Below are 112,020 nucleotides of genomic sequence, written 5' to 3'. Positions count from 1 at the left end.
CTGTTCCGGAGACTCTCGCGCCACCTCGATTCGGGGGCGCTGGAGGAGCTGACGCTCACGACCAACGGCACGCAGCTCACGCGCTACGCCGACGAGCTGGCGAGCCTCGGGGTGCGCCGGATCAACGTCTCGCTCGACACCCTCGACCCGGACAAGTTCCGGGAGATCACCCGGCGCGGCGACCTCAAGGTGGTGCTCGACGGCATCGCGGCGGCGCGGGCCGCCGGGATGAAGGTGAAGATCAACGCGGTGGCGCTCCGCGACGTCAACGCCGACGAGATCCCCAGCATGATCGCCTGGGCGCACGGCCTCGGCATGGACATGACGCTGATCGAGGTGATGCCGCTCGGCGAGATCGAGGCCGACCGGACCGACCAGTTCCTGCCCCTGTCGGTCGCCCGGCAGCGCCTGGAGACCCGCTACACCCTCACGCCGCTGCCCGACCGCACCGGCGGCCCGGCGCGCTACGTGCGCGTCGAGGAGACCGGCGGGAAGCTCGGCTTCATCACACCGCTGACCCATAATTTCTGCGAGAGCTGCAATCGCGTGCGCCTGACCTGCACCGGCCAGCTCTACATGTGCCTGGGCCAGGAGGACTCGGCCGACCTGCGCGCGGTCCTGCGCGCCTCCCAGGACGACGCGGTTCTGGCCGCGGCGGTGGTCGAGGCGATCACCCGCAAGCCCAAGGGCCACGACTTCGTCATCGAGCGCCAGCGCCCGGCCGCCGTGCCGCGGCACATGAGCGTGACGGGCGGTTAGCCCCGCCGTCTTTGCGAGCGGAGCGAAGCAACCCAGGGCAGCGGGCCGTGACCAAAGGTGGCGCATCCCTGGATTGCTTCGCCGCGCTCGCAAAGACGGGAGCGCTCACATCTCCTCGTCGGCGTAGCGGGCCTGTTGCCGCCCGCGCTGGCCGGATCCCCGCCGGGGCGCGCCCGCGCTGATTCCCGCCACCAGGTCGGCGATGTGGCGCAGCGTCTCCACCGCCAGCGCCTTCTCGCCCTCGCCGCGGCCCTGCGGGATCAGCGCCTTGGCGAAGCCGAGTTTCTGGGCCTCCTTCAACCGCGATCCCGCCTGTGCCACCGGCCGGATCGCGCCGGAGAGCCCGATCTCGCCGAAATAGACCGTCTCGGGCGGCAGCACCGCGCCAGACAGAGACGAGACCAGGGCGGCGGCGACCGCGAGGTCGGCCGCCGGCTCGGTGATGCGCAGGCCGCCGGCCACGTTCAGGTAGACGTCGTGGCTGCCGAGCCGGATGCCGCCGTGGGCCTCCAGCACGGCGAGCACCATCGACAGCCGGTTCGGGTCCCAGCCGACCACGGCGCGCCGCGGCATGCCCAGCGAGGAGGGCGCGACGAGTGCCTGGATCTCCACCAGCAGCGGCCGCGTCCCCTCCATGCCGGCGAAGACCGCGGTGCCCGCCGCCTGATGGTCGCGGCCCGCCAGGAACAGGGCCGACGGGTTCGGCACCTCGCTGAGGCCCGCGTCGGTCATCTCGAACACGCCGATCTCGTCGGTCGGCCCGAACCGGTTCTTCACGGCGCGCAGGATGCGGAAATGGTGGCCCTGGTCGCCCTCGAAGGAGGCGACCGCGTCGACCATGTGCTCCACCACGCGGGGGCCGGCGATCTGCCCGTCCTTGGTGACGTGGCCGACCAGGATCACCGCCGTGCCGGTGGTCTTGGCGAAGCGGATCAACGCCTGCGCGGAGGAGCGCACCTGCGTGACCGTGCCAGGGGCCGATTCCACCGTCTCGGTCCACATGGTCTGGATCGAGTCGATGATGGCGAGCGCGGGCGGGCGCCCCTGGCTCAGGGTCTCGACGATGTCCTCGACGTTGGTCTCTGCGGCGAGCTGGACCGGGCGGGCGCTCAGGCCCAGCCGCTCGGCCCGCAGGCGCACCTGCCCGACCGCCTCCTCGCCCGAGATGTAGGCGACCCGCTCGCCCGTGCCCGCCATGGCGGCGGAGGCCTGCATCAGCAGGGTCGACTTGCCGATGCCGGGATCGCCGCCGAGCAGGATCACCGAGCCGCGCACGAAGCCGCCGCCGGTCACCCGGTCGAGCTCGCCGATCCCCGAGGGGATGCGCGGCGCCTCCTTGGCCTCGCCGGTCAGGCCCTCGAGGGGGAAGACCCGGCCGCGGTTGCGTGACGGCCGGGTCGCGGCCGGGCCGGACTGGCCGGGGGCCGAGGGCGCCTCCTCGACGATCGTGTTCCAGCCGTTGCAGGCCTCGCAGCGCCCGCGCCAGCGGTTGTAGACCGCCCCGCAGGACTGGCAGACGAAGGTCTGGTGGATCTTGGCCATTCGAGTCCGGGCGCCGGCCGTCCGGCGTGTCAGGGTGGAGTCGCGTCAGCCTACATAAGTTCGAACATAACGAGAACCCAGCCCCGTCAGGATCTCGTACCCGATCGTGCCGGCGGCGCGGCCGACCGCGTCGATGTCGAGGCTGTCGCCGATCAGCACCGCCTCCGCGCCGCGCCGGGCCGCGGGCGCCGCGGTCACGTCGAGGATGATCAGGTCCATGGAGACGAGGCCCAGGATCGGGCACGGGACGCCGCCGACCAGCGCCTGGCCGCGCCCGCTGATCGCCCGGGGGAAGCCGTCGGCGTAACCGAGCGAGAGCGTCGCCAGCCGGCTCGGTGCGGCGGCGGTCCAGCGGCCGTTGTAGCCCGCGGTCGCGCCGGCCGCGACGCCGCGCACCTGCGCGATCGCTGCCTCCAGCCGCACCACCGGGCGCATCGGGTTCGCGGCGCCCGGCGTCGGGTTGCCGCCGAACAGGGCGTAGCCCGGCCGCAGCAGGTCGTGCCGGGCCCCGTCGAGGAAGAGTCCCGACGAGTTCGCCAGCGAGGCCCGGAGCCCGGGATAGGCCGCCCGGACCCGCGCGAAATCGGCGATCTGCCGGGCGTTGACCGGGTCCTCCGGCTTCTCGGCGCTGACGAAGTGGCTGAGGAGCAGGTCGATCCCGGCGGCCGCGATCCGCGCGTCCCCGGCGAGGTCCAGCGCCTCGGGCACCGACAGGCCGAGCCGGTTCATGCCGGTATCGACGTGGAGCGCCGCGGGCGGCCGGTTCCCCGCGAACGCGGCCCAGTCCGACAGCTCTTCGACGCTGCCGAGCACCGGGCGCAGCCCGTGGTCCGCGAAGGCCGCCGCGGCGCCCGGGGGCAGACCGTTCAGGACGTAGATCGCGGCGTCCGGCAGGGCGGCGCGCGCGGCGACGCCCTCGGACAGGTGCGCGACGAAGAAGGTCCGGCAGCCGGCGGCCCACAGGGCCGGCCCGACGCGGCCGACGCCGCAGCCGTAGGCGTCGGCCTTCACCACGGCGGCGCAGTCGGCGCCCGCGCCGCGGGCCGCCAGGACTCGCCAGTTGGCCGCGATCGCCCCGAGGTCGATCGTCAGCCGGGCGCCGTGGGCGCCGATCTCCGTCACAGGTCCGGCCTCGGACACGCGGAACGCCTCCATCCATTCGCCACCGGGAGTCCGGAAGCACAGACCGGACCCCGGGCGCGACCCATAGCACCGGGACGGTGCCCGGGTGGAGCCGGGCATTCCGCGCGGCGGCTCGCGCCACGGTGATCGGCGCGTCTGATGCACGGTCTGATGCACGGACGGCACAGGCGCGCGATCAGGCGGGCGCGCCAGGGTGACGGCCGAGTTCGGGCTTGGTATAAATCCGCCGCGGTCCGGGGGAGCCGCACGGCCGACGCGCCATCCCCGCGGGTACCAAAAAGCTCAACGATGCCGTTTACCGTCCTGGATCTCGCCGTGCTCGGCATCGTCGCGGTCTCCGCGCTGCTCGCGGCCGTGCGTGGTGTGACCCGCGAGGTCCTGGCGATCGTCGCCTGGGTGGCGGCCGCCGCCGTCGCGTGGACGCTCCACCCCATGCTGCTGCCCACCGTGAAGCAGCACGTGAACAGCGACACCGTGGCGCTCGTCGCCTCGATCGCGGCGATCTTCCTCGGCACCCTGATCGTCGTGTCGATCATCACGGTGAAGATCTCCGACGTCGTGCTCGACTCGCGGATCGGCGCGGTCGACCGCTCCCTCGGCTTCCTGTTCGGCGCGGCCCGCGGCTTCCTGATCTGCGTGATCGGCTGGGTGTTCCTGTCCTGGCTGGTGCAGGGCAAGGTGCCGGACTGGGCCGCCCAGGCCCGAACGCGCCCGATGCTGGAGAAGTCCGGCGACGCCCTGGTGGCGCAGCTGCCCGAGAATCCGGAAGGCTTCCTCAAGCAGTTCAAGAAGCCGAAGACCGGCGCGCCGCCGAGCGATTCCGCCGACGCACCGGCCGAGACCGACGCGGCGCCGCAGCGCCGGACCGAGACCGCGCCGACCCCGACGCGACGCTGATCTGCGGTATTCGCCGTAGGTCTCGTCGCGCGGAACGCCTAGATAGCGGTTCCGGTGGTGTACGGATTGCTTCCGCGACGACCGGCGCGCCGGCCCGTCGCCGCCGGGATCTGTGAGTGATCGACAGCCCCATGTCACACGCCGCCGCCACCACCGACACCTTCGATCTCGATCTCGACGGCGACACGCTCCGCGAGGAGTGCGGCGTCTTCGGCATCTTCGGTCATCCGGACGCCTCGGCGATCGTCGCGCTGGGCCTCCACGCCCTGCAGCACCGGGGCCAGGAGGCGGCCGGCATCGTCTCCTTCGACGGCTCGGTGTTCCACTCCGAGCGCCGCCCCGGCCTCGTGGGCGATTCCTTCTCGGACGGCGACACCATCGCCCGCCTCAAGGGCCGCGCCGCCATCGGCCACGTGCGCTACTCGACCACCGGCGGCACGATCCTGCGCAACGTCCAGCCGCTCTTCGCCGAGCTCGCCAGCGGCGGCCTCGCGGTCGCCCACAACGGCAACCTGACCAACGCCCTGTCGATCCGCCGCGACCTCGTGCGTGACGGCGCGATCACGCAGTCGACCTCCGACACCGAGGTGATCCTCCACCTCGCGGCCCGCTCGCGGAAGCCGCGGATCATCGAGCGGTTCATCGACGCCCTGCAGGCGATCCAGGGCGCCTACGCGATCGTGGCGCTCACCAACAAGAAGCTGATCGGCGCCCGCGACCCGCTGGGCATCCGCCCGCTGGTGCTGGGCGAGCTCGACGGCCGCTACATGCTGGCCTCCGAGACCTGCGCGCTCGACATCATCGGCGCCCGCTTCGTGCGCGACATCGAGAACGGCGAGATCGTGGTGATCTCCGAGGAGGGGATCGAGTCGATCCGCTTCGCCGACGCCGTGCCGATGCGGCCCTGCATCTTCGAGTACATCTACTTCGCCCGGCCGGACTCGGTGGTGAACGGCAAGAGCGTCTACGCGGTGCGCAAGGCGATCGGCCGGGAGCTGGCCCGCGAGGCCGCGGCACCCGCCGACATCGTCGTGCCGGTGCCGGATTCCGGCGTGCCGGCGGCGCTCGGCTTCTCGCAGGAGACCGGGATCCCGTTCGAGATGGGGATCATCCGCAACCACTACGTCGGCCGGACCTTCATCCAGCCGACCCAGTCGGTGCGCGAGCTCGGCGTGCGGATGAAGCACTCGGCCAACCGCGCGGCGATCGAGGGCAAGAGCATCGTCCTCGTGGACGACAGCCTCGTGCGCGGCACGACCTCGGTGAAGATCGTCCGGATGATGCGCGAGGCCGGCGCCGCGGAGGTGCATTTCCGGATCGCCTCGCCGCCGATCACCTACCCGGACTTCTACGGGATCGACACGCCCGAGCGGGAGAAGCTGCTCGCCGCGACCCACGATCTCGAGGCGATGCGCAAGTATATCGGCGCCGATTCGCTGGCCTTCCTGTCGATCCCCGGCCTCTACCGGGCGATGGGCGAGGAGGCGCGGAACGCGGCCTGCCCGCAATACACCGACCACTGCTTCACGGGCGACTACCCGACCGGCCTGACCGACCTGTCCATCGCCGGCCCGAAGCGCTTCGCCATGCTGGCCGAGGCGGACTGACAGGATCCGGCCGTTTCGCGCGATCGGGCATCCCCTGCGCGCGGAAATGCGCTAGGTCCTCGCCATGGCTGAGTCTCAGAGAATCCTGGAAGGCCGCGTCGCGGTCGTCACCGGCGCGTCCCGCGGCATCGGGCGCGCCGCCGCCCTGGCGCTGGCCGGGGCGGGGGCGCACGTCATCGCGGTGGCCCGGACCGTGGGCGCCCTGGAAGAGCTCGACGACGCGATCCGCGCCGCCGGCTCCAGCGCCACCCTCGTGCCGTTCGACCTCGCCGACTACGACGCGATCGACCGCCTCGGCGCGGCGATCAACGAGCGCTGGAAGCGCCTCGACATCCTGGTCGCCAATGCCGGCATCCTCGGCGCCCTCATGCCGATCGGCCACATCACCCCGAAGATCTGGGGGCAGGTGATGGACGTGAACGTCACCGCGAACTGGCGCCTGATCCGCTCCCTCGACCCGCTGCTGCGCATGTCGGACGCGGGCCGCGCGATCTTCGTCTCGTCGGGGGCCGCCTCGAAGTGCCGGCCCTACTGGGGGCCCTACTCGGTCTCGAAGGCGGCGCTGGAGGCCCTGGTGCGGACCTACGCGGCCGAGAACGAGAGCACGGCGATCCGGGCCATGCTGCTCAATCCGGGCCCCCTGCGGACCGGCATGCGCCGCTCGGCCATGCCCGGGGAGGACCCCGAGACCCTCCGGACACCCGAGGAGCTCGCCCCCCATTTCGTGCGTCTCGCCGCGCCGGACTGGGCCGAGACCGGGAAGCTCTACGATTTTCCCACCGACCGGGTGCTGAGTTTCCGCGCACCCGAGTGACGGGGTCGGGCGTTGTTGGATCGGGTCGTCCCATCCAGTCCCCTCGTCCTGAGCTGCCCGCGAGAGCGGGCCTCGAAGGAGCCCTCCAGCCGGCGCGGTGATCCCTGGAGCCCTCCTTCGAGGCGTCCGCTTCGCGCACGCACCTCAGGATGAGGAGGACGGGTTGGATCGTCCGAGCAGTCTCCCTTCTGGTTCGAGTTCTTCACGATGATCGACGTCCGCTGCATCTGCGCGATCGGCCTGCGGGGCCAGCTCGGCCTCGACGGCCACCTGCCCTGGGAGGGCAACACCGACCCGCTCTTCGTGGAGGACGTGACGCGCTTCTTCGCCCTCACCATGGGCCACGTGCTGATCGCCGGGCCGAAGACGGTGGCCTCGGTGCCCGAGTTCGCCTTCAAGGACCGCACGATCGACGTGATCCGCAGCCACGAGGATCCGGAAGCGGTGCTCAAGCGCTATCCCGGGCGGCGGATCTTCGTCGGCGGCGGGATCGCGGTGTGGAACGTCTACGCGCGTTACATCCAGCACTGGGACATCACGCGCCTGCCCTACGACGGCGAGGCCGACCGCTGGTTCGACCCCGCCTGGCTGGTCGGCGGGCCGCTGCGGACGCCCTGAGCGGCACCTTCGTCCCCGCCGGCGCGTTGGCGCGCACGCGTCGCGTTTCCCGGAGACCACGATGAGCGCCCCCAGCTACCGCTTCGGCATCGAGGAGGAGTACTTCCTGGCCGATGCCGAGACCCGCGGGACGCCCCGGGGCGACCTCGCCGCTTTCCACGCGCGGGTGGAGGCGGAGCTGCCCGAGACGGGCCGCGAGCTGGTCGCCGCGCAGGTCGAGGTCTGCACGCCGCCGCTCACCGACGCGGCGGCCGCTCGGGACAATCTCGGCGGCCAGCGGCGGCAACTCGCCGGGATCGCGGCCGAGAACGGCCTGCGACTGCTGGCCTGCGGCACGCACCCCCTCGCGCGCTGGTCGCGCCAGACCGCCACTGACGGCGCGCGCTACAAGGGCATCCTGTCGGATGTCGGCATCGCGGCGCGGCGGGCCCTGATCTGCGGCATGCACGTCCACGTCGAGGTCCCCGATCCCGAGGCCCGCGTCGACCTGATGAACCGGCTGCTGCCGTTCCAGCCGCTGCTGCTCGCGCTGTCGGCCTCCTCGCCGTTCTGGCAGGGCGAGGCGACGGGCCTGCGGGCCTACCGGCTCAGCGTCTTCGGAGAGCTGCCGCGCACCGGCCTGCCGGAGCTCTTCGCCGACGCCCCCGCCCACGCGCGGTTCGTCGCCATCATGACCCGGTCGGGCGCCATCGCGGACGCGAGCTTCCTGTGGTGGTCGCTGCGTCCCTCCATCAAGTTCCCGACGCTGGAGCTGCGCATCGCCGACGCCTGCACGCGCCTCGACGATTCGCTCTGCATCGCCGCGCTGTTCCGCTGCCTCGTGCGCCTGTGCGTGCGCCGGCCGGAGCTCCACGCCGGCCTCGACGGCGTCTCGCGGGCGCTGGCCTCGGAGAACCTCTGGCGCGCCCAGCACAGCGGCGTCGCCGCGTCCCTGATCGACGAGGCGCGGGCCGAGGCCGTGCCGTTCGCCGAGGCGCTGGAGGCGGTGCTCGCCCTGGTGGCCGAGGACGCCGACGCCCTCGGCTGCGCGGCGGACGTGGCCCGCGCGCGGGCGATCGTGGCCGAGGGGACCAGCGCGGACGGGCAGATCGCGGCCTACGAGGCCGCGCTCGCCGCGGGGCAGGACGAGCGCGCCGCGCTGGCGGCGGCGGTGGACTGGATCGCCGACGCGGCGCGCTGAGCGGGGCCGCACCCGCGCCGTCATCACGAGCGCAGCGACGTGACCCAGGGTTGCGCGGCGTCGGCCATCGTGACGCGGCCTGGGTTGCTTCGCTCCGCTCGCAAAGACGACAGGAGCTCGGATCAGCCCTTGTCGAACGGGTTCTGCGAGGTCCGCAGGGACAGGCGGATCGGCGTGCCCGGCAGGTCGAACGCCTCGCGCAGGCCGTTCACGAGGTAGCGCGTGTAGGATTTCGGCAGGGCGTTGAGCTGGTTGCCGAACAGCGCGAAGTGCGGCGGCCGGCTCTTCACCTGGGTGGCGTAGCGGATCTTGATCCGCCGGCCCGACACCGCCGGGGGCGGGTTGCGGGAGGTCGCCTCGTTCAGCCAGTCGTTGATGCGCGAGGTGGAGACGCGCCGGTCCCAGACCTCGGCGGCCTGCACCACCGCCTGCATCAGCTTGTCGACGCCGTCGCCGGCGAGGCCGGAGAGCGGCACGACCGCGACGCCGCGCACCTGCGGCAGCAGCCGGGTGCAATCCTCGCGCAATTGCTTGAGCAGGCCCGGCTGGTCGGCGACCAAGTCCCACTTGTTGAGGCCGATGACCACGGCGCGACCCTCGCTCTCGACGAGGTCGACGATGGTGAGGTCCTGCTTCTCGAACGGGATCGTCGCGTCGAGGAGCACCACCACCACCTCGGCGAAGCGCACGGCGCGCAGGCCGTCCGAGACCGCGAGCTTCTCCAGCTTGTCGTCGATCCGGGCGCGGCGGCGCATCCCGGCCGTGTCGTGCAGCTTGATCCGCCGCCCGCGCCACTCCCAGTCCAGGGAGATCGAGTCGCGGGTGATGCCGGCCTCGGGGCCGACGAGCAGCCGGTCCTCGCCGAGCATGCGGTTGATCAGCGTCGACTTGCCGGCATTCGGGCGGCCGACGATCGCGACCTTCAGGGCGCGCCCGCCGGGGGCGTCGTCGTCGGCATCCTCGTCCTCGTCGCGCTGGGGCAGGGCGCCCTTGAGCGCCTCGTGCAGCTCGCCCAGGCCCTCGCCGTGCTCGGCGGAGAACGGGATCGGGTCGCCGAGCCCGAGGGTGAAGGCCTCGTAGGCGCCGGCGAGCCCGGCGCCGCCCTCGGCCTTGTTGGCGATCAGGATCACCGGGCAGCCGGCGCGGCGCACCAGCTCGGCGAAGGGCTGGTCGGCCGGCAGCACGCCGGCGCGGGCGTCGATCACGAACAGCACGACGTCGGCGGCGAGGATCGCCGCCTCGGTCTGCATGCGCATCCGGCCGGTGAGGGTGGCGGCGTCGGCCTCTTCCAGGCCGGCGGTGTCGATCACCCGGAACTGGAGGCCGCCGAACGCGACGTCACCCTCGCGCCGGTCGCGGGTCACGCCCGGGCGGTCGTCGACCAGCGCGAGCTTCTTGCCCACGAGGCGGTTGAACAGGGTCGACTTGCCGACGTTCGGCCTCCCGACGATCGCGACGGTCGGCATATCCATGGTGGTTCTCGAAACAGTCCGGACGAAGAATCAGCGCGTGATCGGCGGGGGCGGCGCGGCGGGCTCGGGCTTGGCCGCGGTCACCGTCACGGGACCGCCCGCGACGATCGCCGCGTAGACCTCGATCCGCTCGCGCAGGTTCCGCGGCGTGTCGGGATCGGCCACGATCTGATCGAACCAGCGGCTGGCGTCCTCGTAATCGCCCTTCTTCAGGGCGGCGAGGCCCAGCATCTCGCGGGCGGTGTGGCGGAACGGAGTCCCGGCCGCGAGGCCCTGGAGGTTGGCGAGCGCCGGATCCGGGTTCGGCCCGTCGAGGCGCAGCAGCGCGGCGCGCAGGCGCGCGAGGTCGCGCAGGCCGTCGCCGAGGCCAGTATCGTCGGCGAGCTTGTCGAACTCCGCCGCCCCGGCCGCCGGGTCGCGCTTGCCGGTCTCGGCCGCCGCCCGGAACCGGGCGAGCAGGCGGTAGCCCGCCGGGCCCTGCGCCTCCAGGGCGTCGAAGGCCTTGTCGGCCTCCGCGGCCTTGCCGTCCTTGGCGAGGCGGTTGGCGTCGTCGAACTGCACCGAGGCGACCTCGGCCGCCGCGCGCTGCTGGGCCTGCCAGTAGCGCCAGCCCGCGACGCCCGCGACCAGGAGCACGGCGAGCGCGATGATCACGCCGCTGTAGCGCTTCCAGATCTGGAGGATCCGGTCGCGGCGGTAATCCTCGTCGACCTCGCGAAGGAACTCGTTGTTCTCGGCCATTCTATCCCGGCCCGCATGATCTCAGCGGGCCACCTCGTCGCGTTCGGGCCCCGCGCCTAACACACGGGCGGCGGGTTGGCGACAGGCCATGTCTCCGGTGCCCTCTCCGGCGCCGTCTCAGGCCGGGGTGCCCGGCCAGACCGGCACGCCGATCACCGGATAGTGCAGGTAGCGGGCGAAGACGAACCACGCGGCCGTCCCGATCACCAGGGCCAGGACGTCGTTGCGCCAGCCCAGCGGGGCCGCCGCCGGACCGCCGTGCTGGGCCGCGACCGCCCCCGGGGCGAGGCCCCGGCGCTTGGCGCTGATCCGGGCGGTCACCGCCCAGGCGAGGAAGCCGCCGAACAGCAGCATCGAGCCGAGATCGCCGTTGGCCAGGAGGTGCGCCGTCGCCCAGATCTTCACGGCGAGCAGCATCGGGTGCTTGGCCTTGGCGCGGATATGGCCCGGCAGGTAGGCGGCCGCGAGGCACACGAAGGCGAGCCAGACCAGCGTCAGGGCGAGGTGGCGCGTCCAGACCGGTAAATCCCAGACCGGGATGTAGCCGGCGAGCCGGTAATCGTGGAAGCCGATCCCGATCAGCACGAGCCCGAGCAGCGACAGGGCGGTGTAGCCGAGCTTGTAGCGGCCCTCGCCGATCCGGCCGACGATCGCGGCGCGCCGGGTGCGGGCCATCGAGAAGGCGTGCGTGCCGAGGAACAGCACCAGCCCGAGGATCAGGAGAACCATGGATGACTTTCGGTCGGGCCGCGCGCGTCCGGTCGGCGGCAAGCACTCTGTAATGGTTCTCAAGCGAATCTCCGCCTGTTTGTCCAGGCGCGGCCGGGACGCAGCCGGATGGCGACCATGGGCTGGATGGACGGGATCGCCGGACGGATGCGCGTCGCGCCGCGCTCCGGATTCGGAATGACGGCGCGGCGGATTCTCCTGACGCTCCTCCCGCTCCTCCCGCACGCCGCTGCGGCCGCCCCCGAGCCGCCGCTCTCGGCCCTGACCCTGGTCGGGCCGCCCGCGCTCGTCTTCAAGGCGGGGCGCGACGCCTGCGACGGCGCCGACGTGCCCGACGCGCCGGCGCGCGCCTTCCGGGACGCGTCGGGCGCGGTGGCGCTCTACGGGATGCACTACCGCAACCGGGCGCTGCGCGGTCCCGACCTCGAGCATCTCAAGATCGACTGCGCGGTGGTGCTCGATTCGGGCGAGAAGCCCGACCCGGCGGCCTACGACGACCGCTCCTGGATCACCGCCACCTGGACCGAGGACGGGAGCCGCGTGACCGCGCTCCTCCACCACGAGTACCAGGCCAACGAGCATCCCGGCCGCTGCCCGGCCGCCAGCTACATGGCCTGCTGGTACAACACGATCACGGCCGCCGCCTCGACGGATGGCGGCCGCAGCTTCCGGCGGCAGAGCCCGCCCGCGGTGGTCGCCGGGGCGCCGTTCCGGCAGGAGGTCGACCAGGGCCGCCACCGCGGCTTCTTCAACCCGTCGAACATCGTGGCCGACGGGACGTGGCGGTACTTCCTCGCCTCGACCACCGGCTGGACCCGGCCGGGCAGCGATCAGGAGGCCGGGGTCTGCCTGTTCCGCAGCGACGACCCGGCCGATCCGACCCGCTGGCGGGCCTGGACCGGCACCGGCTTCACCGCAGCCTTCCCGGACCCCTACCGGGCCGCCCGCCCGAACACGGCGACCTGCCGGCCGGTCGGGCCGTTCCCGGGCCCGGTCGGTGCCGTCGTCCGGCACCGCGGCACGGGTGCGTGGATCGCCGTGTTCATGGCCAAGGCGGGGGAGGGTTTTCCCCGGTCGGGCTTCTACTGGACGACCTCGCGCGACCTGATCACCTGGGACAGCCCGCGCCTGCTGCTCGAGGGCGCGACCCTCTACGACGACCCGTGCGCGGCGACCGCGCCGCTCCTCGCCTACCCGTCGCTGCTCGACCCCGACGCGCGGGGCCGCAATTTCGACGACGTCGGCGACCGGGCGCTGCTGACCTACGCGAGCCTGCGCACGGAGGGCTGCACGATCACCTCCGACCGCGACCTGCTGCGCCGCCCGGTGGCGATCCGCGTCTGGCCCTGATCCTGCTCGACCGGCGCGGCCCCGCCGCGCGGCGCCGTCCCGAGCCTCGGCCGCATCCTGTCCGACCGGACGCGGCTCTACGGAGCGGGCCGGCCGAGCGCCACCGTGTAGGACGGGGCGGCCGCGACGGCGCGCCCCGGGACGCCGATCCGCTGGCAGAGCACGGTGCCGAGGGTCACGCTCAGCATCAGCGCCGTCGCGGAGAGCAGGAGCGTGGTCGCCCGGGCATAGGCGCGACCGGCATGGATCAGCAGGCAGCCGAACGCGAAGATCGCGACGGCCTGGAACAGGTGCTGCACGGGCGACGTCCTCTCTGGCGGCGGACGCGCGGTCCGGGCCGGCCGGGATCGAGGACCATCGTGCCCGGGCGGCGTGAAAACGCGGTTAACGTCGGGTATAGCTAGCTCGGCAATCGCCCGCTCGGAGAGGAATCCGCATGTCGCGTTCGAGGGTTCCGGAGGCGCAGAGCCGCCCCGACGGGACGGGGGTGATCCCGTCCCACGACACGGCGATCCTGGGCTCGGGCGCCGTCGGCGCGGGGGCGATCGGGGCGTCGGCCCTGGGCGCGCTGGCCCTCGGGGCCGCGGCCCTCGGCGTCGTGGCGGTCGGCGCCTTCGCGATCGGCCGCCTCTCGGTGGGCCGCGCCCGGGTCGGCTCCCTGGAGGTCGGCTCGCTGGAGATCGACACGCTCACGGTGCGGTCGGTGCGGATGCCGGACCGCGGCTGAGCCGCCGCGTCGGCGACCGGAGCCGGGAAGAAGACGGGGAGGGGAGCGATGACCGAGCGGAAACCGCCCTTCCGGCCCGCGGACGCGGTCGACGCCCTCGGCGAGATCGAGGGCGATTTCGTCCTGCCGCTCTGCCTGCCGGGATCCAACCTGCTGATCGGCGAGGACCTCGCCATGCTGGTCCTCGACACGATCCACGGGCAGCGGGTCGGCCTGCCGCTGAGCCAGCAGGGCGCGGCCGACCTCCACGCGGTCCTGGGCGAGGCCCTGCGGCTGCTGCAGGCGCGGGACCGCGGGCCCATCCAGTAGGGGTCGCGCCGCGGCGAAAGGCTTCGTTGAGGCGGCCGGGATAGACAGGTCCCGGTTCCTCTCCGTGGCGGCCGATGCGCGCTCCGTTGCTTCTCCTGCTGCTGACCTGCGCCGCCCCCGCGCAGGCCCGGCCCGCCACCTTCCTGGCGGTGCACGCCGTCGGCATGGCCGCGCTGCCGCCGGTCCCGCCCGCGGCCGCACCCGCACCGGTCGCCGCCGACGCGCGATCCCGCTACCTGCCGCTCATCGCCCGCGAGGCCGCCGGCACCGGCCTGCCCCTCGCGGTGGCCGACGCCGTCGCGCGGATCGAGAGCGGCTACGATCCCACCGTGGTCGGCAGCGTCGGTGAGGTCGGGCTGATGCAGGTCCGCCCGACCACCGCGGCGATGCTCGGCTTCCGCGGCACCGTCGCCGAACTGGCCTCGCCGGAGATCAACGTCCGCTACGGCGTCCGCTACCTCGCCGAGGCGTGGCGCCGGGCCGACGGCGACCTCTGCCGCGCCCTGATGAAGTACCGGGCGGGCCACGGCGCGGAGGCGATGTCGCCCCTGTCGCAGCTCTACTGCGCCCGCGCCCAGGCGATCCTCGGCGACCCGGAGGCGCGCGTCGTCCGGGTGAGCGCCCGCGCGGCCGGCCCGCTCCGTCTCGCCGAGCGGCCGGCGGGCCCCGTCCCCCGGACCCGCGCCGCCGCCATCCCGGCGAAGCCGATGTCGTTCTGGGAGGCGCACCGCGCGCGCATCGCCCGGCTCAACGCCGCCGTGGTGTCGCGCTGGCGGGCCCGCGGCTGGTCGGCCGCGCCCGACGGAACCTCCGGCGAGCCGGCCGGCGGCTAGCGCCGGTCACGCCTCGGATTCGGCCTCCGGCCCGTCCGAGCGCGCGCCGCGGGTGACCTCGCGCATCGCCGCGTCCGGGAGCGGCCGCTGGAGCCGGAGCGCCTCCGCGGTCGGCGCCTCCAGCCAGGTCGCCCACTCCTCCGGTTTCGTGAGCAGCACCGGCATCGCCTTGGGATGGATCGGCCCGACGACGCCGTTCGCCTCCGTGGTCAGGAAGGCGAAGAGCCGGTGCTCCTCCGCGACCCGGTCGGGGTTCTCGCGCTTCGTGCCCCGCACGCCGGTCCAGGGCCGCCAGATCCCCGCGAAGGCGAAGAGCGGCCGGTCCTCGTCGAGGGCGAACCAGACCGGCGTCTTGCGCGGCTTGGTGTCGGCGTACTCGCTGAAGGCGGTGACCGGCACGAGGCAGCGATGGGCGACCCCGAGCCAGGGCCGCCAGTGCGGGCTCGCGACGTTGCGCACGTTGGTGATCGGATGCTCGCCGAACGCCTTCGGCCCCGGCATGCCCCAGCGCATCATCGCGAGGTCCCGGCCGGTCGCGCCGTTCAGGACCACCGGCGCCAGCTGGTCGGGAAAGATAGCCGGCAACAGCGGGAGGTTTCCGGTGCGATCCTCCGCGATCGCGAAGGCCCGGCGCAGGTCCGCCGGGCCGGTCCGCAGGCTGTAGAGATTGCACATGGACGTCCCGGGCGGTCGGTGAGCACGGCGCCGGCTCTACACGGTTCCGGGACGCCGCGGCCAGCCGGACGGAGGGAGCGCCCCGGCCGATCCGCGGCCGGGGCGCCGACGACTCAGTTCAGGTGGAACACCACCTTCACGCAGCCGTCCTTCTTGTCGCGGAAGGTCTTGTAGAGGTCCGGCCCCTCCGCGAGGTCCTGCGAGCGGTGGGTGATCAGGGAGGTCATGTCGATCTTGCCCTCCTGGATCAGCTTGGTCAGCGGCTCGAGGTAGCGCTTCACGTGGGTCTGGCCGCTCTTGAGGGTCAGGCCCTTCTGGACGATCGACCCCATGTTGACCGGGATCGGCCCGCCGTAGACGCCGGGCACCGAGACGATCCCGCAGGGGCGGACGGCCTTGATGGCCTCGGCCAGCGCGTAGGGCCGCTCGGTGGCGGTGAGCTTCTCCTGCACCGTTGACAGCATGCCGGTGAGGCCGCCGTGACCGGCGCTCGCCTCCATGCCGACGCAGTCGATCACGCCGTCGGCGCCCTGGCCCTTGGTGATCTCCTTGATCCGCTCGAACACGTCCTCGTTCATGAAGTCGATGACGTCGGTGGCGCCGGCCTTCCGGGCGAGCTCGATCCGCTCGGGCACGGTCTCGATGGCGATGATCCGCCCGGCTCCCATGATCTTCGCCGACTGGATCGCGAAGATGCCGACCGGGCCGGTGCCCCAGACCGCGATCGTCTCGCCACCCCGGATCTCGCAGTGCTCGGCGCCCTGCCAGCCGGTCGGCAGGATGTCGGTGAGGAACAGGACAGATTCGTCGTCCATGCCGTCCGGCACCTTCATGGGCGCGACGTCCGCCATGGGCACGCGCACGTACTCGGCCTGGCCGCCCGCGTAGCCGCCGGTGAGGTGCGAGTAGCCGAACAGGCCGGCGGTCGGGTAGCCGAACTGCGCGGCCGCCATCTCGGCGTTGCGGTTCGACCGCTCGCAGACAGAGAAGTTGCCGAGCTTGCACTGCCGGCATTCCCCGCAATTGATGTTGAAGGGCACGACGATCCGGTCGCCCTTCTTGAACTTGGTGAAGCCCTGCCCGACCTCGACGACCTCGCCCATGAACTCGTGGCCGAGGACGTCGCCGCTCTTCATGGTCGGCATCAGGCCGTCCATCAGGTGCAGGTCCGAGCCGCAGATCGCGCAGCTCGTCACCTTGATGATGACGTCGCGGGAATCCTCGATGACCGGATCCGGGACCGTGTCGCAGCGGATGTCGTTGCGGCCGTGCCAGCACAATGCCTTCATGGCGTCGTCTCTCCGGAAGCTTTCGGGATTGCGGCCGTCTCGGCCGTTCTCCCGTAAAGCCCGCCTCGGCACGGCCAAGTTCCTGCGACGCCGTCCGGTCGACCGCGGCGCGGTGGTTTACAAATGTTTCACGTGAAACAGCCCCGTTCACCGACGCTTCACGACTCGCGCGCCCCCGCCCGGATCAGGCGACGCCGTCGATGCCGATGCGCAGCTGCTCGGGCCCCCGGAGCGACGCGCCCGGCCGGTAGGGCGGCGGATCGACCGCGAGGCGCGGGGCCACGAGGCGGCGGCTCAGCGCCACCAGGGCGATCTCGGCCTCCAGCCGCGCCAGCGGCGCGCCGACGCAGTAGTGCAGGCCCCCGCCGAAGCCGAAATGCTCGATGTCGCCCCGGTCGGGATCGAAGCGGTCGGGCGCGGCGAACCGATCGGGATCGCGGTTCGCGGCGGCGAACATCAGGATGACGGGCGCGCCCTTGGGGATCATCTCGCCGGCCAGCGCGATCGCCCCGAGGGCCTTGCGGGTCCGGAAATGCACCGGCGGCTCGTAGCGCAGGACCTCCTCGATCAGCCGCGGCGCGCGCTCCGGATCGGCCCGGAGCCGCTCCAGCTCCTCGGGATGCCGGAGCAGGGTCAGCATGGCGTTAGTGATGAGGTTCACGGTGGTCTCGTGGCCCGCGACCAGCAGCAGGACCGCCGTCGACAGGAGGTCGAAGTCGCTCATCTGCTTCCGGCCGTCCGGCCCGGGCGCGGCGAGACCGCTCAGCATGTCGTCGGCCGGGCGCCGCCGCTTCTCGCGGATGAGGTCGCGCATGTAGGCGGCGATCTCGTCGAAGGCGCCGACGATCTGGCGCCGGGTCGTGTCGTCGTGGCGCGCGTCCGGCTCGACGGCGGTGGCGAGCTGCGTCGCCCAGGCTTGGAACCGCGGCTCGTCCTCGCGCGGCACGCCGAGCAGCTCGCAGATCACCGTCACCGGCAGCGGGTAGGAGAGGTCGCTCACGAGGCAGACCTCCTTCCGCTCCCGGCACGCGTCGATCAGGCCGTCCACCTCCCGGGCGATCCGCGGCCGCAGCGCCTGCACCCGCGCGATCGAGAATTCCCGCATCACCAGGCTGCGCAGCCGGTCGTGGTCCGGGGGATCGCGGAAGATGAACGGGCGGTGCGTGGCGCTGATGCGGTTCTTGATCGGGTTGAGGATCAGGTCCTTGAGCGGGTTGCCGGTGCGCGGCCGCCGGGGCGGGGGCAGGTCCTCGGAGCTGAGCCGCGGGTCGAACAGCAGGCTGCGGATCGCCGCGTGCGTGGAGACGACGTAGCTGCCGTCGCGCTGGCGGGAGACCGGCTGCCGCCGCAGCCGCTCGTAGAGCCGGTACGGGTCGGCCCGGTTGGCCGGATCCATCACGGCGGCGAACAGCGCGTCGTCAGACATGAACGGTCTCGGCGGAAGATCGCGCCGGGGCGGCGCGGCGCGGCGGGAAGCCCGGGGCCGCCATCTCGACGCGGGGCCGGTCGGTCGCGTCGGTGAGCGGCGGGAACGGATCGCCGGCCACGATCGCCTCCGCGTAGGCCGGCAGCCAGCGGGCCTGATCGAACGAGACGGCCGCGATGCTGCGGCCGGCGCGGCCGTACACGGCGAGGAACCGGCGGGACGCCCGCGACCCCTGCATCACCGCGATGGAATCGGCGCCGTCGGGGAGTCCGACCAGCTTAATGTTGATCCCGAACTGGCTCGACCAGAAGGCCGGCAGGTGCCCGTAGGGACTCTGATCGCCGGGGCCGGCCAGCATGTTGCGCGCGGCGTGCGCGGCCTGCTCGACGGCGTTGCCCCAGTGCTCCACCGCGATCAGGCGGTTGCCGTAGAGCGGGATCGGCCACCGAGCGACGTCGCCCGCCGCGTAGATGTCCGGGCAGGGCACCCCGTCGGCGTCGAGGACCCGGCAGGCCGCGTCGCAGGTCACGCCGCCGGCATCGGCGCGCAGGCCCGCGCCCCGCAGCCAGGCCGTCGCCCGGGTCGCCCCCAGGGCGGCGATGACCAGGTTGGTCTCGACGGTGCTGCCGTCCGCCAGCCGGGCCCGGGCGACGTGCCCGGACGCGTCGCCCTCGAACGCCCGCACCGTCGTGCCGGGTCGGAACGTGGCGCCGGACGCGCGCAGGCACTCGGCGATCACGCCGCCGACGAAGGTCCCCAGACCGCGGGCCAGGGGTGCGGCGTTCGGATCGACCAGGGTCACGGACAGGCCGAGATCGCGCAGGCAGGACGCCGCCTCGCAGCCGATCAGGCCGCCGCCGACGATGAGTGCCTGCCGCGGGCGCGCCACCAGGGCGTCCCGCAGCGCGGCCGCGTCGTCGCGCCCGCGCAGGGTGAAGATGCCGGTGAGACCGCCGCCGGTCTCGGCCGGCCAGGGCCGGGCCTCGGCGCCGGTGGCGATGAGCAGGGCCTCGTAGGCGAGCGCCGACCCGTCGGCGAGCCGGAGCGTGCGGGCCGCCCGGTCGAGGGCGACGGCCGGGCTCCCGAGGCGCCAGCGGGCGCGGAGATCCGCCAGTTCCGGCAGCCGGGTCGCGTCCGCGGCGAGTTCGCCGGCGAGCACGTGCTTCGACAGGGGCGGGCGGTCGTAGGGGCGGTACGGCTCGGCGCCGACCAGGGTGAGCGGGCCGTCGTAGCCGCCCCGCCGCAGCGCCTCGGCGCCGCGCAGGCCGGCGAGGGAGGCCCCGACCACGACGATGCCGGCGGGTTCGGGGGTCACGGCGCGCCCCGGTCGTCTGGGCCGGCCTGGAGGCTGATGGCGCGGACCGGGCAGGCCTGCACCGCCCGCTCGATGGCGCCGCGCCGGTCGGCCGGCGGCGCGGGATCGTAGAACAGGATCTCGTGGCCGCGGATCGCGAAGGCGTCCGGCGCGGCGTAGCAGCACTGGGCGTAGCCCTGGCAGCGGTTGAGATCCACCACGACCCGGAGCGCCGCCGCGTCGGAGGCCGGCTTCATGCCGACCTCGCCAGAGCGCGCGCGCTTCCCGCATCGGTCCCGACGCGCGCGAGATCGTCCAGAGCCGTCAGGATGGCGGCCATGGCGTCCCGGGCCGCGAAGGCGTCCCGCAGCGCCCCGGCGCGCGTCCGGAAGTCAGGCTCGTCGAGCACGCGCGCCACCGCGGCGCCGACCGGCTCCGGGCCCGGCGCGTTGGTCCCGAGGTTGATCCCGACGCCGGACCAGCCGATGCGCGCGTTCACCTCCGCCTTGTCCTCGGTCAGGCCGGCCGAGACGATCGGCACGCCGGCGGCGAGCGCCTGCGAGACGCTGCCGTAGCCGCCGTTGGTCACGAGCACGCTCACCCGCGGCAGCAATTCGCGGAACGGCAGGAAGCACGACACCCGGGCGTTGGCCGGGACCGGAACCTGCAGCGCGTCCACGGGGCGGCCGCCGGTGGTGGCCAGGACCAGCAGATCGTCCCGGTCGGCCAGGGCGGTCAGGGTCGGCTCGACCAGCTCGCCGAAATCCGCGTTGGCCAGCGTGCCCTGGGTGACCAGCACGACGGGCCGGCCCGCCGCGTTCGCCGCCTCCAGATCGGGCCACCAGTCCGGGAGCGGCGCGGGCGGCGTCGGCGGCTGGAGCAGGCCGATGAAGCGGAGGCCCGGCGGCAGGGTGCCGTAATCGTACTCGAAGCCCGGCACGGTCGGCTGCAGGAACAGGTCCGGCAGGATCACGATGGAGTGGGGCAGGGAGGCCGGCAGGGGCGGCAGGCCGAGCGCCGCGAGCTTGGCATCCGTGTAGGCCCGCACCGGGTTGACGAAGGCCGCGTCCATGCCGGCCTTCAGGGCGGCGTAGCGGACCAGGTCGTCCCGGTCGCGGGCCGGCGGCAGGCCGAGGCCCACGGGCGCGTGGTCGGGCCGGTCGAGGAAGAGGATGCTGACGTTGACGGTCACGATGGGCGGCCGCGGCGCGGTGTCGAGGAGCAGCGGCAGCGCGCCCAGGAACATGCTGCCGGCCAGGATCACGTCGGGGGCCTCGGCGGCGATCAGCGCCCGCAGGGCGGCGGCCTGGACCGGCATGGGATCCACGAACCGGCGCTCGAACTCGCCGCGATAGCGCTCCGGGCCGGCCGGCAGCTCGGTCTCGCGGTACTCGGCCGCGTGGTTGTCCGCGTAGGGCGTGAAGCGCAGGCCCGCCGCCTCGACCTTCGGCCGGAAGGCCGGGTCGGTGAGCACGAGGACGTCGTCGCCTCGGGCCGCCGCCGTCCGCCCGATCGCGAGGAGCGGGTTCACGTGGCCGGTGAGCGGCGTCGCGGCGATCAGGATCTTCATCACGGCCTCCTCGCGCCGCCGGTCGCGCCGGCGTCGCTCCTGCTCGGGTGCCGGCGCCTTCATGCGCGGGGGCCCCATGGCCCCCGGCGCGCCGGACTCACAGGGAAAATCGCGGCCGGTCCAGCGCAGTTACACAACCGGAGGGTGCCTAGTGCGGCGGCGCACCATGCCATCCGGTTGAAGTCCGGCGCAATATCGGACTGTGACAGGTCACAGCCATCGTGCGGTCCGCCGGCGTTCGGCGCGTCCTCCGTTCGGACGACGTCCGACCGCGACGGCCGGGAGCGCCGTCAGTCGACCACGACGACCCGGTTCGGCAGCTCGTCGGGGTCGCCCGGACCTGCCGGGAGATGCTCCGCCAGGCAGGCCCCGACGCGCGCGACCGCCGCCGTCAGGCCGTCCTCGATCGCGCCGCGCCCGAGGGCCGGCATCAGCTCGGCGAGGATCCCGTCCCAGGCGGCCGGCGGGATCTCCCGCAGGACGCCGAGATCGGTGACGATCTCGGCGTGCCGCTCGGCGAGCGACAGGTACAGCAGGACCCCGGTGCGCCGGCGCGTCAGGCTCAGGCCGCGCGACCAGAAGGCCCGCCGGGCCGCCTCCCGGGCTCGGGCGCGGCGCAGGCGGCGCGGCACCAGGGCCATGCGCAGCCGCTCGTTCTGGCTCGCCACAAGGATCGCCGCCACGAGGGCCGCCTGCGCCAGCAGGATCGACGCGGCGCTCCACGCCGTCAGGGCGATCAGCGGCCCGGGCAGGACCAGCGCGACGACGAGGGCGGTGAGCAGCACGACCGAGCGGTAGGCGCCAGCGCGCCGGCTCACCATCACGACGATCTCGCCGGACGTCCCGGCCTCCGCGTGCCCGACCGCCCGGGCGAGCCGGTCCCGCGCCTCCGGAGTCAGCACGGCCGCGCCTCTACCAGTCACCGGATGCTCCTCCGCCACCCGACGAGCCGCCGCCGCCGGAGAACCCGCCGTCGAAGCCGCCCGACCCGCCGCCGTCCGAGAAGCCGCCGCCCCAGCCGCCCGAGCCGGGGCCCGGCAGGATGACGAGGCCGCCGGGGCCCGACCGGCCGCCCCGGCTCATGCGCCACGCGACGAACAGCACGATCAGGAACAGGGCGATGAAGACCGCCACCTGGGCGGGATCGACCTCGTCGGCCCGCACCTGGGGCTTGCGCTGCCAGTCCTGCGCGTCGCCGGCCAGGATCGACAGGATGCCGTCGACGCCGGCGTCGAGGCCGCCGAAATAGTCGCCGGTCTTGAAGCGCGGCGTGATGGCGCCGGCGATGATCACCTTGGACAGGGCGTCGGTCAGCGCCCCCTCGAGGCCGTAGCCGACCTCGATCCGGACCTTCCGCTCGCTCGGCGCCACCAGCAGCAGGACGCCGTTGTTGGTCTTGGCCTGCCCGAGCTTCCAGTCCCGGAACAGGCGGTTGGCGTAGTCCTCGACGGTCGTGCCCTGCAGGTTCGGCACCGTGGCGACGACCACCTGGTCCGAGGTCTTGTCCTCGTGCGCCTTCAGCTTGGCCTCGAGGGTGCCGCGCTGCTCCGGCGTCAGGATGCCGGCCGCGTCGACCACGCGGCCGGTCAGCGCCGGGAAGGTCAGCTCGGCCGCCAGCGCCCCGATCGCGGTGATCGTCAGGCAGGCCGCCAGGACGGCGAGCGACAGGGCGAGCCGCACCCGGACGGGCGCGGCCCGGCTCACGGTCCGGCCCACGGGTGCCACCCTAGAACTTCACGTTCGGCGGCCGGTCCGCGTTCGGCGTCGCCGTGAAGGTCTCCATCGGCTTGGCGTCGGGGTACAGGATCGCCGCGATCCAGCGGCCCGGGATCGTGCGCACCTCGGTGTTGTAGGCCTGCACGGCCGTGATGTAGTCGCGCCGCGCCACCGCGATGCGGTTCTCGGTGCCCTCCAGCTGGGATTGCAGGGCGAGGAAGTTCTGGTTCGACTTGAGGTCGGGGTACTTCTCCACCGTCACCAGCAGGCGTCCGAGCGCGCCCGAGAGCTGGTTCTGGGCGTCCTGGTACTCCTTGAACTTCTGCGGATCGCTGACCGTGGAGGCGTCGACCTTCACGCTCGACGCCTTGGCGCGCGCCTCGGTGACGCCGATCAGCACGTCCTTCTCCTGCTGGGCGTAGCCCTTCACGGTCTCGACGAGGTTGGGGATCAGGTCGGCCCGGCGCTGGTACTGGTTCTGCACCTCGCTCCACGAGGATTTGGCCTGCTCCTGCAGCGTCGGCACCCGGTTGACCGCCCCGCAGCCGGAGAGACCCGCGGCCACCAGGATCACCGAGAGCACGCCGAGGAGGCGCGCCGCGGGCGATGTCCGGCGCAGCGCGCCGGCCGTCAGCGTCGTTCCCATATCGTCCCCCATCTGCCGGCCGAGACTCGGCCGCTTGATCACGAGCCCGAGAGATAAGGGCCGGAACCGCCAAGGTAAGGCCCCCGCCCGCCCGGCCTCGAAGGTTTGTGGCGCGGCCCGCTCAGGACGCCGGCAACGGACCGGGCCGGCGCACGTTCGGACCTTCGAGCCGGTGATCGGCGCGCCGCCGCGGAGGTCGGGAATGGATGCAGCACTCGCCGACCATGTCAGGGCCGCCAGCGCCGACGCGCGGCGCCACGCCCGGGCGTACCGGGCGCCGTCCGGCAAGGACGCGCTGCCCTGGTCGGTCATCGAGACGTTCGACGCCCGGGTCCGGGGCAACCTCGCCCGCGATCCGCGGATCGAGGACGAGCGCGACCGCGTCCTGATCGCCGCCGTGAAGCTCGCCGAGACGCCGCTCGAGGAGGGGGACGAGAGCATCGCCGAGGCGCGCGCCCACCTCGTCGACGCGATCGACTACCTGGAGCAGGCGGTGCTGCGGTTCGGCCTCGTCAACCGCGAGGGGGCCAAGGCCGGTCTCGGCACCTACGGCCAGCCGGTCGGATCCCGCGACTGACGGCGCGCCCGAGCCGAGCCGCCGGATGTCCGCCGACCTGCCCGCGGCCGCGACCCTGAGCCGCCTCGACCTGAAGACGCTCCGGCTGTTCGCGGCCATCTGCGCGGAGGGGACGCTGAACGGCGCGGCCCGCCGGGCGGCGATCGCGCCCTCGGCGGTGAGCAAGCGCCTCGCCGAGCTGGAGCACGCGCTGGGCTGCACCCTGCTCACCCGCGAGCCGCGCGGCATGCGGCTCACCCCGGCGGGCGAGACCCTGCTGCACCACACCCGCCGGATGCTGGCGAGCGCCGAGCAGATCGCCCTGGAACTCGCCGAGCACGCCCGGGGCGTGCGCGGCTTCGTGCGGGTGCTCGCCAACCTCTCGGCCATCGTGGAGTTCCTGCCCGAGGATCTGCAGGCCTTCCTGGCCGCGCAGGACGGGATCCGGGTCGACCTCGAGGAGCGCCCGAGCGGCGGCGTCGTCGCGGGCGTCGAGGAGGGGTTCGCCGATCTCGGCCTCTGCGCGGGCAACACCGACACCCGCAGCCTCACCGCCTACCCGTACCGGAGCGACCGCCTCGTCCTGGTGATGCCGGCCGGGCATCCCCTGAGCGGCCGCGGCGCCGTCGCGCTGGCCGACACCCTCGACTACGACCATGTCGGGCTGCACGCGGAGAGCTCGATCTACGCCGCCCTGCGCGACGAGGCCCGGCGCCTCGGCCGGCCCCTGCGGCTGCGCATGCACGTCCCGAGCTTCGACGCGATCTGCCGCATGGCGCAGGTCGGGCTGGGCCTCGGGACCGTGCCGGAGCGCGTCTACGCCCTGCTCGGCCCGCCGATGCGGCTGGCCGCGGTGCCGCTGACCGATCCCTGGGCCGCGCGCACGCTGCGCCTCGTGGTCCGCCCGGGCGCGCTGTCGCCCGCGGCCGCCCTCCTGCTGGAGCATCTCCGGGCCGCCGGGCGCTGAGCGAGCGTTCTCCGCTGGCGAACGCACGCTGGTGCATGGCGTTTGGACTTCGCCGCGGGAAGAGCCCTATCTCCGGGGCAACAAACGATGGAGGAAAGCCGTGTCCGGTCCGCTCAGCGGTATCCGCGTTCTCGAGCTCGGTCAGCTGATCGCCGCGCCCTTCGCGACGCGGCTGATGGCCGAGTTCGGCGCCGAGGTCATCAAGGTCGAGCCCCCGGGCGAGGGCGATCCCCTCCGGAAGTGGCGCAAGATGCACGAGGGCACCTCGCTCTGGTGGTACCTGCAGTCGCGCAACAAGAAGTCGATCGCCGTCAATCTGAAGTCGCCCGAGGGGCTCGACATCGTCAAGCAGCTCGCCGCGAGCGCCGACGTGGTGGTCGAGAACTTCCGCCCCGGGGGCCTGGAGAAGCTCGGCCTCGGCTGGGACGTGCTCTCCGCCCTCAACCCGAAGCTCGTGATGGTCCGGATCTCGGGCTACGGCCAGACCGGCCCCTACCGCGACCGGCCCGGCTTCGGCGCCATCGGCGAGTCGATGGGCGGCATCCGCTTCACCACCGGCAGCCCGGAGGCCCCGCCGGCCCGGGTCGGCGTCAGCATCGGCGACACCCTGGCCTCGCTCCACGGCGTCATCGGCGCGCTGATGGCCCTGCTGCGGGTCAAGACCGGGCAGGGCCCCGGTCAGGTCATCGACGTCTCGCTCGTCGAGAGCGTGTTCAACGTCATGGAGAGCCTCGTCCCCGAGTACGACTTGCTGGGCGAGGTCCGCACCCGCACCGGCGGCGCGCTGCCGGGTATCACCCCGTCGAACACCTACCCGACGCGGGACGGCGGCTACGTGGTCATCGCCGGCAACAGCGACCCGATCTTCCGCCGCCTGATGACGGCGATCGGCCGTCCCGACCTTGCGGACGACCCGGCGCTGCGCAACAACGAGGGCCGCTCCAGGCAATCCGCCATGCTGGACGGCACCATCGCCGACTGGTCGAAGACGCAGACGGTCGAGGAGGCGCTCGCCGCCCTCGACGCCGCCGACGTGCCCGCCGGCCGGATCTACTCGGTGGCCGACATCGTGGCCGACCCGCATTATCAGGCGCGCGACATGATCCTGCAAGCGGAGCTGCCCGGCGGGACCGCGGTGAAGATGCCCGGCATCGTGCCGAAGCTCTCCGACACGCCCGGCGAGGTCCGCTGGCAGGGGCCGGCCCTCGGCGCCCACACCGATTCCGTGCTCGCCGAGCTCGGTCTCGACCCGGCGCGCATCGCCGCGCTGCGCGAGAAGGGAGCCGTGGCATGAGCGGCGACACCCTGATCGTCCAGGAGGTCGCGACCCGGGACGGCTTCCAGATCGAGCCGGTCTTCGTGCCGACCGCGGAGAAGATCCGCCTGATCGACGCCCTGGCGGAGGCCGGCTTCGGCCGGATCGAGGTCTCGTCCTTCGTCTCGCCGAAGGCGGTGCCGGCGCTCGCCGACGCGGCCGAGGTCTTCTCCGGGATCCGGCGCCGGCCCGGGACCGTCTACGTCGCCCTGGTGCCGAACCCGAAGGGCGCCGAGCGGGCGCTCGCCGCCCGGGTCGACGAGATCAACCTCGTCGCCTCGGTGAGCGAGACCCACAACCGCGCCAACATGGGCATGAGCCCGGCCGACTCGATCGCCGGCTTCGCGCGGATCATGGATTCGGTGCGCGGCGCCCCGCTCAGCACCAACGCCACGGTGGCGACCGCCTTCGGCTGCCCGTTCGAGGGCGACCAGCCGGCCGACACGGTCGTCGCGCAGGTGGAGCGCTACCTGTCGCTGGGTGTCGACGGCGTGACGCTGGCCGACACGACCGGCATGGCCAATCCCCGGCAGGTGAGCCGCCTCGTCGCGCGGGTCCTCGCCCTGGTCGGTCCCGGGCGCCTGACGCTCCACTTCCACAACACGCGCGGCCTCGGCCTCGCCAACGTGCTGGCGGCCTACGACGCGGGCGCCCGCCGCTTCGACGCCGCGCTCGGCGGCCTGGGCGGCTGCCCGTTCGCGCCGGGTGCCACCGGCAACATCTGCACCGAGGATCTCGTCAGCATGGCCCACGAGATGGGCGTGCCGACGGGCCTCGACCTCCCGGCGCTGATCGGCCTGTCGCGCGACCTGCCGCGCCTCGTCGGCCACGACGTGCCCGGCCAGGTCGCCAAGGCCGGACGGCCCTGCGACCTCCACCCGGCGCCCGCCCGAGCAGCCTGAACCAGGGACGGAATGGGGCGGGCTCGCAACGGCCCGCCCCACGCGACCCGGACAGGGACGCGCCGCCGTCTCTCACGGACGCGCCGCGCTCCCTCTCCCGTGCGGGAGAGGGTTGGGGTGAGGGACAAGACGCTTCCAGATCGCGCGCCATCGCGTCGCAAGGCGAGCCTGATCCGGACAGACCTGCTCCCTCACCCTGTCCCTCTCCCGAACGGGAGAGGGGACCCGCGCCCCGTTCGGCGACGGTGCCATCGCCGTCGTGTGCCGCCAGCCTTGCCCAAACCTGACTTCGCGGGAAGCCGCCCGCCCGAAGGCGGCCCCGCGCACGACACGTCCCGCAAACACCATCACGGAGGAAACCCCATGACCGCAACCCTGTCCGGGTCGCCGGCCGCCGAGACCGGCGCGGTGACGGAGACCGGCGTCGTCCGCAAGGTCGCGTGGCGGCTCATGCCGCTGATCATGATCTGCTACATGTTCGCGTTCTTCGACCGCATCAACATCAGCTTCGCCAAGTTCCAGCTCCAGAGCGACCTCGGCTTCAGCAACGTCGCCTACGGGCTCGGCGCCAGCATGTTCGTCGTCGGCTACGTGATCTTCGAGGTGCCCTCGAACCTGTTCCTCTACCGGGTCGGGGCACGGCGCTGGATCGCCCGGATCATGATCTCCTGGGGCATCGCCACCGCGCTGATGATCTTCATCCGCAGCGAGTGGCACTTCTACGCCCTGCGCTTCCTGATCGGCGCCATGGAGGCGGGCTTCGCGCCCGGCATCCTCTACTACCTGACCATCTGGTTCCCGGCCTCGCATCGCGGCCGGATCACCTCGTTCATGTTCGTGGCCTCGGCCTTCTCGGGGATCTTCGGCGCGCCGGTGGCGGGCCTGATCCTCGGCGGGCTCAACGGCGTCGGCGGCCTCGCCGGCTGGCAATGGCTGTTCCTGGCCGGCGGCCTTCCCTGCCTTGTGCTCGGCCTGCTCGTGCTGGCGCGCCTCGACGACCGGATCGCCGACGCGAAATGGCTCTCCGAGCCCGAGAAGGCGCTCCTGTCGAGCCGGATCGCCCACCACAACCGGGATATCGGCGACCACTCGCTACTCGGTGCGATTCGCCAGCCGGGCTTCCTGATGATCGGGCTAATCTACTTCCTCCTGCAGGTCGGCTCCTACGGCCTGAATTTCTGGGGCCCGGACCTGATCAAGACCGCGAGCGGTGGGCAGGCCGCCTCGGTGGGCTTCCTGACGGCGATCCCCTACATCTGCGGGGCGATCAGCATGGTGGTGATCGGGCGCCTGTCCGACGCCTCGGGCGAGCGGCCGAAATTCGTCGCCGGCCTCGCCATCGCGGCGGCGCTCGGCTTCTTCGGCGCCGGCCTGTTCGACAAGCACATCGTGCCGCTGATGTTCGCCCTGGCTCTCCTCGGGGCCGGCATCGTCGCGTCGATCCCGACCTTCTGGACGCTGCCCGCCAAGCTCGTCACCGGCGTCGGCGCGGCGGGCGGGATCGCGCTGATCAACACGCTCGGGCAGTTCGGCGGCATCGTCAGCCCGGTGATGGTCGGCTGGGTGAAGGACCTGACCGGCTCGACCACGCCCGCGCTCTACGGCATCGGGGTGCTCTGCCTCGTGGCCGCCGGGCTCGCGCTCTTCGCCATGCCGGCGAGCCTGCGTCGGAGCGACCGCGCGGCCTGACCGGGCCGCCGAGGGCGCCCCGGGTCGGATGACCTGCGGGGCGCCCGTGAGGGCCGCCAGCCGGCGCTCCCAGATCCAGTCGGCGAGGTGCTGGCCGCGCTGGTGGAGCGGGTCCCGGAGCCGCCGCCCGAAATCGGTTTCTGGCGCCGATCTTCGCGGCCGAAAACAGTGAACGCGTCAGTAACCATGACCGGGATTCCGCCGGTTGCGCGGTGGAGCAAAAAACCTCGCGCCGTCGGACAAACCGGCGCCCGCTCATATTGTATATTATCTGCAACCTCAAGAAACGGAGAGAAATCAACTTGAGGTAGAAATGTCCCGCCGGCTGAACCGTTGCTCAGCCTCTATCCGCGCGAGGCCCGGTGCGGGCCGACCGCTCGGAGACGAGGCCCGAATGGTGGGACGCCCTCGAACAGCGATGTCTCAGATGGACCACCTTACCGACCACCGTTCAACCTTCATGCTGGAGAAGGTCGGCGCGATCGTCGCGGCCTACGTCTCGCGCAACGCGATCGAGGTCACGGCGCTGCCGGCGCTGATCGACCAAGTGCACGCGGCGATCGCCGTGCTCCGCTGCGCGCCGTCCGACTTCGGCGGGGTCGGCCTGAGCCAGCCGCAGGTCGATGCCTCGATCCAGGACAGGGGCCTGATCAGCTTCATCGACGGCCGGTCCTATCAGACCCTGAAGCGCCACCTCACCGCGCACGGCCTCACCCCCGAGCGGTACCGGGCGAAGTACGGTCTGCCGGCCGACTACCCGATGGTCGCCCCGGGCTACGCCGCGCGGCGCTCGGAGATCGCCCGGGCGATCCAGCTCGGCCACAAGGCGGCCTGAGCGATGGCGCCCGACGCTTCCGCGGATCCGGTCCGGACCCGCACGCCGTCCCCGGGGGCGGCGTGCGCCAGCGACGCCCTGAGCCGCATCGCCGGCATCCTCGACGTGCCGGTGGCGAGCTTCTACCCGGATGCCGACCGGCCCGACGCGGCCATGACCCAGGCGGCCGACCTCGTGTCGGCGTTCGTGGCGATCGACAGTCCGGCGGCGCGCCGGACCTGCCTGGCCTTCGTGCGGGCGATGGCGAGTTCCTGAAGCGTCGGATGGCGCTGCAGGAAGCCGGAGACCGGGCCGCTTCGTCGGGGGGCGGAGCGCGGTCTCCGGCCCGGCCGGGCCGGACCCGCGTCAGAACACGTGGCGCAGGAGGTAGAACAGCACGGCCGCGAGGGTGATCGCCGCCGGCAGGGTCAGGATCCAGGCGAGCGCCATGTTGCGCACCGTGGACATCTGGAGCCCCGAGCCGTTGGCCGCCATCGTCCCGGCGACGCCGGATGATAGGATGTGGGTGGTCGAGACCGGCAGGCCGTAGAGTTCGGCCAGCCCGATCGTGCCGGCGGCGACGATCTCGGCCGAGGCGCCCTGCGCGTAGGTCAGGTGGGTCTTGCCGATCTTCTCGCCCACCGTGACGACGATCCGCTTCCATCCGACCATGGTGCCGAGACCCAGCGCCAGGGCGACGCAGACCTTCACCCAGCCCGGGATGTAGCGCGTGCCGTCGTTGAGCAGGCCCGCGTAGCGCTTCAGGTCCGCCTTGTCGGCCTCCGAGAAGTCGGCCCCGGCGCTCGGCAGCACACGCACCGCGTCGGCGGCGAGATACATGTCGCTGCGCAGGTTCTGGGTCTGGGCGGCCGGCACCGTGCGGATCGCGCCGTAACTCTTCACGCTGGCGGCGATGTCGTTCGAGAGCGCCGCCAGGGCCGCGTAGACGGGCGGCGTGTTCAGCGCCTTGGTCTTGAGCGCCTCCGTCACGGTCCGGCGCGCGGCGGCGGCGTCCGGAACCGCCGCGCCGGGGGCGCGGGCGGAGAACACCGTGCTCGCCGCCGTCGAGGCCTGCACGAAGGCGGGCGTCGTGTCGTCCGCCATGGTGCGGTTGAGCGCGTAGGCGGTGGGGGCGGCGCCGATCAGGATCAGCATGATCAGGCCCATGCCCTTCTGCCCGTCATTGCCGCCGTGAAAGAACGACACCAGCGTGCAGGTGAGGATCAGCAGGCCGCGGATCCACGGGGGCGGGGGCGCCTCGCCCTTGGGCGCCTCGTACAGGTCCTTCCGGCGCACCGCGAACTTCAGGGCGAGCAGCAGCAGCGCCGCGAGCACGAAGCCGCAGACCGGCGAGAACAGCAGTGCCTTGAAGACGTTGAGCGCCTGGGTCCAGTCGACGCCCGCGGTGCCGTCGCCGCCGCTCATCAGCTGGTTGGCGAGGCCGACGCCGAGCACCGAGCCGATCAGCGCGTGGGACGACGAGTTCGGCAGCCCGAAGGCCCAGGTCCCGAGGTTCCAGATGATGGCCGCCAGCAGCAGCGCGAAGATCATCGCGTAGCCCGCGTGCGAGCCCACGTTGAGGATCAGCTCGACCGGCAGCAGCGTCACGATGGCGTAGGCCACGGCGCCCGACGACAGCATCACGCCGAGGAAGTTGAAGAAGCCCGACCAGATCACCGCGACGAGCGGCGGCATCGAGTGGGTGTAGATCACCGTGGCGACCGCGTTGGCGGTGTCGTGGAAGCCGTTCACGAACTCGAAGGCGAGGGCGATCAGCAGGGCGAGGCCGAGCAGCGCGAAGGCGCCGTAGGCCAGGGGCGCCTCCCCGACCGCGTTCATGTCCGCGACGAGGCTCACCACCGCGTAGCCGAGGCCCGCCACCAGGACGAGGAGGAACGCGACCACCCCGCCGAGATGCATCCCGTGGTCGAGGCGCGGGCCGCCCGCCTGCCGGTCTCCCACCGCCCCCGACGGCATCACGGCGGAATCGGACATGAACCCTCGCGCGGAATCTTTCGTGGTGAACGGGGATTAAAACCGCGCGGTGACGGTTGGGTGACGGCCCGCGACGCCGCGCGTCGGCGAGCGTGTCCGAGAGCGTCGGGCGCCGCTGTCACACGCCTGACGCGGTCGGGCCGCTAGCGGACCGGACCGCTCGCCCGATCGCACGAGGGATCCGCATGATTGACGCCACGATGCCGGCCCTGTCCCTCGGCGCGCTCCTGGCCCTCGTCCAGATCGGCAGCATCGCCGTCGCGGCCCGGCGCCTCGGCCGGGATCACGGCCCGTCGCGGTTCCCGGACGGCGCGCCCGTCTCCCTGGTCCGACCCCTGCGCGGGGTCGAGGCCTACAGCGAGGAGATGCTCGTCCGCAGCTTCCGCCTCGACTACCCGGCCTACGAGCTGATCTTCTGCGTGGCCGACCCGGCCGACCCGATCGTGCCGATGGTGGAGCGCCTGATCGAGACCCACCCGCGCGTGCCCGCCCGCCTGATCCTCGGCGACGAGCGCGTCAGCGCGAACCCGAAGCTCAACAACTGCCTGCGCGGCTGGCGCGCCGCCGCCCACGACTGGGTGGTGCTCGCCGATTCCAACGTGGCCATGCCGCCGGACTACCTCCAGCAGCTCCAGGCGGCGTGGCGCGCGGAGACCGGCCTCGTCTGCTCCACCCCGGCCGGCGCCCGCCCCGGCAGCTTCATGGCGGAGGTGGAGTGCGCCTTCCTGAACACCCTGCAGGCGCGCTGGCAATACGCCGCCGAGGCCTTCGGGCTGGGCTTCGCGCAGGGCAAGAGCATGCTCTGGCACAAGCCCTTCCTGGAGGCGCAGGGCGGGCTCCAGGCGCTGGCGGCCGAGATCGCCGAGGACGCGGCCGCCACCAAGCTCGTGCGCGCCGCCGGCAAGCGGGTCCACCTCGTGGCGAGCCCGTTCGAGCAGCCGCTCGGCCCGCGCGGCTTCCGGGAGGTCTGGTCGCGGCAGCTGCGCTGGGCGCGCCTGCGCCGCGTGACCTTCCCGCTGTTCTTCGCCCCCGAGATCGGCAGCGGCGTCCTGCTGCCGGCGCTCCTGGTCGCCCTCTGGGCCGGAAGCCTCGCGGGCCTGGCCGGCGCTGCCGGCCTCGCCGCCCTGTGCTATGCCGCCGAGCACCGGCTCGCGGCCCGTGCGGGCTGGCACCGTTCGCCCCGCATGCTGGCGGCGTTCCTGGCGCGCGACGTCCTGATCCCGGCGATCTGGGTCGGCGCCTGGATGCGGAGCGCCATCGTGTGGCGGGGCAACGCCATGGACGTGCGCCCCCGGCGGGCCGCCGACGCGCGCACCTACGCGCCGACGGCCTGACCGCACGGCGATCGGAGGCCCTGACGTGTCGCGCCGCTACGCCCTCTACTGGCTGCCCGCCCCGGATTCGCGCCTCGAAGCCTTCGGCCGGGCGATCCTGGGCACCGACAACGTCTCCGGGCTGCCGGTCCCGCACCCGGAGGGTCTCGGCGATCTCGCACCCGTCACGGCGGGCGCGCGGGTCTACGGGTTCCACGCCACCCTCAAGGCGCCGCTGCGCCTCGCCCCGGGCACCGGGGAGGCCGACCTCGTCGCCGCGGCCCGCGCCCTCGCGGCCGCGCACCCGCCGGTGGCGATGGGCCCGCTCCGGGTCGCCGCCCTCGGGCCGTTCCTCGCCCTGGTACCGGAGGCCCCGCCGCCGGAACTCGGGCTCCTCGCCGCCGAGTGCGTCGCCGCCCTCGACCCGTTCCGGGCGCCGCTCACCGAGGCCGAGCGCGCCAAGCGCCGCCCGGAGCGCCTCGACCCGCGCGGCCGCGCGCTGCTCGACCGCTGGGGCTACCCGTACGTGTTCGAGGCCTTCCGCTTCCACATGACCCTGACCGACGCCCTGCCGGAGGCGGAGCGCGACCGCTGGCACCGGCGCCTGTCCGAGGCCTACGCCGCCGCCGGACCGGAGCCCCTGCGGATCGACGCCGTCAGCCTCCTGACCCAGGACGGGTCGGGGCCGTTCCGGCTCCTGGCGCGCCTGCCCTTCGGAGATGCCCGTGGTTGACCGTCCCCTCGGCCTCGAACCGGCGCTCGATCCGAGCGCCCGGGTCGTCGACAGCCGCCTCGGCCGCTACACCGAGGTCGGCGCCCGCACCCGCCTCACCGAGACCGTCCTCGACGACTATTCCTACATCGGCCAGGACGGCGAGGTCATCTACACCGCGATCGGCAAGTTCTGCTCGATCGCCGCCGGCGTGCGGATCAATCCCGGCAACCACCCGATGGAGCGCGCCTCCCAGGCGCACTTCACCTACCGGGCGCGCGCCTACTGGCCGGAGGAATCGGACGAGCCCGCCTTCTTCGACCGGCGCCGGGCGAGCCCGGTCTCGATCGGCCACGATGTCTGGATCGGTCACGGCGCGGTCGTCCTCCCCGGGCGCACCGTCGGCACCGGCGCCGTGGTGGGGGCGGGCGCCATCGTCACCCGCGACGTGGAGCCCTACACGATCGTCGTCGGCAATCCCGCCAAGCCGGTCCGGCACCGCTTCCCCGAAGCGATCGCCGCCCGCCTGATGCGCCTCGCCTGGTGGGACTGGGACCACGAGCGCCTGCGCCGGGCGCTGCCGGATTTCCGCGGTCTGCCGATCGAAGCATTCCTGGAGCGCCACGAAGATTAAGTCGGCTATCGATAAAACCGAGATGCTGCGCCGGCAAATATAATCGTCTCGAATACGTCATCCAATCGTCGTCAAACCGGCGTCTACGTGCGGCCATTCCGCGGCGGATGGTTGCATGCTGGTTATCGAGGATCTCACGCGCCAGTACGGCGACCGGCGCGCCGTCGACGGCGTGTCGCTCCGGATCGAGCCCGGCAGCTTCGTCGGGGTGATCGGCCGGTCGGGCGCCGGCAAGTCCACGCTGCTGCGCCTTATCAACCGGCTGGCGGATCCGAGTTCGGGGCGCATCCTCCACGACGGCCGCGAGGTGACGACCCTGCGCGGCCGCCCGCTGCGCGAGTGGCGCACCCGCTGCGCCATGATCTTCCAGCAGTTCAACCTCGTCGGCCGGCTCGACGTCATGACCAACGTGCTGATGGGGCGCCTCAGCCACGTGCCGACCCACCGCTCCCTGCTCCGGCAATGGTCCGCCGAGGACCGGGCCATGGCCCTCGCCGCCCTGGAGAGCTTCGACATGGGCGAGTTCGCCGGCCAGCGGGCCGACGGCCTGTCGGGCGGGCAGCAGCAGCGCGTCGCCATCGCCCGCGCCCTCGTGCAGGAGCCCGAGATCCTGCTCGCCGACGAGCCGGTCGCCTCCCTCGACCCGCGCAACACCCGGCTCGTGATGGACGCGCTCGCCGACGTGAACCGGCGCTACGGCATCACGGTGCTGTGCAACCTGCACTCCCTCGACCTCGCCCGCGCCTACTGCGACCGCCTCGTCGGCCTCGCGGCCGGGCGGGTCGTGTTCGAGGGCGGCCCCTTCGACCTCACCGAGGACGTGGCGCGCCGGCTCTACGGCCTGGAGGCCGGCGAGGTGCTGGACGATTCCGCGCAGCGCGAGGCGGAGCAGCGGGCCGCGATGCCGGGCCGGCCCGGTCTCGTGCCGGCGCGGCCGGTCCGCGAGGCCGCCCTCGGCGCCTGATCCGGGCCTCGGGCCCCAACAGAAGCCGCCAACGAACGCCGCTTTGGAAACGCCCGACCGGCCTCCGGCCGGCCGAACCTCGCCGACGCCACGAAGGACGACCCGATGATCACCCGACGCACCCTCGCCGCCGCCGCCACGGCCCTCGCCCTCCTCGGCTTGCCGGCCGCCGCCCAGGACTGGAAGGCCCAGTTTCCGGAGCTGACGCTGGGCGTGATCCCGGCCGAGAACGCCTCGGGCACGGCCGACCGCTGGGCGCCGCTCACCGCCTACCTGACCAAGACGCTGGGCGTGCCGGTGAAGCTGCGGGTGGCGAGCGACTACGCCGCCGTGATCGAGGGCCAGCGCGCCGGCAACATCCAGATCGCGTGGTACGGGCCGGCCTCGTTCGCCAGGTCCGTGATGACCGGCGTGAAGATCGAGCCGATCGTCAACCAGAAGCACGAGACCGGCGCCTCGGGCTACTATTCGGTGGTCTACGTGCTGGCCTCCAGCCCCTACAAGACCGTCGAGGATCTCAAGGGCAAGAACCTCGCGCTGGTCGATCCGAACTCGACCTCCGGCAACCAGGCGCCGCGCTTCTTCCTGAAGCGGGCCGGCTACGACGTCGAGAAGTTCTTCGGCAAGACCTTCTACGCCGGCAGCCACGAGAACGCCGTGCTGGCGCTCACCCAGGGCACGGCCGACGCCGCCGCCAACCTGTGGAATTCCGAGACCGACACGATGGTCACCCGCATGGCCGCCAAGGGCATGCTCAAGAAGCCCGACGGCACGCCGATGCAGCAGTCGGACTTCCGGATCGTGTTCAAGTCCGACTTCCTGCCGGAGGGGCCCTTCGCCGTGCTGGCCAGCCTGCCGGACGACCTGAAGGCCAAGATCCGCGACGCCTTCGTGGCCCTGCCGAAGGCCGACAAGGCCGCGTTCGACCGGCTCTCCGACGGCAAGGACCAGGATCTCACGCCGGTGACCCTCAAGGACTACCAGCCGATCATCGACATGCTGCGGTTCAACGACGAGCAGCGCCGGAAGTCCTGATCCGGAGCCGCCCGCCTTGCGCGGTCCGACACCCCTGTCGCCGGAGCGGGCAGCCGCCCTCTCCGGCCTCTACGCGGCGGCGACCGGCGAGGCCCGCCGCCGCACGCTGGCGGGCTTCGCCCTGGTGGCGGCGCTCGCCGTGGTCGCCGGCCTGATCGCCGAGGTGCGGCCGCTGGTCTTCGCCGAGAACATCGGCAAGTTCACCGCCTACATCCAGCAGATCCTGCCGCCGATCGGCCTCGAGCACCCGCTCGAGGACGTCCGCGCCTGGTACTGGGGGCTGCCCAAATGGCTCGGCCTGCTGGGCGAGACCCTGCTCATGGCCTATCTCGGCACGCTGCTCGGCGGGCTGGCGGGCTTCGCCCTCAGCTTCGTGGCCGCCGCCAACCTCGTGCGGTCGCGCCTGCTGCGCGTCGGCGCCAAGCGCCTCCTGGAGCTGTGCCGCACCGTCCCCGAGGTGGTGTTCGCGCTGATCTTCGTGATCGCCTTCGGCCTCGGCCCGATGGTGGGCGTGCTCGCCATCGCGATCCACACTACGGGCGCGCTCGGCAAGCTGTTCTCCGAGGTGGTCGAGAACATCGACATGCGGCCCGTCGAGGGCCTGTCGGCCTCGGGCGCGACCTGGGTCCAGACGGTGCGCTTCGCGGTCCTACCGCAGGTTCTGTCGAACTTCGCCTCCTACGCGCTGCTGCGCTTCGAGATCAACGTGCGCGGCGCCGGGGTGATGGGCTTCGTCGGCGCCGGCGGCATCGGCCAGGAATTCCTCGTGGCGATCCGCAACTTCTACTACGCGGACGTGAGCGCGATCCTCGTGCTGATCATCCTGACCGTCTTCTGCATCGACCTCGCCACCGAGCGGGTCCGCCACCGCCTGCTCGGCGCGGAGCAGGCCCGATGAGCGCGCGTCCCGAGGCCCTGCGGGCGGCGGCCCGGGCCGACCTCGCCCGCCTGCGCGCGCGCTACCCCGCGAAGTTCCGCACCGACTGGCCGGGGCGGGCGCGGCTCGCCGCCCTGCTCGTCGTCCTGGTCGGGCTCGCGGCGTTCGGATACTGGCGCCTCGACTTCTCGGTGGCGCGGATCCTCCACGGGCTCGGGCGGCTCGGCACCTTCGCGATGCTGATGCTGCCGCCATCGCCGGAGGGTCAGTTCTGGACCTTCCTGCACGCGCTCGGCGAGACCCTCGGCATCGCCTTCCTGGGCACGCTGACGGCGGCGATCCTCGCCTTCCCGGTGGCGTTCCTGGCGGCCCGGAACGTCGTGCCCAACCCGTTCGCGCGGTTCGCGGTCCGCCGCGGCCTCGACGTGATGCGCTCGGTCGACGTGCTGATCTGGGCGCTGATCTGGATCAACGTCGTCGGCCTGGGCCCGTTCGCGGGGGCGCTCGCGATCGCGTGCTCGGATTTCGGGGCGCTCGGCAAGCTGTTCTCGGAGGCGATCGAGACCTGCGACAAGCGGGCGGGCGAGGGCGTCGTCGCCTCGGGCGGCTCGGCGCTCCACCGCATCCGCTTCGGGCTGATCCCCGGGGTGCTGCCGGTGCTGGCGAGCCAGGTCCTGTACTTCTTCGAGTCGAACACCCGCTCGGCGACGATCATCGGCATCGTCGGCGCGGGCGGCATCGGCCAGTACCTCACCGAGCTGATCCGCGTGCTGGAGCTGCAGCAGGTCGCCTTCCTGGTGCTGATGATCCTCGTGACCGTGGCGGCGATCGACTGGGTCTCGACCCGCCTGCGCCGGGCGATCATCGGGCCCGCGATGCGCTGACGGGCGCCTCGGCTCTCCGTCATCACGAGCGGAGCGCGATGACCCAGGGTCGCGCTGCCCTGGATTGCTTCGCTCCGCTCGCGAGGACGAAGTGCCGAGGCCGTCGCGCGGCCATCGCGCGGACGCCGCATCATCCCCCGATGACCAGCTCCACGCGGTCGGCGGCGAACAGGGTGCGGTTCGCCTGGATCGGCACGCCGGCGGGATCGATGTTGACGCTCGACACCACCAGCACGACCCGCCCCGGCGCGATGTCGAGGCGCTGCGCCTCCGCGGGATCCGCGGGGCGGGCCCGGATCCGCGTCGAGAGCCGGGTGTAGTCGTGGACGCCGCAGGTCGCGAAGGCCCGGGTGATCGAGCCGCGCGCCGCGTAGGCCTCGGCGAAGCCCGCGAAGCGCGGCAGCGGCAGCCAGGTCAGCGCCGTCGAGAGCGGGGCGCCATCCGCCCGGTGGACGGTCAGCAGCTCCAGGATCGGCGCGCCGGGGGTGAGGGCCAGGGAGGCCGCCTGCTCGGGCCCGGCCGGGACCGTGGTCGCGGCGACGAGGTCGCCCCAGGCCTCGCGCCCCGCCCCGGCGACGATCTCGGAGAAGCGCGTCCGCGGCCCGATCGGGTAAGCGAGCGGCGCCTCCTCCACGAAGGTGCCCCGGCCCTGGCTGGCGCGCACGAGTCCGCCCTCCGCGAGGGCCGCGAGGGCGCGCCGCACCGTGTGCCGGTTCACCGCGAACCGCGCCGCCAGGGCGGCCTCGGCGGGGAGCTGCTGTCCCGGCGCGTAGCGCCCCGCCGCGATCTCGGCCGTGAGCGCGTCGGCGATCTGCCGCCACGCCGTCAGCCCCTCGCCCCGGACAAGGCCGGCCGCCTGCTCCTGCGCATCCATCCTGTCATCCAAACTTCATTTGTGCGGCGCACGCCAGTTGTCTATACACCTAGACAACCGAGCGACGAAGGGATTCGCGATGACGACGACCCCGAGACATCCGGGATCCGAGGGCGAGACCGCGGCGCGCCAAGCCGTCATGGCCCTCTGTGCCGAGGCGAGCCGCGCGGATCTGGAGGCGGCCGTGTCAGGCCTCGACGCGCCCGCCGCCGCGGACCTGCGCCCGCCCGAGACCGGCCTCGTGATGGCTTCGGGCCGGATCGGCGGCGACGGGCGCCCGTTCAACTTCGGCGAGGTCAGCGTGACGCGGGCCGCCATCCGCCTCGCGGACGGTCCGGCGGGCTTCGCCTACCATCTCGGCCGCGACCGCGCGAAGGCGCGGCTCGCCGCCATCCTCGACGCCCTCTGGCAGGATCCCGGCCGGCGCGCCCGGGTCGAGGCCGCGCTGGAACCCGCCGCCCGGCGGCTCGCGGAGCACCGCGCGCGGGCGGCCCGGCGCACGGCCGCCACCCGGGTCGATTTCCTGACCCTCGCCCGCGGAGAGGATTGAGCATGCTCGCCCCCGGCTTCGCCGACCCGGTCCACGACGCGCAGGACACGTTCCGCGCCGTGATGGACGCCCTCGCCCGCCCCGGCCGCGTCCGGCCCCTCGCGCCGGGCCTCGCGCCGCCCGCGCCCCTGACGCCGGAACTCGCCGCCGTCGCGCTGACGCTCACCGACGCCGACACGCCGGTCTGGCTCGATCCGGCCCTCGCCGCGGCGCCGGAGGTCGCGGAATACCTGCGCTTCCACACCGGCGCGCCGCTCACCGACGACCCGGCCGCGGCGGCCTTCGCGCTGGTCCGAGAGCCCGCGCGCTGCCCGCCGCTGAGCCGATTCGCCCCCGGGACGCCGGCCTATCCCGACACCGCCACGACCCTGGTGCTCGCCCTCGACGCGCTCGCGGAGGGGGAGGGGCTGCACTTGTCCGGCCCCGGCATCCGGGGGACCGCCCGGATCGCGCCGGAACCCCTGCCAGAGGGGTTCGTGGCACAGCTCGCGGAGAACCGCGCGGGCTTCCCCCTCGGCGTCGACCTGATTCTCGCCGCGCCCGGCCGCGTGGCCGGTCTGCCGCGCTCCACGACGGTCACGGAGGCCTGACCCATGTACGTGGCCGTGAAGGGCGGCGAGGCCGCCATCGACAACGCCCATCGGCTCCTCGCCGAGACCCGCCGGGGCGACCCCGCATTGCCCGAACTCTCGGTGGCGCAGATCCGCGCGCAGATGGCGCTGCTCGTCGACCGGGTCATGACCGAGGGCTCGCTCTACGATCCGGACCTCGCGGCGCTGGCGCTCAAGCAGGCGCGCGGCGACGTGGTCGAGGCGGTGTTCCTGGTCCGCGCCTACCGGACCACGCTGCCGCGCTTCGGCGCCTCCGTGCCGGTCGACACCGGGGCCATGGCGGTCGAGCGCCGGATCTCCGCGACCTTCAAGGACCTGCCCGGCGGGCAGGTGCTCGGGCCGACCTTCGACTACACCCACCGTCTGGTCGACTTCGCGCTCGCGGCCGAAACGGCGTCCGACACCGCGTCCGAGGCCGCCGCCGAGGCCGAGCCGCGCGCCGATGCCGGCACCTGCCCGCGCGTCACCGACCTGCTGGCCCGGGACGGCCTGATCGAGCCCTCGCCCCGGGACGACGGCGCGCCCGCGGGCGACCTCACCCGCGAGCCGGTGGATTACCCCGCCGACCGGGCCCTGCGCCTCCAGGCGCTCGCCCGGGGCGACGAGGGCTTCGTGCTCGGCCTCGCCTACTCGACGCAGCGCGGCTACGGCCGCACCCACCCGTTCGTCGGCGAGATCCGGGTCGGGGAGGTCGCGGTCGAGTTCGTGCCCGAGGAGCTGGGCTTCGCGGTGCCGCTCGGCCGCGTGCGGCTCACCGAGTGCCAGATGGTCAACCAGTTCAAGGGTTCGGGGGCGGTCCCGCCCCAGTTCACCCGCGGCTACGGGCTGAGCTTCGGGCAGAGCGAGCGCAAGGCGATGGCGATGGCCCTGGTCGACCGGGCGCTCCGCGCGGAGGAGCTGGGCGAGCCGGTGGCGAGCCCGGCCCAGGACCAGGAATTCGTCCTGGCCCACTGCGACAGCCTCCAGGCGACCGGCTTCGTCGAGCACCTGAAGCTGCCCCACTACGTCGACTTCCAGGCCGAGCTGGAACTTGTTCGCCGGCTACGCGCCGAGTTCGAGCGCAGGTCCGACGCCGTCGAGATGCAGGAGGCCGCCGAATGAGCGCCGCGATCGCGCACCGCCCGGAGAGCGAATCGGGCTACAACTTCGCCTATCTCGACGAGGGCACGAAGCGGATGATCCGCCGGGCCATCCTCAAGGCCATCGCGGTGCCGGGCTACCAGGTGCCCTTCGCCTCCCGCGAGATGCCGATGCCCTACGGCTGGGGCACCGGCGGCGTGCAGGTGACGGCCGCGATCCTCGGCCGCTCGGACGTGCTCAAGGTCATCGACCAGGGCGCCGACGACACCACCAACGCGGTCTCGATCCGCCGCTTCTTCGCCAAGACCTCCGGGGTGGCCACCACCACCCGCACCGCGGAGGCGACGGTGATCCAGACCCGCCACCGCATCCCCGAGACGCCGCTCACCGAGGGGCAGACGCTGGTCTATCAGGTGCCGATCCCCGAGCCCCTGCGCTTCCTCGAGCCCCGCGAGACCGAGACGCGCCAGCTCCACGCGCTGGCCGAGTACGGCGCCATGCACGTGAAGCTCTACGAGGACATCAGCCGCCACGGCCACATCGCCACCACCTACGCGTACCCGGTGGAGGTGGCGGGCCGCTACGTGATGGACCCGTCGCCGACGCCCAAGTTCGACAATCCCAAGATGGACGATTGCCCCGCGCTCCAGCTCTTCGGCGCGGGCCGCGAGCGGCGGATCTACGCGGTGCCGCCCTACACGCGGGTGCGCAGCCTCGATTTCGAGGACCACCCGTTCCGGGTGCAGCACTTCGACCAGCCCTGCGCCCTGTGCGGCGCCGAGGGCGTCTATCTCGACGAGATGCTGCTCGACGATGCCGGAAGGCGGATGTTCGTGTGCTCGGATACCGACCATTGCGAGGGGCGTCGCGCGGACGGCCATGTCGGCACGGGGGACGCGGCATGAGACGCGACATGAGACGCGGCGTGAGCGACCTCACGGTCCGCCGGGCCGGGAAGCCCGACCTCCCCGCGATCCTCGAGCTCTACGCCGAGCTGAACGGCGGGCGGGTGGCGACCCTGGAGCAGGCCGGGGCGCTCCTCGACCGGCTCGCGACCTATCCCGATTACGGGCTCTACGTGGCCGAACGCGACGGCGCGGTCGTCGGCACCTTCTGCCTCGTCATCCTCGACAACATCGCCCACTGGGGCACGCCGTCGGCCCTCATCGAGAGCGTCGTGGTCTCGTCCCGGCACCGCGGCGGCGGCCACGGCCGGGCGATGATCCACGAGGCGGCCCGGCTCGCCGAGGCGCGGGGCTGCTACAAGCTCGCCCTGTCGTCGAACGTCGACGCCAAGCCGGCCCACGCCTTCTACGAGAGCCTCGGCTTCGAGCGCTACGGCTACAGCTTCCGCCTTGATCCCCCCTTCCTGCCCGACGCCGCGGAGGCGACCCGATGAGCGAATCCCTGCTTCAGGTCCGCGGCCTGACCAAGCGCTACGGCGCCCGCCTCGCCTGCGCCGACGTGTCGTTCGACCTCGTTCCCGGCGAGGTGCTGGCGATCGTGGGCGAGTCCGGTTCCGGCAAGTCGACGCTGCTCTCCCTCATCGCCACCGAGCTGGCGCCCGATTCCGGGACGGTCGCCTACCGGACGCGCGACGGCGCGCTGCGCGACCTCGGCACTCTGAGCGAGGCCGGGCGCCGGGCGCTGATGCGCACCGAGTGGGGGTTCGTCCGCCAGGACGCGGCCCAGGGCCTGCGCATGGCGGTCTCGGCCGGCGGGAATGTCGGCGAACGGCTGATGGGGCTCGGCGACCGCCACTACGGGCAGATCCGCGCCCAGGCCCTCGACTGGCTCGGCCGCGTCGAGATCGCCGCCGACCGGATCGACGACCCGCCGACGCGCTTCTCCGGCGGCATGCGCCAGCGCCTGCAGATCGCCCGGAACCTCGTCACCGGCCCCCGCCTGGTGCTGATGGACGAGCCGACCTCCGGCCTCGACGTCTCGGTCCAGGCCCGGCTCCTCGACCTGATCCGCCGCCTCTCGGCCGAGCTGGGGCTCGCGGTGATCATCGTCACCCACGACCTCGCGGTGGCGCGGCTCCTCTCGCACCGGATCATGGTCATGCGCGCCGGCCGGGTGATCGAGACCGGCCTCACCGACCGCGTGCTCGACGATCCCGAGCACGCCTACACCCAGCTCCTCGTCGCCTCGGTGCTCGCCGCATGACCGCGCTACTGACCTTCCAGGACGTCGCCAAGAGCTTTACCCTGCACCTGCGCGGCGGCGTCGTGCTGCCGGTGGTCGGCGGCGTGAGCCTGTCGGTGGAGCCCGGCGAGTGCGTGGTGCTCGGCGGCCCGTCCGGCGCGGGAAAATCCTCGCTGCTGAAGATGGCCTACGGCAATTATCGCTGCGACGGCGGCGCGATCCTGGTCCGCGACGGCGACACGGTCGTGGACGTCGTCCGGGCCGATCCGCGGGCGGTCCTGGCGCTGCGGGCGCGGGTGATCGCCTACGTGTCGCAGTTCCTCCGGGTGATCCCGCGGGTCTCGGCCCTCGACGTCGTCGAGGCCGCCGGCCGCGAGGGCGGATTGCCCGAAGCGGCGGCGCGGGCGCGGGCCGAGGCCCTGCTCGCCCGGCTGAACCTGCCGGAGCGGCTCTGGGGCCTGCCGCCCGCGACCTTCTCGGGCGGCGAGCAGCAGCGGGTCAACATCGCCCGGGGCCTGATCGCCGACCGGCCGCTCCTGCTCCTCGACGAGCCCACCGCCTCCCTGGACGCGGAGAACCGCGCCGTGGTGGCCGAGCTCGTGCGCGAGAAGCTCCGGGGCGGGGCCGGCGTGCTCGGCATCTTCCACGACAGCGAGATGCGCGACGCTGTGGCGACCCGGGTGGTCGATGTCACCCGCTTCGCGCCGCGCGCCCGGGCAGCCTGAGGATCTTCACGATGGACGACTTCATCCTCGAGAACGCGACCCTGGTCCTGCCGGACCGGGTGCAGCGCGGCTGGCTCGCGGTGTCGGACGGGGCGATCGCCGAGATCGGCGAGGGGCGCCCGCCCGCGCGCGGCCTCGATCTCGGCGGCGACCACCTGATTCCCGGCCTGATCGAGCTGCACACCGACCATCTGGAGAGCCATTTCGCGCCGCGCCCGAAGGTGCGCTGGCACCCCCTCGGCGCCGTCCTGGCCTACGACGCGCAGATCACCGCCTCGGGCATCACCACGGTGTTCGATTCGCTCCGCGCCGGCAGCGACCCGGACGGCAGCGGCCTCGGCGCCGAGCTGGAGCAGCTCGCCGGCGCCATCGCCGCCGCGCGGGCCGGGGACCTGTTCCGGGCCGAGCACTTCACGCACCTGCGCTGCGAGCTGCCCTCCCTGGACGTGCTCGACACCGTGGCAGATTTCACGGCCCGCTACCCGGTGGGGCTGATCTCGCTGATGGACCACACGCCCGGCCAGCGGCAGTTCCGCGACATGGAGAAGTACTACACCTACGCCACCCGGGGCGGCCGGCCGATGGAGGAGATCCGCGCCAACACCGAGCGCAAGGTCCGCGACGGACGGGCGCTCAACGCGAAGAACCGGCCCGCCCTCGTCCAGTTCGCCCGCGAGATGGGCATCCCGCTCGCGAGCCACGACGACACCACCCTGGCCGACGTCGACCTCGCCGTCGGCGAGGGCGTGCGGCTGGCCGAGTTCCCCACCACCCTGGAGGCGGCCGAGGCCGCGCACCGGCAGGGAATCACCGTGATGATGGGCGCGCCGAACCTGATCCGCGGCGGCTCGCATTCCGGCAACGTGGCCGCCCTGGCGCTGGCCGAGGCCGGGCACCTCGACATCCTCTCGTCGGACTACGTGCCGGCGAGCCTGCTGATGGCGGCCTTCCGGCTGCCCGAGCAGGCGCCCGCGATCACGCTGCCCGAGGCGCTCGCCACCGTCACGAGCAACCCCGCCCGCGCCACCGGCCTGACCGATCGCGGCGCGCTCGCGCCCGGATTGCGGGCCGATCTCGTGCGCGTGCAGCGGGCCGAGGGGGTGCCGGTGGTCCGCGAGGTCTGGCGCGCCGGCCGGCGCGTCGCCTGATGCCGGGCTGCCTCGTCCTCGTGGTCGGCCCGAGCGGGGCCGGCAAGGATACGCTGCTCCGGCTCGCCCGGGCGAGCCTGGCCGGCGATCCGCGCTACGTCTTCCCGCGCCGCCTCGTCACCCGGCCGCCCTCGGCCGACGAGGACAACGACGAGATCGACGAGGCCGCCTTCGCCGAGGGCTGCGCGGCCGGCCGTTTCACCCTGAGCTGGCGCGCCCACGGCCTCGGCTACGCGCTCCCGGAGGCCGCTGGCCGGCGGGTCGCCGACGGCCACGTGGTGGTCTGCAACGTCTCGCGCCGCGTCGTCGCCCGGGCGCGGGAGGCCGGCCCCCGGGTGAGCGTCGTCGAGATCACGGCGCCGCCCGAGGTCCTGGCGCGGCGCATCGCCGCCCGCGGACGCGCGCAGGACGGCGATCTGGCCGCGCGTCTCGCCCGCGAGGGCCGCGTCACCGCGGACCTGACGATCCTCAATACCGGCGCCGCGGACGAGGCGGCCGCGCGGCTAGTCGCGCATCTGCGCGCCTGCTGAGGCGGGCGCCGTCCGGGGCGCGTCGGCGCGGAGCCTCGGACGGGCAACGAGAAAGGGCGGGCGCCGACACCGGCACCCGCCCTCGCATGGATCCGCCGGGAAACCCCAGCGTCGACGGACTCAGAGGCCGCCGAACTTGTAGTTGAAGCCGGCGCGGACGATGCTGCCCTCGGTGCGGAAGCGCGAGATGTACGCGCCGGTGCCCACGCCCGGGACCGCGCCGACGAGCACGTTCTGGCTGCCGAGGTCGTAGTGCAGGTACTCGGCCTTCACCGTGATGGCGTCGTACTTGATGCCGATGTAGCGGCCGAGCGCGAAGGTGTTCAGGAAGCTGTCGGTCGGCAGCGCGAACTCGATGCCGCCGCCGTAGGCGAAGCCGATCTTGAAGTCGTCGTAGCGGCCGGCGAACTGCAGGCGGCCGCCCGGGGTGTAGAAGTTGGCGTCGTGGAACACGTTGCCGTAGGCGAGACCGCCCATCCCGTAGACCAGGACGCGGTCGAACGCGTAGCCGACGCGGCCGGTGAGGGTGCCGAGCCAGTCGAGGCTCTGGCGGAACTGGCTGATGTTCGGCGGGCCGCCGGCGACGTTGCCGGTGCCGAGCACGACCCGGTTCTTAGTGATGTCCGTCCAGTCGATGCTGTTGGCCAGACCGACGACGATGCCGGCGCCCGGCGTGAACTGGTAGTTGTAGCCGGCGGTGCCGCCGATGTTGGCGAAGCCGTCCTGCGAGGTCGAGGTCGCGAACGGGCGACGGCCGAGGGCGACGTTGGTGGCGTTGCCGGGCTGGACGCCGACGGTCGTGATGCGCTCACGATCGGTGAAGGTGTAGGCCGACTCGAGACCGGCGTAGAAGCCCGTCCAGGTGAAGACCGGCACCGGCGTGAAGACCGGCGGCGGCGCGGCGCGGCGCGGCAGGTCGGCGGCGGAGGCGGCCGTCGTGACCAGGGCCGTGGCGGCGGTGGCGAGGAGGAACTTCTTCATCATGGCGGGGGTCCGAGGTGGCGCGTTGTTGTCCCCACTTAAGCTCGGCCGCACGGATCCCGCTATGCCCGCGAAGCCACACTGTGGCGCGAAAGCGGCGCGGATACTGCCTGCGATTGATGTTTCGAGGTTCAAGACTCTGCACCGCCGCTTGACAGCGGGGCCCGTCATCGGGCCCCCGCGCGCCGCGGAGCTTGATCCCTGGCGGCCGACCCTCTAAGCGGACCGCGTTTTTCGCCCCTGTCGGAACTTCGGGGCGGCTGACCAGGATTCGGGGCCCTTGCGTGGTCCCCGCCGCAGGAATGGGAATCATGGGCAAGGAAAAGTTCTCCCGCACCAAGCCGCACTGCAACATTGGCACGATCGGGCACGTTGACCACGGCAAGACGTCTCTGACGGCGGCGATCACGAAGGTTCTGGCCGAGACGGGCGGGGCGACGTTCACGGCCTACGACCAGATCGACAAGGCTCCTGAGGAGAAGGCGCGCGGGATCACGATCTCGACGGCGCACGTGGAGTACGAGACGCAGAACCGCCACTACGCGCACGTGGACTGCCCCGGCCACGCCGACTACGTGAAGAACATGATCACGGGCGCGGCGCAGATGGACGGCGCGATCCTGGTGGTGTCGGCGGCCGACGGCCCGATGCCGCAGACCCGCGAGCACATCCTGCTGGCCCGTCAGGTCGGCGTGCCGGCGCTGGTGGTGTTCCTCAACAAGGTCGACATGGTCGACGACGAGGAGCTCCTGGAGCTGGTCGAGCTCGAGGTGCGTGAGCTGCTGTCGAAGTACGACTTCCCGGGCGACGACATCCCGATCACCAAGGGCTCGGCGCTGATGGCGCTTGAGGACAAGGAGCCGAAGATCGGCAAGGAGGCGGTGCTGGCGCTGATGGCGACGGTGGACGCCTACATCCCGCAGCCGGAGCGTCCGATCGACATGCCGTTCCTGATGCCGATCGAGGACGTGTTCTCGATCTCGGGCCGCGGCACGGTGGTGACGGGTCGCGTCGAGCGCGGCATCGTGAAGGTGGGCGAGGAGGTCGAGATCGTCGGCATCCGGGCGACCACCAAGACGACGGTGACGGGCGTCGAGATGTTCCGCAAGCTGCTCGACCAGGGCCAGGCGGGCGACAACGTCGGCGTGCTGCTGCGCGGCACGAAGCGCGAGGACGTGGAGCGCGGCCAGGTCGTGTGCAAGCCGGGTTCGGTGAAGCCGCACTCGAAGTTCAAGGCCGAGGCGTACATCCTGACCAAGGAGGAGGGCGGCCGCCACACGCCGTTCTTCACCAACTACCGGCCGCAGTTCTACTTCCGGACCACGGACGTGACCGGGATCTGCACGCTGCCCGAGGGCACCGAGATGGTGATGCCGGGCGACAACGTGACCATGGACGTGGCGCTGATCGTGCCGGTGGCCATGGAGGAGAAGCTGCGCTTCGCCATCCGCGAGGGCGGCCGCACCGTCGGCGCCGGCGTCGTCGCCGCCATCAACGACTGACAACCGATCCGGAGCGGCGCCGCGCGCCGCTCCGCCTCTCCGGCGCCGGTTCCCGTCTCGACGGGGGCCGGCGTTGCCGTTTCGGGGGGGCGTGGGGTTGCCCGGTGCCGCTTCCCGGCCGCTACCCGCCCGCTTCCCGCACGCGACCCCTTGCAAGCCGCGCCGCGATGGGGCATTGGGCGGTGCGCTAGGAGTGTAGCTCAACTGGTCAGAGCGCCGGTCTCCAAAACCGGAGGTTGCGGGTTCGAGTCCCTCCACTCCTGCCAGACATTCAGCCCGATCCCGCGCGGCGGCCCGGTCGACAAGCCGGGGGAGTTGCGCTAGAGCGGGCGCAATCCGAGATCTGAAGCGACCGTCGGTGCGGGCCCATCCGGGTCCTCGGCGCCGACATTCGCATTCCCGGATGCGGTCTCTGCCTCGGGGCCGAACACGCACAGACACTGGCGCCATGGCATCGAACGAAGCGACCAAGAAGGTGGACCTGGTGCGCGGCGCGGCCCGCGGTCCCGCGAATCCGCCGCCCGCCCGGCCCGCGACCCCCGCCCGCGCGCCACAGAAGCGCGCCACGCCGGGCGAGTTCTTCGCCCAGGTGCGCGACGAGGCCCGCAAGGTCACGTGGCCGACCCGCCGGGAGACCACGATCACGACGATCATGGTGTTCGTGATGGTCGTGGCCGCGAGCCTGTTCTTCACGGTCGTCGACCAGGCCCTGCGCTTCGTGGTCGGCCTGATCCTGGGCGTCTGAGGGCGGATCGCCGCCGAACCGGGGTGACCCCGGGGACTTGTCGGAGTTGAACGGAACCGTGTCGAAGCGCTGGTACATCGTCCACGCCTACTCGAACTTCGAGAACAAGGTCGCCCAGTCCATCAAGGACCAGGCGGCCCAGCGCGGGCTGACCGAGCTGTTCGACGAGGTGATGGTCCCGACCGAGAAGGTCGTGGAGGTGCGCCGCGGCCGGAAGGTCGACGCTGAGCGCAAGTTCTTCCCCGGCTACGTGCTGGTGAAGTGCGACCTCACCGACGAGGTCTACCACCTCATCAAGAACACCCCGAAGGTCACGGGCTTCCTCGGCGCCGACAAGTCGAAGCCGGTGCCGATCCCGGACGCCGAGGCCGAGCGGATCAAGGGCCAGGTCGCCGAGGGCGTCGACCGGCCGAAGCCCTCGATCTCCTTCGAGATCGGCGAAACCGTCCGGGTCGCCGACGGCCCGTTCGCCAGCTTCAACGGCACCGTCGAGGAGATCGACGACGCCCGCTCCCGCCTCAAGGTGGCGGTGTCGATCTTCGGCCGCGCCACGCCGGTCGAGCTCGAGTACGCCCAGGTCGAGAAGGCCTGAGCCTCCCGATCGCGGCGGCCCTCCGGCCGCCCGTCCTTTCCGGCCGCCGCGTCCTCAGCGGGTGCGGCCGCCGCGAAACCGCCGCGTCCCGCTGAGGACGCGGCACCATCCGCGGGAGAACCGCCCGGCTTCGCCTCCGGGGTCCACGGCTCGCACCGCGACCTGCAACCGTCCGACCCGCCGCGCTTCAGGCCGCGTGGGGGCGGATTTTCATTGGGAGCAGTCCCATGGCGAAGAAGATCACGGGCTACGTGAAGCTTCAGGTCCCGGCCGGCGCGGCGAACCCGTCGCCGCCGATCGGTCCCGCGCTCGGTCAGCGCGGCCTCAACATCATGGAATTCTGCAAGGCCTTCAACGCGAAGACCGCGCAGATGGAGAAGGGCACCCCGATCCCGGTGATCATCACCGCGTATCAGGACCGCTCCTTCACCTTCGAGATGAAGCAGCCGCCGGTCACCTTCTTCCTCAAGAAGGCCGTCGGCCTGAAGCTCGGCAAGAAGCCCGCCTCCGGCTCCAAGACCCCGGGCAAGGGCCCGACCGTCGGCAAGATCTCGGAGGCGCAGCTGCGCGAGATCGCCGAGAAGAAGATGCCCGACCTCAACTGCGACTCGATCGAGTCGGCCGTTGCCATGATCCGCGGCTCCGCCCGGGCCATGGGCCTCGAAGTCACGGCCTGAGGGAGGACATCATGGCTAAGGAAGGCAAGCGCATCCGCGCCGCCCGCGAGGGCATCGAGGTCACCAAGCTCTATCCCCTCGACGAGGCGATCAAGCTGGTGAAGGAGCGGGCGACCGCGAAGTTCGACGAGACCGTCGAGGTCTCGATGAACCTCGGCGTCGATCCCCGCCACGCCGACCAGATGGTCCGCGGCGTCTGCAACCTGCCGAACGGCTCCGGCCGGACGGTGCGCGTGGCGGTCTTCGCCCGCGGCGCCAAGGCGGACGACGCCAAGGCGGCGGGTGCCGACATCGTCGGCGCCGAGGACCTCCTCGAGATCGTGCAGAGCGGCAAGATCGATTTCGATCGCTGCATCGCCACCCCGGACATGATGCCGCTGGTCGGCCGCCTCGGTAAGGTGCTGGGCCCGCGCGGCCTGATGCCGAACCCGAAGGTCGGCACCGTCACCATGGACGTGAAGGGCGCCGTCGCCGGCGCCAAGGGCGGCTCGGTGGAGTTCCGCGTCGAGAAGGCCGGCATCGTCCATGCCGGCGTCGGCAAGGTCTCGTTCGACGCCGACAAGCTCGTCGAGAACATCAAGGCCTTCGCGGACGCCGTCGCCAAGGCGAAGCCCGCGGGCGCCAAGGGCACCTACGTCCAGCGCATCGCCGTCACCTCGACGATGGGCCCGGGCGTGAAGGTCGAGCCGAACACGGTCCTGACCGCCTGAGGCGAGACGAATCGTCGACGCTGCGGAGCGCCCGGCCGGGAACGGCCGGGCGTTCTGCGTCGCGGGGCGGCGGCTGATGCCGGATCCCGGCGCGGGTCGTGCCGCGCACCACCCGTTCCGGCGTGGGGCGGTGCCGGGCGAGGCGCATCCCTGTCTCAGGTGCGCAGGGGACCGGCGGAACAGGGCCCCGGACACGTCAGGAAGACAAGCCGCGGCGGCCGCACTGAGCCCGCGTCCCTCACGCCATTCTTAACCGCCGAGGGGGGCGCCAACGGCCGCGGCTGTGCTAGATAGGCCGCCATGCGATGCACCCTGACGGTCACCTCCAAGCGACGCATCCTGTGCGTCTTTCCCGCCTACACGCCGTCCTTCGGGACATTCTCCCACGCCTACCCGTTGATGGGCGGGGTGAAGGCGTTCATGCCGCCGCAGGGACTGCTGCTGATCGCGGCCTACATGCCCGAGGCGTGGGAATGCCGGTTCATCGATGAGAATATCCGCCGCGCGGGCCCGGCCGACTTCGCCTGGGCCGACGCGGTGTTCGTCTCCGGGATGCACATCCAGGAGCCGCAGATCCACGACATCCGCGACCGCGCCCGCGCGGCCGGCAAGGTGACGGTGCTGGGCGGCCCCTCGGTCTCGGGCGCCCCGGAGAAGTACGGCGACTTCGACTACCTCCATATCGGCGAGATCGGCGACGCCACCGACGACCTCGTCGCGCGCCTCGATGCCGACCTGACGCGCCCGCCCGCCCAGGTGGTGCTGGAGACCAAGGACCGCCTCGCGCTCGCCGACTTCCCGGCCCCGGCCTACGAGCGCGCGCCGCTCAAGCGCTACCTGATCGGCTCGCTGCAATTCTCCTCGGGCTGCCCGTACCGCTGCGAGTTCTGCGACATCCCGCAGCTCTACGGCCGCCAACCGCGGCTCAAGAGCCCGGAGCAGATGTGCGCGGAGCTCGACGCCATCGTCAGCCAGCCGGGCCATCCGGCCGTGGTGTACTTCGTCGACGACAACTTCATCGGCAATCGCAAGGCGACCCGCGAGATGCTGCCGCACCTCGTGGAATGGCAGAAGAAGAACGCCTACCCGCTCCAGTTCGCCTGCGAGGCGACGCTGAACATGGCCAAGCAGCCCGAGATCCTCGAGCTGATGCGGCAGGCCAACTTCATGACGGTGTTCGTCGGCATCGAGACGCCGGAGGCGGAGGCGCTCAAGGGCATCGACAAGACCCACAACGCCGCCGTGCCGATGTACGAGGCGATCGAGACCCTCAATTCCTACGGGCTGGAGGTCACCTCCGGCATCATCCTGGGCCTCGATTCCGACACCGACAAATCCGAGCAGAACCTGATCGACTTCATCGACCGCTCGGCGATCCCGGTCCTGACCATCAACCTGCTCCAGGCGCTCCCCAAGACCCCGCTCTGGGACCGGCTGGAGCGCGAGGGCCGGCTGCTGCACGACGCCAGCCTCGAATCGAACGTCCTGTTCAAGCGGCCCCACGACTCGGTGGTGAGCAGCTGGCGCCGCGCGATCGCGCACGCCTACGAGCCGGAGAAGATCTTCGAGCGGTTCAAGCACCAGTGCGCGGTGACCTACCCGAACCGGATTACGACGCCGACGGCCGGCAAGCTCACCTTCACCAACCTGCGCCGCGGCCTGATCCTCGGTTTCAACATCATCACCCGGGTCGGGATCTTCTCCGACTACCGCAAGCCGTTCTGGAGCGCGGCCGGCTACGCGCTGAAGCGCGGGCAGATCGAGGCGGTGTTCAACATGGGCTTCGTCGCCCACCACCTGATCCGCTTCACCCGCGAGGCCCTGCGCGGCGAGCACAACGCCTCGTTCTACGCCGCCAAGGCCGCGGAGGCGAAGGAGGCCCGCGACCGCAGCTGGTGGGAGGCCGCGCGGCGCAAGCTCGTGCCGGAGCGCGAGGCGGCGTAGCCCGGGATCCCGGGCCGCTCCGAGCGATGCGGTCGCGGCAAGGCTCCTGCGCAAGTCCTTGCCTGCGGCGGAAAAGTCGCGTTCCGGCCCTTGGCAGGCGGCTTGCTAGGCTCTATACACCGCGCCTCACGCATTTCATCCTCACGGAAGGAGAACGGCCGATCGGCCGGTTTCCGCTCGAAATGTCGCCCGGGCAACCGGGTGGCACTGGCCGGAAGGATCCCAGGGGCGATGAGCCCCGCGGAGCCTTGTCCGGCCATGTCCTGTCCGAGACTGCAGGTGCCGGTTCGCCGGCTTAATCCGCCAGCCTGCACAGACGGGGAAGACCGAATTCGAAAAGCCTCGCCCCGGCCCCGGCCGCGGAGGGGTGTCGGTTTGAACCAACTCGCCCGAGGCGGCCTCCAGGGGCACGCGCGGGGACAGGGCCGCGAAGCGTCGTTCGGACGTTCCCGGTCTTCCTGAAGGCCGAGACCACGTCCGGGCGGCATGTGCAACCGGCGGACCCGAGACCGGGTTCCGCCAACCGGAGAGAGCCCAGTGGACCGGACAGCTAAAGCTGATCTCGTCTCGACGCTCAACGGCGTGTTCAATCAGAGCGCCGTCGTCGTCGTGGCCCACTACAAGGGCCTCACGGTCGCCGACATGCAGAAGCTGCGCGCGCAGATGAAGCAGGCCGGCGCCACCGTGAAGGTCGCCAAGAACAGCCTCGCCGGCATCGCACTCGATGGCACGGACGTCGCCTCCATCAAGCCGCTCCTGAAGGGCCCGACCCTGCTCGCCTATTCCGGCGATCCGGTCGCTGCCGCGAAGGTCGCGGTCGATTTCGCCAAGGTCAACGACAAGCTCGTGATCCTCGGCGGCGCGATGGGGAAGACCGCCCTGAACCCGGACGGCGTGAAGGCGCTCGCCTCGCTCCCGTCCCTCGACGAACTGCGCGCCAAGATCGTGGGCCTCGTGCAGGCGCCCGCGACGAAGATCGCTCAGGTCGTCAACGCGCCGGCTTCCAAGCTCGCCCGCGTGTTCGGGGCCTATGCCAAGAAGGACGAGGCCGCCTGAGGCCCTTCAAAATCCATCCATTCAAACCGATATCTGAGAGGAATTCAAAATGGCTGATCTCGCCAAGCTCGTCGACGACCTGTCCTCGCTGACCGTGCTCGAGGCCGCTGACCTGGCCAAGATGCTCGAGGAGAAGTGGGGCGTCTCGGCCGCCGCTGCCGTCGCCGTCGCCGCCGGCCCGGCCGCCGGTGGCGCCGCCGCCGCCGTCGAGGAGCAGACCGAGTTCACGGTCGTCCTCGCCTCCGCCGGCGACAAGAAGATCGAGGTCATCAAGGAGGTCCGCGCGATCACCGGCCTCGGCCTCAAGGAGGCCAAGGACCTGGTCGAGGGCGCGCCGAAGCCGGTCAAGGAAGGCGTCGCCAAGGACGAGGCCGAGAAGCTCAAGGCCCAGCTCGAGAAGGCCGGCGCCAAGGTCGAGCTCAAGTAAGCCGACGATGGGCCGGTCCCGGCCCATCACCCCACGGAGGCTCCGCGCGAGCCTGTCGTGACCGGAGCCCGCGGGTCAGCGCCCGCGGGCTTTAGGCCGCTTCGGCGGATGGTCCCGCGAGGGACCGGCAAGAGATTCGGTTCGGTGGCGCGGCCCGGCGGGGCGCGCGTCACGGCCCGGTGCGGGAGGTCCCTTTCGGGAACGCTTCCCCGGGCGCGAGGCACGCGGGTAGGAGCGAGGTCACATGGCCAACACGCTGGTCGGTCGCAAGCGCATTCGGAAGTTCTTCGGCAAGATCAAGGAAGTTGCCGAGATGCCGAACCTCATCGAGGTTCAGAAGGCGTCCTACGACCAGTTCCTGATGGTCGACGAGCCCGAGGGCGGGCGCGCCGACGAGGGGCTGCAGAGCGTGTTCAAGTCGGTGTTCCCGATCTCCGACTTCGCCTCCACGGCGCTGCTCGAGTTCGTGCGCTACACCTTCGAGGCCCCGAAGTACGACGTGGACGAGTGCCGCCAGCGCGGCATCACCTTCGCGGCGCCGCTGAAGGTCACGCTCCGCCTCATCGTGTTCGATGTCGATCCCGACACCCAGGCCAAGTCGGTCAAGGACATCAAGGAGCAGGACGTCTACATGGGCGACATGCCCCTGATGACGGAGAACGGCACCTTCATCGTCAACGGCACCGAGCGCGTCATCGTCTCGCAGATGCACCGCTCGCCGGGCGTGTTCTTCGACCACGACAAGGGCAAGACCCACTCGTCGGGCAAGCTCCTGTTCGCCGCCCGCATCATCCCGTACCGGGGCTCCTGGCTCGACGTCGAGTTCGACGCCAAAGACATCGTGCACGTCCGCATCGACCGGAAGCGCAAGCTGCCGGCAACGTCGCTGCTCTACGCCCTGGGCCTCGACGGCGAGGAGATCCTGTCGACCTTCTACAACAAGGTCGTCTACGACCGGGACGGCGCCGACTGGCGCGTGCCGTTCGACGCCGAGCGCATGAAGGGCATGAAGGCCACCGTCGACCTGATCGACGCCGATTCCGGCGAGGTCGTGCTCGAGGCCGGCAAGAAGCTCAACGCGCGCAACGCCCGCCAGATCACCGAGAAGGGCACCAAGTTCCTCAAGGCGACCGACGAGGATCTCGTCGGCCAGTACGTCGCCGAGGATCTGGTCAACGCGCAGACCGGTGAGATCTGGGCCGAGGCCGGCGAGGAGGTCACCGACAAGCTCCTGAAGAGCCTGGAGGAGGTCGGGATCACCGAGCTGCCGGTGCTCGACATCGACCACGTCAACATCGGCCCCTACATCCGCAACACGCTGGCGGTGGACAAGAACTCCAGCCGCGAGGGCGCGCTGTTCGACATCTACCGGGTCATGCGCCCGGGCGAGCCGCCGACCCTCGAGACCGCCGAGGCGATGTTCCACTCGCTGTTCTTCGATTCCGAGCGCTACGACCTCTCGGCGGTCGGCCGCGTGAAGATGAACATGCGCCTCGACCTCGACGCCGCCGACACCGTGCGCACGCTCCGCAAGGAGGACATGCTGGCGGTGGTCAAGGCGCTGGTCGAGCTGCGCGACGGCAAGGGTGAGGTCGACGACATCGACCACCTCGGCAACCGCCGCGTCCGCTCGGTCGGCGAGCTCATGGAGAACCAGTACCGCCTGGGCCTCCTGCGCATGGAGCGCGCCATCCGCGAGCGCATGAGCCAGGTCGACATCGACACGGTCATGCCGCAGGACCTGATCAACGCGAAGCCCGCGGCCGCGGCCGTGCGCGAGTTCTTCGGCTCGTCGCAGCTCTCGCAGTTCATGGACCAGACCAACCCGCTGTCCGAGGTGACGCACAAGCGCCGCCTCTCGGCCCTCGGCCCGGGCGGTCTGACCCGCGAGCGCGCCGGCTTCGAGGTGCGCGACGTGCACCCGACCCACTACGGCCGCATCTGCCCGATCGAGACGCCGGAAGGCCCGAACATCGGCCTGATCAACTCGCTCGCCACTTTCGCGCGGGTGAACAAGTACGGCTTCATCGAGACCCCGTTCCGCCGCGTCCGCGACGGCGTGGTCACCGACGAGGTCGCCTACCTCTCGGCCATGGAGGAGGCGAAGTACTACGTCGCCCAGGCGAACGCCCAGATGGACGAGGCCCGCAAGCTCACGGAGGACCTCGTGGTCTGCCGCCGGGCCGGCGAGGTGATCGTCGTCGGGCCTGAGCGCGTCGACCTCATGGACGTGTCGCCGAAGCAGCTGGTCTCGGTCGCCGCGGCGCTGATCCCGTTCCTCGAGAACGACGACGCCAACCGCGCGCTCATGGGCTCGAACATGCAGCGCCAGGCGGTGCCGCTGGTCCGCGCCGACGCCCCGTTCGTGGGCACCGGCATGGAGGCGGTGGTCGCCCGCGACTCCGGCGCCGCCATCGCGGCCCGCCGGGCCGGCATCATCGACCAGGTGGACGCCACCCGTATCGTCATCCGCGCCACCGAGGAGGCCGACGCCAACAAGCCCGGCGTCGACATCTACCGGCTGCAGAAGTTCCAGCGCTCCAACCAGTCGACCTGCATCACGCAGAAGCCGCTGGTCCGCGTCGGCGAGTTCGTGAAGAAGGGCGAGATCATCGCCGACGGTCCCTCGACCGAGTTCGGCGAGCTGGCGCTCGGCCGGAACGTGCTCGTCGCGTTCATGCCGTGGAACGGCTACAACTTCGAGGACTCGATCCTGCTCTCCGAGCGGATCGTGAAGGATGACGTGTTCACCTCGATCCACATCGAGGAGTTCGAGGTGATGGCCCGCGACACCAAGCTCGGGCCGGAGGAGATCACCCGCGACATCCCGAACGTCTCCGAGGAGGCGCTCAAGAACCTCGACGAAGCCGGCATCGTCTACATCGGTGCCGAGGTGAACGCGGGCGACATCCTCGTCGGCAAGATCACCCCGAAGGGCGAGAGCCCGATGACGCCGGAGGAGAAGCTGCTCCGCGCCATCTTCGGCGAGAAGGCCTCGGACGTGCGCGACACCTCGCTGCGTGTGCCGCCGGGCGTCACCGGCACGATCGTCGAGGTGCGGGTGTTCAACCGCCACGGCGTCGACAAGGACGAGCGCGCCCAGGCGATCGAGCGCGAGGAGATCGAGCGGCTCGCCAAGGACCGCGACGACGAGCAGGCGATCCTCGACCGCAACACCTACGCCCGCCTCGCGGACGTGCTGATCGGTCAGGCGCCGGTGGCCGGCCCGAAGGGCTTCAAGAAGGACACCACGCTCACCCGCGAGCTGATCAACGACTACCCGCGCTCGCAATGGTGGCAGTTCGCCGTCATCGAGGACCGTCTCATGACCGAGATGGAGGCGATGCAGAAGCAGTACGACGAGTCGAAGAAGCGCCTCGAGCAGCGCTTCCTCGACAAGGTCGAGAAGCTGCAGCGCGGCGACGAGCTGCCTCCGGGCGTCATGAAGATGGTCAAGGTCTTCGTGGCGGTGAAGCGCAAGATCCAGCCGGGCGACAAGATGGCCGGCCGTCACGGCAACAAGGGTGTCGTGTCGCGGATCGTGCCGATCGAGGACATGCCGTTCCTGGAGGACGGGACGCATGCCGACATCGTGCTCAACCCGCTGGGCGTGCCCTCGCGCATGAACGTCGGCCAGATCCTCGAGACGCACCTGGGCTGGGCGGCTGCGGGCCTGGGTCGCAAGGTGTCGAAGGCGGTGGATGCCTATCTGAAGACGCAGGACATCGCGCCGCTGCGGGAGGAGATGACGGCGATCTACTCCCCGGGCGAGCTCGACGGCCTGACGGACGAGGAGCTGGCCGAGGCCGGCAACAACGTCCGCCGCGGCGTGCCGATGGCCACGCCGGTCTTCAACGGCGCCAAGGAGGCCGACATCGAGCAGATGCTGGAGATGGCCGGGCTGGACCGCTCGGCGCAGTCGACGCTCTACGACGGGCGCACCGGCGAGCCCTTCGACCGCAAGGTCACGATGGGCTACATCTACATGCTGAAGCTGCACCACCTCGTGGACGACAAGATCCACGCGCGCTCGATCGGCCCGTACTCGCTCGTCACCCAGCAGCCGCTGGGCGGCAAGGCGCAGTTCGGCGGCCAGCGCTTCGGCGAGATGGAGGTCTGGGCGCTGGAGGCCTACGGTGCGGCCTACACGCTGCAGGAGATGCTCACGGTGAAGTCGGACGACGTGGCCGGCCGCACCAAGGTCTACGAGGCGATCGTCCGCGGCGACGACACCTTCGAGGCCGGCATCCCCGAGTCGTTCAACGTGCTCGTCAAGGAGATGCGCTCGCTCGGCCTCAACGTCGAGCTGACGTCCTCCAAGAAGGCCGCGAACGACCAGCTCGAGCCGCCGGCCGACGCGGCCGAGTAAGCCAGTCGCAAAAACCTCCCGTGGCGGTGGAGATCACCGCCGCCACGGTCGAGCGGGGAGGGGAGGGGCCTTCCAGGGTTCGACGACGGTGAGCAGCGCCCGCGCGGGGTGCGGCGCCGGATCTTTTTCAGGACGTGGTGGCCCGGCGCGGGGCCGTCGGCGTCAACAAGGAGCGGATCATGAACCAAGAGGTCATGAACCTTTTCAACCAGCAGACCCAGCCGGTCAGCTTCGATCAGATCAAGATCTCGATCTCGTCCCCGGAGAAGATCCTCTCCTGGTCGTACGGCGAGATCAAGAAGCCCGAGACCATCAACTACCGGACCTTCAAGCCCGAGCGCGACGGCCTGTTCTGCGCGCGCATCTTCGGGCCGATCAAGGACTACGAGTGCTTGTGCGGCAAGTACAAGCGCATGAAGTACAAGGGCGTCATCTGCGAGAAGTGCGGCGTCGAGGTGACGCTCGCGCGCGTCCGGCGCGACCGCATGGGCCACATCGAGCTGGCCGCCCCCGTCGCGCATATCTGGTTCCTGAAGTCGCTGCCGAGCCGCATCGGCCTGCTGCTCGACATGGCGCTCAAGGACCTCGAGCGGATCCTGTACTTCGAGTCGTACTGCGTCATCGAGCCGGGCCTCACCCCCCTGAAGGAGCGTCAGCTCCTGTCGGAGGAGGAGTACCTGCGCGCGCAGGAGGAGTACGGCGAGGACTCGTTCACCGCCATGATCGGCGCCGAGGCCATCCGGCGCATCCTGCAGGAGCTCGACCTCGACAAGATCGCCAACGATCTGCGCGAGGAGATCGCCGTCACCACCTCGGAGCTGAAGCCCAAGAAGCTCCTGAAGCGGCTCAAGATCATCGAGGCCTTCCAGATGTCCGGCAACAAGCCGGAATGGATGATCCTCACGGTCGTGCCGGTGATCCCGCCGGACCTGCGCCCGCTGGTCCCGCTGGACGGCGGCCGTTTCGCGACGTCCGACCTCAACGACCTCTACCGCCGCGTCATCAACCGCAACAACCGCCTGAAGCGGCTGATCGAGCTGCGCGCGCCCGACATCATCATCCGCAACGAGAAGCGGATGCTGCAGGAGGCGGTCGACGCCCTGTTCGACAACGGCCGCCGCGGCCGCGTCATCACGGGCGCCAACAAGCGCCCGCTGAAGTCGCTCGCCGACATGCTCAAGGGCAAGCAGGGCCGGTTCCGCCAGAACCTGCTCGGCAAGCGCGTCGACTACTCGGGCCGCTCGGTCATCGTGGTCGGTCCGGAGCTGAAGCTGCACCAGTGCGGCCTGCCCAAGAAGATGGCGCTGGAGCTGTTCAAGCCGTTCATCTACGCGCGCCTCGACGCCAAGGGTTTCTCGGCCACCGTCAAGCAGGCCAAGAAGCTCGTGGAGAAGGAGAAGCCGGAGGTCTGGGACATCCTCGATGAGGTGATCCGCGAGCACCCGGTGATGCTGAACCGCGCGCCGACGCTGCACCGCCTCGGCATCCAGGCCTTCGAGCCGAAGCTGATCGAGGGCAAGGCGATCCAGCTGCACCCGCTGGTCTGCGCCGCGTTCAACGCCGACTTCGACGGCGACCAGATGGCCGTGCACGTCCCGCTGTCGCTCGAGGCGCAGCTGGAAGCGCGCGTCCTGATGATGTCGACGAACAACATCCTGCACCCGGCCAACGGTCAGCCGATCATCGTGCCGTCGCAGGACATCGTTCTCGGCCTCTACTACCTGTCGATCGTGGCCGAGGGCGCGCCGGGCGAGTTCAAGCCGGGCAACACCAAGAACCCGATGCAGGGTGTCTACGGCGACATGGGCGAGCTGGAGCACGCCCTGGCCGCCAAGGCCGTGTCGCTGCACTCCAAGATCAAGTGGCGCTGGACCGGCATCGGCCCGGACGGCGAGCCGCTGACCAAGACCTACGAGACCACGCCCGGCCGGGTGATCCTGTCCGGCGCCCTGCCGAAGCACGCCAAGGTGCCCTTCGACGTCGTCAACAAGCTGATGACCAAGAAGGAGATCTCGGCGATGATCGACACCGTCTACCGCCACTGCGGTCAGAAGGAGTCGGTGATCTTCTGTGACCGGATCATGGCGCTGGGCTTCACCCACGCGTTCAAGGCCGGCATCTCCTTCGGCAAGGACGACATGGTCGTGCCGGAGAACAAGTGGTCGATCGTCGACACGACGCGCGCGCTCGTGAAGGATTACGAGCAGCAGTACAACGACGGCCTGATCACCCAGGGCGAGAAGTACAACAAGGTGGTCGATGCCTGGGCCAAGTGCTCGGACAAGCTGGCCGCCGAGATGATGGGCCGCATCTCGGCCGTCCAGAAGGACGAGCACGGTGCGGACAAGCAGGTCAACTCGATCTACATGATGAGCCACTCGGGTGCCCGTGGCTCGCCTGCCCAGATGAAGCAGCTCGCGGCGATGCGCGGCCTCATGGCCAAGCCGTCGGGCGAGATCATCGAGACCCCGATCATCTCGAACTTCAAGGAAGGCCTGGACGTTCTGGAGTACTTCAACTCCACGCACGGTGCCCGTAAGGGCCTGGCCGACACCGCCCTGAAGACCGCGAATTCCGGCTACCTGACCCGCCGCCTCGTCGACGTGGCCCAGGACGCCGTCATCCGCGAGGTCGATTGCGGCACGACCAACGGCATCAAGATGCGCGCCATCGTGGATGCCGGCCAGGTCGTGGCGACGCTCGCCACCCGCATCCTGGGCCGCGCCACGGCCGAGGATCTGGTGGCCGCGGACGGCACGGTGATCGTCAAGACCGGCGAGACCATCGAGGAGCGGCACCTGCCGGCGATCAACGCCGCCGGCATCCAGGAGGTGAAGATCCGCTCGGTGCTGGTCTGCGCCACCAAGAGCGGCGTCTGCGCCACCTGCTACGGGCGCGACCTCGCCCGCGGCACGCCCGTCAACATGGGCGAGGCCGTCGGCGTCATCGCGGCGCAGTCGATCGGCGAGCCGGGCACGCAGCTCACGATGCGCACCTTCCACATCGGCGGTGCGGCCCAGATCGCTGACTCGTCGTTCATCGAGTCGAGCTTCGAGGGCACGATCAAGATCCGCAACCGCGCGATCGCCAAGAACTCGGACGGTGACCTGATCGCCACCGGCCGCAACGTGGCGGTGGTGATCGTCGGGTCGGACGGGGTCGAGCGGGCGGTTCACCGCCTGCAGTACGGCGCCAAGCTCCGGGTCGACGAGGGTGACAAGATCAAGCGCGGGCAGCGGATCGCCGAGTGGGATCCCTACACCCGTCCGATCCTCACCGAGGTCGACGGCATCGTGGCCTACGAGGACCTGGTCGACGGCCAGTCGATGACCGAGACCACCGACGAGTCGACCGGCATCGCCAAGCGCGTCGTCGTCGACTGGCGCGGTTCGGCCCGGACCTCGGATCTGAAGCCCGCGATGGTCGTGGTCGATCGGGACGGCAAGGCGCTCAAGCTGCCCCGCGGCTCGGACGCCCGCTACTTCCTCCCGGTCGACGCCATCATCGGCTTCGATCCCGGCGCGAAGGTGAATGCCGGCGACATTCTCGCCCGCGTCTCGACCGACTCGGCCAAGACCCGCGACATCACCGGCGGTCTGCCGCGGGTGGCGGAGCTGTTCGAGGCACGGCGCCCGAAGGACGCGGCGATCATCGCCGAGAAGTCGGGCACCATCGCGTTCGGCCGCGACTACAAGAACAAGCGTCGGCTCACGCTGACGCCGCATGACGGCTCGGAGGCGGTCGAGTACCTGATCCCGAAGGGCAAGCACATCCACCTGCAGGACGGGGACGTGGTCGAGCTCGGCGATTACATCGTCGACGGGAACCCGGCCCCGCACGACATCCTGGCCATCAAGGGCGTGGAGGAACTCGCGGCCTACCTCGTCAACGAGATCCAGGAGGTCTACCGGCTGCAGGGCGTGTCGATCAACGACAAGCACATCGAGGTGATCGTCCGTCAGATGCTGCAGAAGGTCGAAGTGACCGACGGCGGCGACTCGGACATCCTCTCGGGTGACCAGATCGATCGCACGGAGCTGACCGACTTCAACGAGAAGCTGCTCGCCGAGGGCAAGAAGCCGATCCAGGGCGTCCCGGTCCTGCTCGGCATCACCAAGGCGTCGCTGCAGACCAAGTCGTTCATCTCGGCGGCCTCGTTCCAGGAGACCACCCGCGTCCTCACCGAGGCGGCGGTCAACGGCAAGGTCGACACCCTGGAAGGCCTGAAGGAGAACGTGATCGTCGGCTCGCTGATCCCGGCGGGCACGGGCTCGATGGTGGCGGATATCCGCTCCATCGCCCGCCGCCGCGACGCGATGATCCTGCAGCAGAAGCAGGCCGAGAGCGGCGCCATGCCGGTCGAGGAGCTTCCGCCCGCCGCCGCCGAGTAAGGCGGCAGGCCGGACCGAGACGAGAGAGGGCGGCCTGCGGGCCGCCCTTTTCTTTTGCTGCGTGCCTCTCTCAACGCTGCCGTCTCTGCGAGCGCGGCGAAGCGAGCCCGAGCGGCGCCGCGCTTCCCGACGTCCCGGTGCCCTCGGTCACTTCGCTCCGCTCGCGATGACGGAGTGGGAAGCGTCGACCGCAGCGTTCAACGCGGGACCGGATCAAGACACGCGCGGCCATCCGGCCTTAACCGCGGCTCAACCATACCGCGCGATAAATTCGGCGCGGCCGCAGAAACACCCCGGAAACGGGGAGGATCGGGCCGGTTCGGGTGCGTGAGTGCGGGTCTGGCGTCGTGGGCACGAGACGAGGACGGGAATCGAGCCTGCGCTGGCTCTCGGCGGCCCTGACGCCCTGGATGGTCGGGCTGGGCCTGCTGGTGTCGTTCACCGCCGACGCCGGCACGGAGAACGCCATCGGGGCCAGCCGGCTGGCGGTGATCGATGCCGACACGGTCCCGCCGCTGCCGCCCGGCACCCTGCTGATCGGATCGGCCCTCCGCCGCCTCGGCGACGAGCCGCCGCAGGCGGTCTTCAAGACCGGCGCGCACGTCTTCCCGGTGGTGCAGCGGGCCGGCAAGGGCGATCCCGCCCGGCCGCCGGCCGAGAGCTTCGGCCGCCGGGCCGCGAACCTGCGCGAGGCCGGCGGCGCCCTGGTCTTCGGCGACGTCACCGGCAGCGTCACCGGCGTGCTGACGCAGGGCTCCGCCGTCTGGGATCCGGAATCCGAGCCGGAGGCCGCCTTCGTTCCCGTGCCGGATCTGGGCCTCACCACCGGCAGCGGCACCGCCGCCTCCACGGGCGAGGGGACGGCCGACCTCACCGAGGACGGCGGCCCCGAGCGCTTCGACGGCTCGACCCCGCCGGTGCCCCGCGCCATCGCGCTGTCCTCCACGACGCCGGCCCCCGCGGACGCCATCCCCGTCGAGATCGCCGCGGCGAGCCTCGCGCTCCCCGATTTCGCGATCCGCACCGAGCGCCCCGACAGCGCCCAGCCGGTGCCCGAGGACGCGCGCCGGCGCTACGCCGACCTGATCGACCCGAACGCCCTCGACAAGGAGCAGCGCTGCCTCTCCGAGGCGGTCTATTTCGAGGCCCGGAGCGAGCCCGAGGCTGGCCAGGCCGCCGTCGCCCAGGTGGTGCTCAACCGGGTGAAGAGCGGCCTCTACCCGGCGAGCGTCTGCGGCGTCGTCTACCAGAACCGGCACCACTACATGGGCTGCCAGTTCTCCTTCGCGTGCGAGGGCAAGTCCCTGCGCATCACCGATGCCGGCGCCTGGGAGAGCGCCACCCGCATCGCCCGCTCGGTGATCGAGGGCCGAACCTACCTCGCCGAGGTCGGCGCCGCGACCCACTACCACGCCGACTACGTGCGTCCGGGCTGGGCCCGCCGCCTGCGCAAGATGGACGTGATCGGCCGGCACATCTTCTACCAGCTCCGGGCCGGCCAGACCTGACCCCGGCCGCAGCGAGCTTCATAAGAGAGACTGTGGAAGATCCGAACAATCCTACCTAGGTAGGCGACGTCTAAGCAGTCGAAACCAAGGGTTAATTTTACCTTCGTTCCTGATAATGCTTGCGCGCCGGGCAACGAGTCTGGCCTCTGGTACGTCGAGACGAGCGCCGCGTCCGCGCCGCGTCTCGTAGTAATGCGTATCAGAGGACTTCCATGACCGCGCCGGTCGCTCGCACCGCTCTCCTCGCCGCCGCCCTCGGCGGCGCGCTCCTCGCCGCGCCCGCCCAGGCCGGCGGCTGCTACGGCTCCGAATGCTATCGCCGCGTCGTCACGCCGCCGGTCTACGACACCGTGCAGGAGAACGTGCTGGTGCGTCCGCCCCGCACGGTCTACCGCACCACGCCGCCGGTCTACGACACGGTGTCGGAGCGCGTGATGGTCTCGCCCGGCGGCCGCTACTGGCAGACCAGCCGCGGCCCCGGCGGCGAGCTGATCGGCTGCTGGGTGACCGCGCCGCCGCGCTTCGCCGTCCGCACCCGGACCGTGCTGATCCGCCCGGCGCAGACGATCCCCGAGACGATCCCGCCGGAATACGCCAGCGTCAGCCGCCGCGTCCTCGTCGCGCCGGCCCGGGCCGGCTGGGCGCCGATCGGCGGCGGTTACGGCGGGGGCTACGGCTACCGGCCCGCGGCCTACGGTGGCCCGCTCGTCGGCTCGATCCCGGACGCCCTCGGCATCACCGGGGCCAGCTCCTCGGATATCGGCGTCGGGCTCGGCTTCTACACGGGCAGCCGGTACGAGGGATACTGAGCCGGCAACGACCGCCGTCGCCTTGATTCCGGGCGTCCCGGCCACACCTCACCGCGCAGCACGGGAGGTGACGATGGGGACGTTCAAGGCCTGGGTGGTCGAGAAGAGCGAGGCCGGCCAGGGCCTCGCCTTCAGGGATTTCGACGACGCCGACCTGATGGACGGCGACGTCACCGTGCGGGTGACGCACTCGACCCTGAACTACAAGGACGGCCTCGCGCTCACCGGCAAGTCGCCGGTGGTGCGCCGCTTTCCGATGATCCCCGGCATCGACTTCTCGGGGATCGTCGAGACCTCGGACCATCCGGAGTACAGGCCGGGCGACGCGGTCGTGCTCACCGGCTGGGGCGTCGGCGAGACGCATCTCGGCGCCTACGCGCAGCGCGCCCGGGTCCGGGGCGACTGGCTGGTGCCGCTGCCCCAGGGGCTCACGGCCGAGCAGGCCATGGCGGTGGGCACCGCCGGCTACACGGCGATGCTGTGCTGCATGGCGCTGGACGCCCACGGGGTGAAGCCGGAGCACGGCCCGGTCATCGTCACCGGCGCCTCGGGCGGGGTCGGCTCCGTCGCGGTGGCGCTCCTCGCCCGGGCGGGCTGGCACGTGGTCGCCTCCACCGGCCGGGACGGCGAGTCCGATTACCTGAAGGGGCTCGGCGCCGCCGAGATCGTCGACCGGGCCGAACTGTCGAAGCCCGGCAAGCCCCTCGGCAAGGAGCGCTGGGCCGCGGGCGTCGACGCCGTGGGCTCGACGACCCTCGCCAACGTCCTCGCCATGACCCGGGCGGACGGCGCCGTCGCGGCCTGCGGGCTGGCGCAGGGCATGGACCTGCCGACCTCGGTGGCGCCGTTCATCCTCCGCGGCGTCTCGCTGCTCGGCATCAACAGCGTCACGACCCCGCAGAAGAAGCGGCGCGCGGCCTGGGCGCGCCTCGCCCGGGAGCTCGACCTCGACAAGCTCGCCGCCATGACGAGCAAGGTCGGCCTGGAGGAGGTCGGCCGGCTCGGCGACGAGATCCTGGCCGGCAGGGTGCGGGGCCGGACCGTGGTGGAGGTCGGGTAGCTCCGGCGCCCGTCAGGCGGCGTTCCGCCTCCTCGCGCGGGAGCGGGGGGCGATGCGGATGGAGGAGTACCGGGCCAGGAGCGGCCTCTCCTCCCGCGGCCCGGACATGTTCGCGACGGGGTGCCCCTCGTGGATGAGGATCCGGCCGCCCCGTCCTAGCAGGCGCGCCGCCACGGCGAGAACGCCGGTCCGGCCGGACCACCGTCGCGCGGGAACCTTTGCCGTACCTGGCGTGTTGGCGTCTTCATGAGCGTCGCATTCGTCAAAGAGCCCGAGGGTGGGGAAGCGTTCGAGAATCTGCCGGATCGGCCGATCTCGCCGCACACGAACTTCGTCACGCCGGAGGGGCTCGCGCAGATCGAGGCCGAGGTCGCGCGCCTGGAGAAGGAGGTCGCCTCGCTGGATCCCGCCGACAAGGCGGAGGATTCCCGCATCGGGCGCGACCTGCGCTACTGGGCGGCCCGGAAGAACACCGCCCAGCTCGTCGAGCCCAAGGGCGGCGACACCGTGCAGTTCGGCTCGACCGTCACGGTGGTCCGCGAGGACGAGTCCGGCAAGGAGACCCGGCAGACCTTCCGGATCGTCGGCGAGGACGAGGCCGACCCGCACAAGGGCTCGATCTCGTACGTGGCGCCGCTCGCCCGCGCGATCACCGGCAAGACGACCGGCGACGTGGTCGAGGTGAACGGACACGAGGTCGAGGTGGTCGAGATCCGCTGAGGCGGGTCATCGGCCCTCGAACCGCGCCCGCAACGGCAGCAGCGCCTCGGCGACGTGCTCCATGAAGGCCCGGACCCGCGCCGCGTGGCGCAGGTCCGGATGCGTCAGGATCCACAGATCCGCCCCGAGTTCGGGGTGCGGCCCCGACAGGCGGCGCAGCGCCGGGTTGACGTCGGCCGTGAAGCAGGGGAGCGGGCCGATGCCGAGGCCGGCCTCGACCGCCGCCTCCAGGCCCAGCACCGCGTTGATCCGCAGGCGGACGCGGTCGGATGGTGCCCGCGCCTCCACGAAGCGCGTGAGCGAACCCCCCGCCACCAGCGGACTCGGGCTGATCCACGTCTCGCGGGCCAGGTCGCCGTAGGCGCGATCGGCGCGGCCGTAGACCGCCCACGCGGTGAGGGCGAGTCGACGCCCGACCAGGGTCTCGCTCGGTTCCCGGCTGATCCGGATCGCCACGTCGGCATCCCGGCGCGAGAGGTTGAGCGTCGCCTCGGCGAGGATGAGCTCGATGCGGATCTCCGGGTAGCGCTCCGCGAAGCCCGCCAGCATCGGCATCAGCAGCTCGGCGGCGAAGCCGGCCGGCGCCGTCACCCGCAACTCGCCGGACGGCGTCTCGCCCTGTCCCGCCACCGCGCGCGCGAAGCGCGTCACGTCCGCCTCGATCCGCCCGGCCGCCTCGGCCATCGCCTGCCCGGCGGCGGTCGGTACGTAGCCCGTGCGCAGCCGCTCGAACAGGCGCGTGCCGAGCCGCGCCTCCAGGGCGGCGAGGCGCCGGAACGCCGTCGAGTGGTTGATGCCGAGCTCGGCCGCCGCCGCGGTCAGGCCGCCCCGGTCGGCCACGGCCTTCACGAACCGGAATTCGTCCCAATCGAGCGCCAAGCCCGGATCCTTGCATCTGTGCAAGATCGTTCTTGCATGTCGGGGCATTCTTGCAAGGCGGCAAATGCGCGATGCAGGGGCCATCCGCCGGCCGACGATTCGGCCGGACGTCCGACACGCAGGAGAGACCATTCCATGGCGAAGGTTCTGGTGCTGTACTACTCGACCTACGGCCACGTGGAGCAGATGGCCTACGCCGTCGCCGAGGGCGCCCGCGAGACGGGGGCCGAGGTCGTCGTGAAGCGCGTGCCCGAGCTGGTGCCGGAGGAGGTCGCCCGGCAGAGCCACTTCAAGCTCGATCAGGCGGCGCCGGTCGCGACGGTCGCCGAACTCGCCGACTACGACGCGATCATCTTCGGCACCCCGACCCGCTACGGCAACATGGCCTCGCAGATGAAGCAGTTCATCGACCAGACCGGCGGCCTCTGGATGAAGGGCGCGCTGGTCGGCAAGGTCGGCTCGGTCTTCACCTCCACGGCCTCGCAGCACGGCGGCCAGGAGACGACGCTGACGAGCTTCCACACGGTGCTGTTCCACCACGGCATGGTGGTGGTCGGCCTGCCCTACAGCTTCCAGGGCCAGGCCGGCGTCGAGGCGGTGAAGGGCAACACGCCCTACGGCGCCAGCACGATCGCGGACGGCGACGGGTCCCGCCAGCCGAGCGCCGTCGAACTGGAGGGCGCGCGCTTCCAGGGGCGCCATGTCGCGGGGATCGCGGCCAAGCTGGCCCGAGACTGAGAAGGCAAGAAAAAAGGCTCGGATTGCTCCGAGCCTGAAAGGAAAAAGGCCATTGGGGGCTGAGAAGGCCTTCGTGATCAGTAAACGGATCAGGCCGAACTCTGTTCCGCAGCCGGCGAAAATTTCTCCCCGTCAGCGGGGCGCGGCCGCCCGGGCGAGGCGGTCGCGGATCGCCTCGCCGAGGCCGACCCCGGGGATCGGCGCCACCGCGATGGTCTCGGCCCCCGAGGCGTCGAGGTCGCGCAGGGCGCCGAACAGCCGGGCCGCGGCCTCCGCGGGGTCGCCCGCCGGGCTCAGGTTGAGACTGGCCCGCGCGGTCTCGTGACCGGCGGGTAGGACAGACCCGAACAGCAGGACCGCCTCGCCGGGCTCGATCCGCACCGCGTCGAGGCGGACCCGCGCCCGCGGCGCGTAGTGCGAGGCCAGCATGCCCGGGCCCGCCGGACGGTCGGCATCCGCCGCCTCGGGCGTCGCCGGATCGAGGCCGAGCACCGCCCGGAGCGCTGCCCGGGTGACGCCGCCGGGCCGCAGCAGCCGCGGCGTGCCGTCGAGGCAGGCCACCACCGTCGACTCCACGCCCACCGTCGTGTCGCCGCCGTCGAGCACGGCGGCGATCCGGCCGGCGAGATCGTCGAGGACGTGGACGGCCCGCGTCGGGCTCACCCGCCCGGACCGGTTGGCCGAGGGCGCCGCGACCGGCCGCCCGACCTGCGCCAGGAGATCCCGCGCGAGCGGGTGCGCGGGAACCCGCAGGGCGAGGCTCGGCAGGCCGGCGCGGGCGAGGTCGCAGACCCGCGTGCCCGCGTGCGCCGGGACGACCAGGGTCAGGGGACCGGGCCAGAAGGCCTCGGCGAGGCGGCGCGCCGACGCGTCGAAGACGCCCTCCGCCAGGGCCGCCGCCGCGTCGGGCAGATGCGAGATCAGCGGGTTGAAGCGCGGCCGCGCCTTGGCGGCGAAGATGCCCGTCACCGCCCCGGGGTCGGTGGCGTCCGCCCCGAGCCCGTAGACGGTCTCGGTCGGGAAGGCGACGAGGCGGCCCGCCCGTAGGAGCGCGGCGGCCTCCGCGAGGCCGGCGGCGTCGGCGGGGAGCCGCCGGGTCGCGGCCGGGACCGTTGACCCGGGATCGTTCATGCGGGAAGCCGTCTCCGAGGTCATGGCGGTGCGAGCCCCGCGCGCCTATCCTCGCCCCGCCCTAGCGCCGGTGCGCGGGCGCGGTCAAACCCGCCCCGGATCGAACGCGCGGGCGGGCCGCCACACGGGAGGATCGTATGAGTTACCGCGCCCCGGTCCCCGAGATGCTCTTCACGCTGCGGCACGTGGCCGGGCTCGACGCGGTCGATCCCGACGACGCCGAGGCGATCCTGACCGAGGCCGGGCGCATCGCCGCCGGCGTGATCGCGCCGCTCAACCGGGTCGGCGACCGGCACGGCACCCCCTTCGCGGACGGGCAGGTCACCACGCCGCCCGGCTGGCGCGAGGCCTACCGCACCTTCACGGAGGGCGGGTGGAACGGGCTCTCGGCCGAGGCCGACCACGGCGGCCAGGGCCTGCCGAAGCTGATCGAGGCCGCCTGCACCGAGATGTGGAACGGCGCCAACCTCGCCTTCGGCCTCTGCCCGCTCCTGACCCAGGGCGGCATCGAGGCGCTGGCGGCCCACGGCTCGGACGACCTGAAGGCGCGCTACCTCGAGAAGCTGGTCTCGGGCGCGTGGCCCGCCACCATGAACCTGACCGAGCCGCAGGCGGGCTCCGACCTCGCCTTGCTGCGCACCCGGGCGGTGCCTGCGGGCGACGGCACCTACCGGATCACCGGCAACAAGATCTACATCACCTACGGCGAGCACGATCTCGCCGACAACATCGTCCACCTCGTCCTGGCGCGCCTGCCCGACGCGCCCGCCGGTACGCGGGGCATCTCGCTGTTCCTGGTGCCGAAGGTGCTGCCGGACGGGACCCGCAACGACCTGCGCTGCTCCGGCATCGAGCACAAGCTCGGCATCCACGCCTCGCCGACCTGCTCGATGGCGTTCGGCGACGGCGGCGGCGCCACCGGCTGGCTGATCGGCCAGGAGAACAAGGGGCTGGCCTGCATGTTCACGATGATGAACGCGGCGCGGCTCAATGTCGGCCTGCAGGGCGTCGGCGTCGCCGAGGCCGCGACCCAGCGGGCGCTCGCCTACGCGCAGGAGCGCCGCCAGGGCAAGGCGGTGGGCGCCGCCGAGGCGACGAGCCCGATCGCTGCCCATCCGGACGTGCAGCGCATGCTGCTGACCATGAAGGCCTCGACGGCCGCCGCCCGCGCCATCTGCTACCTCACCGCCGCGGCCCTCGACGCGTCGAAGGGGCCGGAGGGGCAGGCGGCCCTGGACCGCGCCTCGGTGCTGACCCCGGTCGCGAAGGCGTTCGCGACGGACCTCGCCAACGAGGTGACCTCGCTCGGCGTGCAGGTCCACGGCGGCATGGGCTTCGTGGAGGAGACAGGGGCGGCGCAGCTCATGCGCGACGCCCGCATCCTCGGCATCTACGAGGGGACCAACGGCATCCAGGCCATCGACCTCACCGCCCGCAAGCTGCCGCTGAACGGCGGGGCCACCGCGCGGTCGCAGATCGCCTGGATGCGCCGCGCCGCGGAGGGACTGCTCAAGGCCGGCGACCCGGCCTTCGGCCACATGGCGGCGCGGCTGCGCGACGGGATCGGCAGCCTCGACCGGGCGACGAGCCACCAGCTCGCCGCGCTGAGCTCGAACCGCCCCGAGGCGGCGCTCGCCGGCGCGACGCCGTACCTGCGGCTGTTCGGCCTCACGCTGGGCGCCGCCTGCCTCGCCCGCAGCGCGCTCGCCGCGAGCGCCGCCCGGAAGGCGGGCGAGACGGACCCGGCGCACGCGGCCCGCATCGCCCTCGCCCGGTTCTACGCCGAGAACCTCCTGGTGGCCGCGTCCGGCCTGGAGCAGGCGGTGGTCGAGGGCGGCGCCTTCACGGACGACGCCGCCCTGGCGCTGGCGGTTTGAGGAGCGGACCATGGCCGAACCCGTGACGATCGACGACCTCGCGGGCGGCGTCCGCCTGATCACCCTGAACCGTCCGGAGAAGAAGAACGCCCTCACGGGCGCCATGTACGACGCGATGCGCGCGGGCCTGACGGAGGCCGACGCGTCGGACGCGGTCGGCGCGGTGGTCTTCGCCGGGCAGCCCGGCATGTTCAGCGCCGGCAACGACCTCGCCGACTTCATGGGGCAGTCTTCCGGGGACAAGGCCGGGGACGGCTTCAGCGCCTCGCCGGCGCTGGCCTTCATCCGCCAGCTCGCCCGGACCCGCACCCCGATGGTGGCGGCGGTCGACGGGATCGCGGTCGGCATCGGCGCGACGCTCTGCCTGCACTGCGACCTCGTCTACGCGAGCCCGGCGGCGCGCCTGCGCATGCCCTTCGTCGAGCTCGGCCTCGTGCCGGAGGCGGCGTCGAGCTACCTGCTGCCCCTGCGGGTCGGCCGGCTCAAGGCGACCGAGCTGCTGCTGCTGTCGCGGCCGCTCGAGGCCGACGAGGCGCAGGCGCTGGGCCTCGTCAACGCGGTGCTGCCCGCCGACATGCTGGTCGAGCAGGCCATCGCGCAGGCCGCGCGCCTCGCCGCCCTGCCGCGCGGGGCGCTGACGGCGTCCCGGGCACTGATCCGAGGTGACCAGGCGCAGGTCGAGGCGGCCCTGGAGGCGGAGGCCAGGGCCTTCGACGCGCAGCTGCGCTCGCCCGAATCCCAGGAGCGTCTCGCCGCCTTCCTGTCGCGGTCGAAGCCCGCCGCCTCGGCGTGAGCCCGCCCGACCTCTCCCAGAAGATCTGCCTCGTCGCGGGCGCGTCGCGGGGCGTCGGCCGGGGCCTCGCGCGGGCGCTGGGCGAGGCGGGGGCCACGGTGATCGTCACGGCCCGCTCCAGCGAGACCGGCCCGCGCACCGAGATGCGCGCGGAGGCGATCGAGGACACGGCCCGCGCGGTCGACGCGGCCGGCGGGCGCGGGCACCACTACCTCTGCGACCACCGCTCCGAGCGCGCCACCGACGCGCTGGTGCACTGGGCGCTGCGCCGGTTCGGGCGGATCGACGTCGCGGCCTGCAGCGTGTGGAGCGGCAACGAGGGCTACGACGGCGAGCGCTACCCGGACGGCGCCGGCTGGGGCACGCCGTTCTGGCGCCGCTCGGCGGAGCCGTATCTCGGCCTCCTCGAGGCCGGGCCGCTGCCGGCCCTGCTGCTCGCCCGGGCGGTCGCCCCCGCCATGGTGGCGGCGCGGGCCGGACTGCTGGCGCTCGTCTCCTTCGGGACCGAGGATTACCTCGGCGACGTGTTCTACGATTCCGCCAAGGCCGCGACCAACCGGCTGACCCTGGCCTTCGCGCGGGAACTCGCGCCCCACGGCGTCACCGCCCTCGGCCTGTCGCCGGGCTTCGTCGCCACCGAGCGGGCGCGCGACCTCGGTCACGTCCAGCACGCCACCGAGAGCCCGCTCTACGCTGGCCGGGCGCTGGCGGCGCTCGCCGCCGACCCCGACATCGCCGCCCGGGCGGGCGCCGTGCTGCATGCCGGCGACCTCGCGCGGGTCTACGGCTTCACCGACGCCGACGGGACGCGGCCGGAGCGGTTCCGCGTCGCGCCGTGACGGTTCCGGCGGGACCTGTCGCCCGAATGGCGCAGCCCCGCGGCAAACGGGCCGGATCCGCCCCGGAGACCCGTCGGCGGGGTTGATTCGCGGTGCTCGGACGCGCGTCCTGGCGGGATCGGCGGCACCGATTGCTGCGGGAGCGAAAAACGGCCTTAATTCGCCCGCAGGTCAGGGGTCGATCCTGTGCCCGCTCCGATCTCCGGTCGGGCCGGGACCGCGCGTGTGAACGAGGAAACTGGCATGTCGGAAGCGAACACGGCGCCGCGCGTGCTGATGGTGTTCCCGAAGTTCTACGAAAACTCGATGTGGAACTTCAAAGAGGCCATGGAGCTGCAGGGCGCCCGCGCGCCCGCGCCGCCGCTCGGCCTCATCACGCTGGCCGCGATGCTGCCGCCGGCCTGGCAGGTGACGCTCGTCAACCGCAACTGCGAAGAGCTGACGGACGCGCAGATCCAGGCGGCCGACCTCGTGATGACCGGCGGCATGCTGCCCCAGGAGCCGGACTGCCTCGTGGTCATCGACCGCTGCGTGGCGCTCGGAACCCCGGTCTGCGTCGGCGGCCCGGCCCCGACCTCGACGCCGGAGGTCTACGACAAGGCCGACTTCCTGGTGCTGGGCGAGGCCGAGGGCATCCTCGACAAGTTCGTGGCCGCCTGGGAGGCCGGCGAGCGCCGCGGCCGGCTCACGGCCGAGAAGTTCAAGGCCGACGTCACCAAGAGCCCGATCCCGCGCTTCGACCTGCTGACCTTCAGCCACTACCTCTACGTCGGCGTCCAGTTCTCGCGCGGCTGCCCGTTCACCTGCGAGTTCTGCGACATCATCGAGCTCTACGGCCGCGCCCCGCGGACCAAGACCACGCCGCAGATGCTGGCCGAGCTCGACCGGCTCTACGGCCTCGGCTACCGCGGCCATGTCGACTTCGTCGACGACAACCTGATCGGCAACAAGAAGGCGATCAAGCTGTTCCTGCCCCACCTGATCAAGTGGCAGGAGGATCACGGCTACCCGTTCAAGTTCTCCACCGAGGCCTCGCTCAACCTCGCGGACGACGACGAGCTGCTCGGGATGATGCGGGACGCGAACTTCTTCGCCCTGTTCACCGGGATCGAGACGCCCGACGAGGCGACGCTGATCCAGACGCAGAAGAAGCAGAACACCAAGCGGTCCATCGCCGACAGCGTGCACAAGCTCTACGAGCACGGCATGTTCGTCACGGCCGGCTTCATCGTCGGCTTCGACACCGAGAAGGACAGCATCAGCAAGGCGATGTCGCTGTGCATCGGCCAGACCGGCATCCCGATTGCCATGGTCGGCCTGCTCTTCGCGCTGCCGAACACGCAGCTCTCGCGCCGCCTGCGCAAGGAGGGCCGCCTCTACGAGAACTACGCGGCGACGACGGCCGACCAGGGCGACCAGTGCACGCAGGGGATCAACTTCGTGACGCTGCGCCCGCAGCGCGACGTGCTCGGCGACTACCGCGACGTCCTCCAGGAGATCTACGACCCGCCGAACTTCTTCGACCGGGTGCGGGTGGTGGCGCGGCAGGTGAAGCGACCGAAATTCGCCGCCCAGAAACTCAACTGGCGCCACGTCGCCCACGATCTCTACTCGCTGCTGCGCGTGTGCTGGCGGATGACGGTGCGGCGTCCGGAACTCGCCAAGCACTTCTGGAGCGTGTTCCTTGAGACCGCCCGCCGCAACCCGGCCGCCCTGGAGGCCGTGGTCACCAACATGGTGATCTACCTGCACGTCTACCCGTTCTCGCGCTACGTCATCCGCGAGATCAACGGCCGGATCGCCGAGCTCGACGCCGGCCGCTGGGTGCAGCCGCCGGTCCTGGCCCCCGAGGCGGAGACCTGCAAGGCGCCGCCCGTCGGCAAGGTGGTGGCCAAGGCCGAGGTCAAGCACCTCGCCGCGGTGGCCTGAGGGATCCGCTCCGCGCCCTCCTTCGAGGCCGCCGACGCGGCGCCTCGGGAGGAGGGCGGTGCGTGGGATCCGGGGCCGCCGCGCTTGCGGGCTCGGCCGAACATCGCTAGCTGACCCGCCGCGAGGCCACGTCCTCCCCCCGCCGGGCGGGGCACAAGTCCGGGACGGCCCGGCCCTTTCGGGAGGGCCGCCGTGGCCTGGATCTATCTCGTCACCGCGGGCGTGCTGGAGGTCGTCTGGGCCTTCGCGATGAAGCAGTCGGAGGGCTTCACGCGCCTCTGGCCGACCGCCATCATGGCGTTGGCGATGGCCGGCAGCGTCGGCTTCCTGGCGCTGGCCATGCGCACGCTGCCCCTGGGGACCGCCTACACGATCTGGACCGGCATCGGCGCGGTCGGCGCCTCCCTGGTCGGCATCGCCGTGCTCGGGGAGCAGGCGAGCGCCAGCCGGATCCTCGCGGCCGGCCTGATCGGCTCCGGGCTCGTCCTGATGAAGCTGTCGAGCCCCGGCTGAGCCCCGGCTGGACCTCAGGCGGCGCGCACCGTGTGCAGGAAGGCGTCGATCTCCCGGCGCAGCTCGGCGGCCTCCTCCGAGAGGCTCGATGCGGAGGCCAGCATCCGCGTGGCGGCCGTACCCGTATCGTCGGCCGCCCGCGCCACCGCGTCGATCGTCCCGGTGACCGCGCCGGTCCCGGACGCCGCCTCGGCGACGTTCCGGGCGATCTCCCGGGTCGCCGCGCCCTGCTGCTCGACGGCGGCCGCGATCGAGGTCGCCACCCCGTCGATCTCGCGGATGCGCGCCGCGATCCCGTCGATCGCGTCCACGGTCTGCCCGGTCGCGCCCTGGATGCGGCCGACCTGACCGGCGATCTCCTCGGTGGCCCGGGCGGTCTGGGCGGCGAGCTGCTTCACCTCGCTGGCGACCACCGCGAAGCCGCGCCCCGCCTCGCCGGCGCGGGCCGCCTCGATCGTGGCGTTGAGCGCCAGCAGGTTGGTCTGGCCGGCGATGGCGGTGATCAGGCGCACGACGTCGCCGATCCGGCCCGCGGCGGCGCTCAGCTCCTGCACGAGGCCGGCCGTGTCGCCGGCCTGGACCACCGCGCTCCGGGCGAGTTCGGCGGACCCGTCGACCTGGCGGCCGATCTCCTGCACCGAGGCGCCGAGCTCCTCCGCGGCCGCCGCGACCGTGCCGACATGCTGGGCGGCCTCCTGGGCGGCGCCCGCCACCGTGGCCGAGCGCTCGGCGGTGTGCGTGGCCGTGCCGCTCATCGCCTCGGCGTCGGCCCGCAGGCCGAGGGCGGCGTCCGCCACCCGGGCCAGCACGCCGCCGACCGCGGCCTCGAACGACTCGGCCATGGCGTGGACCGCGCGCCGGCGCTGCGCCTCGGCGCCGTCCCGCGCCAGGGCGGTCTCCCGCTCCAGGGCGCGGGTGTGGACCAGGTTGTCCTTGAAGACCTGCACGGCCGCCGCCATCGCGCCGATCTCGTCGCGGCGTCCCGTATGCGGGACCGGCACGGTCTCGTCGCCCTCGGCGAGGCGGCCCATCGCGCCGGTCATGCGCTCGATCGGGCGCGCGATCCCGAACAGGGCGAACAGCATCGCGGCCGCCGCGACCGCGAGGCCGACCACGGTGGCGATCATCGCGATCAGCTTGGCGCGCGTCGCCGCCTGCACGGTCTGGGTGACGTTGGCCTCGGTCTGGCCCCGGGCCGCCGCGATCGACTCGGTCAGGCTGGCCACCGCGGCGTCGTTCTGCGCCCCCGTCGCGGGATCCAGCACGAGCGCGAGGGCGCCCGGCTGCTCGCCCGCGATCATCAGCTCGACCACCTGCAGCTGGATGTTCTGGTAAGCGTTCCACGCGTTGGTGAAGCGCTCGTAGATCGCGCGGGCCTCCGGGCTCGTCAGGCGGTCCTGATAGGCCTGCCGGAGGCCGGACAACTCGCCGAGGGCGTCGGTCAGCGCCGTCTGGTTCTTGTCCAGGGCCGCCACGTCGGGCGAGGCCACCGCGAGTCGGTAGAGCCGCAGGCGCGCGTCCCGCACGGCCGTCCCGATGGCCTCGGCCTGGTTCTGCGCGGGCAGCGCCTGCTGCGAGATCGCCGCGGCGTTCCGCTCGATCTCCGACAAGCTCACGACGCTGGCGATCCCCTGGCCGACGGCGGCGAGGGCGAGCAGGCCGATGGCACCGGCGAGGACCGTCTTGAGGGAGAAGCGCATGGGAGATTCCGTCTTCGCGGCCGCGCCGCGCCTTCAGGCCCCACCATGCTCCCGCAGAGGTCTTAAAATTCTATCGGCCCTATACCAGCATTTGTTGTCAGAGCCACTTCTTCCACCGGAAGAAGAAGTAGGGAAATACGGCGGCCACGACCATCATGATCAGCGCCATCGGATATCCGAACGCGAAATCTAGTTCCGGTATGGACTTAAAATTCATGCCGTAGATCGACGCGATCAGGGTCGGCGGCATGAAGACGACCGCCATGACCGAGAACAGCTTGATGATGTTGTTCTGCTCGAGGTTGACGAGCCCGAGGGTCGCGTCGAGCAGGAACTGGATCTTCGTCGACAGGAAGGTGGCGTGCTCCTCCAGGGACTGCAGATCCCGCAGGGTCGAGCGCACGTCCTCGCGCAGATCGCGCGGGGCCTTGTTGGTCCGGTAGGTCGCCGACAGCGAGAGCAGGATCCGCTCCATGGAGACGAGACTTTCCCGCTGCTTGGAGATGAGATCACCGTGCCGTCCGAGGGCGCGCAGCGTGTCCTGCAGGGCGGTGTTGCGGGCCGAGGGATCCTCCTGCACTTCGAAGATCTTGCCCGACAGGCGGTCGATGCGCTCGCCCTGGAGCTGCAGCACGTCGGCGGCCCGGTCGATCACCGCCTCGATCAGCCCGGCCAGGATCGACTCGCCCGACGGGGCCGACGCGCCGCCGTTGCCCATCGAGCGCCCGGCGCGCTGCGTGTACATGCGGAAGGCCTGCGGCTCCTCGTGGCGCACGGTCACCAGCCGGTTGCCGCGCAGGATGAAGGTGATGCCGGCGAGGCCCGGCTCCTCGGCGTCGCTGACCTTCGAGAGCACCCGGCCGGTCATGTAGCGGGCGCCGTCCTCGACGTAGAGCAGCTCCGAGGGCTCGATGTCCTTCATCTCCTCGCGGGTCGGCACCTCGATGCCCGCGAACGACTCGACCTTCAGCTCCTCCTCGCGGCTCGGGCGGATCAGGTCGAGCCAGACCGTGTCCTCGGGGACCGTGTCCTGGAGATCGATGACGCGGCGCTCGAGCAGCGTGGCTCCGGCGCCGACGGCGGGCTGGTGGATGAAGATCACGTACGGGTCTCGGATGCGGATCGGTCACGGGACAGCGCGGGGCCGCAGCCCGCATCCGGCACCACGTTGGCCGATGCAAGCTGTGCCGCGGATGTGGCGCTGTTTTCTGACGCTTCCGTGACATCCCGATCCCGCCCCGCGGGTTGGTCGGGCGCGCGGGGGGCGCGTGCGCATTCACGATGCGGCGAGTCGGAGGCCGCGAACCGGGTTCCGCCGCAGCGGCCGGCTCCGACCCGATCTCAGTTGCAGCCGTCGCAGATGCTGCCTTCGATCCTGTCGGTCAGGGCGCGCTCGCGCCGCCGCTGCTCGCGGGTCGGCACTTCGCCGGGGCCGAGGGACGTGCCGGGCGGCTTGGTCACGCCGAGGCTGTTGGTGTTCGGCGCCGTGATGGTCGAGGCCGGGCCGCTGCCGGTTCCGGTCTGGTCGGGCGCCAGCGCCTGCGCCGCGAGCGGGGTGGCGAGGGCGAGGCTCAGCGCGCCGAGCGTCGCGGGGCGAAGGAGTCCGCGGATCATGAAGGCTCTCCGATCGCCGGGAGAACGTGAAACTTGACCGCAGGTTGCGTGGTTCAGCGGCGCCGCGCGGGCTCGCGCCGGAACACCCCGACCATCTCGACGTGGCCCGAATGGCGGAACTGGTCGACCGGCGTGACGGCCTCCAGCCGGTACCCGCCGGCGACCAGCGTCGCCGCGTCCCGCGCGAAGGTTCCGGCATCGCAGGCGACGCCGACCACGAGGGGAACCCGCGCCGCGGCGATCTGGCGGGCCTGGGCCTCCGCGCCGGCCCGGGGCGGGTCGAACACCACCGCGTCGAAGGCGTCGAGTTCGGGGGGGAGCAGGGGGCGTCGGAACAGGTCGCGGCGCTCGCTGGTGATCCTGCGCAGGCCCGAGGCGGCACGCGCGGCGCGGTCGAGGCCCGCGAGGGCGGCGGCGTCGGACTCGACGGCGTGGACCGCGGCCGTCCGGGCGATCGCCAGGGTCAGCGGCCCGCAGCCCGCGAACAGGTCGGCGACGCGCCGGATGCGGGGCCCGAGGGCCGCCACGGTCAGGTCGCAGAGCGTCGCCTGTCCGGCCGCGGTCGCCTGCAGGAAGCCGCCGGGGGCCGGGTAGAGGCGGCCCGCCGCGGCGGTGCCGCCGGCGGGGCTGTCCGCCGTGACCGAGACCGGCTCGGCCTCCATGAGGCGCTCGCCGTGCAGGGAGAGCCGGGCGAGCCCGAGTTCTCCGGCGATCCGCACCAGCGCGGCGCCGACGCCGGCGCTCACCGGTCCGTGGCCGCGCAGGTCGACGTCGAGGCCCTGGTCGGTGGCGGTGACGGCCAGGTCGAGGGGCTTGCGCCCGTGGCCCAGCGGGGCGGCGAGGCGGCGCGCGACCGCGGGGGCCGGGTGCAGCGCCGGCACGGTGATCGGGCAGTGGTCGATCGGCACCAGCGCGTGGCTGCGCGCCGCCATCAGGCCGGCCTCGGCCCGGCCGCCGATCTCGCGCACGTGCAGGGTGAGGCGGCGGCGTCCCGCCCCGTGGGCGTCGACGGCCGGCCCGGGCGTCACGTCGAGGCGCGCCTGCGACAGGGCCTGGGCGACGAGGTCGCGCTTCCAGGCGAGTTCCGCGGGCCGCGCGAGGTGCTGGGTGCGGCAGCCGCCGCAGCGCATGTAGTACGGGCAGAACGGCTCGACCCGGTCGGGCGAGGCCTGCGCGACGCCGAGCAGCGCGGCGCGGCGCGCCTCGCGGCGGATCTCCGCGCGTTCCCCGGGCAGCGCGTAGGGCACCGGGGTCCCGTCCTCGGCGATCCCGTCGCCGCGGGCGCCGAGCTCCCGGATGGTGACCGTCTCGATATCCGCTGCGTCGCTCACGGCAACCTCGCGCCGATCAGGAACTCGGCATTGCCGTCGCCGCCCGGGACCGGCGAGTCGATCAGGCCCAGGACCGCGGCCCCGAGCCCCTCCAGGGTCTCGCGGACGGCCGCGCAGACCTCGGCGTGGACCTCCGGGTCGCGGACGAGGCCGCCGCGGCCGACGCGGGCGCGGCCGGCCTCGAATTGCGGCTTGATCAGCGCGACGATCGCCGACCCGGGCCTGAGCAGGCCCGGCAGGACCGGCAGCACGAGGCGCAGGCCGATGAAGCTCACGTCCACGCTCGCGAAGTCCGGGTGCGGGACGAGGGCGTCCGGGCCGAGGCCGCGGATGTCGGTGCCCTCGCGGTTGGTCACGCGCGGGTCCCCGGCGAGGCGCGGATGGAGCTGCCCCCGGCCGACGTCGAGGGCGTGGACGTGGCGCGCGCCGCGGGCGAGCAGCACGTCGGTGAAGCCGCCCGTCGAGGCGCCGACGTCGAGGGCGACCCGGCCGGCCGGATCGACGCCGAACGCGTCCAGCGCGGCGGCGAGCTTGAGGCCGCCGCGGGACGCGTAGGGATGCTCGGGTTCCGCCTCGACCCGAGCCCCGGGGGCGATCGGGTCCGAAGCGCGCCCGAGCGGGCGCCCGTCGACCCGCACGAGTCCGGCGCGGATCGCCGCCTGGGCCCGGGTCCGGCTCTCGAAATGGCCGTGGGCCACGAGGTACAGGTCGGCGCGCCGCGGCGCAGGGTCGTCCGCGGGGGCCGCGCGGTCCGGGCTGGTCCGGTCTCGGGTCATCGGGCTTCGTGCGGTTCCGGCAGGTCTGCGGCGGAGGTTTCGGGCCGCCGCCCTGTCGAAGGCCGGCGCGCTCCCTAACTAGACCGGGCCGGAAAGGAGAGCCACCGCATGAACCGCACCCTGCCGCTGCTCGCATTGCTCGGGACCGCCGCCGCCGGCGGCGCCCTGGCGCAGGAGCCTCCCAAGGAGGCGGCCAAACCGGCAGAGACCTTCACGGCGCCGATCAAGAACGCGAAGGGCGACCCGATCGGCACGCTGGCGATCCGCGACGGGGCGAATACCCTGGTCCTGCGCGTGACGATCCAGCCCGGCGGATTGCCGCCCGGCTGGCACGGGATGCATTTCCACGCCGTGGGCGACTGCTCGGACCCGAAGTTCATGAACTCCAAGGCGCACGTGAACCACGACCAGAGCAAGCACGGGCTGCTCAACGCGGAGGGGCCCGACGAGGGCGACCTGCCGAACCTCTACGCGGCGCAGGACGGCTCGGCCAACGCCGAGGTCTCGAGCGAGACGCCGCTGAACGGCGAGGGCGGCCTGAAGGACGGCGACGGCGCGGCGCTGATCATCCACGCCAACGAGGACGACCACAACACCCAGCCGATCGGCGGTGCCGGCGACCGCGTCGCCTGCGGGGTGATCAAGTAGCCGTCGCGGAGGGGGACGGCACGGCCGGCGGGATCGGCCGCGGCCGGCCGTCCTCGTCGATGGCCACGAAGGTGAAGGTGGCCTGCGTGACCCGCTCGCGGACCTGGGTGCAGAACCGCCGCGCCCAGGCCTCGACCTCGATCTTCATCGAGGTCCGGCCGACATGCGACACCCGGGTGTAGACGCACAGCACGTCGCCGACCCGGACCGGCCGGATGAAGGTCATCGATTCCAGCGCCACGGTGACCACCCGGCCCAGCGCCCGGTCGACGCCCGCGATGCCGCCGGCCTGATCCATCTGCGACAGCACCCACCCGCCGAAGATGTCGCCGTTGGCGTTGGTGTCGGCCGGCATGGCGATGGTGCGCACCGTCAGGTCGCCCTTGGGCAGATCGACCTCCGCGGGCGGCGCGCTTCCGGCCGGTGAGAGTGCGACGTGCTGCATGCCGTCCATCCGCCCCCGCGCCGTCAGGACATCACGCCGGCGAGCTTGAGCCCCGCCGCCAGCAGAACGGCGACAGCGCTCAGGATGCATTCGAGCGGGATGGATTGCCAGAGGTCCGGCGTCGCCGCCGCGGGCTCGGCGCGCTGCGCAATATCGTTCATCGGGCTTCCTCTCGGGCGCGCCGATCTGCCGTCGGCGGTCCCGTTCCCGGCACGATAAAGCAAGGCTCGCGGTCGCGCACCCCGAATCGGGGCGTGAAAAAGCCCGGCGGCTCGCTGAAGCCGCCGGGCCGGTCAGGTCGGAGAGCCGATCAGTAGTAGAACCGACGGCGCCAGTAGGGACGACGGTAGTAGGGCCGCGGGCCGTAGTAGAACCGGCGGCCGTAGTACGGGCGGCGCCAGTAGGGCCGCGGGCCGTAGAAGCGGCGACGGTAGTAGTACTGGGCCTTCTCGGCCACCGCCGGCGCGGCTTCGGCGGGCAGGGCCAGCCCCGGGCCGATGGGCGCGGCGGACGCGCCCTCCGGCGCCGCGGCCGCGAAGCCCAGCGCCAGCAGGGCCGCGAGCAGGAATTTCCTCAGCACGGTCTCGACTCCCTTCGTATGATTACGTCCTGGTCGACGAACCGCACGGGAAGCGAGGGCTGTCCGCCCGGTCCGAACCGCTGCAACGCACGGGCGAGCGGAAGCGTTGCAGCTTAACCGCCGTGATGTTTCGGACAGGGTTGATCGCGGGTTGCGACGCGCGGGATCAGGCGATCTTCGTGGTCATGTCCTCGATGCGCGCCTCGGCGCTCTGCCGCACGAGGGCGATGCCGTGCTCGCAATCCTCGCGCCGCACATAGCCCTCGCCCGACTCGGCGATCACCTCGCCGTTGCGCGCCCGCAGGCGCCAGCGCCACTCGCCCTTGGCGTCCCGGTAGAGTTCGAACCGCATGCTGCAGGCCCCCGCTTCGTCCGACCCTCAGATGGGTGCGCGCGCGCGCAAGGGAAGGCGCGGCGCTGACGGCGCTGCGACGGGAGCGACGACCCTGCGGCCGGCGCGATCGGCCGCACCCGCTTCGAATTAGAACTTTTCTTCCTCTCGTTGTACGCTTCCCCGCCGAGAGCCGGGAAGCCTGAACAATAACGGGACGCCCGCGGCCGGTGAGGGAGAGAGCATGAACGAGATCGTCCAGCCCGAGGCCTACTCGGAGGTCTTCTACGGCGCCTGCCCGCACGATTGCCCCGACACCTGCTCGATGCTGTTCGAGGTGAAGGGCGGCGAGCTCCTGAGCGTGCGCGGCAACCCCGACCACCCGATGACGCGCGGCACCCTCTGCGTGAAGCTGAAGGATTACGAGAAGCGCCACTACCACCCGGACCGGCTCCTCTACCCGATGAAGCGGGTCGGCCCGAAGGGGTCGAAGCAGTTCGAGCGGATCACCTGGGACGAGGCGCTCGACACCATCGTCACCCGCTGGAAGGCGATCATCGACCAGTACGGGCCGCAGGCCATCGCGCCCTACAGCTACCTCGGCAACCAGGGCCTCGTGCACGGGCTGAACGGCGGCGACGCGTTCTTCAACCGCATGGGCGCCACCGTCACCGAGCGCACCTTCTGCGGCGAGGGTTCGTGCACCGCCTGGCTCCTCACCGTCGGGCCGACGGCCGGCCTGGATCCGGACAGCTACATCCACTCCAAGTACATCGTGATCTGGGCCTGCAACTCGGTCAGCACCAACCTGCACCATTGGGCGATCGTGAAGGACGCCCAGAAGCAGGGCGCCAAGGTCGTGGTGATCGACGCCTACGCGTCGCGCACCGCCAAGGCCGCCGACTGGCACATCGCGCCGAAGCCCGGCACCGACGGCGCGCTCGCCATGGCGCTGATCAACTCGATCATCGCGCAGGGCCTCGTCGATCAGGACTACGTCGACAACCACACCGTCGGCTTCGAGGAGCTGAAGGAGCGGGCCAGCACCCGCACGCCGGAATGGGCCGCGGAGATCACCGGCGTGCCGGCCGACGACATCCGCAAGCTCGCCTACGAGATGGCGACCGAGCAGCCGGTCGGCATCCGCATGGGCGTGGCGCTGGAGCGGCACTACGGCGGCGGCCAGACCATCCGGGCGGTGACCTGCATCCCGGCGCTCACCGGCGCGTGGCGCCACGTCGGCGGCGGCGTCACGCAGTTCGGTGTCTGGGAGCACCCGTACAAGTTCGACGTGATATGCCGGCCCGACCTGATCCCGGAGGGGACCCGGGTCGTCTCGAACCTGCAGATCGGCCGCGCGCTGACCGGCGAGATGCAGCTCGACCCGCCGATCATGTCGATGATGTGCTGGAACTCGAACCCGGTCACGCAGGCGCCCGAAACCGACAAGATCGTCGAGGGGCTGATGCGCGAGGACCTGTTCATGGTCTCGGCCGAGCACTTCATCTCGGACACGGCCTCCTACGCCGACATCCTGCTGCCCGCCACGATGGGCGCCGAGATGGAGGACATGATCCTGTCGTGGGGCCACCTCTACCTGACCTACAACACCAAGTGCGCCGAGGCGCCCGGCGAGGCGATCCCCAACAACGAGATCTTCCGGCAACTCGCCGCCCGGCTCGGCTTCGAGGAGGAGAACTTCAAGTGGAGCGATGCTGAGTGCCTTGAGCACTACGTCGACTGGTCATCGCCGGCCTGCGAGGGCATCGACCTCGCCTACATGCGCGAGCACGGCTTCGCCCGGCTGAAGGTGGGCACACCGGACGACCGGGCGCCGCACCGGGAGGGCAACTTCCCGACGCCGACCGGCAAGTGCATGCTCAAGGTCGAGGGCGCCACGAACTTCGTCGCCCCGCCGTTCCGGCAGATGTACGAGGGCTTCCAGCCCGGCGAGGCGCTCGACCCGCTGCCGGACTACCTGGGCCCGCGCGAGTCCCACACGAACGACCCGGAGCTGGCCAAGCGCTACCCGCTCAACATCGTCTCGCCCAAGAGCCACTACTTCCTGAACTCCTGCTACGCCAACATGGAGGACAAGCAGAAGGGCCAGGGCGAGCAGTTCGTGCTGATCAGCCAGGCCGATGCCGATTCCCGCGGGATTCGGGAGGGCGACCGGGTGAAGGTCGGCAACGACCGCGGCGCCTTCAAGGGCGTGGCGCGGATCACCGACGACGTGAAGGCCGGGATCGTGGTGGCGACGCTGGGCTACTGGCGCCAGCTCAACGAGGGCACGGTCAACAGCATCTCGTCCGGTGCCTTCACCGACATGGGCCACGCGCCCTCGTTCTCCGACAACCTCGTCGAGGTGTCGCGGGCGAACTGAGCGGCTCGCGCGCGGCGACCCTCTCCTGGTCGCCGCGCCGCACTCGCACGGACGGTCGAGGCGTCATCCGGCGGCGGTGTCGGCGCTCCGCCGCCGGCGGGGCCGCGGCGCCGGCCGGATTTCCCCTCCGACCGCCGGCAGGCCCCGGCCCTTCACCAGGGCGTAGACCGCCGGGATGACGATCAGGGTCAGGAGGGTCGAGGAGACCATCCCGCCGATCATCGGTACCGCGATGCGCTGCATTACCTCCGAGCCGGCGCCCCGGCTCCAGAGGATCGGCAGCAGCCCTGCCATGATGGCCACGACCGTCATCATCTTGGGCCGTACCCGCTCGACCGCGCCGACCATGATGGCCGCCCGCAGATCCGCGCGGGTCAGGGGCCGCCCCGCCCGGTCGCAGGCGGCGCGCACCGCGTCGAGGGCGTGGTCGAGGTAGACCAGCATGATCACTCCGGTCTCGGCGGCGACGCCGGCCAGCGCGATGAAGCCCACCGCCACCGCCACCGACAGGTTGAAGCCCATCCACCAGAGCAGCCAGACCCCGCCGACCAGCGCGAAGGGCAGGGACAGCATGACGATGAGCGTCTCGGTGAGCCGCCGGAAGTTCAGGTAGAGGAGCAGGAACACGAGGAGCAGCGTCAGCGGGACGACGATCGCGAGGCGCGCCTCGGCCCGGGCCAGGGATTCGTACTGCCCGCTCCACTGGAGGGTGGTGCCGGCCGGCAGCGTCACCGCGTCGGCCACCGCCTGCCGCGCCGCCGCGACGTAGCCGCCGAGGTCCCGGCCGGCGATGTCGACGTAGATGTAGACCGCGAGCTGGCCGTTCTCGGTGCGGATCGCCGTCGGCCCGCGGGTGAGCGCCACGGCCGCGACCTCGCGCAGGGGCACGGTCCCGCCCGCCGGCAGCGGCACCTGCACCGTGTCGGCGATGGCGGCCGGGTCCGAGCGGAAGGCCCGCGGGTAGCGGACGTTGACGGTGTAGCGCTCGCGGCCCTCGACGGTCTCGGTGACGCTCTGGCCGCCCAGCGCGGTGGCGATCACGTCCTGGACGTCCCCGACCCTGAGGCCGTAGCGCCCGAGCGCCTCCCGGTCCGGGGTGATGTCGAGGAAGTAGCCGCCGATCACCCGCTCGGCGTAGGCGCTCGACGTGCCCGAAACGGTCCGGAGCGCCGCCTCGACCTGCCGGGCCGCCGCCTCCATCGCCGTGAGGTCGGTGCCCAGCACCTTCACGCCCACCGGCGTGCGGATGCCGGTCGCCAGCATGTCGATGCGGGCGCGGATCGGCTGCGTCCAGGCATTCGACACGCCCGGGAATTGCAGCGCCGCGTCCATCTCGGCCCTGAGGCCGGCGAGCGTGACCCCCGGCCGCCACTCCGCCCTCGGCTTCAGGGCGATCACGGTCTCGAACATCTCCATCGGCGCCGGGTCGGTCACCGTGGCCGCCCGGCCGGCCTTGCCGTAGACGGAGGCCACCTCCGGGAAGCTCCTGATGATCCGGTCCTGGGTGGCGAGCAGCTCGCCGGCCTTCGTCACCGAGATCCCCGGCAGGGTCGTGGGCATGTAGAGCAGGGTGCCCTCGTCGAGGTCCGGCATGAACTCCGAGCCGAGCTGCCGGGCCGGCCACGCGGTCGCCGCCAGGAGGCCGGCGGCGAGCACGATCGTCGGCACCCGGGCCCGCAGCACGGCGGCGATCACCGGCCGGTAGGCGCCGACGAGGAGCCGGTTCAGCGGGTTGCGGTGCTCGGGGACGATCCGCCCGCGCACGCACAGCACCATCAGGGCCGGAACCAGCGTCACCGACAGCAGCGCGGCCGCCGCCATCGCGAAGGTCTTGGTGTAGGCGAGCGGGCCGAACAGGCGGCCCTCCTGGCTCTCCAGGGTGAAGATCGGCAGGAAGCTGACCGTGATCACCAGGAGCGAGAAGAACAGGGACGGCCCGACCTCGGCGGCCGCCGCGACCAGGATCGCGACCCGGTCGCTGCCGGGGGGCGCCCGCTCCAGGTGCTTGTGGGCGTTCTCGATCATCACGATGGCGGCGTCGATCATGGCGCCGACCGCGATGGCGATGCCGCCGAGGCTCATGATGTTGGCGCCGAGCCCCAGGGCCTTCATGCCCGCCAGCGCCATCAGGATTCCCACCGGCAGCATCAGGACGGCGACGAGGGCGCTGCGCACGTGCAGCAGGAACACCGCGCAGACCAGGGAGACGACGAGGCTCTCCTCGACCAGGGTGTGCCGGAGGGTGTCGATCGCGGCCTCGATCAGCCGGGAGCGGTCGTAGACCGGCAGGATCTCGGTGCCGGCCGGCAGGCTCCGGGCGATCTCCGCGAGCTTCGCCTTCACGCCCTCGATGACCGACAGGGCGTCGGCGCCGAAGCGCTGGATCACGATGCCGCCGGCGACCTCGCCGTCGCCGTTCATCTCGGTGATGCCCCGCCGCTCGTCGGGTCCGAGCTCGACCCGGGCCACGTCCCGCACCCGCAGCGGCGTGCCCCCCGCGGTCTTCAGGACGATGGCCTCGATGTCGGCGGTGCCGCGCAGGTAGCCGCGGCCCCGCACCATGAACTCGAACTCGGAGAGCTCGACCGTGCGGCCGCCGACATCGGCGTTGCTCGACCGGATCGCGTCCCGGAGCGCCGCGAGGGTGACGCCCTGGGCGCGCAGCCGGTTCGGGTCGACCACCACGTTGTACTGCTTCACGAAGCCGCCGACGCCCGCGACCTCCGCCACGCCCTCGGCCCGCGAGGCCGCGAAGCGGATCACCCAGTCCTGCAGGGAGCGGAGTTCCGCCAGCGTCCGCTCCCGCGCCACCACGACGTACTGGTAGACCCAGCCGACGCCGGTGGCGTCGGGGCCCAGCGTCGGCGTCACGCCGGGCGGCAGGCGGCGCGCCGCGCCGCTGAGGTATTCCAGCACCCGCGAGCGGCCCCAGTAGGGGTCGGTGCCGTCCTCGAAGATGACGTAGACGAAGGAGACGCCGAAGAACGAGAAGCCCCGCACCACCTTGGCCCGCGGCACCGTCAGCATGGCGGTGGTGAGCGGGTAGGTGACCTGATCCTCGACCACCTGCGGCGCCTGGCCGGGATACTCGGTGTAGACGATGGCCTGCACGTCCGAGAGGTCGGGGATGGCGTCCAGCGGCAGCGTCCGGAGCGCCACGAGGCCGGCGCCGACCGACAGCGCGGTCCCGACCAGCACCAGGACCAGGTTGCGGGCCGACCAGGCGATGAGGCGGGCGATCACGGCGCGTCTCCCGCACGGGCCGCCTGCCGGTCGTCCCGCGGCGGGGCGAGGCCCTGGAGCGCCGCCTTCAGGTTGCTCTCGGCGTCGATCAGGAAGTTCGCCGCCGTGACGACCCGGTCGCCGGCCGCGAGGCCGGCGCGGATCTCGGTGAAGCCGTCGCCCCGCGCGCCGAGCGTCACGGCCCGCGGCTCGAAGCGGCCCTCGCCGCGCTCGATCAGCACGATCTGGCGCGTGCCGGTGTCGAGGACGGCGTCGTCCGGGACCGCGACCACCGGCACGGCGCTCCCCGTGTCGATCGCGACGTCGGCGTACATGTCGGGCAGGAGCGCGCCGTCCGGGTTCGCCAGCTCGATCCGGACCCGGGTGGCGCGGGTCTCGGGATTCACCTGCGGGTAGATCACCGCCACCCTGCCGGCGACGGTCCGGCCCGGCGCCGAGCGCGGGCGCACGGTCGCACCCTGGCCGACGCGGATCCCCGCGAGGTCGCGCTCGGGCACGTCGGCCAGCACCCACAGCACCGCGATGTCGGCGATCCGGAACAGGGCGTCGCCGGCCGCCGCCCTCATGCCCTCCACGGCGTTGCGCTGCAGGACGACACCGTCCCGGGGCGAGGACCACGTGATGGCCATCGGCACCGTGCGGGTGCGCTCCATCGCGTCGATGACGGCCTCGGAGACGTTGAGGTTCTGCAGGCGCCGGCGCGCCCCGTCGAAGCCGGGATTGGCGATGAGCTGGGCCGCGGCCGCGTTGATCTCCGGCGCGTAGATGTGGACCAGGGGCTGACCGCGGCGGACCCGGTCCCCGGTCGTGACGCTCTCGACCCGGTCGACATAGGCGTCGGAGCGGGTCGCCACGACGGTGACGCGGCGCTCGTCGAGGGCCAGCGTGCCGGGCACGCGCACCGGCTGCGCCACCACCCGCCGCTCCGCGGTCGCGGTCCGCACGCCGGTGCGCTGGATCCGGCCGGCCGGGACCGTCACGACCGGGCCGCCCGCCTCCGCGTCGGCGTAGACGGGGACGTAGTCCATCCCCATCGAGTCCTTCTTCGGCACCGGCGACGTGTCCGACAGGCCCATCGGGTTGCGGTAGTAGAGGACAGCGCGCGCGCCCGAGTCGGACCGAGGGCCCGCGGCCTCCGCGCCGGCCGCGTCGGGGCCGGGGGCGTCGTCCGGGAGATCGAAGCGGACGTCCTCGCTGGCGCGCACCGCCCGGAACGCGCGCCCGTCCGCGGTCATCATCGGCGCGAGCGCGTAGACCGGCTTCCCGTCCGGGTCCCGGTAGTAGACCACCGGGCCGGTCGCCGCGGTCGCCGTCGCCGGGACGGGAGGGGCCGGCCCGCTCGGCCGCCAGGCGGCGAATTGCGTCCGGGCGGCCGCGACCAGCGCCGGCACGGGGTCGCCCCCGCGCCCCGCGCCGTAGCCGATTCCCCCCGCCGCGAGCGCGGCGAGGGTCCCGGCGAACCAGGCGGTGCGGCTCACTTGGCAGCCTGGACGATCAGCTGGTCGTCGACCGTGCCGGTCTCACCCTGGACCTTCGCGGCGAGCGACAGGCGCCAGCGGCCCTGCATCGAGAGCCTGGCCTTGAACCGGTAGATCCCGGGCTCGGTGGACGGCAGCTGCTCGACCTTGGTGGCCATCTCCTCCATGGCGTCGGGCGCCATGTCGAGGCGCTTGGCGAAGACCACGGCGTCGGGCACCGGCTTGCCGGTGCGCCGGTCGACGAGCCGGACGGCGAGGACCGTCTCGCCCACCTTGGTCTCCGGCTGCACGAGCTCGAAGCGGTAATCCTTGACGTCGGCGCGCGCCGACAGGGCCGGAGCCGACAGGGCGGCAGCGAGCAGCGCGGCCGCGGCGGCGCGCGCGAGGGGAAGCTTGATCACGGGGGTCGTCTCCTGAACGCGATGGAAGGTGCGCGCGGACGCGCGTCACCGTGCCGGCGCGCGCGCCGGCGGCATCGGGTTCAGGCTCGGGGAGGCTCGGGCAGCGGGGCTCCCGGCCGGCTGGCGAAGGCCGCGCCCTCGGGCCAGCGGGTGCTCAGACCGCGCGCCGTCGGCACGGGGAGGGTGATCGCGGCCGGGAGGAGCGAGGCCATGCCCGCCAGGCAGAGCGCCATCAGCGGGCAGCCCTTGGCACAGTCGGGCTTGGCCGGCTTCGGGCAGCACGGCATGGCGTCCATGTCCGCCATCATGCCGGTGTCGCCGGATTCGGTGGCCGTCTCCGGTGCGGCGGCGTGGTGATGGTCCCTATGGTCGTGGGCCGGCGCGGCCATCGGCGCGTGCGGGCCCGCGATGGCCGCGGGCGCGGTCACCGGCGTCAGGGCGAGGCTGATCACCGCGAGGAGCGGCAACAGGCGCCGGAGGGCCGACCAGAGGTGCACGGGAGCAGGATGCCAAATTCCGGGGGCGAGCGGAAGGGCCAGCCGACCGGGTTCGATCGCGCGGGAGCGCCGCGCCCGGTTGGGGCCGCCGATCCCCCGCGCTGTCCGGAGACGAAGCCGCCCGGGACGGATCCGTCCCGGGCGGCTCGATCTTCACTCAGGAGCGGGGCGCCCGCTCCAGCCAGCCGATGCTGCGACCCTCGCCGCCACCGCCACCGCCGCCGCCGCTGCGCGGACGGGCATCGGCGCGCTGGGGACGGCCGTCGCGGTTCGGACGGCCCTGGTTCGGGCGCTCGCCCTGCGGGCGGGCCGGCCGGTCCGCGCGGGCGTCGCGGCCCTGCGGGGCGTGGCCGCGATTGTCGCCGCGGGTGTCGCCGCGCGCGTCGACGCGGCCGTCCTGGGGCCGGCCCTGCCGGGGCGCGCCCTGGCCGGGACCGCCGAAGCCGCGGCCGCCCTCGGGCCGGCCCTGCTGGGGACGGCCCTGCTGCTGCCGGGGACGCTGGCCCTGGCGGCCGCCGCCGGGGCGCTGCTGCTGACGCTCGGGCCGGCGCTCCTCCTCGCGGGCGATCTCGGCCGCCTCCTGGCGGGACGGCGGGGTGAAGCCCTCGGGGAAGCCGGCCACCGGCACCTTCTGGCGCGTGATGCGCTCGATGTCGCGCAGGTAGGCCTTCTCCTCGTCGTTGCAGAACGAGATGGCGAGCCCGTCGGCGCCGGCGCGCGCGGTGCGGCCGATCCGGTGGACGTAGCTCTCCGGCACGTTCGGCAGGTCGAAGTTGATGACGTGGCTCACGCCCTCGACGTCGATGCCGCGGGCCGCGATGTCGGTGGCGACCAGCACCCGGCAGTCGCCGTCGCGGAAGGCCTGGAGCGCCCGCTCGCGCTGAGGCTGGCTCTTGTTGCCGTGGATCGCGGCGGCCGCGATGCCGACCTTGTCGAGCCCGCGCACGACCCGGTCCGCCCCGTGCTTGGTGCGGGTGAAGACGAGCACGCGCTCGATCGCCGGATCGCGCAGGATGTGGCCGAGCAGCGCCTGCTTGGCGCCGGTGTGGACGAAGATCACCTCCTGCTCGACCCGCTCGGCCGTGGTGGCGACCGGCGTCACCGCGACCTGGACCGGATCGGTGAGGTACTGCGCCGCGAGGCCCGCGATGTTCTTCGGCATGGTGGCCGAGAAGAACAGGCTCTGGCGCTTCTGCGGCAGCATCTTCACGATGCGCTTGAGGGCGTGGATGAAGCCGAGGTCGAGCATCTGGTCGGCCTCGTCGAGGACGAGGATCTCGACGCCCTCCAGGGTCAGCGAGCGGCGCTCGATCAGGTCGATCAGCCGGCCGGGGGTGGCGACGAGGATGTCGACGCCCGGCGCCAGGGCGCGCTCCTGCCGGCTGATGGTGACGCCGCCGAACACCACCGTGTTGGTGAAGGACAGGTGACGGCCGTAATCGGAGAACGATTCGGCGATCTGGTTGGCGAGCTCGCGGGTCGGCGAGAGCACCAGCACGCGGCAGCCGCGGCGCGGGGCGCGGCGGTCCGAGAGCGAGAGGCGGTGCAGGATCGGCAGCGCGAAGGCCGCGGTCTTGCCGGTGCCGGTCTGGGCGATGCCGCAGAGGTCGCGGCCCGTCATCGCCGGCGGGATCGCCTGGGCCTGGATCGGGGTCGGCGCGACGTAGCCGGCCTCGCTGAGCGCCCGCAGCACGGGCTGGGCGAGGCCGAAATCGGTGAATTGGGTCAAGGATGTATCCGATGCAGCAGGTCCGGCCGGGCGCCTCGCGTCTTGCGCGAGCGGTGCCGTAATGGGGCCGGTCCGTTGGCAGGGGGCAGCCCGCGTGATGGGGCGGCCCGGGTGCATGCACGTTATGAAGAGGGGGGCCGGATCACGCCGGGTGGCGCCCGATCCGTCACGCAGCCCCCTCAAGCGGGCCATGACGGCCGCTGACGCTGCGCCGCCGATATGCGTGTGTGCGGCTGCGAAGTCAATGCAGGGCCGGGTTGCGGCCCGGTCAGGCCGAGCGCCGCGCGGTCCGGTACAGCGCCGCCGTCGCGCCGGCGAACAGCGCGAGGCCGGCGATCAGCGCGAGGCCCTGCGCCTCCGAACCGAGCAGCGCCAGGGGGGCGTCGCTGCCCGACAGGTAGACGATCAGCGCGAAGGCGACGCCCCAGAGGCTCTCGCCGACGATCAGGCCGGTCGCCGTGAGGGTGCCCATGCGCAGGGCCCGCTCCGGATCGGGCCGGCCCCGGGCCCAGCGGTCGTAGAGCGTGCCGATCGCGGCGCCCGCCACCAGCGGCAGGACCAGCTTCATCGGCAGGTAGATCCCGAGGGCGACGGCGAGCGGCGGCAGGCGCAGGCGGTTCAGGCGGCCGAGAGCCGCGTCCAGGCCGACGAGGCCGAGGCCGGCGACGGCGCCCCAGGTCAGCATCCGCCAGTTGGCGTCGCCGGTCAGGACGCCCCGGGCCAGCGCCGAGATCAGCCCGGCCTGCGGCGCCGCGAGGGCGTTCGGGCCCGCCCCGGGCGCGCCCGCGAAGCCGAAGCTGGCCCCGAGGAGGTTCAGCACCGGCGGGATGATGACGGAGCCGAAGGCCACGCCGATGACCAGGGCGACCTGCTGCTTCCAGGGCGTCGCGCCGACGAGCTGCCCGGTCTTGAGATCCTGCAGGTTGTCGTTCGCGATGGTGGCGACGCCGAACACGATTCCCGTGACCGCCAGCGCGTAGGCGACCAGCGCCCGGGTGCCCTTCGGATCGGTCCCGCGGCCGAACAGGCCGAGAAGGAGGGCGGCGCTCGCCAGGACGGCCAGGATGCCGACGCCCGACAGGGGGGAGTTCGAGGCGCCTATCAGCCCGGCCATGTAGCCGGTCACGGCGGCCACGCAGAGACCGATCACCAGGATGAACAGCAGGGCGCCGGCGATCAGCGGCACGGCCTCGCCTTCCAGCGGCGTCCCGGCCAGCACGGTCCACAGGAGCCAGCCGATCGGCGCGAGCAGGGCCAGCGAGACCAGCACCACCGCGGCGACCGGCAGGTCGCGCTCCTCGACGGCGAGCGCCGCGCCGGCGCCGCGGGCGCGCCCGGCGGCCAGCGCCGAGCGGATGCCGCCGAGCACCGGACCGGCGATCCGGACCAGGGTCCAGACCGCCGCGACCCCCATCACGCCGGCGCCGAAGAAGCGCACGTCCTGGCGGAACGCCGTGCCGACCCACGCCTCCAGGTCGGCGCCCGGCATCGGCTGCGCGGCGGTCAGCAGCGGGATGAGGACGCCCCAGGCGATCGCCAGCCCCAGGGCCATCGCGGCCCCGACCGAGGGCCCGACGAGGTGACCGACGCCGATCAGCGCGAAGGACAGGTTGCCGGCGATCCCTGTGGCGCCGGCGCCCACCCGGAACCACGTGCCGGCGCTGTCGAGGACCAGCCGGGTCTGCGCCAGCGCCGCGAAGGCCGCCGAGACGAGGCCGTTCCACGCGAGGATCCGCAGGCCGCGGGCGCTGTCGGCTTCCCCGGCACGGCTGCCGGAGCCCACCGTTAGCACCTCGGCGGCGGCCCGACCCTCGGGAAAGGGCAGGTCGGCCTCGACCACGAGGGCGCGGCGCAGGGGCACGGAGAACATCACGCCGAGGATCCCGCCCGTCGCGGTGATGCCCGCGGTGGTGAGCCACGGGAAGCCCTGCCACCAGCCGATCATGACCAGACCGGGCAGCACGAAGATGATCGCCGACAGGGTGCCGGCCGCCGAGGCGACGGTCTGGACGATGTTGTTCTCCAGGACCGTGGCGCCGGGCAGGCGGCGCAGGATCGCCATGGAGATGACGGCGGCGGGAATCGAGGTGGCGAAGGTCAGGCCGACCTTGAGACCGAGGTAGACGTTGGCGGCGGTGAAGATCAGCGTGATCGCGCCGCCCAGCACGATGCCGCGCAGCGTCAGTTCGGCGGGCTGGGGGACGCTGGACATCTGGACCGAACGCGGCTGCGGGACCGGACCAGTCTAGGAATGGGACCGGGAAAAGGACAGCCGCCGCGCCGACGACCAGCCGTCGGTCTCCGAGGCCGCGCGGCCGACAAAGCCGCGTCCCCGCTCGATGCGGCCGGATCGAGCCCATGTCGGTGCGGTGACTGATGATCGCCCGTGCTCTGGCCGGCGAGCCATAATTGTTTCAGGATTGACTGTATTGATGGCTAACTCGATCGCGGAGTGTGTGGAATGATACTTAGCGATCGACCTTGAATGATCTCTGCGCGGCCGTCCGATACGGCAGCGCCTCCAGATGTTGTCCATGCAGACAGTCTTTTCGACGGAGGGACTCCACCCTCGGAGCGGGTTCAAGCTGTGGCGGGACCTCCTGGGCGAGCGGCTCGTGCCGATCGAGGTCGAGCGCCTCGACGACGGACCGTTCCGGGGTAGGCTCGACGTCGCCGAGATCGGCGCGCTGCACGTCTCCCGCCTGACGCAGAGCGCGTTGCGGTGCGAGACGACGCCCCGCGCGGCCCGGCGCCACGACAGGGCCGGGATGGTCGTGGTGCTGTTCAAGCTCGCGGGCCTGTCGACGAGCCTGCAGGACGGCCGGGAGGCGGTGCAGCGGCCCGGCGACATGGTCGTGCTAGACCACCGCCCCTCCGTGCTGACGACCCACAGGGACAGCCAAGCCCTGTTCCTGGAGCTGCCGCGGGAGCGCCTGGAGGGCGTGCTCGGCTCGACACGGCTCTACACCGGCCTGTCGGTCGGGGCGGAGCTCGCCTCGGCCACGCTGGCGACCGGCTTCATCCACGAGCTGATCCGGGTGCGCCACCGGCTCGCGCCCGACGCCGCCGAGCGCATGTCGGCGATCGGGGTCGACCTGATCGTGGCGAGCCTCGCCGAGCGCCTCGCGCAGGATGTGCCCCGGCCCGTCCACGGCAGCGTCGTCGTTCAGCGCGCCAAGGCATATGTCGAGGCCCATCTGGGCGACCCGGGCCTCGACCCGCCGCAGCTCGCGGCCGTCATGGGCGTCTCGCTGCGCCGCCTCCAGGAGCTGTTCCACGAGCGCGGCCAGCACATCTCAGACTGGATCTGGGAGCGCCGGCTGGCGGCGGCGGCCAAGCGCCTGGCCGACCCGGCCTGCCTGCAGCTGTCGATCGGGATGCTCGCCTATGGCTGCGGCTTCACCAGCCAGGCGCACTTCTCCCGCCGGTTCAAGGACCGCCACGGCCTCACTCCGCGCGAGTACAGGGATGCGGCCGCGCTGCGGGCCTCCGACGCTCCGTCGGCTCCCTGACCGCGACGGTGGACGGCCTCGGCCGATCCTGCCCCGCACCGGCGCGCGAGCGCCGGCCTCGCGGATCCTCCGATCCGGCGCAGACGCAGGTGCCTCCAGGCGATGGGGACCTCGGTCCCGACCCCGCGGATCAGTTCAGATGATGGTGTGTCGTGATCGGCGGCGCACCGCCCTGTCTTGCACCACATCAGGGCTGCCGCAGATCCGGGCAACCGAAACAATGTGGTGCGGCCAAGAGGACTCGAACCTCCACCCCTCGCGGGACTAGCACCTCAAGCTAGCGCGTCTACCAATTCCGCCATGGCCGCATCGGACGCGAAGACCGGTCCGCTTGCTCGACCGTCGCGCCCCGCGGGAGAACCCGGGGCCGCTTTCGTGTCGCGCGGCGCAGCGGATAACAGATCGTCCGGCCGCCGACAAGCGCACTCACGGGGAATCGTAGCCGCCCTCCAAGAATGGTGCCGCCCCGTCGCCGATCATGACGCCCGGCTCGACGATCGAGGCCGCCTTGCGGATCAGCTCGGTCACCTCCACGGAGATGCGGTCGCCCGTCACCACGATCTGCCCGCGGGCGATCGGGTGGTCGTTGGCCAGGATCTCGACCATGTCGCTGTCGCTGGCTTCGAGCTCGATCACGGCGCCGCGGCCCATGCGCAGCAGCATGTGGAGCGGCATGCGGGCGCGGCCCAGCACCACCGTCAGATCGACCTTCAGGGTCTCGAAGACCGCCACCGCCCGCCATCCCGTCTCGCCGCCGGTCCGGTTCGGGCAAGCCCTCGCAGCAGGCCCTTGCAACCGCCGGCAGCGGGTGTTGAAGGCTTCGACCATCGACGCAGGATGGTGAACTCTTGGTAAACGCGCCCCGCCTCACGGTCAGCCCGCACGCTTTCCCGAAGCGGCCCGGCACCGATCCGGTCGCCGGCCCGGTGGGCTGGCGCGTGAGCGACGCGCCGGTGGAGTACGCGGCCGCCCTCGCCTGGATGGAGGCGCGCGCGGAGGCGATCGCCCGCGGCGCGGCGCCCGAATGCGTCTGGCTGCTGGAGCACCCGCCGCTCTACACCGCGGGCACGTCGGCCCGGCCCGAGGATCTCGTCGCGCCGGACCGCTTCCCGGTCCACGCGACGGGGCGGGGTGGGCAGTACACCTATCACGGTCCCGGCCAGCGGGTGGCCTACGTGATGCTCGACCTCGACCGGCGCAGCCGCGACCTGCGCGCCTACGTGGCGAGCCTGGAGGCGTGGCTGATCGAGACGCTGGCCGCCTTCAACGTCCGCGCCGAGCGCCGCGAGGACCGGGTCGGCGTCTGGGTGCGCCGACCCGAGAAGGGGCCCGGCGTCGAGGACAAGATCGCGGCGATCGGCATCCGGGTGCGCCGCTGGGTCAGCTTCCACGGCATCAGCCTGAACGTGGAGCCCGATCTCGCGCATTTCGACGGGATCGTGCCGTGCGGCGTCCGGGAGCACGGCGTGACCAGCCTCGTCCACCTCGGCCTGCCGGTGAGCATGGCCGAGGTCGACATGCAGCTCCGCGCCGCCTTCGAGGATATCTTCGGGGCGACCGCGATCGAGGCGGCGGACTGATCGGGCGCGCCGCCGACGCCTCCGGCCGCGCCGATCAGAAATCCGCGTGCAGCCGCGAGGCGAAGAAGTGCGCGGGCCCGCGGTCGCGGTTGTATCCGGGATTGTCGATGAACTGGTAGTCGAAGGTCAGGGTGACGAACTTCGTGAGGTTCAGGGCGTAGTAGGTCTCCAGCGCGCGCTCGGTGCCGTAGTTGAGGCGACCGTCGCCGACCAGCAGGCCGAGATAGCCGGCCGCGAAGGCGGCCCGGTGCGAGGGCGACAGCCCGTTCATGGCGGCACCGATGCCGACCGTGTCGTCGGGCCGGTCCCAGGCCTTGCCCTTCAGCGACAGGCCCCCGGAGAAGCTCTGGTCGATGTCGGTGAAGGAGATGTTCTCGGTGCGCCCGTCGTTCAGGCTCGCCCGGGCGAACAGCCCCAGCTCGGGCGTCAGCGCCTGCTCCAGGTTGATGTAGCCGCCGGTCTTGCGGCGGGGGCGCCGGGTCGCCGCGACGGCGTCGTTGATGTCGTCGAACAGGCCGAGCTGCGTCAGGGTGACCACGTCGCGGTTGTTGGCCGAGACGCCGACATTCGAGAACAGCCCGATGCGGATCTTGCCGGGCTGCTCCAGCCACGGGAGGACGTGGCGCTCCTCGAACTCGACGTTCAGCCCGGCGCGCCGGAACACCCGCGGGTCGAGCACGTCGCTCGACGGCTCCTTGGGCACCTGCGTGTAGGCGGCGCGGATCGCGAATTCCGGGCGGTTGTACTCGGCGTAGACGCCCTGCGTGAAGCCCGGGAGATTGGCCGGGAAGTCCCAGGCCGACGAGCCCCAGAGCGACCAGTTGAAGAAGTCCACGCGCGGGTCGTGCGCGTAGATGTTGCCGTCGAAGAAGTCGCCCAGCGCGAACTTGCCGGCGATCAGCGTGATCCGCTCGGCGTCGTAGCGGGTGGCCACCTGGTTCGGGCCGTCCGGCACCTCCACGGTCTCGCCGCCCAGCCCGAAGGTCTGCTTCACGTAGTAGCGGTTCGAGCGCAGCTTCGGGAACGGGGCGCCGGCCTTCTGCGCCTCGCCGTTGACGAAGCCGGCGACGCCCAGCGTCCGCGACAGGCCGAAGCCCTGGCTGAACTCGGGATTGTAGTAGACCTCGGTGCTGTCGGTGAGCTTGAGGCCGAGGAAGATCGTGGCCGTGGTGGTCTGCCGGGCCTGATGGGGGATCAGGCTCTGCGCGCCCTCGTAGGGCGAGCGGAAGCCGGGCACGCCCTGCGCGATCAGCGTCGTCTGACCGTGCAGCGAGAAGCGGCCGGTGTCGCCGTTGTCGGGATCGTGCGGGGCGGTCTCGTCCGGGTCCGGCGGGACCTTCAGCCTGTCCGGGAACCACATCAGCCGCGCGAACAGCTCGTTGGACGTGAAGCGCGCCCGGGTCGTGACCGGCCCGCCCGCGTCGCCCGGCACCGCGCCCAGCGGGAAGCTGCGGCTGCCGCCGAGATCGATGTAGCGGTAGTCGATGCCCAGGGCGAGGCTGTCGCTGATGGCGTACTGCACGCCCGCGCCGAGGGTGAAGCCGACGTAGCCCAGGTCCCGCCGCGCCGTCGTCTGCCCACCCGCGTCGAGGTCCGGATAGTTCGCCAGGATGCGGGCGTTCGCCCCCGCGAGACCGAAGGTGCCGTAGATCAGGTAGCGGTCGAAGCTGTAGCCGAGCCGGGCCCGGAGGGTGCCGTAGAGATCCGTCTTGGCGCGAACGATGTTGAAGGCCGGCGTCACGTCCGCGTAGCCGAAGCCCGCGACGGTCGAGGGGACCGGCCGCTTCAGGTTCGCCGCGTCGAGGCTCGCCTCCAGGCCGTAGACCCACGGCCCGGCCTGCCAGTTCCAGCCGCCGAACAGGCCGCCCACGGCCGTCGTGGCGTTCCTTCCCTGATCGCTGCGGCCGGTGGAATCGCCGCTCTTGAAGGCCGGAACCGGGCGGCCGCCGATCGTCGTCGGCCCGAAATTGTAGGCCCCGTAGGACCCGCCGGCGCTGCCCTCGAGGCCGACATAGCCACCCGCCCAGTCGGTGTAGGCGGGCGCCTCGGCGGCGGGTCGCGGGGCGGACAGGTCGGCCGCCCGCGCGGCGACGGGCGCGAGGAGCGGCGCGGTCAGGACGAGCGCTGCGGTGCGGACCAGGGGCACGGAACGGGTTCTCATCCGACTCACAGAAAAGTATAGCACTTGCTAAAACGGGATCCGGTGTCGCGCAAGCCGCACCGCGCCGTCCAGTCACAGGTCGTCGCGCAGATCATGGCCGTTCCGCCCCGCATTCTCGGTTCGCTGCATGGCACTGGCATGACGATCCTGGTTGGGCGAGCGCCGTCAAGATCCGAAGCGGGCTTCCGGGACGAACATCTTCGTGAGATCGCGTGGTGAGCGCGTCGATCTCTCGTGAAGACATGCGAATACGGTCGTGCCGATCCGACGAGGCCTCAGATTGGAATTGTTATCATTTGATGTTCGCGCGATTCCGGTTTGAACTTCGGGCCGGGTGGATTATGTGCGGTCGCATGCACGCGTCGCACATCCTCCCGGTTCTCCGCGGCCTCGCCGCGGCCTCGCTCCTCGCGTTCGCGGGCGCCGCGACGGCCAAGGAGGTGCCGATCGGTCCGCACGTGACGCGGAACGGCCTGGAGGTCGCCGCCGTCTATCTGCAGCCGATCGAGATGGACCCGCCCGGCATGATGCGGGAGGCCGCCAAGTCGGACATCCACCTCGAGACCGATATCCGCGCCGCCAAGGACAACCGCAACGGCTTCGCCGAGGGAGACTGGGTGCCGGCGCTCGACGTCCGCTTCGAGGCGGTGAAGCTCGACGGTGACAAGCCCACCGACCAGACGGTGTCGGGCATGCTGATGCCGATGGTCGCCAACGACGGGCCGCATTACGGCGACAACGTCAAGCTGTTCGGTCCCGGCCGCTACCGTCTCAAGGTCACCGTCGCGCCTCCGGGCAAGGACAGCCACTTCGGCCGCCACGTCGACAAGGAGACGGGCGTCGGCCCGTGGTTCGAACCCTTCGAGATCACCCAGGACTTCACCTTCGCGGGTGTCGGCAAGAAGGGCGCCTACTGAGAGTGCCGGAGCTGACCGTGTCCCGCCTGCCGCGCTCCCTCGTCCGAGCCGTCCCGCTGCTGCTGGTCGCCGCCGTGTCGGCCTCCGTGCCCGCGCGGGCCGACGACATGCCGGTCATCAAGGTGGAGATGCGCGACGGCGTGATCATCCCGACGGTGATCGAGGTTCCGGCCAACACCCGGTTCAAGCTCGAGATCTCGAACACCGGCCAGACGCCGGTGGAGTTCGAGAGCACGGAACTCCGGCGCGAGAAGGCGCTGGCCGCGGGCTCGACGTCGGCGATCGTGTTCCGCACCCTCGATGCCGGCACCTACCAGGTGTTCGACGATTTCCACCCGGAGGCGAAGGCGACCCTGGTGGCCAAATGAGCGCGTCCACGACAGCGCCCGGCTCCCTCGCCCTGACCGGCGTCACGCCGCGCCGGTCCGCGGTGGACGCGCGGCTCGCGCGGTTCGGCGACGTGCTGCGCCGGTACGGCTGGATCATCCGGTCCGTGCAGTGGCTGATCGTCGCCGTCTACGCGGTGCTGGTGATCGTCCCGGCGCTGCTGCCGCTGCCCGACAATGCCGCCCACATCTGGACCAACCTGACGCTCGCCGCCCAGTTCGCCTTCTGGGGGATCTGGTGGCCGTTCGTGCTGGTCAGCATGGTCCTGGTCGGCCGGGCCTGGTGCGGCGTGCTCTGCCCGGAGGGGGCCCTCAGCGAGTTCGCGAGCCGGTGGAGCCGCGGCTACGCCGTGCCGCGCTGGATCACCTGGCAGGGCTGGCCGTTCGTCGCCTTCGCCGGAACCACCGTCTACGGGCAGATGACCAGCGTCTACGGCTACCCGAAGCCGGTGCTCGCGGTGCTCGGCGGCTCCACCCTCGCGGCGATCGTGGTCGGCCTGCTGTACGGGCGCAACAAGCGCGTCTGGTGCCGCTATCTCTGCCCGGTCAACGGCGTCTTCGCGGTGCTGTCGAAGCTCGCGCCGGTGAGCTTCCAGGTCGACCGCGCCGCGTGGGCGGCCTCGCCCAGGCCGGTCGGCGGCACCGAGGCCTTCAACTGCGCGCCCCTCGTGCCGGTGAAGACCATGCGCGGCGCGGGCGCCTGCCACATGTGCGGGCGCTGCAGCGGCCATCGCGGCGCCGTGCACCTCGCCCTGCGCTCTCCCAACCACGAGATCGTCCACGTGGCCGGCGAGGAGCCCAGCCTCGATCAGACCATGCTGATCCTGTTCGGCATGCTGGCCCTGGCGGTGGGCGCGTTCCAGTGGTCCTCGAGCCCCTGGTACGTCGACGCCAAGCAGTGGGCCGCCACGTGGCTCATCGAGCGCGGGACGACGTGGCCGCTGGAGCACTCGGCGCCCTGGTTCGTGCTGACGAACTATCCCGACCGCAACGACGTCATGACGCTCCTCGACGGCGGGCTGCTGCTGGCCTACATCGGCGCTGCGACCATCGTGCTCGGGCTCGCCCTGTCGGGGATCGTGGCGCTCGCGACCCTGAGCCTCGGGGGCTGGTCGCTCCGGCGCTTCCACCACCTGACCCAGACGCTGATCCCGGTGGCGGGCTGCGGCGTCTTCCTGGGCCTGTCGGCGCTCACCGTGACGTTCCTGCGCGGCGACGGCATCGTGATCCCCTACGTGGCGGAGATCCGCGCGGGCCTGCTGGCCGGTGCGAGCCTGTGGAGCGTCTGGCTGGCCTGGCGTGTGGCGGGTCTCGCCGCCGGCGGCCTCCGCCGTGTGGCGGCCTCGGCCTGCATCGCCGGCGCGGCCGCCCTCTCGGTGGCCAACTGGGTGCTCCTGTTCTGGATCTGGTAGCGCGCGGTTCGCGCGCGACGTCACACGACCTCACAACTCCTGGAGACCGCCATGATCGGCGCCTTCGTCATCGCCTTCCGCGAAGTCATCGAGGCAGGCCTCATCATCTCGATCGTGCTGGCGGCGACCCGCGGCATCCCGGGCCGGATGCGCTGGGTCCTGCTCGGCATCGCCGGCGGCCTCGCGGGCGCCGCCCTGGTGGCGCTGTTCGCCGAGAAGATCTCGGACGCCTTCGAGGGCAGCGGGCAGGACATCCTGAACGCCGCGGTCCTGATCGTCGCCGTGCTGCTGCTGATCTGGCACAACACCTGGATGAGCAAGCACGGCAAGGAGCTGGCGGGCGAGCTGCGCGCCGCCGGTGCGGCGGTGCGCTCGGGCGAGCGGGAGGCGGCGGCCCTGTCGATCGTGATCGGCGCCGCGATCCTGCGCGAGGGGGCCGAGCTGGTCCTGTTCCTCTACGGCCTCGTGGCCTCGGGCACCTCGGGCGCCGACATCCAGTTCGGCGCGGTCGCCGGCATCGGCGCGGGCGCGCTCCTCTCGGCGGTGACCTATCTGGGTCTCGCCTCGATCCCGAGCCGCTACGTCTTCTCGGTGACCAGCGTCCTCATCATCTTCCTCGCGGCCGGCCTCGCCGCGCAGGCGGCGCAGTTCCTGGCCAATGCCGGCGTGGTGGACGTTCTGGGCCACACCCTCTGGAACAGCTCCGGCGTGATCGCCGAGAATTCCTGGCCGGGCCGCGTCCTGCACGCCCTGGTCGGCTACACCGACCGGCCGACCGCCCTCCAGGGACTGGTCTACGTCGCCACCATCGCGGTGATGGTCGGCCTGATGCAGTGGAGCGCCGCCGACAAGCGCCGCGCCGTGCGGGCGGCCTAGCGAACCGTCCGGAGCCGCGGACCCCGATCCGACACCAAGGCTCGGGGGGCCGGGCCGCCTGACGGCCCGGCCGGGCATCCTCGGCTCGGCTCGGCGCGGCGGCCCGTGGCCGTCAGGCCAGCACGGTCCACTTCGCCGGGTCGGCCGGCTTCTCCTTGTAGATCGTGCCGGCGAGATCGACGTGCAGTTCCGTCGCCGCGCGATCGCTCCGCCGCGCCAGCACTTCGAAGTGCTTCGGCTTGCGGCGCGGCGCGTCCGCCACCGTCCAACCCGCCGAGGCCGCCGCCGCCAGGGCGCGCGGGGGATCCGCGGGGACGTCGGTTGCTCCGTCCGGCCGCTTGGCGCCGGGCGCGTGGTGGGGCTTCTTGTGATGGATCTCCACGGGATCCCGGCCCTCCGCCGAGATCCGCGTGACCTTGATCTCCGAGGGGCGACGCTCGCCCTCGAGGATCACCTGCATCCCGCGCGCGATCGGGAAGGCGGCCACGCCCTTCGGCCCGAGGTCGGCCAGATGGGTCTCGCCGTCGGCTTCGACGGTGAAGCGATGGGCGAAGACGTGCCCGACGATGCCCGAGAGGGCGGTGGTGTCGTGAAGCGGCATGATTTTCTCCGTGGAGCGCCCAACCGCAGGCGCATTCGATATATCGAAATCGATCACGGAGCTTTCAAGGCGACGCGTGAACAGGCCCGAGCGGCGCGTCGCCGGACCTGTCGGGGAGGCCGCCTCTCAGGTGCCCGTCGCCACCGCCCGGGCCGGGTCGGCACCCCATTCCGACCAGGAGCCGTCGTAGAGGCCCCGCGCCGGGCGTCCCATGGTCTCCAGCGCCAGCGCGATGATCGCCGCGGTCACGCCGGAGCCGCAGGTGGTCACGATCGGCCGGTTCGGATCGACGCCGTTCTCGGCGAAGACCGCCTGCAGCTCCTCGGGGCTCTTCATCCGGCCGTCGCGCTGGAGGGCCGCGTAGTGCAGGTTGCGGGCGCCGGGCATGTGCCCCGGCCGGACGCCGGGGCGGGGCTCCGGCTCCTCGCCGCGGAACCGCGTGCCCGAGCGCGCATCGACCACCTGCGCCGAGCCGGTGTCGAGGGCCCGGGCGACGTCGTCCGCGTCCGCCACGGCGCCGTGGTCGAGGCGGGCGGTGAAGTGGCGGCGCTCGTGCGGGCGCGGCTCGCCCTCCTCGGTCGGGTAGCCCGCCGCCACCCAGGCCGGCAGGCCGCCGTCCAGCACCAGCGCGTCGCGCACGCCGAAGGCCTTGAGCATCCACCAGACCCGCGGGGCCGAGAACAGCCCCTGCCCGTCGTAGACCACGATCTGCATGCCGTCGCCGACGCCGAGCGCGCGCATCCGCGCCGCGAACACCTCGGGCCGCGGCAGCATGTGCGGCAGGCTCGACTCGGTGTCGCTCATGGCGTCGAGATCGAAGCGGCGGGCACCGGGGATGTGGGCGGCGCGGAACTCGGCCTCGGGATCGCGGCCCGCGGCCGGGAGGTACCACGAGCTGTCGAGCACGACGATGTCGGGGGCCGCGAGGCGGTCGTGCAGCCATTCGGGTGACACGAGGGGCGCTTGGGCCATGGTCGGCGGGTCCGGCTCTGTTCGCGTTGCGGGCTCACAGAACCACAGGTCGCACCGCGTTGCACGTCCGGGCCGCCGCCGGACGGGGGCGTTCGCCCGGATTCGTCAGCCGCGCCGGTGCCGGCCAATGCCAATCGAGCGCCCGCGGGAACGGGGGAGCTACGCATCCCGCACCGTGGTCCGATGCATCCAGCGCAGGCTGGTCTTGTTTTAAAGAGCCGTAACCCCAGTTACGACACCACGATGACGCCAATCGCGTCGGCCGACCGGCCGGCATCGTGTTGGCCGCCCCGGACGCTCCGCTCGCGGACGCGAAACGGGGACGTCGCCTGAACGAGATGCGTTCATACCTTCCCTGTCTGCCCGGGCGCCCGACCCACCGTGCAGGATGCTTATTGAGCCGATCGATACCATGAATCAACTCGTCCGCATGTCCCAGATCGGCGACGCCGAGTCCGTCGAGGAGCCGTCGGCCGACCTGCGCGTGCCCTTCGCGCAGTCCGGCGCCTTCGTGTGCAAGTACATCATCGGTGAGCCGAACGACCGCGCCGTCTGCTGCGGCGCCCCCGTGTCCGACGGCAAGAGCTGGTGCGCCTACCACCGCCGCATCGTGTTCGAGCCGACCCGACCCGGCCGCATCCGCTGAGGCCGGTCCGGTAACATTCGCTGCCGCGTCCCCTGGCGCATCCCGGCCGTCACTGCGTCCGCATGATCTGGATGACCGCCGGGGTGATGATGACCACGAACAGCACGGGCAGGAAGAACAGGATCATCGGCACGGTGAGCTTCGGCGGCAGCCCGGCCGCCTTCTTCTCGGCCTCGTTCATGCGCATGTCGCGGCTCTCCTGGCTCAGAACGCGCAGCGCCTGACCGACCGGCGTGCCGTAGCGCTCGGCCTGGATCAGCGCCGTCGCCACGGATTTCACTGGCTCGAGACCGGTCCGCATCACGAGGTTCTCGTAGGCCTGGCGCCGGTCGGGCAGGAACGACATCTCGGCGGTCATCAGCGCGAGCTCCTCGGCCAGCACGACCGAGGACGTGGCGATCTCGGTACTCACCTTCCGGAACGCGTTCTCGATCGCCATGCCGGACTCCACGCAGATCAGCGTGAGGTCGAGGGCGTCGGGCCACGCCTTGCGGATCTCGGTCTGGCGCTTCTTGGCGGTGTTCACCAGGAACAGCTCCGGCGCCTTGATGCCCATGTAGGCCGCGCCGATCACCAGCCCGAACCGCATGAGGTACGAGGCGTCGAGCACCTCCAGCACGAACAGGTAGAACAGGGCCGAGATCACCGCGACCACCGGCACGACGAGGCGGAAGAACAGGAACGCCGTCTCCGCCCCCTGGCCGCGATAGCCCGCCTGCATCAGCTTGCGCTTGGCCGTGTCGGTCCCGAGCCAGCGGCGCAGCTGGTACCGCTCGACGATGGACTTCATGTAGGCCTTCGGCTCCGTGCGCAGCGTCGCCCGGTTGCCGCTCCGCTCCGCGCTCAGCCGCTCGCGGCGCCGGATCTGCTCGCGCTCGTCGCTGACGAGCTTCATCCGCTTGCCGAGCCGGTCGGTCTCCAGGAAGGGCTGCGCCACCGCGTAGGCGGTCGCGGCCGCCGCGACGGCGGTCAGGAGCGTGCCCATGAAGCGGGGATCGAACAGCTTCTCGGCGATGTCGTCGATCATCGGGCGGGATCCGGCAGACGGCGCACCGCGCCTAGAACTCGAAGGCGATCATCTTCTTGATCGTGAAGATGCCGATGGACATCCAGATCGCCGCGCCGACCAGGGCGATCTTGCCCGTATCGGTGGTCCAGAGCAGCGAGATGTAGTCGGGGCTGGTCAGGGCGGTGATGCCCGCCACCGCGAAGGGCAGGCAGGCGATGATCGAGGCCGAGGCCTTGGCCTCCATGCTCATCGCCTGGACCTTGCCGCGCATCTTGGCGCGGTCGCGCAGCACCGTGGACAGGTTGTTCAGCGCCTCGGAGAGGTTGCCGCCCGATTGCTGCTGGATGTTGATCACGATGGCGAAGAAGTTCACCTCGGCGGTGGGCACCCGCTCGAACAGGCGCGTGCAGGCCTCGCCGAGGGACAGGCCCATCGCCTGGGTCTCGACCACGGTCCGGAACTCGCTGCGCACCGGCTCCTCGGCCTCGCGCGAGACCATGCGGAAGCAGTCGCCCACCGGGATGCCGGTGCGGATGCCGCGGACCACCACGTCGACGGCGTTGGGCAGCTCCTTGTTGAACTTCGCGATGCGCTTGAGCCGCAGGTGGCGCAGCAGGTAGGCCGGCAGGCCGAAGCCGCCCGCGAAGGCGGCGCCGAGCGCCGCCAGGGCGTTGTCGGTGACGACGAAGAGCAGGAGCCCGAAGACGACGCCGCTCAGGGCCGAGATCCCGTAGAAGGTCTGCTTCGTCCAGCCGAGGCCGGCGCGGGCGAGCTTCAGCTCGACGCTGGCCTTCGAGGCGCCCTTGGCCTTCGCCTCGATCTCGCTCAGCGTCTTGGCGACCTGCTCGCGCCGGTTGACCGCGACGCCCCGGGTCGCCGCCCCCGAGGCGGAGACGCTGATCGTCTTCAGGCGCTTGGTGGCCCGGCGCTCGCCGCCGAGCAGGGGCAGGACCGCCACGTACGCGACGGCGGCCACCGCGATGCCGGCGAGGCCGGCGGCGATCGGCAGGTTGGAGGCGTCCGCCATCGGCTCAGTTCCGGTCGACGACCTCGGCGGCGTCGAGCGCCTCGCCGAGCCGCTGTTCCAGGCCGTAGTAGCGGGCGCGCTCCCAGAATTTCGGCCGGCCGACGCCGGTGGAGCGGTGACGCCCGATCAGCTTGCCGTTCGCGTCCTCGCCGACGATGTCGTAGAGGAACACGTCCTGCGTGGTGATGACGTCGCCCTCCATGCCGAGCACCTCGGTGATGTGGGTGATGCGCCGGGAGCCGTCGCGCAGGCGCATCGCCTGGATCACGACGTCGATCGAGCCGCAGATCATCTCGCGCAGCGTCCGCGACGGCAGGGTGAAGCCGCCCATCGAGATCATCGACTCGATACGCGACAGGCACTCGCGCGGGCTGTTGGCGTGGAGCGTGCCCATCGAGCCGTCGTGGCCGGTGTTCATCGCCTGGAGCAGGTCGAAGGCCTCCGGTCCGCGCACCTCGCCGACGATGATCCGCTCCGGGCGCATGCGCAGGCAGTTCTTGACGAGGTCGCGCATGGTGACCTGGCCCTGGCCCTCCATGTTGGGCGGCCGCGTCTCCAGGCGCACGACGTGGGGCTGCTGGAGCTGCAGCTCGGCCGCGTCCTCGCAGGTGATGACCCGCTCGTCGTGCTCGATGAAGGCCGTGAGGCAGTTGAGCAGCGTGGTCTTGCCCGAGCCCGTACCGCCCGAGATGACCACGTTGCAGCGCGACTGGCCGATGATCTTGAGCACCTCGGCGCCCTCGGGCGAGATCGCCCCGAAGCGCACGAGTTGCTCCAGGGTGAGCTTGTCCTTCTTGAACTTGCGGATCGTGAGCGCCGGGCCGTCGATGGCGAGCGGCGGCGCGATGACGTTGACGCGGGACCCGTCCGGCAGACGCGCGTCGCAGATCGGCGAGGCGTCGTCAACGCGGCGCCCGACCTGGCTGACGATCCGCTGGCAGATGTTCATCAGCTGCTGATTGTCGCGGAACCGCACGCTGGTCAGCTGGATCTTGCCGTTGACCTCGATGAAGGTCCGGTGGGCGCCGTTGACCATGATGTCGGCGATGTCGTCGCGGGCGAGCAGCGGCTCCAGCGGACCGTAGCCCAGCACGTCGTTGCAGATGTCGTCGAGCAGCTCCTCCTGCTCGGAGATCGACAGGACGATGTTCTTGAGCCCGATGATCTCCGTGACGATGTCGCGGATCTCCTCGCGCGCGGTCTCGGCGTCGAGGCGCGAGAGCTGCGTCAGGTCGATCGCCTCGATCAGGGCGCCGAAGATCAGGCTCTTGGTGCGGTAGTAATCCTCCGAGCGCGCGGTCTCGACGACGACCGGGGCCGCCGGTGCCGGACGCGAGGCCGGCGCCGGCGCGTCGCGGAGCACCGGCGTGGCCGGTGCCGGAATCCGCGCCTGCGGGATCGGCGGGGGGGCCGCCGACGCGCCGCCGGATTGTCGCCTACCGAACATGGGTCAGGTCCCCGACGCTGACCCGCGGCGCCTGCCGGGCGAAGGATCGCGTCCCCATCAGGATGCCTTGCGGCCGGAAAGCTTGGCGAGCAGCGGCTCCAGCAGGCTCGGACGGCCCCGCCGGCTCTCGGGACGCCCGAGGGTCATGGCCGCCAGATCGTTGAACAGCTCCGCCACCTTCGAGCCCGCCTGGATCTCGGCGATCATCTGGCCATTGTTGGCCGCCGTGCCGAACAGGGTCGGCTCGAACGGGATCGTCAGGGCGACCGGCGCCTCCAGGGCCTTGGCGAACTCGGCGGTGCCGATCTCGGGCCGCTTGGGCACGCCGACGCCGTTCAGCACGATGCGGGGCGGCTGGTCGTTCGGGCGACCGTGCCTCAGCGCGCCGAGGAGGTTCTTGGCGTTGCGCAGGCAGGCGAGGTCGGGCCCGGCCACGATCAGGATCTCGTCGGCCGCCGTGAGGACCCGCTTCGACCACGCGTTCCACTGGTGCGGGATGTCGAGGACCACGCAGGGCACGCTCGCCCGCATGTGCTCGATCAGGGTGTCGAAGGCCGGCTCGGACAGGTCGATGGTCCGGTCGAGGCTCGCCGGGGCCGAGAGCAGGCTGAGGTTGTCGCTGCACTTGGACAGCAGCCTTTCGACCAGGGCGGAATCCAGGCGCTCGGGGGCGAACACCGCCTCGGCGATGCCCTGCGGCGGGTCCTGGTTGAAGTTGAGCGAGGCGGTGCCGAAGGCGATGTCGAGGTCGGCGATCACCGTCTGGACGCCCTGGCCCCGGGCCACGGACCACGCGAAATTGTGCGCCACGGTCGAGGCGCCGATGCCGCCCTTGACGCCGTAGACCGCCACGGTCCGTCCCACGGGCTTCACGCCCGGAGCCGTGAACAGGTCGGAGATCGCCGCGATGAGCGTCAGGGGCTCGACCGGCGCCATCAGATAGTCGGACACCCCGCGCTGGATCAGCTGCCGGTAGAGCATCACGTCGTTGACGTGGCCGATCACCAGGACGCGGGTGCCCTCGTCGCAGACCTCGGCCAGGGCGTCGAGGCACTCGATCGGCTTCGAGCGCGCGCCCTGGACCTCGATGATGATGACGTTGGGCGTCGGCGCGTGCCGGTAGGCCTCGATCGCGGCGGCCCCGCCGCCCATCCGGACCTTGACCTGCGCCTTCTGCATGCGCCGATCGAGGGCGGCGCCCTCGATCATCGCCGCGGTCTCGCCGGTCTCGCAGAATGCCTGGATGGTGATCCGGGGCACCGGGGCGATCGTGCGCTCGGTTGTCTCGGACAGCTCTGCCATGACGGCGCTTTCGGGTTCGCGTGCGGGGCGCGGCGTTGCAGGCGGCGGCGGGGCTGCCCATCCCCGGCGCCGGCTGTCTCAGTTCGTGACCTGGGACTTCACGGCGGTCTGCCCATCTTGCCGCCATGTGGTTGACGGATCCTTGCCATCCCGCAACTGGCCAATGTCCCGGACCCGCTTGACCGTGTCGATGCGGCCCTCGGGCCGGCCGCGCACGAGGTCGACCGGGTCGGCGACCTGGGCGGCGACGTTGGACTGCGTGGCGCAGCCCAGATTCCAGTTCGGCCGGTTGTTGTAGTCGGTCGTGAAATTGCTGGTCCCGAGGTCCTGGGGCCAGAGGCCGCAGGCGTCGGCCACCTTGGCCTGCATGCGCTGGAAGCTCAGCCGGATCGGCGAAGCGAGGGTCGGTGCGGCCACCGCGTAGGCGGTGACGCTGATCTCGCGGGCGTTGACGCCGTTCTGGGTGCCGAGCCGGCCGAGCACCGACGCGGTCCGCTGCACGGCGGCGACCTGGTCGGGCGGGACGCCCTGGGGCACCTGCATCAGCAGGGCTCCGCGACCGTAGCGGCGGTATTCCAGCATGAAGGCGTCGACGTCGGTCGCCTGGCGCGGGTCCAGATGCCCCGTGCCGGTGGGGAACACGTCGAGGGTGCGGGGCCCGTCGGTCAGCACGATCGGGTGGCGCGCGCGGTAATCCGTCAGGTCGATGCCGCCGGTCGTGGCGGGATCGCTCTTGCAGGCCGCCGCGAGGGCGCCCAGCGCGCAGGCGGCGAGCACGCTCGCGGCGCGGCGGGGCAGGGCGGGCGTGTGACGTCCGGTCATGGGTCCGATCCTGAAGGCGCGGCGGGGCGCTACTCGACGATGAAGCCGACGCGGCCGCGGTAGGTGCGGCCGAGCGGCGCCGCGGCGGTCGCGCCGGGCGGGGCGACCTTGCCGTAGATGCGGTTGATCTGGCCGAGCAGCACGGTCTGGCCGTCGCTGGCGTCGACGAAGTTGTCGTCGGGCCGGCTGACCTGCTTCGGCTCCATCGGCCGGGCGATGTAGGGCGTGCACATGATCATCAGCTCGGTCTCCTGGCGCTGGTAATCGCGGGAGCGGAACAGCGCGCCGAGGATCGGGAGGTTGATCAGGCCGGGCAGGCCGGCGATCGCCTGCTTGTTGAACTG

General features: G+C 71.9%; 107 protein-coding genes and 2 tRNA genes (2 of these 109 only partly in view). 63 read left to right on the top strand and 46 right to left on the bottom strand.

What is annotated here, in order from left to right:
- Window positions 1–759, top strand: partial view of a GTP 3',8-cyclase MoaA gene (gene moaA / locus LOK46_RS20620; protein ID WP_273560290.1) — the 3' portion only. It extends 294 nt beyond the left edge of the window; the window shows 759 of its 1,053 coding nt (coding positions 295–1,053); the start codon falls outside the window, past its left edge; the stop codon is at window positions 757–759.
- A gap of 105 nt (window positions 760–864) precedes the next feature.
- Here moaA and radA read toward each other — a convergent pair whose 3' ends face one another.
- Together radA and alr are read right to left on the bottom strand one after the other, a co-directional pair.
- The gene (gene radA / locus LOK46_RS20615) at window positions 865–2,301 is read right to left on the bottom strand and encodes a DNA repair protein RadA (RefSeq protein ID WP_273560289.1); all 1,437 of its coding nucleotides are present in this window, start codon (window positions 2,299–2,301) and stop codon (window positions 865–867) included.
- A gap of 45 nt (window positions 2,302–2,346) precedes the next feature.
- Window positions 2,347–3,456, bottom strand: coding sequence for an alanine racemase (gene alr, locus LOK46_RS20610; protein WP_273560288.1), 1,110 nt, complete (start codon window positions 3,454–3,456; stop codon window positions 2,347–2,349).
- 276 nt (window positions 3,457–3,732) lie between these two features.
- Between alr and LOK46_RS20605 the strand changes: the two genes are divergently transcribed.
- The 5 genes from LOK46_RS20605 (at window position 3,733) to LOK46_RS20585 (ending at window position 8,560) form a co-directional block, all read left to right on the top strand.
- Window positions 3,733–4,341, top strand: a complete 609-nt coding sequence (locus tag LOK46_RS20605) for a CvpA family protein (protein ID WP_056523728.1) — start codon at window positions 3,733–3,735, stop codon at window positions 4,339–4,341.
- Between the two features lie 131 nt (window positions 4,342–4,472).
- Entirely contained in the window at window positions 4,473–5,948 is a 1,476-nt protein-coding gene (purF, locus tag LOK46_RS20600) for an amidophosphoribosyltransferase (protein WP_026605025.1), read from the top strand.
- A gap of 64 nt (window positions 5,949–6,012) precedes the next feature.
- Window positions 6,013–6,762, top strand: coding sequence for an SDR family NAD(P)-dependent oxidoreductase (locus LOK46_RS20595; RefSeq protein WP_091927365.1), 750 nt, complete (start codon window positions 6,013–6,015; stop codon window positions 6,760–6,762).
- A gap of 207 nt (window positions 6,763–6,969) precedes the next feature.
- Complete coding sequence (locus LOK46_RS20590; RefSeq protein WP_273560287.1) at window positions 6,970–7,380, top strand: dihydrofolate reductase; 411 nt, start codon at window positions 6,970–6,972, stop codon at window positions 7,378–7,380.
- A gap of 61 nt (window positions 7,381–7,441) precedes the next feature.
- Window positions 7,442–8,560, top strand: coding sequence for a carboxylate-amine ligase (locus LOK46_RS20585; RefSeq protein WP_273560286.1), 1,119 nt, complete (start codon window positions 7,442–7,444; stop codon window positions 8,558–8,560).
- Window positions 8,561–8,682: 122 nt separating this feature from the next.
- Here LOK46_RS20585 and der read toward each other — a convergent pair whose 3' ends face one another.
- From der to LOK46_RS20570, 3 genes are all read right to left on the bottom strand, one after another.
- The gene (gene der, locus LOK46_RS20580) at window positions 8,683–10,032 is read right to left on the bottom strand and encodes a ribosome biogenesis GTPase Der (RefSeq protein WP_273560285.1); all 1,350 of its coding nucleotides are present in this window, start codon (window positions 10,030–10,032) and stop codon (window positions 8,683–8,685) included.
- 30 nt (window positions 10,033–10,062) lie between these two features.
- Entirely contained in the window at window positions 10,063–10,773 is a 711-nt protein-coding gene (locus LOK46_RS20575) for a tetratricopeptide repeat protein (protein ID WP_273560284.1), read from the bottom strand.
- Window positions 10,774–10,890: 117 nt separating this feature from the next.
- Window positions 10,891–11,502 (bottom strand): NnrU family protein, encoded by a 612-nt coding sequence (locus tag LOK46_RS20570; RefSeq protein WP_273560283.1) that lies wholly within the window; start codon window positions 11,500–11,502, stop codon window positions 10,891–10,893.
- Between the two features lie 177 nt (window positions 11,503–11,679).
- Between LOK46_RS20570 and LOK46_RS20565 the strand changes: the two genes are divergently transcribed.
- The gene (locus LOK46_RS20565; protein WP_273564650.1) at window positions 11,680–12,852 is read left to right on the top strand and encodes a hypothetical protein; all 1,173 of its coding nucleotides are present in this window, start codon (window positions 11,680–11,682) and stop codon (window positions 12,850–12,852) included.
- Between the two features lie 77 nt (window positions 12,853–12,929).
- Here LOK46_RS20565 and LOK46_RS20560 read toward each other — a convergent pair whose 3' ends face one another.
- Window positions 12,930–13,151 carry a hypothetical protein gene (locus LOK46_RS20560; RefSeq protein ID WP_273560282.1) on the bottom strand — a complete coding sequence of 74 codons (222 nt, stop codon included), beginning with the start codon at window positions 13,149–13,151 and terminating at the stop codon, window positions 12,930–12,932.
- A 137-nt stretch (window positions 13,152–13,288) separates the two neighbouring features.
- Here LOK46_RS20560 and LOK46_RS20555 point away from each other — a divergent pair, with 137 nt between their 5' ends.
- From LOK46_RS20555 to LOK46_RS20545, 3 genes are all read left to right on the top strand, one after another.
- The gene (locus tag LOK46_RS20555) at window positions 13,289–13,579 is read left to right on the top strand and encodes a hypothetical protein (protein ID WP_273560281.1); all 291 of its coding nucleotides are present in this window, start codon (window positions 13,289–13,291) and stop codon (window positions 13,577–13,579) included.
- Window positions 13,580–13,627: 48 nt separating this feature from the next.
- On the top strand, window positions 13,628–13,888 hold the full coding sequence (locus LOK46_RS20550) for a hypothetical protein (protein ID WP_273560280.1): 261 nt from the start codon (window positions 13,628–13,630) through the stop codon (window positions 13,886–13,888).
- A 74-nt stretch (window positions 13,889–13,962) separates the two neighbouring features.
- A complete protein-coding gene (locus LOK46_RS20545; protein WP_273560279.1) occupies window positions 13,963–14,721 on the top strand; it encodes a lytic transglycosylase domain-containing protein in 759 nt (252 codons plus the stop codon).
- A 6-nt stretch (window positions 14,722–14,727) separates the two neighbouring features.
- Here the strand turns inward: LOK46_RS20545 and LOK46_RS20540 are convergent, their stop codons facing one another.
- The 9 genes from LOK46_RS20540 to LOK46_RS20500 form a co-directional block, all read right to left on the bottom strand.
- Window positions 14,728–15,396 (bottom strand): SOS response-associated peptidase, encoded by a 669-nt coding sequence (locus LOK46_RS20540; RefSeq protein ID WP_273560278.1) that lies wholly within the window; start codon window positions 15,394–15,396, stop codon window positions 14,728–14,730.
- A gap of 113 nt (window positions 15,397–15,509) precedes the next feature.
- Entirely contained in the window at window positions 15,510–16,685 is a 1,176-nt protein-coding gene (locus LOK46_RS20535) for a zinc-dependent alcohol dehydrogenase (RefSeq protein ID WP_273560277.1), read from the bottom strand.
- A gap of 184 nt (window positions 16,686–16,869) precedes the next feature.
- Window positions 16,870–18,111 (bottom strand): cytochrome P450, encoded by a 1,242-nt coding sequence (locus tag LOK46_RS20530; protein ID WP_273560276.1) that lies wholly within the window; start codon window positions 18,109–18,111, stop codon window positions 16,870–16,872.
- Window positions 18,104–19,426, bottom strand: coding sequence for an NAD(P)/FAD-dependent oxidoreductase (locus LOK46_RS20525; protein WP_273560275.1), 1,323 nt, complete (start codon window positions 19,424–19,426; stop codon window positions 18,104–18,106). The genes LOK46_RS20530 and LOK46_RS20525 overlap by 8 nt, the downstream gene beginning before the upstream one ends.
- On the bottom strand, window positions 19,423–19,662 hold the full coding sequence (locus LOK46_RS20520; protein ID WP_273560273.1) for a ferredoxin: 240 nt from the start codon (window positions 19,660–19,662) through the stop codon (window positions 19,423–19,425). Before LOK46_RS20520 ends, LOK46_RS20525 begins: the two co-directional genes overlap by 4 nt.
- A complete protein-coding gene (locus LOK46_RS20515) occupies window positions 19,659–20,975 on the bottom strand; it encodes a glycosyltransferase (RefSeq protein WP_273560272.1) in 1,317 nt (438 codons plus the stop codon). Before LOK46_RS20515 ends, LOK46_RS20520 begins: the two co-directional genes overlap by 4 nt.
- 290 nt (window positions 20,976–21,265) lie before the next feature.
- Entirely contained in the window at window positions 21,266–21,898 is a 633-nt protein-coding gene (locus LOK46_RS20510; RefSeq protein WP_273560269.1) for a TPM domain-containing protein, read from the bottom strand.
- Window positions 21,888–22,655: a TPM domain-containing protein gene (locus LOK46_RS20505; protein ID WP_443192903.1), complete on the bottom strand. Its 768-nt coding sequence runs from the start codon at window positions 22,653–22,655 to the stop codon at window positions 21,888–21,890. The genes LOK46_RS20510 and LOK46_RS20505 overlap by 11 nt, the downstream gene beginning before the upstream one ends.
- Window positions 22,656–22,701: 46 nt before the next feature.
- On the bottom strand, window positions 22,702–23,325 hold the full coding sequence (locus LOK46_RS20500; protein ID WP_441011448.1) for a LemA family protein: 624 nt from the start codon (window positions 23,323–23,325) through the stop codon (window positions 22,702–22,704).
- A 214-nt stretch (window positions 23,326–23,539) separates the two neighbouring features.
- On the opposite strand from LOK46_RS20500, the gene LOK46_RS20495 reads away from it, so the two are divergent.
- The 7 genes from LOK46_RS20495 (at window position 23,540) to LOK46_RS20465 (ending at window position 29,856) form a co-directional block, all read left to right on the top strand.
- Window positions 23,540–23,914, top strand: coding sequence for a hypothetical protein (locus LOK46_RS20495; protein WP_273560265.1), 375 nt, complete (start codon window positions 23,540–23,542; stop codon window positions 23,912–23,914).
- A gap of 25 nt (window positions 23,915–23,939) precedes the next feature.
- Entirely contained in the window at window positions 23,940–24,860 is a 921-nt protein-coding gene (locus LOK46_RS20490) for a LysR family transcriptional regulator (protein ID WP_273560263.1), read from the top strand.
- A gap of 100 nt (window positions 24,861–24,960) precedes the next feature.
- A complete protein-coding gene (locus LOK46_RS20485; RefSeq protein ID WP_273560261.1) occupies window positions 24,961–26,154 on the top strand; it encodes a CaiB/BaiF CoA transferase family protein in 1,194 nt (397 codons plus the stop codon).
- On the top strand, window positions 26,151–27,077 hold the full coding sequence (locus LOK46_RS20480; protein WP_273560259.1) for a hydroxymethylglutaryl-CoA lyase: 927 nt from the start codon (window positions 26,151–26,153) through the stop codon (window positions 27,075–27,077). Before LOK46_RS20485 ends, LOK46_RS20480 begins: the two co-directional genes overlap by 4 nt.
- 363 nt (window positions 27,078–27,440) lie before the next feature.
- On the top strand, window positions 27,441–28,766 hold the full coding sequence (locus LOK46_RS20475; protein WP_273560257.1) for an MFS transporter: 1,326 nt from the start codon (window positions 27,441–27,443) through the stop codon (window positions 28,764–28,766).
- A 427-nt stretch (window positions 28,767–29,193) separates the two neighbouring features.
- Complete coding sequence (locus LOK46_RS20470; RefSeq protein ID WP_273560255.1) at window positions 29,194–29,601, top strand: MucR family transcriptional regulator; 408 nt, start codon at window positions 29,194–29,196, stop codon at window positions 29,599–29,601.
- Window positions 29,602–29,604: 3 nt separating this feature from the next.
- Window positions 29,605–29,856 carry a hypothetical protein gene (locus LOK46_RS20465; RefSeq protein ID WP_273560253.1) on the top strand — a complete coding sequence of 84 codons (252 nt, stop codon included), beginning with the start codon at window positions 29,605–29,607 and terminating at the stop codon, window positions 29,854–29,856.
- Window positions 29,857–29,946: 90 nt separating this feature from the next.
- Here the strand turns inward: LOK46_RS20465 and LOK46_RS20460 are convergent, their stop codons facing one another.
- Entirely contained in the window at window positions 29,947–31,575 is a 1,629-nt protein-coding gene (locus LOK46_RS20460; RefSeq protein ID WP_273560251.1) for an inorganic phosphate transporter, read from the bottom strand.
- Between the two features lie 185 nt (window positions 31,576–31,760).
- On the opposite strand from LOK46_RS20460, the gene LOK46_RS20455 reads away from it, so the two are divergent.
- The 7 genes from LOK46_RS20455 (at window position 31,761) to phnE (LOK46_RS20425) (ending at window position 37,994) form a co-directional block, all read left to right on the top strand.
- Window positions 31,761–32,909 carry a ceramide glucosyltransferase gene (locus tag LOK46_RS20455; protein WP_273560249.1) on the top strand — a complete coding sequence of 383 codons (1,149 nt, stop codon included), beginning with the start codon at window positions 31,761–31,763 and terminating at the stop codon, window positions 32,907–32,909.
- A gap of 25 nt (window positions 32,910–32,934) precedes the next feature.
- Window positions 32,935–33,621, top strand: a complete 687-nt coding sequence (locus LOK46_RS20450) for a DUF1045 domain-containing protein (RefSeq protein ID WP_273560248.1) — start codon at window positions 32,935–32,937, stop codon at window positions 33,619–33,621.
- Window positions 33,614–34,234 (top strand): DapH/DapD/GlmU-related protein, encoded by a 621-nt coding sequence (locus LOK46_RS20445; protein WP_273560247.1) that lies wholly within the window; start codon window positions 33,614–33,616, stop codon window positions 34,232–34,234. The genes LOK46_RS20450 and LOK46_RS20445 overlap by 8 nt, the downstream gene beginning before the upstream one ends.
- Before the next feature lie 115 nt (window positions 34,235–34,349).
- Complete coding sequence (gene phnC / locus LOK46_RS20440; protein WP_273560245.1) at window positions 34,350–35,198, top strand: phosphonate ABC transporter ATP-binding protein; 849 nt, start codon at window positions 34,350–34,352, stop codon at window positions 35,196–35,198.
- 105 nt (window positions 35,199–35,303) lie between these two features.
- The gene (phnD, locus tag LOK46_RS20435) at window positions 35,304–36,233 is read left to right on the top strand and encodes a phosphonate ABC transporter substrate-binding protein (RefSeq protein WP_273560244.1); all 930 of its coding nucleotides are present in this window, start codon (window positions 35,304–35,306) and stop codon (window positions 36,231–36,233) included.
- A gap of 16 nt (window positions 36,234–36,249) precedes the next feature.
- On the top strand, window positions 36,250–37,131 hold the full coding sequence (gene phnE / locus LOK46_RS20430) for a phosphonate ABC transporter, permease protein PhnE (RefSeq protein ID WP_273560243.1): 882 nt from the start codon (window positions 36,250–36,252) through the stop codon (window positions 37,129–37,131).
- Window positions 37,128–37,994, top strand: a complete 867-nt coding sequence (gene phnE / locus LOK46_RS20425) for a phosphonate ABC transporter, permease protein PhnE (protein ID WP_273560241.1) — start codon at window positions 37,128–37,130, stop codon at window positions 37,992–37,994. The genes phnE (LOK46_RS20430) and phnE (LOK46_RS20425) overlap by 4 nt, the downstream gene beginning before the upstream one ends.
- A 130-nt stretch (window positions 37,995–38,124) precedes the next feature.
- Here phnE (LOK46_RS20425) and phnF read toward each other — a convergent pair whose 3' ends face one another.
- Window positions 38,125–38,868, bottom strand: a complete 744-nt coding sequence (gene phnF / locus LOK46_RS20420; protein ID WP_273560239.1) for a phosphonate metabolism transcriptional regulator PhnF — start codon at window positions 38,866–38,868, stop codon at window positions 38,125–38,127.
- 79 nt (window positions 38,869–38,947) lie between these two features.
- On the opposite strand from phnF, the gene phnG reads away from it, so the two are divergent.
- The 9 genes from phnG to phnN are packed head-to-tail and all read left to right on the top strand — an operon-like array spanning window position 38,948 to window position 45,660.
- The gene (gene phnG / locus LOK46_RS20415; protein ID WP_273560237.1) at window positions 38,948–39,418 is read left to right on the top strand and encodes a phosphonate C-P lyase system protein PhnG; all 471 of its coding nucleotides are present in this window, start codon (window positions 38,948–38,950) and stop codon (window positions 39,416–39,418) included.
- 2 nt (window positions 39,419–39,420) lie between these two features.
- A complete protein-coding gene (phnH, locus tag LOK46_RS20410; protein WP_273560235.1) occupies window positions 39,421–40,008 on the top strand; it encodes a phosphonate C-P lyase system protein PhnH in 588 nt (195 codons plus the stop codon).
- A 3-nt stretch (window positions 40,009–40,011) separates the two neighbouring features.
- Window positions 40,012–41,130, top strand: a complete 1,119-nt coding sequence (locus tag LOK46_RS20405) for a carbon-phosphorus lyase complex subunit PhnI (RefSeq protein ID WP_273560234.1) — start codon at window positions 40,012–40,014, stop codon at window positions 41,128–41,130.
- A complete protein-coding gene (locus LOK46_RS20400) occupies window positions 41,127–42,014 on the top strand; it encodes an alpha-D-ribose 1-methylphosphonate 5-phosphate C-P-lyase PhnJ (protein ID WP_273560232.1) in 888 nt (295 codons plus the stop codon). The genes LOK46_RS20405 and LOK46_RS20400 overlap by 4 nt, the downstream gene beginning before the upstream one ends.
- A gap of 20 nt (window positions 42,015–42,034) precedes the next feature.
- Entirely contained in the window at window positions 42,035–42,508 is a 474-nt protein-coding gene (locus tag LOK46_RS20395; RefSeq protein ID WP_273560230.1) for a GNAT family N-acetyltransferase, read from the top strand.
- On the top strand, window positions 42,505–43,278 hold the full coding sequence (gene phnK / locus LOK46_RS20390) for a phosphonate C-P lyase system protein PhnK (protein ID WP_273560228.1): 774 nt from the start codon (window positions 42,505–42,507) through the stop codon (window positions 43,276–43,278). Before LOK46_RS20395 ends, phnK begins: the two co-directional genes overlap by 4 nt.
- Window positions 43,275–43,982: a phosphonate C-P lyase system protein PhnL gene (gene phnL, locus LOK46_RS20385; protein WP_273560226.1), complete on the top strand. Its 708-nt coding sequence runs from the start codon at window positions 43,275–43,277 to the stop codon at window positions 43,980–43,982. Before phnK ends, phnL begins: the two co-directional genes overlap by 4 nt.
- Before the next feature lie 11 nt (window positions 43,983–43,993).
- A complete protein-coding gene (locus LOK46_RS20380; RefSeq protein ID WP_273560224.1) occupies window positions 43,994–45,130 on the top strand; it encodes an alpha-D-ribose 1-methylphosphonate 5-triphosphate diphosphatase in 1,137 nt (378 codons plus the stop codon).
- On the top strand, window positions 45,130–45,660 hold the full coding sequence (gene phnN / locus LOK46_RS20375) for a phosphonate metabolism protein/1,5-bisphosphokinase (PRPP-forming) PhnN (RefSeq protein ID WP_273560222.1): 531 nt from the start codon (window positions 45,130–45,132) through the stop codon (window positions 45,658–45,660). Before LOK46_RS20380 ends, phnN begins: the two co-directional genes overlap by 1 nt.
- Window positions 45,661–45,780: 120 nt before the next feature.
- Here phnN and LOK46_RS20370 read toward each other — a convergent pair whose 3' ends face one another.
- On the bottom strand, window positions 45,781–46,644 hold the full coding sequence (locus LOK46_RS20370; protein WP_273560220.1) for an outer membrane protein: 864 nt from the start codon (window positions 46,642–46,644) through the stop codon (window positions 45,781–45,783).
- A 308-nt stretch (window positions 46,645–46,952) separates the two neighbouring features.
- On the opposite strand from LOK46_RS20370, the gene tuf reads away from it, so the two are divergent.
- From tuf to greA, 15 genes are all read left to right on the top strand, one after another.
- Entirely contained in the window at window positions 46,953–48,143 is a 1,191-nt protein-coding gene (tuf, locus tag LOK46_RS20365) for an elongation factor Tu (protein ID WP_012319185.1), read from the top strand.
- Window positions 48,144–48,332: 189 nt separating this feature from the next.
- Window positions 48,333–48,409 (top strand) — tRNA-Trp (locus LOK46_RS20360).
- 182 nt (window positions 48,410–48,591) lie between these two features.
- Entirely contained in the window at window positions 48,592–48,888 is a 297-nt protein-coding gene (gene secE, locus LOK46_RS20355; RefSeq protein WP_012320779.1) for a preprotein translocase subunit SecE, read from the top strand.
- A gap of 58 nt (window positions 48,889–48,946) precedes the next feature.
- Window positions 48,947–49,480, top strand: a complete 534-nt coding sequence (nusG, locus tag LOK46_RS20350; RefSeq protein ID WP_012320778.1) for a transcription termination/antitermination protein NusG — start codon at window positions 48,947–48,949, stop codon at window positions 49,478–49,480.
- Between the two features lie 227 nt (window positions 49,481–49,707).
- Window positions 49,708–50,157 (top strand): 50S ribosomal protein L11, encoded by a 450-nt coding sequence (gene rplK, locus LOK46_RS20345; RefSeq protein WP_043348285.1) that lies wholly within the window; start codon window positions 49,708–49,710, stop codon window positions 50,155–50,157.
- A gap of 11 nt (window positions 50,158–50,168) precedes the next feature.
- A complete protein-coding gene (gene rplA, locus LOK46_RS20340) occupies window positions 50,169–50,867 on the top strand; it encodes a 50S ribosomal protein L1 (protein WP_192711268.1) in 699 nt (232 codons plus the stop codon).
- A gap of 300 nt (window positions 50,868–51,167) precedes the next feature.
- Complete coding sequence (locus tag LOK46_RS20335) at window positions 51,168–52,811, top strand: B12-binding domain-containing radical SAM protein (RefSeq protein ID WP_273560209.1); 1,644 nt, start codon at window positions 51,168–51,170, stop codon at window positions 52,809–52,811.
- Between the two features lie 537 nt (window positions 52,812–53,348).
- A complete protein-coding gene (gene rplJ / locus LOK46_RS20330) occupies window positions 53,349–53,867 on the top strand; it encodes a 50S ribosomal protein L10 (RefSeq protein WP_056526339.1) in 519 nt (172 codons plus the stop codon).
- A 49-nt stretch (window positions 53,868–53,916) separates the two neighbouring features.
- Complete coding sequence (gene rplL / locus LOK46_RS20325; RefSeq protein WP_056526337.1) at window positions 53,917–54,294, top strand: 50S ribosomal protein L7/L12; 378 nt, start codon at window positions 53,917–53,919, stop codon at window positions 54,292–54,294.
- A 244-nt stretch (window positions 54,295–54,538) separates the two neighbouring features.
- On the top strand, window positions 54,539–58,663 hold the full coding sequence (gene rpoB / locus LOK46_RS20320) for a DNA-directed RNA polymerase subunit beta (protein WP_273560191.1): 4,125 nt from the start codon (window positions 54,539–54,541) through the stop codon (window positions 58,661–58,663).
- 179 nt (window positions 58,664–58,842) lie between these two features.
- Window positions 58,843–63,054: a DNA-directed RNA polymerase subunit beta' gene (gene rpoC, locus LOK46_RS20315; RefSeq protein WP_273560189.1), complete on the top strand. Its 4,212-nt coding sequence runs from the start codon at window positions 58,843–58,845 to the stop codon at window positions 63,052–63,054.
- Between the two features lie 410 nt (window positions 63,055–63,464).
- On the top strand, window positions 63,465–64,562 hold the full coding sequence (locus LOK46_RS20310; RefSeq protein WP_273564648.1) for a cell wall hydrolase: 1,098 nt from the start codon (window positions 63,465–63,467) through the stop codon (window positions 64,560–64,562).
- 212 nt (window positions 64,563–64,774) lie between these two features.
- Window positions 64,775–65,371 carry a hypothetical protein gene (locus tag LOK46_RS20305; RefSeq protein ID WP_273560187.1) on the top strand — a complete coding sequence of 199 codons (597 nt, stop codon included), beginning with the start codon at window positions 64,775–64,777 and terminating at the stop codon, window positions 65,369–65,371.
- A 73-nt stretch (window positions 65,372–65,444) separates the two neighbouring features.
- Entirely contained in the window at window positions 65,445–66,431 is a 987-nt protein-coding gene (gene acuI / locus LOK46_RS20300) for an acrylyl-CoA reductase (NADPH) (RefSeq protein WP_273560185.1), read from the top strand.
- Window positions 66,432–66,677: 246 nt separating this feature from the next.
- Window positions 66,678–67,151, top strand: a complete 474-nt coding sequence (gene greA, locus LOK46_RS20295) for a transcription elongation factor GreA (protein WP_273560183.1) — start codon at window positions 66,678–66,680, stop codon at window positions 67,149–67,151.
- A gap of 6 nt (window positions 67,152–67,157) precedes the next feature.
- Here the strand turns inward: greA and LOK46_RS20290 are convergent, their stop codons facing one another.
- Window positions 67,158–68,030 carry a LysR family transcriptional regulator gene (locus LOK46_RS20290; protein ID WP_273560181.1) on the bottom strand — a complete coding sequence of 291 codons (873 nt, stop codon included), beginning with the start codon at window positions 68,028–68,030 and terminating at the stop codon, window positions 67,158–67,160.
- Between the two features lie 135 nt (window positions 68,031–68,165).
- Between LOK46_RS20290 and wrbA the strand changes: the two genes are divergently transcribed.
- Window positions 68,166–68,768, top strand: coding sequence for an NAD(P)H:quinone oxidoreductase (gene wrbA, locus LOK46_RS20285; RefSeq protein WP_091683025.1), 603 nt, complete (start codon window positions 68,166–68,168; stop codon window positions 68,766–68,768).
- Between the two features lie 132 nt (window positions 68,769–68,900).
- Here wrbA and LOK46_RS20280 read toward each other — a convergent pair whose 3' ends face one another.
- The gene (locus LOK46_RS20280) at window positions 68,901–69,899 is read right to left on the bottom strand and encodes an L-threonylcarbamoyladenylate synthase (protein WP_273560179.1); all 999 of its coding nucleotides are present in this window, start codon (window positions 69,897–69,899) and stop codon (window positions 68,901–68,903) included.
- A gap of 137 nt (window positions 69,900–70,036) precedes the next feature.
- Between LOK46_RS20280 and LOK46_RS20275 the strand changes: the two genes are divergently transcribed.
- The 5 genes from LOK46_RS20275 to LOK46_RS20255 all read left to right on the top strand — a co-directional run bounded on the left by LOK46_RS20275 (window position 70,037) and on the right by LOK46_RS20255 (window position 75,850).
- A complete protein-coding gene (locus LOK46_RS20275; protein ID WP_273560177.1) occupies window positions 70,037–71,776 on the top strand; it encodes an acyl-CoA dehydrogenase in 1,740 nt (579 codons plus the stop codon).
- Window positions 71,777–71,786: 10 nt separating this feature from the next.
- Window positions 71,787–72,569 carry an enoyl-CoA hydratase-related protein gene (locus tag LOK46_RS20270; protein ID WP_273560176.1) on the top strand — a complete coding sequence of 261 codons (783 nt, stop codon included), beginning with the start codon at window positions 71,787–71,789 and terminating at the stop codon, window positions 72,567–72,569.
- Window positions 72,566–73,408, top strand: coding sequence for an SDR family NAD(P)-dependent oxidoreductase (locus LOK46_RS20265; protein ID WP_273560174.1), 843 nt, complete (start codon window positions 72,566–72,568; stop codon window positions 73,406–73,408). Before LOK46_RS20270 ends, LOK46_RS20265 begins: the two co-directional genes overlap by 4 nt.
- A 243-nt stretch (window positions 73,409–73,651) precedes the next feature.
- Entirely contained in the window at window positions 73,652–75,337 is a 1,686-nt protein-coding gene (locus LOK46_RS20260; protein ID WP_273560173.1) for a B12-binding domain-containing radical SAM protein, read from the top strand.
- Between the two features lie 192 nt (window positions 75,338–75,529).
- A complete protein-coding gene (locus LOK46_RS20255) occupies window positions 75,530–75,850 on the top strand; it encodes a DMT family transporter (RefSeq protein WP_273560171.1) in 321 nt (106 codons plus the stop codon).
- A 14-nt stretch (window positions 75,851–75,864) separates the two neighbouring features.
- Here the strand turns inward: LOK46_RS20255 and LOK46_RS20250 are convergent, their stop codons facing one another.
- The 5 genes from LOK46_RS20250 to LOK46_RS20230 form a co-directional block, all read right to left on the bottom strand.
- Window positions 75,865–77,550: a methyl-accepting chemotaxis protein gene (locus LOK46_RS20250; protein ID WP_273560169.1), complete on the bottom strand. Its 1,686-nt coding sequence runs from the start codon at window positions 77,548–77,550 to the stop codon at window positions 75,865–75,867.
- A gap of 97 nt (window positions 77,551–77,647) precedes the next feature.
- Complete coding sequence (locus LOK46_RS20245) at window positions 77,648–78,652, bottom strand: magnesium transporter CorA family protein (RefSeq protein WP_273560167.1); 1,005 nt, start codon at window positions 78,650–78,652, stop codon at window positions 77,648–77,650.
- Window positions 78,653–78,891: 239 nt separating this feature from the next.
- Window positions 78,892–79,164 (bottom strand): hypothetical protein, encoded by a 273-nt coding sequence (locus LOK46_RS20240; RefSeq protein WP_273560165.1) that lies wholly within the window; start codon window positions 79,162–79,164, stop codon window positions 78,892–78,894.
- Between the two features lie 53 nt (window positions 79,165–79,217).
- Window positions 79,218–80,495: a class I SAM-dependent RNA methyltransferase gene (locus LOK46_RS20235; protein WP_273560163.1), complete on the bottom strand. Its 1,278-nt coding sequence runs from the start codon at window positions 80,493–80,495 to the stop codon at window positions 79,218–79,220.
- On the bottom strand, window positions 80,492–81,271 hold the full coding sequence (locus LOK46_RS20230; protein ID WP_273560161.1) for a TlyA family RNA methyltransferase: 780 nt from the start codon (window positions 81,269–81,271) through the stop codon (window positions 80,492–80,494). Before LOK46_RS20230 ends, LOK46_RS20235 begins: the two co-directional genes overlap by 4 nt.
- Window positions 81,272–81,379: 108 nt before the next feature.
- Between LOK46_RS20230 and LOK46_RS20225 the strand changes: the two genes are divergently transcribed.
- Window positions 81,380–81,919: a superoxide dismutase family protein gene (locus tag LOK46_RS20225; protein ID WP_273560159.1), complete on the top strand. Its 540-nt coding sequence runs from the start codon at window positions 81,380–81,382 to the stop codon at window positions 81,917–81,919.
- Here the strand turns inward: LOK46_RS20225 and LOK46_RS20220 are convergent.
- The 4 genes from LOK46_RS20220 to LOK46_RS20205 all read right to left on the bottom strand — a co-directional run bounded on the left by LOK46_RS20220 (window position 81,912) and on the right by LOK46_RS20205 (window position 83,296).
- Entirely contained in the window at window positions 81,912–82,364 is a 453-nt protein-coding gene (locus LOK46_RS20220; RefSeq protein WP_273560157.1) for an acyl-CoA thioesterase, read from the bottom strand. The genes LOK46_RS20225 and LOK46_RS20220 overlap by 8 nt on opposite strands.
- A 23-nt stretch (window positions 82,365–82,387) precedes the next feature.
- Window positions 82,388–82,525 carry a hypothetical protein gene (locus tag LOK46_RS20215; RefSeq protein WP_165923092.1) on the bottom strand — a complete coding sequence of 46 codons (138 nt, stop codon included), beginning with the start codon at window positions 82,523–82,525 and terminating at the stop codon, window positions 82,388–82,390.
- A 149-nt stretch (window positions 82,526–82,674) separates the two neighbouring features.
- The gene (locus LOK46_RS20210) at window positions 82,675–82,944 is read right to left on the bottom strand and encodes a hypothetical protein (RefSeq protein WP_020095628.1); all 270 of its coding nucleotides are present in this window, start codon (window positions 82,942–82,944) and stop codon (window positions 82,675–82,677) included.
- Between the two features lie 166 nt (window positions 82,945–83,110).
- A complete protein-coding gene (locus LOK46_RS20205) occupies window positions 83,111–83,296 on the bottom strand; it encodes a YegP family protein (RefSeq protein ID WP_012320748.1) in 186 nt (61 codons plus the stop codon).
- A 223-nt stretch (window positions 83,297–83,519) separates the two neighbouring features.
- Between LOK46_RS20205 and LOK46_RS20200 the strand changes: the two genes are divergently transcribed.
- A complete protein-coding gene (locus LOK46_RS20200) occupies window positions 83,520–85,658 on the top strand; it encodes a molybdopterin-containing oxidoreductase family protein (RefSeq protein ID WP_273560150.1) in 2,139 nt (712 codons plus the stop codon).
- 63 nt (window positions 85,659–85,721) lie between these two features.
- Here LOK46_RS20200 and LOK46_RS20195 read toward each other — a convergent pair whose 3' ends face one another.
- The 6 genes from LOK46_RS20195 to LOK46_RS20170 form a co-directional block, all read right to left on the bottom strand.
- Window positions 85,722–88,901 (bottom strand): efflux RND transporter permease subunit, encoded by a 3,180-nt coding sequence (locus tag LOK46_RS20195; protein WP_273560148.1) that lies wholly within the window; start codon window positions 88,899–88,901, stop codon window positions 85,722–85,724.
- Window positions 88,898–90,379, bottom strand: a complete 1,482-nt coding sequence (locus LOK46_RS20190) for an efflux RND transporter periplasmic adaptor subunit (protein ID WP_273560146.1) — start codon at window positions 90,377–90,379, stop codon at window positions 88,898–88,900. The genes LOK46_RS20195 and LOK46_RS20190 overlap by 4 nt, the downstream gene beginning before the upstream one ends.
- Entirely contained in the window at window positions 90,376–90,780 is a 405-nt protein-coding gene (locus LOK46_RS20185) for a FixH family protein (protein WP_273560144.1), read from the bottom strand. The genes LOK46_RS20190 and LOK46_RS20185 overlap by 4 nt, the downstream gene beginning before the upstream one ends.
- An 80-nt stretch (window positions 90,781–90,860) precedes the next feature.
- Window positions 90,861–91,277, bottom strand: coding sequence for a hypothetical protein (locus LOK46_RS20180; RefSeq protein WP_273560141.1), 417 nt, complete (start codon window positions 91,275–91,277; stop codon window positions 90,861–90,863).
- Between the two features lie 157 nt (window positions 91,278–91,434).
- Window positions 91,435–93,006 carry a DEAD/DEAH box helicase gene (locus LOK46_RS20175; RefSeq protein ID WP_273560139.1) on the bottom strand — a complete coding sequence of 524 codons (1,572 nt, stop codon included), beginning with the start codon at window positions 93,004–93,006 and terminating at the stop codon, window positions 91,435–91,437.
- A 268-nt stretch (window positions 93,007–93,274) separates the two neighbouring features.
- The gene (locus LOK46_RS20170; RefSeq protein ID WP_273560137.1) at window positions 93,275–95,218 is read right to left on the bottom strand and encodes an OPT family oligopeptide transporter; all 1,944 of its coding nucleotides are present in this window, start codon (window positions 95,216–95,218) and stop codon (window positions 93,275–93,277) included.
- Window positions 95,219–95,540: 322 nt separating this feature from the next.
- Here LOK46_RS20170 and LOK46_RS20165 point away from each other — a divergent pair, with 322 nt between their 5' ends.
- On the top strand, window positions 95,541–96,518 hold the full coding sequence (locus LOK46_RS20165; RefSeq protein WP_273560135.1) for a helix-turn-helix domain-containing protein: 978 nt from the start codon (window positions 95,541–95,543) through the stop codon (window positions 96,516–96,518).
- 223 nt (window positions 96,519–96,741) lie between these two features.
- Here the strand turns inward: LOK46_RS20165 and LOK46_RS20160 are convergent.
- Together LOK46_RS20160 and LOK46_RS20155 are read right to left on the bottom strand one after the other, a co-directional pair.
- Window positions 96,742–96,826 (bottom strand) — tRNA-Leu (locus LOK46_RS20160).
- A 118-nt stretch (window positions 96,827–96,944) separates the two neighbouring features.
- Window positions 96,945–97,250, bottom strand: a complete 306-nt coding sequence (locus tag LOK46_RS20155; RefSeq protein WP_273560133.1) for a FliM/FliN family flagellar motor switch protein — start codon at window positions 97,248–97,250, stop codon at window positions 96,945–96,947.
- 116 nt (window positions 97,251–97,366) lie between these two features.
- Between LOK46_RS20155 and lipB the strand changes: the two genes are divergently transcribed.
- Window positions 97,367–98,098, top strand: coding sequence for a lipoyl(octanoyl) transferase LipB (lipB, locus tag LOK46_RS20150; protein WP_273560131.1), 732 nt, complete (start codon window positions 97,367–97,369; stop codon window positions 98,096–98,098).
- Window positions 98,099–98,132: 34 nt separating this feature from the next.
- Here lipB and LOK46_RS20145 read toward each other — a convergent pair whose 3' ends face one another.
- On the bottom strand, window positions 98,133–100,259 hold the full coding sequence (locus LOK46_RS20145; protein WP_273560130.1) for a carbohydrate porin: 2,127 nt from the start codon (window positions 100,257–100,259) through the stop codon (window positions 98,133–98,135).
- Between the two features lie 353 nt (window positions 100,260–100,612).
- Here LOK46_RS20145 and LOK46_RS20140 point away from each other — a divergent pair, with 353 nt between their 5' ends.
- Genes LOK46_RS20140 through LOK46_RS20125 form a run of 4 tightly spaced genes read left to right on the top strand, consistent with a single transcriptional unit; the run spans window position 100,613 to window position 103,850 of the window.
- Complete coding sequence (locus LOK46_RS20140; RefSeq protein ID WP_273560128.1) at window positions 100,613–101,176, top strand: iron transporter; 564 nt, start codon at window positions 100,613–100,615, stop codon at window positions 101,174–101,176.
- Window positions 101,177–101,193: 17 nt separating this feature from the next.
- On the top strand, window positions 101,194–101,544 hold the full coding sequence (locus LOK46_RS20135) for a cupredoxin domain-containing protein (protein WP_273560126.1): 351 nt from the start codon (window positions 101,194–101,196) through the stop codon (window positions 101,542–101,544).
- On the top strand, window positions 101,541–102,974 hold the full coding sequence (locus LOK46_RS20130) for a 4Fe-4S binding protein (RefSeq protein ID WP_273560124.1): 1,434 nt from the start codon (window positions 101,541–101,543) through the stop codon (window positions 102,972–102,974). Before LOK46_RS20135 ends, LOK46_RS20130 begins: the two co-directional genes overlap by 4 nt.
- Window positions 102,975–103,025: 51 nt before the next feature.
- Window positions 103,026–103,850 carry an FTR1 family iron permease gene (locus LOK46_RS20125; protein WP_273560122.1) on the top strand — a complete coding sequence of 275 codons (825 nt, stop codon included), beginning with the start codon at window positions 103,026–103,028 and terminating at the stop codon, window positions 103,848–103,850.
- Window positions 103,851–103,962: 112 nt separating this feature from the next.
- On the opposite strand, the gene LOK46_RS20120 is transcribed toward LOK46_RS20125, so the two are convergent.
- Together LOK46_RS20120 and sseA are read right to left on the bottom strand one after the other, a co-directional pair.
- Window positions 103,963–104,451, bottom strand: a complete 489-nt coding sequence (locus LOK46_RS20120) for a hypothetical protein (RefSeq protein WP_273560120.1) — start codon at window positions 104,449–104,451, stop codon at window positions 103,963–103,965.
- Between the two features lie 126 nt (window positions 104,452–104,577).
- A complete protein-coding gene (gene sseA, locus LOK46_RS20115; protein ID WP_273560118.1) occupies window positions 104,578–105,423 on the bottom strand; it encodes a 3-mercaptopyruvate sulfurtransferase in 846 nt (281 codons plus the stop codon).
- Window positions 105,424–105,835: 412 nt separating this feature from the next.
- Between sseA and LOK46_RS20110 the strand changes: the two genes are divergently transcribed.
- Window positions 105,836–106,069 (top strand): GcrA family cell cycle regulator, encoded by a 234-nt coding sequence (locus LOK46_RS20110; RefSeq protein ID WP_337251946.1) that lies wholly within the window; start codon window positions 105,836–105,838, stop codon window positions 106,067–106,069.
- A gap of 49 nt (window positions 106,070–106,118) precedes the next feature.
- Here LOK46_RS20110 and LOK46_RS20105 read toward each other — a convergent pair whose 3' ends face one another.
- The 6 genes from LOK46_RS20105 to LOK46_RS20080 all read right to left on the bottom strand — a co-directional run.
- Window positions 106,119–107,096 carry a type II secretion system F family protein gene (locus LOK46_RS20105; protein WP_273560116.1) on the bottom strand — a complete coding sequence of 326 codons (978 nt, stop codon included), beginning with the start codon at window positions 107,094–107,096 and terminating at the stop codon, window positions 106,119–106,121.
- 31 nt (window positions 107,097–107,127) lie between these two features.
- A complete protein-coding gene (locus LOK46_RS20100; protein ID WP_273560114.1) occupies window positions 107,128–108,105 on the bottom strand; it encodes a type II secretion system F family protein in 978 nt (325 codons plus the stop codon).
- A gap of 4 nt (window positions 108,106–108,109) precedes the next feature.
- A complete protein-coding gene (locus tag LOK46_RS20095) occupies window positions 108,110–109,552 on the bottom strand; it encodes a CpaF family protein (RefSeq protein WP_273560112.1) in 1,443 nt (480 codons plus the stop codon).
- 57 nt (window positions 109,553–109,609) lie between these two features.
- Window positions 109,610–110,854: an AAA family ATPase gene (locus tag LOK46_RS20090; RefSeq protein ID WP_273560110.1), complete on the bottom strand. Its 1,245-nt coding sequence runs from the start codon at window positions 110,852–110,854 to the stop codon at window positions 109,610–109,612.
- 78 nt (window positions 110,855–110,932) lie between these two features.
- Window positions 110,933–111,676, bottom strand: coding sequence for a CpaD family pilus assembly protein (locus LOK46_RS20085; RefSeq protein WP_273560108.1), 744 nt, complete (start codon window positions 111,674–111,676; stop codon window positions 110,933–110,935).
- Between the two features lie 29 nt (window positions 111,677–111,705).
- Window positions 111,706–112,020, bottom strand: the final stretch of a protein-coding gene (locus LOK46_RS20080; RefSeq protein ID WP_273560106.1) for a type II and III secretion system protein family protein. The gene runs 1,338 nt beyond the window's last position; only the last 315 of its 1,653 coding nucleotides appear in the window; its start codon lies off the right edge, out of view — the gene reads right to left on this strand; it ends in the stop codon at window positions 111,706–111,708.

Origin of the sequence: Methylobacterium sp. NMS14P, assembly GCF_028583545.1 — a bacterium.
Lineage (GTDB): Bacteria > Pseudomonadota > Alphaproteobacteria > Rhizobiales > Beijerinckiaceae > Methylobacterium.
The sequence above is the reverse complement of the archived record's forward strand: the minus strand, read 5'-3'. Positions and strand labels throughout refer to the sequence as shown.

Excerpts from the sequence above, each read along its gene's own strand:
- LOK46_RS20370 (WP_273560220.1), bottom strand. The coding sequence starts at position 46,644 with ATGATGAAGAAGTTCCTCCTCGCCACCGCCGCCACGGCCCTGGTCACG.
- LOK46_RS20595 (WP_091927365.1), top strand. The coding sequence starts at position 6,013 with ATGGCTGAGTCTCAGAGAATCCTGGAAGGCCGCGTCGCGGTCGTCACC.
- LOK46_RS20530 (WP_273560276.1), bottom strand. The coding sequence starts at position 18,111 with ATGTCTGACGACGCGCTGTTCGCCGCCGTGATGGATCCGGCCAACCGG.
- LOK46_RS20540 (WP_273560278.1), bottom strand. The coding sequence starts at position 15,396 with ATGTGCAATCTCTACAGCCTGCGGACCGGCCCGGCGGACCTGCGCCGG.
- LOK46_RS20570 (WP_273560283.1), bottom strand. The coding sequence starts at position 11,502 with ATGGTTCTCCTGATCCTCGGGCTGGTGCTGTTCCTCGGCACGCACGCC.
- LOK46_RS20165 (WP_273560135.1), top strand. The coding sequence starts at position 95,541 with ATGCAGACAGTCTTTTCGACGGAGGGACTCCACCCTCGGAGCGGGTTC.
- phnE (WP_273560241.1), top strand. The coding sequence starts at position 37,128 with ATGAGCGCGCGTCCCGAGGCCCTGCGGGCGGCGGCCCGGGCCGACCTC.
- LOK46_RS20205 (WP_012320748.1), bottom strand. The coding sequence starts at position 83,296 with ATGCGGTTCGAACTCTACCGGGACGCCAAGGGCGAGTGGCGCTGGCGC.
- LOK46_RS20120 (WP_273560120.1), bottom strand. The coding sequence starts at position 104,451 with ATGCCGCTTCACGACACCACCGCCCTCTCGGGCATCGTCGGGCACGTC.
- LOK46_RS20240 (WP_273560165.1), bottom strand. The coding sequence starts at position 79,164 with ATGATCCGCGGACTCCTTCGCCCCGCGACGCTCGGCGCGCTGAGCCTC.
- purF (WP_026605025.1), top strand. The coding sequence starts at position 4,473 with ATGTCACACGCCGCCGCCACCACCGACACCTTCGATCTCGATCTCGAC.
- LOK46_RS20140 (WP_273560128.1), top strand. The coding sequence starts at position 100,613 with ATGCACGCGTCGCACATCCTCCCGGTTCTCCGCGGCCTCGCCGCGGCC.
- LOK46_RS20260 (WP_273560173.1), top strand. The coding sequence starts at position 73,652 with ATGTCGGAAGCGAACACGGCGCCGCGCGTGCTGATGGTGTTCCCGAAG.
- phnF (WP_273560239.1), bottom strand. The coding sequence starts at position 38,868 with ATGGATGCGCAGGAGCAGGCGGCCGGCCTTGTCCGGGGCGAGGGGCTG.
- phnD (WP_273560244.1), top strand. The coding sequence starts at position 35,304 with ATGATCACCCGACGCACCCTCGCCGCCGCCGCCACGGCCCTCGCCCTC.
- LOK46_RS20590 (WP_273560287.1), top strand. The coding sequence starts at position 6,970 with ATGATCGACGTCCGCTGCATCTGCGCGATCGGCCTGCGGGGCCAGCTC.
- LOK46_RS20085 (WP_273560108.1), bottom strand. The coding sequence starts at position 111,676 with ATGACCGGACGTCACACGCCCGCCCTGCCCCGCCGCGCCGCGAGCGTG.
- LOK46_RS20470 (WP_273560255.1), top strand. The coding sequence starts at position 29,194 with ATGGACCACCTTACCGACCACCGTTCAACCTTCATGCTGGAGAAGGTC.
- LOK46_RS20455 (WP_273560249.1), top strand. The coding sequence starts at position 31,761 with ATGATTGACGCCACGATGCCGGCCCTGTCCCTCGGCGCGCTCCTGGCC.
- LOK46_RS20565 (WP_273564650.1), top strand. The coding sequence starts at position 11,680 with ATGACGGCGCGGCGGATTCTCCTGACGCTCCTCCCGCTCCTCCCGCAC.
- LOK46_RS20490 (WP_273560263.1), top strand. The coding sequence starts at position 23,940 with ATGTCCGCCGACCTGCCCGCGGCCGCGACCCTGAGCCGCCTCGACCTG.
- LOK46_RS20535 (WP_273560277.1), bottom strand. The coding sequence starts at position 16,685 with ATGAAGGCATTGTGCTGGCACGGCCGCAACGACATCCGCTGCGACACG.
- phnH (WP_273560235.1), top strand. The coding sequence starts at position 39,421 with ATGCTCGCCCCCGGCTTCGCCGACCCGGTCCACGACGCGCAGGACACG.
- LOK46_RS20475 (WP_273560257.1), top strand. The coding sequence starts at position 27,441 with ATGACCGCAACCCTGTCCGGGTCGCCGGCCGCCGAGACCGGCGCGGTG.
- rplK (WP_043348285.1), top strand. The coding sequence starts at position 49,708 with ATGGCGAAGAAGATCACGGGCTACGTGAAGCTTCAGGTCCCGGCCGGC.
- LOK46_RS20495 (WP_273560265.1), top strand. The coding sequence starts at position 23,540 with ATGGATGCAGCACTCGCCGACCATGTCAGGGCCGCCAGCGCCGACGCG.
- LOK46_RS20585 (WP_273560286.1), top strand. The coding sequence starts at position 7,442 with ATGAGCGCCCCCAGCTACCGCTTCGGCATCGAGGAGGAGTACTTCCTG.
- phnN (WP_273560222.1), top strand. The coding sequence starts at position 45,130 with ATGCCGGGCTGCCTCGTCCTCGTGGTCGGCCCGAGCGGGGCCGGCAAG.
- LOK46_RS20095 (WP_273560112.1), bottom strand. The coding sequence starts at position 109,552 with ATGTTCGGTAGGCGACAATCCGGCGGCGCGTCGGCGGCCCCCCCGCCG.
- LOK46_RS20460 (WP_273560251.1), bottom strand. The coding sequence starts at position 31,575 with ATGTCCGATTCCGCCGTGATGCCGTCGGGGGCGGTGGGAGACCGGCAG.
- LOK46_RS20280 (WP_273560179.1), bottom strand. The coding sequence starts at position 69,899 with ATGAACGATCCCGGGTCAACGGTCCCGGCCGCGACCCGGCGGCTCCCC.
- acuI (WP_273560185.1), top strand. The coding sequence starts at position 65,445 with ATGGGGACGTTCAAGGCCTGGGTGGTCGAGAAGAGCGAGGCCGGCCAG.
- greA (WP_273560183.1), top strand. The coding sequence starts at position 66,678 with ATGAGCGTCGCATTCGTCAAAGAGCCCGAGGGTGGGGAAGCGTTCGAG.
- phnL (WP_273560226.1), top strand. The coding sequence starts at position 43,275 with ATGACCGCGCTACTGACCTTCCAGGACGTCGCCAAGAGCTTTACCCTG.
- LOK46_RS20515 (WP_273560272.1), bottom strand. The coding sequence starts at position 20,975 with ATGAAGATCCTGATCGCCGCGACGCCGCTCACCGGCCACGTGAACCCG.
- LOK46_RS20520 (WP_273560273.1), bottom strand. The coding sequence starts at position 19,662 with ATGAAGCCGGCCTCCGACGCGGCGGCGCTCCGGGTCGTGGTGGATCTC.
- LOK46_RS20230 (WP_273560161.1), bottom strand. The coding sequence starts at position 81,271 with ATGACCCGAGACCGGACCAGCCCGGACCGCGCGGCCCCCGCGGACGAC.
- LOK46_RS20305 (WP_273560187.1), top strand. The coding sequence starts at position 64,775 with ATGACCGCGCCGGTCGCTCGCACCGCTCTCCTCGCCGCCGCCCTCGGC.
- LOK46_RS20555 (WP_273560281.1), top strand. The coding sequence starts at position 13,289 with ATGTCGCGTTCGAGGGTTCCGGAGGCGCAGAGCCGCCCCGACGGGACG.
- LOK46_RS20110 (WP_337251946.1), top strand. The coding sequence starts at position 105,836 with ATGAATCAACTCGTCCGCATGTCCCAGATCGGCGACGCCGAGTCCGTC.
- LOK46_RS20270 (WP_273560176.1), top strand. The coding sequence starts at position 71,787 with ATGGCCGAACCCGTGACGATCGACGACCTCGCGGGCGGCGTCCGCCTG.
- LOK46_RS20545 (WP_273560279.1), top strand. The coding sequence starts at position 13,963 with ATGCGCGCTCCGTTGCTTCTCCTGCTGCTGACCTGCGCCGCCCCCGCG.
- secE (WP_012320779.1), top strand. The coding sequence starts at position 48,592 with ATGGCATCGAACGAAGCGACCAAGAAGGTGGACCTGGTGCGCGGCGCG.
- LOK46_RS20310 (WP_273564648.1), top strand. The coding sequence starts at position 63,465 with ATGGTCGGGCTGGGCCTGCTGGTGTCGTTCACCGCCGACGCCGGCACG.
- LOK46_RS20275 (WP_273560177.1), top strand. The coding sequence starts at position 70,037 with ATGAGTTACCGCGCCCCGGTCCCCGAGATGCTCTTCACGCTGCGGCAC.
- LOK46_RS20200 (WP_273560150.1), top strand. The coding sequence starts at position 83,520 with ATGAACGAGATCGTCCAGCCCGAGGCCTACTCGGAGGTCTTCTACGGC.
- LOK46_RS20125 (WP_273560122.1), top strand. The coding sequence starts at position 103,026 with ATGATCGGCGCCTTCGTCATCGCCTTCCGCGAAGTCATCGAGGCAGGC.
- rpoC (WP_273560189.1), top strand. The coding sequence starts at position 58,843 with ATGAACCAAGAGGTCATGAACCTTTTCAACCAGCAGACCCAGCCGGTC.
- LOK46_RS20465 (WP_273560253.1), top strand. The coding sequence starts at position 29,605 with ATGGCGCCCGACGCTTCCGCGGATCCGGTCCGGACCCGCACGCCGTCC.
- alr (WP_273560288.1), bottom strand. The coding sequence starts at position 3,456 with ATGGAGGCGTTCCGCGTGTCCGAGGCCGGACCTGTGACGGAGATCGGC.
- rplL (WP_056526337.1), top strand. The coding sequence starts at position 53,917 with ATGGCTGATCTCGCCAAGCTCGTCGACGACCTGTCCTCGCTGACCGTG.
- LOK46_RS20550 (WP_273560280.1), top strand. The coding sequence starts at position 13,628 with ATGACCGAGCGGAAACCGCCCTTCCGGCCCGCGGACGCGGTCGACGCC.
- LOK46_RS20575 (WP_273560284.1), bottom strand. The coding sequence starts at position 10,773 with ATGGCCGAGAACAACGAGTTCCTTCGCGAGGTCGACGAGGATTACCGC.
- LOK46_RS20220 (WP_273560157.1), bottom strand. The coding sequence starts at position 82,364 with ATGCAGCACGTCGCACTCTCACCGGCCGGAAGCGCGCCGCCCGCGGAG.
- LOK46_RS20605 (WP_056523728.1), top strand. The coding sequence starts at position 3,733 with ATGCCGTTTACCGTCCTGGATCTCGCCGTGCTCGGCATCGTCGCGGTC.
- tuf (WP_012319185.1), top strand. The coding sequence starts at position 46,953 with ATGGGCAAGGAAAAGTTCTCCCGCACCAAGCCGCACTGCAACATTGGC.
- LOK46_RS20090 (WP_273560110.1), bottom strand. The coding sequence starts at position 110,854 with ATGGCAGAGCTGTCCGAGACAACCGAGCGCACGATCGCCCCGGTGCCC.
- phnK (WP_273560228.1), top strand. The coding sequence starts at position 42,505 with ATGAGCGAATCCCTGCTTCAGGTCCGCGGCCTGACCAAGCGCTACGGC.
- radA (WP_273560289.1), bottom strand. The coding sequence starts at position 2,301 with ATGGCCAAGATCCACCAGACCTTCGTCTGCCAGTCCTGCGGGGCGGTC.
- LOK46_RS20250 (WP_273560169.1), bottom strand. The coding sequence starts at position 77,550 with ATGCGCTTCTCCCTCAAGACGGTCCTCGCCGGTGCCATCGGCCTGCTC.
- LOK46_RS20225 (WP_273560159.1), top strand. The coding sequence starts at position 81,380 with ATGAACCGCACCCTGCCGCTGCTCGCATTGCTCGGGACCGCCGCCGCC.
- phnC (WP_273560245.1), top strand. The coding sequence starts at position 34,350 with ATGCTGGTTATCGAGGATCTCACGCGCCAGTACGGCGACCGGCGCGCC.
- LOK46_RS20100 (WP_273560114.1), bottom strand. The coding sequence starts at position 108,105 with ATGGCGGACGCCTCCAACCTGCCGATCGCCGCCGGCCTCGCCGGCATC.
- LOK46_RS20480 (WP_273560259.1), top strand. The coding sequence starts at position 26,151 with ATGAGCGGCGACACCCTGATCGTCCAGGAGGTCGCGACCCGGGACGGC.
- LOK46_RS20215 (WP_165923092.1), bottom strand. The coding sequence starts at position 82,525 with ATGAACGATATTGCGCAGCGCGCCGAGCCCGCGGCGGCGACGCCGGAC.
- LOK46_RS20400 (WP_273560232.1), top strand. The coding sequence starts at position 41,127 with ATGAGCGCCGCGATCGCGCACCGCCCGGAGAGCGAATCGGGCTACAAC.
- rplA (WP_192711268.1), top strand. The coding sequence starts at position 50,169 with ATGGCTAAGGAAGGCAAGCGCATCCGCGCCGCCCGCGAGGGCATCGAG.
- LOK46_RS20405 (WP_273560234.1), top strand. The coding sequence starts at position 40,012 with ATGTACGTGGCCGTGAAGGGCGGCGAGGCCGCCATCGACAACGCCCAT.
- LOK46_RS20170 (WP_273560137.1), bottom strand. The coding sequence starts at position 95,218 with ATGTCCAGCGTCCCCCAGCCCGCCGAACTGACGCTGCGCGGCATCGTG.
- sseA (WP_273560118.1), bottom strand. The coding sequence starts at position 105,423 with ATGGCCCAAGCGCCCCTCGTGTCACCCGAATGGCTGCACGACCGCCTC.
- LOK46_RS20335 (WP_273560209.1), top strand. The coding sequence starts at position 51,168 with ATGCGATGCACCCTGACGGTCACCTCCAAGCGACGCATCCTGTGCGTC.
- wrbA (WP_091683025.1), top strand. The coding sequence starts at position 68,166 with ATGGCGAAGGTTCTGGTGCTGTACTACTCGACCTACGGCCACGTGGAG.
- rpoB (WP_273560191.1), top strand. The coding sequence starts at position 54,539 with ATGGCCAACACGCTGGTCGGTCGCAAGCGCATTCGGAAGTTCTTCGGC.
- LOK46_RS20380 (WP_273560224.1), top strand. The coding sequence starts at position 43,994 with ATGGACGACTTCATCCTCGAGAACGCGACCCTGGTCCTGCCGGACCGG.
- LOK46_RS20130 (WP_273560124.1), top strand. The coding sequence starts at position 101,541 with ATGAGCGCGTCCACGACAGCGCCCGGCTCCCTCGCCCTGACCGGCGTC.
- der (WP_273560285.1), bottom strand. The coding sequence starts at position 10,032 with ATGGATATGCCGACCGTCGCGATCGTCGGGAGGCCGAACGTCGGCAAG.
- phnG (WP_273560237.1), top strand. The coding sequence starts at position 38,948 with ATGACGACGACCCCGAGACATCCGGGATCCGAGGGCGAGACCGCGGCG.
- LOK46_RS20145 (WP_273560130.1), bottom strand. The coding sequence starts at position 100,259 with ATGAGAACCCGTTCCGTGCCCCTGGTCCGCACCGCAGCGCTCGTCCTG.
- LOK46_RS20105 (WP_273560116.1), bottom strand. The coding sequence starts at position 107,096 with ATGATCGACGACATCGCCGAGAAGCTGTTCGATCCCCGCTTCATGGGC.